Source organism: Stutzerimonas sp. 21-1 (assembly GCF_056336065.1).
In genome coordinates this window covers 974,407-1,086,122 of record NZ_CM150500.1, presented here as the reverse complement: position 1 = coordinate 1,086,122, position 111,716 = coordinate 974,407, and the positions used below count along the sequence as shown (strand labels likewise).

The 111,716-nt window shown below is 64.7% G+C and carries 114 protein-coding genes and 1 pseudogene (2 of these 115 only partly in view); 54 read left to right on the top strand and 61 right to left on the bottom strand.

The annotated features are described in order from the left end of the window. Together AC0ZJQ_RS05295 and AC0ZJQ_RS05290 are read left to right on the top strand one after the other, a co-directional pair. Positions 1-252, top strand: partial view of an NCS2 family permease gene (locus AC0ZJQ_RS05295; protein WP_102827738.1) — the 3' end only. Its footprint begins 1,095 nt before the window's first position; only the last 252 of its 1,347 coding nucleotides appear in the window; the start codon falls outside the window, past its left edge; it ends in the stop codon at positions 250-252. A 64-nt stretch (positions 253-316) separates the two neighbouring features. Further along, positions 317-943 carry a LysE family translocator gene (locus AC0ZJQ_RS05290; protein ID WP_476477417.1) on the top strand — a complete coding sequence of 209 codons (627 nt, stop codon included), beginning with the start codon at positions 317-319 and terminating at the stop codon, positions 941-943. 977 nt (positions 944-1,920) lie between these two features. On the opposite strand, the gene uraH is transcribed toward AC0ZJQ_RS05290, so the two are convergent. Beyond that, positions 1,921-2,274: a hydroxyisourate hydrolase gene (gene uraH, locus AC0ZJQ_RS05285; RefSeq protein WP_138299408.1), complete on the bottom strand. Its 354-nt coding sequence runs from the start codon at positions 2,272-2,274 to the stop codon at positions 1,921-1,923. A 287-nt stretch (positions 2,275-2,561) separates the two neighbouring features. Here uraH and puuE point away from each other — a divergent pair, with 287 nt between their 5' ends. The 8 genes from puuE to AC0ZJQ_RS05245 all read left to right on the top strand — a co-directional run bounded on the left by puuE (position 2,562) and on the right by AC0ZJQ_RS05245 (position 11,299). Then, entirely contained in the window at positions 2,562-3,494 is a 933-nt protein-coding gene (gene puuE, locus AC0ZJQ_RS05280; RefSeq protein WP_008566758.1) for an allantoinase PuuE, read from the top strand. Then, on the top strand, positions 3,491-4,006 hold the full coding sequence (gene uraD / locus AC0ZJQ_RS05275) for a 2-oxo-4-hydroxy-4-carboxy-5-ureidoimidazoline decarboxylase (RefSeq protein ID WP_008566759.1): 516 nt from the start codon (positions 3,491-3,493) through the stop codon (positions 4,004-4,006). Before puuE ends, uraD begins: the two co-directional genes overlap by 4 nt. 64 nt (positions 4,007-4,070) lie before the next feature. Continuing rightward, positions 4,071-5,066 carry an allantoicase gene (gene alc, locus AC0ZJQ_RS05270; RefSeq protein ID WP_476477416.1) on the top strand — a complete coding sequence of 332 codons (996 nt, stop codon included), beginning with the start codon at positions 4,071-4,073 and terminating at the stop codon, positions 5,064-5,066. 59 nt (positions 5,067-5,125) lie between these two features. After that, positions 5,126-5,629: an ureidoglycolate lyase gene (locus AC0ZJQ_RS05265; RefSeq protein ID WP_008566761.1), complete on the top strand. Its 504-nt coding sequence runs from the start codon at positions 5,126-5,128 to the stop codon at positions 5,627-5,629. A gap of 49 nt (positions 5,630-5,678) precedes the next feature. Beyond that, positions 5,679-6,908: a urate hydroxylase PuuD gene (locus AC0ZJQ_RS05260; protein ID WP_008566762.1), complete on the top strand. Its 1,230-nt coding sequence runs from the start codon at positions 5,679-5,681 to the stop codon at positions 6,906-6,908. A 134-nt stretch (positions 6,909-7,042) separates the two neighbouring features. Beyond that, positions 7,043-8,374, top strand: coding sequence for a nucleobase:cation symporter-2 family protein (locus AC0ZJQ_RS05255; RefSeq protein WP_234301967.1), 1,332 nt, complete (start codon positions 7,043-7,045; stop codon positions 8,372-8,374). A gap of 138 nt (positions 8,375-8,512) precedes the next feature. Beyond that, a complete protein-coding gene (locus tag AC0ZJQ_RS05250) occupies positions 8,513-10,093 on the top strand; it encodes a cation:proton antiporter domain-containing protein (RefSeq protein ID WP_476477415.1) in 1,581 nt (526 codons plus the stop codon). A gap of 381 nt (positions 10,094-10,474) precedes the next feature. Beyond that, on the top strand, positions 10,475-11,299 hold the full coding sequence (locus AC0ZJQ_RS05245) for an outer membrane protein OmpK (RefSeq protein WP_476477414.1): 825 nt from the start codon (positions 10,475-10,477) through the stop codon (positions 11,297-11,299). A 173-nt stretch (positions 11,300-11,472) separates the two neighbouring features. On the opposite strand, the gene AC0ZJQ_RS05240 is transcribed toward AC0ZJQ_RS05245, so the two are convergent. After that, positions 11,473-13,404, bottom strand: a complete 1,932-nt coding sequence (locus AC0ZJQ_RS05240) for a methyl-accepting chemotaxis protein (RefSeq protein ID WP_476477413.1) — start codon at positions 13,402-13,404, stop codon at positions 11,473-11,475. A 296-nt stretch (positions 13,405-13,700) separates the two neighbouring features. Between AC0ZJQ_RS05240 and AC0ZJQ_RS05235 the strand changes: the two genes are divergently transcribed. Both AC0ZJQ_RS05235 and AC0ZJQ_RS05230 read left to right on the top strand, forming a co-directional pair. Next, on the top strand, positions 13,701-14,150 hold the full coding sequence (locus AC0ZJQ_RS05235; protein ID WP_008566768.1) for a DMT family transporter: 450 nt from the start codon (positions 13,701-13,703) through the stop codon (positions 14,148-14,150). Positions 14,151-14,426: 276 nt separating this feature from the next. Beyond that, positions 14,427-15,053, top strand: a complete 627-nt coding sequence (locus AC0ZJQ_RS05230) for a TetR/AcrR family transcriptional regulator (protein ID WP_476477412.1) — start codon at positions 14,427-14,429, stop codon at positions 15,051-15,053. Between the two features lie 10 nt (positions 15,054-15,063). Here AC0ZJQ_RS05230 and AC0ZJQ_RS05225 read toward each other — a convergent pair whose 3' ends face one another. Continuing rightward, positions 15,064-17,088 carry a TonB-dependent receptor gene (locus AC0ZJQ_RS05225; protein ID WP_476477411.1) on the bottom strand — a complete coding sequence of 675 codons (2,025 nt, stop codon included), beginning with the start codon at positions 17,086-17,088 and terminating at the stop codon, positions 15,064-15,066. A 226-nt stretch (positions 17,089-17,314) separates the two neighbouring features. Between AC0ZJQ_RS05225 and AC0ZJQ_RS05220 the strand changes: the two genes are divergently transcribed. From AC0ZJQ_RS05220 to cmoB, 5 genes are all read left to right on the top strand, one after another. Then, complete coding sequence (locus AC0ZJQ_RS05220; protein WP_476477410.1) at positions 17,315-17,539, top strand: DUF3203 family protein; 225 nt, start codon at positions 17,315-17,317, stop codon at positions 17,537-17,539. 73 nt (positions 17,540-17,612) lie between these two features. Then, on the top strand, positions 17,613-18,017 hold the full coding sequence (locus tag AC0ZJQ_RS05215) for a protease inhibitor I42 family protein (protein WP_476477409.1): 405 nt from the start codon (positions 17,613-17,615) through the stop codon (positions 18,015-18,017). 106 nt (positions 18,018-18,123) lie between these two features. Continuing rightward, positions 18,124-18,693, top strand: coding sequence for a hypothetical protein (locus AC0ZJQ_RS05210; protein ID WP_237264939.1), 570 nt, complete (start codon positions 18,124-18,126; stop codon positions 18,691-18,693). 62 nt (positions 18,694-18,755) lie between these two features. Beyond that, complete coding sequence (gene cmoA / locus AC0ZJQ_RS05205) at positions 18,756-19,499, top strand: carboxy-S-adenosyl-L-methionine synthase CmoA (RefSeq protein ID WP_237264940.1); 744 nt, start codon at positions 18,756-18,758, stop codon at positions 19,497-19,499. Then, positions 19,496-20,458, top strand: a complete 963-nt coding sequence (cmoB, locus tag AC0ZJQ_RS05200; RefSeq protein WP_476477408.1) for a tRNA 5-methoxyuridine(34)/uridine 5-oxyacetic acid(34) synthase CmoB — start codon at positions 19,496-19,498, stop codon at positions 20,456-20,458. The genes cmoA and cmoB overlap by 4 nt, the downstream gene beginning before the upstream one ends. A gap of 42 nt (positions 20,459-20,500) precedes the next feature. On the opposite strand, the gene pdxJ is transcribed toward cmoB, so the two are convergent. The 12 genes from pdxJ to rpoE form a co-directional block, all read right to left on the bottom strand. Continuing rightward, positions 20,501-21,247, bottom strand: a complete 747-nt coding sequence (gene pdxJ, locus AC0ZJQ_RS05195) for a pyridoxine 5'-phosphate synthase (protein ID WP_178091712.1) — start codon at positions 21,245-21,247, stop codon at positions 20,501-20,503. Beyond that, positions 21,240-21,941 carry a DNA repair protein RecO gene (gene recO / locus AC0ZJQ_RS05190; protein WP_476477407.1) on the bottom strand — a complete coding sequence of 234 codons (702 nt, stop codon included), beginning with the start codon at positions 21,939-21,941 and terminating at the stop codon, positions 21,240-21,242. The genes pdxJ and recO overlap by 8 nt, the downstream gene beginning before the upstream one ends. A gap of 69 nt (positions 21,942-22,010) precedes the next feature. Next, the gene (gene era, locus AC0ZJQ_RS05185; protein ID WP_167136237.1) at positions 22,011-22,922 is read right to left on the bottom strand and encodes a GTPase Era; all 912 of its coding nucleotides are present in this window, start codon (positions 22,920-22,922) and stop codon (positions 22,011-22,013) included. Further along, entirely contained in the window at positions 22,915-23,604 is a 690-nt protein-coding gene (gene rnc / locus AC0ZJQ_RS05180; RefSeq protein ID WP_043295942.1) for a ribonuclease III, read from the bottom strand. Before rnc ends, era begins: the two co-directional genes overlap by 8 nt. Beyond that, on the bottom strand, positions 23,601-23,978 hold the full coding sequence (locus tag AC0ZJQ_RS05175; RefSeq protein WP_476477406.1) for a DUF4845 domain-containing protein: 378 nt from the start codon (positions 23,976-23,978) through the stop codon (positions 23,601-23,603). Before AC0ZJQ_RS05175 ends, rnc begins: the two co-directional genes overlap by 4 nt. Positions 23,979-24,067: 89 nt before the next feature. After that, on the bottom strand, positions 24,068-24,922 hold the full coding sequence (lepB, locus tag AC0ZJQ_RS05170) for a signal peptidase I (protein ID WP_008566783.1): 855 nt from the start codon (positions 24,920-24,922) through the stop codon (positions 24,068-24,070). A gap of 1 nt (position 24,923) precedes the next feature. Continuing rightward, positions 24,924-26,723: a translation elongation factor 4 gene (gene lepA / locus AC0ZJQ_RS05165; RefSeq protein ID WP_165593910.1), complete on the bottom strand. Its 1,800-nt coding sequence runs from the start codon at positions 26,721-26,723 to the stop codon at positions 24,924-24,926. Positions 26,724-26,897: 174 nt separating this feature from the next. After that, positions 26,898-28,307, bottom strand: coding sequence for a DegQ family serine endoprotease (locus tag AC0ZJQ_RS05160; RefSeq protein WP_008566785.1), 1,410 nt, complete (start codon positions 28,305-28,307; stop codon positions 26,898-26,900). Positions 28,308-28,341: 34 nt separating this feature from the next. Further along, positions 28,342-28,797 (bottom strand): SoxR reducing system RseC family protein, encoded by a 456-nt coding sequence (locus tag AC0ZJQ_RS05155; protein WP_476477405.1) that lies wholly within the window; start codon positions 28,795-28,797, stop codon positions 28,342-28,344. Next, positions 28,794-29,726 (bottom strand): MucB/RseB C-terminal domain-containing protein, encoded by a 933-nt coding sequence (locus AC0ZJQ_RS05150; protein WP_476477404.1) that lies wholly within the window; start codon positions 29,724-29,726, stop codon positions 28,794-28,796. The genes AC0ZJQ_RS05155 and AC0ZJQ_RS05150 overlap by 4 nt, the downstream gene beginning before the upstream one ends. Positions 29,727-29,734: 8 nt before the next feature. Continuing rightward, on the bottom strand, positions 29,735-30,328 hold the full coding sequence (locus tag AC0ZJQ_RS05145) for a sigma-E factor negative regulatory protein (RefSeq protein WP_476477403.1): 594 nt from the start codon (positions 30,326-30,328) through the stop codon (positions 29,735-29,737). Positions 30,329-30,359: 31 nt separating this feature from the next. Continuing rightward, positions 30,360-30,941: an RNA polymerase sigma factor RpoE/AlgU gene (gene rpoE, locus AC0ZJQ_RS05140; protein WP_008566789.1), complete on the bottom strand. Its 582-nt coding sequence runs from the start codon at positions 30,939-30,941 to the stop codon at positions 30,360-30,362. 350 nt (positions 30,942-31,291) lie between these two features. On the opposite strand from rpoE, the gene nadB reads away from it, so the two are divergent. Continuing rightward, positions 31,292-32,908, top strand: coding sequence for an L-aspartate oxidase (gene nadB, locus AC0ZJQ_RS05135; protein WP_314019798.1), 1,617 nt, complete (start codon positions 31,292-31,294; stop codon positions 32,906-32,908). Here nadB and AC0ZJQ_RS05130 read toward each other — a convergent pair. Both AC0ZJQ_RS05130 and AC0ZJQ_RS05125 read right to left on the bottom strand, forming a co-directional pair. Further along, a complete protein-coding gene (locus AC0ZJQ_RS05130) occupies positions 32,877-33,332 on the bottom strand; it encodes a protein YgfX (RefSeq protein WP_476477402.1) in 456 nt (151 codons plus the stop codon). The genes nadB and AC0ZJQ_RS05130 overlap by 32 nt on opposite strands. After that, positions 33,316-33,570: an FAD assembly factor SdhE gene (locus AC0ZJQ_RS05125; protein ID WP_155551647.1), complete on the bottom strand. Its 255-nt coding sequence runs from the start codon at positions 33,568-33,570 to the stop codon at positions 33,316-33,318. The genes AC0ZJQ_RS05130 and AC0ZJQ_RS05125 overlap by 17 nt, the downstream gene beginning before the upstream one ends. 158 nt (positions 33,571-33,728) lie before the next feature. Here AC0ZJQ_RS05125 and ygfZ point away from each other — a divergent pair, with 158 nt between their 5' ends. Then, positions 33,729-34,676, top strand: a complete 948-nt coding sequence (gene ygfZ / locus AC0ZJQ_RS05120) for a CAF17-like 4Fe-4S cluster assembly/insertion protein YgfZ (protein WP_476477401.1) — start codon at positions 33,729-33,731, stop codon at positions 34,674-34,676. Between the two features lie 79 nt (positions 34,677-34,755). Beyond that, positions 34,756-35,592, top strand: coding sequence for an HDOD domain-containing protein (locus AC0ZJQ_RS05115; RefSeq protein ID WP_301619979.1), 837 nt, complete (start codon positions 34,756-34,758; stop codon positions 35,590-35,592). Between the two features lie 20 nt (positions 35,593-35,612). On the opposite strand, the gene ung is transcribed toward AC0ZJQ_RS05115, so the two are convergent. Further along, positions 35,613-36,308, bottom strand: a complete 696-nt coding sequence (ung, locus tag AC0ZJQ_RS05110) for a uracil-DNA glycosylase (RefSeq protein WP_314019796.1) — start codon at positions 36,306-36,308, stop codon at positions 35,613-35,615. Positions 36,309-36,562: 254 nt separating this feature from the next. On the opposite strand from ung, the gene AC0ZJQ_RS05105 reads away from it, so the two are divergent. After that, the gene (locus AC0ZJQ_RS05105; protein WP_008566796.1) at positions 36,563-37,807 is read left to right on the top strand and encodes an ABC transporter substrate-binding protein; all 1,245 of its coding nucleotides are present in this window, start codon (positions 36,563-36,565) and stop codon (positions 37,805-37,807) included. A gap of 136 nt (positions 37,808-37,943) precedes the next feature. Further along, the gene (locus tag AC0ZJQ_RS05100; RefSeq protein WP_314019795.1) at positions 37,944-38,762 is read left to right on the top strand and encodes an enoyl-CoA hydratase; all 819 of its coding nucleotides are present in this window, start codon (positions 37,944-37,946) and stop codon (positions 38,760-38,762) included. Positions 38,763-38,777: 15 nt separating this feature from the next. Here the strand turns inward: AC0ZJQ_RS05100 and AC0ZJQ_RS05095 are convergent, their stop codons facing one another. Continuing rightward, positions 38,778-39,140 (bottom strand): hypothetical protein, encoded by a 363-nt coding sequence (locus AC0ZJQ_RS05095; RefSeq protein WP_054093682.1) that lies wholly within the window; start codon positions 39,138-39,140, stop codon positions 38,778-38,780. A gap of 196 nt (positions 39,141-39,336) precedes the next feature. Between AC0ZJQ_RS05095 and rsxA the strand changes: the two genes are divergently transcribed. The 8 genes from rsxA to AC0ZJQ_RS05055 all read left to right on the top strand — a co-directional run bounded on the left by rsxA (position 39,337) and on the right by AC0ZJQ_RS05055 (position 46,510). After that, the gene (rsxA, locus tag AC0ZJQ_RS05090; protein ID WP_003287086.1) at positions 39,337-39,921 is read left to right on the top strand and encodes an electron transport complex subunit RsxA; all 585 of its coding nucleotides are present in this window, start codon (positions 39,337-39,339) and stop codon (positions 39,919-39,921) included. Next, entirely contained in the window at positions 39,918-40,493 is a 576-nt protein-coding gene (gene rsxB / locus AC0ZJQ_RS05085) for an electron transport complex subunit RsxB (protein WP_476477400.1), read from the top strand. The genes rsxA and rsxB overlap by 4 nt, the downstream gene beginning before the upstream one ends. Then, positions 40,490-42,997, top strand: coding sequence for an electron transport complex subunit RsxC (gene rsxC / locus AC0ZJQ_RS05080; RefSeq protein ID WP_314019794.1), 2,508 nt, complete (start codon positions 40,490-40,492; stop codon positions 42,995-42,997). Before rsxB ends, rsxC begins: the two co-directional genes overlap by 4 nt. Positions 42,998-43,075: 78 nt before the next feature. Further along, entirely contained in the window at positions 43,076-44,104 is a 1,029-nt protein-coding gene (locus tag AC0ZJQ_RS05075; RefSeq protein ID WP_213662790.1) for an RnfABCDGE type electron transport complex subunit D, read from the top strand. 1 nt (position 44,105) lies between these two features. Further along, positions 44,106-44,864, top strand: a complete 759-nt coding sequence (gene rsxG, locus AC0ZJQ_RS05070; RefSeq protein ID WP_237264951.1) for an electron transport complex subunit RsxG — start codon at positions 44,106-44,108, stop codon at positions 44,862-44,864. Next, complete coding sequence (locus tag AC0ZJQ_RS05065; RefSeq protein ID WP_237264952.1) at positions 44,861-45,574, top strand: electron transport complex subunit E; 714 nt, start codon at positions 44,861-44,863, stop codon at positions 45,572-45,574. The genes rsxG and AC0ZJQ_RS05065 overlap by 4 nt, the downstream gene beginning before the upstream one ends. 10 nt (positions 45,575-45,584) lie before the next feature. Further along, positions 45,585-46,223, top strand: a complete 639-nt coding sequence (gene nth / locus AC0ZJQ_RS05060) for an endonuclease III (RefSeq protein WP_008566806.1) — start codon at positions 45,585-45,587, stop codon at positions 46,221-46,223. Between the two features lie 107 nt (positions 46,224-46,330). Further along, complete coding sequence (locus AC0ZJQ_RS05055) at positions 46,331-46,510, top strand: PA3496 family putative envelope integrity protein (protein WP_003287094.1); 180 nt, start codon at positions 46,331-46,333, stop codon at positions 46,508-46,510. A 32-nt stretch (positions 46,511-46,542) separates the two neighbouring features. Here the strand turns inward: AC0ZJQ_RS05055 and gloA are convergent, their stop codons facing one another. The 3 genes from gloA to AC0ZJQ_RS05040 all read right to left on the bottom strand — a co-directional run bounded on the left by gloA (position 46,543) and on the right by AC0ZJQ_RS05040 (position 49,211). Beyond that, a complete protein-coding gene (gene gloA, locus AC0ZJQ_RS05050) occupies positions 46,543-46,935 on the bottom strand; it encodes a lactoylglutathione lyase (RefSeq protein WP_003287095.1) in 393 nt (130 codons plus the stop codon). Positions 46,936-47,021: 86 nt separating this feature from the next. Further along, complete coding sequence (locus tag AC0ZJQ_RS05045) at positions 47,022-48,242, bottom strand: argininosuccinate synthase (RefSeq protein ID WP_165593921.1); 1,221 nt, start codon at positions 48,240-48,242, stop codon at positions 47,022-47,024. Between the two features lie 75 nt (positions 48,243-48,317). Next, entirely contained in the window at positions 48,318-49,211 is an 894-nt protein-coding gene (locus AC0ZJQ_RS05040; RefSeq protein WP_237264953.1) for a flagellar protein MotY, read from the bottom strand. A 161-nt stretch (positions 49,212-49,372) separates the two neighbouring features. On the opposite strand from AC0ZJQ_RS05040, the gene pyrC reads away from it, so the two are divergent. Both pyrC and rnt read left to right on the top strand, forming a co-directional pair. Next, positions 49,373-50,416, top strand: a complete 1,044-nt coding sequence (pyrC, locus tag AC0ZJQ_RS05035; protein ID WP_237264954.1) for a dihydroorotase — start codon at positions 49,373-49,375, stop codon at positions 50,414-50,416. Then, positions 50,413-51,087: a ribonuclease T gene (rnt, locus tag AC0ZJQ_RS05030; protein WP_009867781.1), complete on the top strand. Its 675-nt coding sequence runs from the start codon at positions 50,413-50,415 to the stop codon at positions 51,085-51,087. Before pyrC ends, rnt begins: the two co-directional genes overlap by 4 nt. A 102-nt stretch (positions 51,088-51,189) precedes the next feature. On the opposite strand, the gene thrC is transcribed toward rnt, so the two are convergent. From thrC to ffh, 9 genes are all read right to left on the bottom strand, one after another. Further along, on the bottom strand, positions 51,190-52,614 hold the full coding sequence (thrC, locus tag AC0ZJQ_RS05025; RefSeq protein ID WP_237264955.1) for a threonine synthase: 1,425 nt from the start codon (positions 52,612-52,614) through the stop codon (positions 51,190-51,192). Between the two features lie 64 nt (positions 52,615-52,678). Beyond that, on the bottom strand, positions 52,679-53,983 hold the full coding sequence (locus AC0ZJQ_RS05020) for a homoserine dehydrogenase (RefSeq protein WP_476477399.1): 1,305 nt from the start codon (positions 53,981-53,983) through the stop codon (positions 52,679-52,681). Between the two features lie 300 nt (positions 53,984-54,283). After that, positions 54,284-55,009 (bottom strand): thioredoxin fold domain-containing protein, encoded by a 726-nt coding sequence (locus AC0ZJQ_RS05015; RefSeq protein ID WP_009867785.1) that lies wholly within the window; start codon positions 55,007-55,009, stop codon positions 54,284-54,286. A gap of 141 nt (positions 55,010-55,150) precedes the next feature. Then, positions 55,151-56,047, bottom strand: a complete 897-nt coding sequence (xerD, locus tag AC0ZJQ_RS05010; RefSeq protein ID WP_167136204.1) for a site-specific tyrosine recombinase XerD — start codon at positions 56,045-56,047, stop codon at positions 55,151-55,153. A 134-nt stretch (positions 56,048-56,181) separates the two neighbouring features. Further along, a complete protein-coding gene (gene rplS / locus AC0ZJQ_RS05005) occupies positions 56,182-56,532 on the bottom strand; it encodes a 50S ribosomal protein L19 (protein ID WP_003287109.1) in 351 nt (116 codons plus the stop codon). A 48-nt stretch (positions 56,533-56,580) separates the two neighbouring features. Next, positions 56,581-57,333 carry a tRNA (guanosine(37)-N1)-methyltransferase TrmD gene (trmD, locus tag AC0ZJQ_RS05000; RefSeq protein WP_009867789.1) on the bottom strand — a complete coding sequence of 251 codons (753 nt, stop codon included), beginning with the start codon at positions 57,331-57,333 and terminating at the stop codon, positions 56,581-56,583. 5 nt (positions 57,334-57,338) lie between these two features. Continuing rightward, positions 57,339-57,875 carry a ribosome maturation factor RimM gene (gene rimM / locus AC0ZJQ_RS04995; protein WP_009867791.1) on the bottom strand — a complete coding sequence of 179 codons (537 nt, stop codon included), beginning with the start codon at positions 57,873-57,875 and terminating at the stop codon, positions 57,339-57,341. A gap of 5 nt (positions 57,876-57,880) precedes the next feature. Continuing rightward, the gene (gene rpsP / locus AC0ZJQ_RS04990) at positions 57,881-58,132 is read right to left on the bottom strand and encodes a 30S ribosomal protein S16 (RefSeq protein ID WP_009867795.1); all 252 of its coding nucleotides are present in this window, start codon (positions 58,130-58,132) and stop codon (positions 57,881-57,883) included. A 176-nt stretch (positions 58,133-58,308) separates the two neighbouring features. Next, entirely contained in the window at positions 58,309-59,685 is a 1,377-nt protein-coding gene (gene ffh, locus AC0ZJQ_RS04985) for a signal recognition particle protein (protein ID WP_102827507.1), read from the bottom strand. 163 nt (positions 59,686-59,848) lie between these two features. Here ffh and AC0ZJQ_RS04980 point away from each other — a divergent pair, with 163 nt between their 5' ends. Then, positions 59,849-60,649: a cytochrome C assembly family protein gene (locus AC0ZJQ_RS04980; protein WP_009867800.1), complete on the top strand. Its 801-nt coding sequence runs from the start codon at positions 59,849-59,851 to the stop codon at positions 60,647-60,649. Positions 60,650-60,666: 17 nt separating this feature from the next. Then, complete coding sequence (locus tag AC0ZJQ_RS04975) at positions 60,667-61,938, top strand: HlyC/CorC family transporter (RefSeq protein ID WP_009867802.1); 1,272 nt, start codon at positions 60,667-60,669, stop codon at positions 61,936-61,938. Positions 61,939-61,962: 24 nt separating this feature from the next. Here AC0ZJQ_RS04975 and purT read toward each other — a convergent pair whose 3' ends face one another. From purT to AC0ZJQ_RS04955, 4 genes are read right to left on the bottom strand one after another with little or no spacing between them, the layout of a single operon-like run. Then, positions 61,963-63,144, bottom strand: a complete 1,182-nt coding sequence (gene purT / locus AC0ZJQ_RS04970) for a formate-dependent phosphoribosylglycinamide formyltransferase (RefSeq protein WP_476477398.1) — start codon at positions 63,142-63,144, stop codon at positions 61,963-61,965. 45 nt (positions 63,145-63,189) lie between these two features. After that, entirely contained in the window at positions 63,190-63,381 is a 192-nt protein-coding gene (locus AC0ZJQ_RS04965; RefSeq protein ID WP_165593928.1) for a DUF1289 domain-containing protein, read from the bottom strand. Next, entirely contained in the window at positions 63,378-63,899 is a 522-nt protein-coding gene (locus AC0ZJQ_RS04960) for a gamma carbonic anhydrase family protein (RefSeq protein WP_102827510.1), read from the bottom strand. Before AC0ZJQ_RS04960 ends, AC0ZJQ_RS04965 begins: the two co-directional genes overlap by 4 nt. Positions 63,900-63,948: 49 nt before the next feature. Continuing rightward, on the bottom strand, positions 63,949-64,566 hold the full coding sequence (locus AC0ZJQ_RS04955) for a CoA pyrophosphatase (RefSeq protein ID WP_037019896.1): 618 nt from the start codon (positions 64,564-64,566) through the stop codon (positions 63,949-63,951). A 412-nt stretch (positions 64,567-64,978) separates the two neighbouring features. Here AC0ZJQ_RS04955 and AC0ZJQ_RS04950 point away from each other — a divergent pair, with 412 nt between their 5' ends. Further along, positions 64,979-65,482 carry a L,D-transpeptidase family protein gene (locus AC0ZJQ_RS04950; protein ID WP_476477397.1) on the top strand — a complete coding sequence of 168 codons (504 nt, stop codon included), beginning with the start codon at positions 64,979-64,981 and terminating at the stop codon, positions 65,480-65,482. 37 nt (positions 65,483-65,519) lie between these two features. On the opposite strand, the gene AC0ZJQ_RS04945 is transcribed toward AC0ZJQ_RS04950, so the two are convergent. The 7 genes from AC0ZJQ_RS04945 to AC0ZJQ_RS04915 form a co-directional block, all read right to left on the bottom strand. Beyond that, entirely contained in the window at positions 65,520-65,837 is a 318-nt protein-coding gene (locus AC0ZJQ_RS04945; RefSeq protein ID WP_476477396.1) for an NGG1p interacting factor NIF3, read from the bottom strand. A gap of 206 nt (positions 65,838-66,043) precedes the next feature. Continuing rightward, positions 66,044-69,940, bottom strand: a complete 3,897-nt coding sequence (gene purL / locus AC0ZJQ_RS04940; RefSeq protein WP_476477395.1) for a phosphoribosylformylglycinamidine synthase — start codon at positions 69,938-69,940, stop codon at positions 66,044-66,046. A 121-nt stretch (positions 69,941-70,061) separates the two neighbouring features. Continuing rightward, positions 70,062-71,402 (bottom strand): cytochrome D1 domain-containing protein, encoded by a 1,341-nt coding sequence (locus AC0ZJQ_RS04935; RefSeq protein ID WP_476477394.1) that lies wholly within the window; start codon positions 71,400-71,402, stop codon positions 70,062-70,064. A 125-nt stretch (positions 71,403-71,527) separates the two neighbouring features. Next, entirely contained in the window at positions 71,528-72,295 is a 768-nt protein-coding gene (locus AC0ZJQ_RS04930) for an amino acid ABC transporter ATP-binding protein (protein ID WP_054093649.1), read from the bottom strand. Between the two features lie 9 nt (positions 72,296-72,304). Further along, on the bottom strand, positions 72,305-73,402 hold the full coding sequence (locus AC0ZJQ_RS04925) for an amino acid ABC transporter permease (protein ID WP_476477393.1): 1,098 nt from the start codon (positions 73,400-73,402) through the stop codon (positions 72,305-72,307). Positions 73,403-73,412: 10 nt separating this feature from the next. Then, a complete protein-coding gene (locus AC0ZJQ_RS04920) occupies positions 73,413-74,594 on the bottom strand; it encodes an amino acid ABC transporter permease (RefSeq protein ID WP_009867814.1) in 1,182 nt (393 codons plus the stop codon). Between the two features lie 97 nt (positions 74,595-74,691). Beyond that, the gene (locus tag AC0ZJQ_RS04915; RefSeq protein WP_476477392.1) at positions 74,692-75,720 is read right to left on the bottom strand and encodes an amino acid ABC transporter substrate-binding protein; all 1,029 of its coding nucleotides are present in this window, start codon (positions 75,718-75,720) and stop codon (positions 74,692-74,694) included. Positions 75,721-76,067: 347 nt separating this feature from the next. On the opposite strand from AC0ZJQ_RS04915, the gene AC0ZJQ_RS04910 reads away from it, so the two are divergent. The 4 genes from AC0ZJQ_RS04910 (at position 76,068) to AC0ZJQ_RS04895 (ending at position 79,642) form a co-directional block, all read left to right on the top strand. Next, positions 76,068-76,724 carry an alpha/beta hydrolase gene (locus tag AC0ZJQ_RS04910; protein ID WP_043295900.1) on the top strand — a complete coding sequence of 219 codons (657 nt, stop codon included), beginning with the start codon at positions 76,068-76,070 and terminating at the stop codon, positions 76,722-76,724. A 173-nt stretch (positions 76,725-76,897) separates the two neighbouring features. Then, positions 76,898-77,833, top strand: a complete 936-nt coding sequence (locus tag AC0ZJQ_RS04905; protein WP_009867819.1) for a GGDEF domain-containing protein — start codon at positions 76,898-76,900, stop codon at positions 77,831-77,833. Between the two features lie 100 nt (positions 77,834-77,933). Next, entirely contained in the window at positions 77,934-79,340 is a 1,407-nt protein-coding gene (gene rhlB, locus AC0ZJQ_RS04900) for an ATP-dependent RNA helicase RhlB (RefSeq protein ID WP_476477391.1), read from the top strand. 137 nt (positions 79,341-79,477) lie between these two features. Next, positions 79,478-79,642 (top strand): DUF6095 family protein, encoded by a 165-nt coding sequence (locus AC0ZJQ_RS04895; RefSeq protein WP_009867823.1) that lies wholly within the window; start codon positions 79,478-79,480, stop codon positions 79,640-79,642. A 39-nt stretch (positions 79,643-79,681) separates the two neighbouring features. On the opposite strand, the gene moaE is transcribed toward AC0ZJQ_RS04895, so the two are convergent. The 5 genes from moaE to dmeF all read right to left on the bottom strand — a co-directional run bounded on the left by moaE (position 79,682) and on the right by dmeF (position 83,632). Then, a complete protein-coding gene (gene moaE / locus AC0ZJQ_RS04890) occupies positions 79,682-80,134 on the bottom strand; it encodes a molybdopterin synthase catalytic subunit MoaE (RefSeq protein ID WP_314019785.1) in 453 nt (150 codons plus the stop codon). 1 nt (position 80,135) lies between these two features. Continuing rightward, the gene (locus AC0ZJQ_RS04885; protein WP_009867825.1) at positions 80,136-80,384 is read right to left on the bottom strand and encodes a MoaD/ThiS family protein; all 249 of its coding nucleotides are present in this window, start codon (positions 80,382-80,384) and stop codon (positions 80,136-80,138) included. Beyond that, positions 80,381-80,851, bottom strand: coding sequence for a cyclic pyranopterin monophosphate synthase MoaC (moaC, locus tag AC0ZJQ_RS04880; protein ID WP_102827519.1), 471 nt, complete (start codon positions 80,849-80,851; stop codon positions 80,381-80,383). The genes AC0ZJQ_RS04885 and moaC overlap by 4 nt, the downstream gene beginning before the upstream one ends. 102 nt (positions 80,852-80,953) lie before the next feature. After that, positions 80,954-82,339, bottom strand: a complete 1,386-nt coding sequence (locus AC0ZJQ_RS04875; protein ID WP_009867827.1) for a PhoH family protein — start codon at positions 82,337-82,339, stop codon at positions 80,954-80,956. A 255-nt stretch (positions 82,340-82,594) separates the two neighbouring features. Then, entirely contained in the window at positions 82,595-83,632 is a 1,038-nt protein-coding gene (gene dmeF, locus AC0ZJQ_RS04870) for a CDF family Co(II)/Ni(II) efflux transporter DmeF (protein WP_476477390.1), read from the bottom strand. A gap of 138 nt (positions 83,633-83,770) precedes the next feature. On the opposite strand from dmeF, the gene yaaA reads away from it, so the two are divergent. The 3 genes from yaaA (at position 83,771) to AC0ZJQ_RS04855 (ending at position 87,135) form a co-directional block, all read left to right on the top strand. Further along, a complete protein-coding gene (gene yaaA, locus AC0ZJQ_RS04865) occupies positions 83,771-84,550 on the top strand; it encodes a peroxide stress protein YaaA (RefSeq protein WP_009867831.1) in 780 nt (259 codons plus the stop codon). A gap of 549 nt (positions 84,551-85,099) precedes the next feature. Next, the gene (locus AC0ZJQ_RS04860; protein ID WP_009867832.1) at positions 85,100-86,542 is read left to right on the top strand and encodes a mannose-1-phosphate guanylyltransferase/mannose-6-phosphate isomerase; all 1,443 of its coding nucleotides are present in this window, start codon (positions 85,100-85,102) and stop codon (positions 86,540-86,542) included. Positions 86,543-86,922: 380 nt separating this feature from the next. Then, positions 86,923-87,135 carry a hypothetical protein gene (locus tag AC0ZJQ_RS04855; RefSeq protein WP_476477754.1) on the top strand — a complete coding sequence of 71 codons (213 nt, stop codon included), beginning with the start codon at positions 86,923-86,925 and terminating at the stop codon, positions 87,133-87,135. 94 nt (positions 87,136-87,229) lie between these two features. Here AC0ZJQ_RS04855 and AC0ZJQ_RS04850 read toward each other — a convergent pair whose 3' ends face one another. Genes AC0ZJQ_RS04850 through purU form a run of 3 tightly spaced genes read right to left on the bottom strand, consistent with a single transcriptional unit; the run spans position 87,230 to position 89,821 of the window. After that, on the bottom strand, positions 87,230-88,699 hold the full coding sequence (locus AC0ZJQ_RS04850) for a helicase HerA-like domain-containing protein (RefSeq protein ID WP_237264968.1): 1,470 nt from the start codon (positions 88,697-88,699) through the stop codon (positions 87,230-87,232). Between the two features lie 32 nt (positions 88,700-88,731). Then, positions 88,732-88,956, bottom strand: coding sequence for a hypothetical protein (locus tag AC0ZJQ_RS04845; RefSeq protein ID WP_234301945.1), 225 nt, complete (start codon positions 88,954-88,956; stop codon positions 88,732-88,734). Positions 88,957-88,969: 13 nt separating this feature from the next. Continuing rightward, positions 88,970-89,821, bottom strand: a complete 852-nt coding sequence (gene purU, locus AC0ZJQ_RS04840) for a formyltetrahydrofolate deformylase (RefSeq protein WP_102827524.1) — start codon at positions 89,819-89,821, stop codon at positions 88,970-88,972. A 372-nt stretch (positions 89,822-90,193) separates the two neighbouring features. Between purU and mvaT the strand changes: the two genes are divergently transcribed. After that, positions 90,194-90,574: a histone-like nucleoid-structuring protein MvaT gene (gene mvaT, locus AC0ZJQ_RS04835; protein WP_167136172.1), complete on the top strand. Its 381-nt coding sequence runs from the start codon at positions 90,194-90,196 to the stop codon at positions 90,572-90,574. A 73-nt stretch (positions 90,575-90,647) separates the two neighbouring features. On the opposite strand, the gene sbcB is transcribed toward mvaT, so the two are convergent. Further along, the gene (sbcB, locus tag AC0ZJQ_RS04830; RefSeq protein WP_237264571.1) at positions 90,648-92,084 is read right to left on the bottom strand and encodes an exodeoxyribonuclease I; all 1,437 of its coding nucleotides are present in this window, start codon (positions 92,082-92,084) and stop codon (positions 90,648-90,650) included. Positions 92,085-92,297: 213 nt separating this feature from the next. Here sbcB and AC0ZJQ_RS04825 point away from each other — a divergent pair. The 6 genes and pseudogenes from AC0ZJQ_RS04825 to AC0ZJQ_RS04800 form a co-directional block, all read left to right on the top strand. Beyond that, positions 92,298-92,990 (top strand): annotated as a pseudogene (locus AC0ZJQ_RS04825) (RDD family protein); the annotation flags it as partial. Positions 92,991-92,999: 9 nt separating this feature from the next. Further along, complete coding sequence (locus AC0ZJQ_RS04820) at positions 93,000-93,980, top strand: stage II sporulation protein M (protein ID WP_476477753.1); 981 nt, start codon at positions 93,000-93,002, stop codon at positions 93,978-93,980. Then, positions 93,967-95,490 carry a DUF4129 domain-containing protein gene (locus AC0ZJQ_RS04815; RefSeq protein ID WP_476477389.1) on the top strand — a complete coding sequence of 508 codons (1,524 nt, stop codon included), beginning with the start codon at positions 93,967-93,969 and terminating at the stop codon, positions 95,488-95,490. The genes AC0ZJQ_RS04820 and AC0ZJQ_RS04815 overlap by 14 nt, the downstream gene beginning before the upstream one ends. Next, a complete protein-coding gene (locus AC0ZJQ_RS04810) occupies positions 95,487-96,644 on the top strand; it encodes a DUF4350 domain-containing protein (protein ID WP_476477388.1) in 1,158 nt (385 codons plus the stop codon). The genes AC0ZJQ_RS04815 and AC0ZJQ_RS04810 overlap by 4 nt, the downstream gene beginning before the upstream one ends. Further along, positions 96,641-97,642: an AAA family ATPase gene (locus AC0ZJQ_RS04805; protein WP_476477387.1), complete on the top strand. Its 1,002-nt coding sequence runs from the start codon at positions 96,641-96,643 to the stop codon at positions 97,640-97,642. The genes AC0ZJQ_RS04810 and AC0ZJQ_RS04805 overlap by 4 nt, the downstream gene beginning before the upstream one ends. Positions 97,643-97,673: 31 nt before the next feature. After that, the gene (locus AC0ZJQ_RS04800; protein WP_178091708.1) at positions 97,674-99,005 is read left to right on the top strand and encodes a DUF58 domain-containing protein; all 1,332 of its coding nucleotides are present in this window, start codon (positions 97,674-97,676) and stop codon (positions 99,003-99,005) included. Positions 99,006-99,014: 9 nt separating this feature from the next. On the opposite strand, the gene AC0ZJQ_RS04795 is transcribed toward AC0ZJQ_RS04800, so the two are convergent. The 3 genes from AC0ZJQ_RS04795 to AC0ZJQ_RS04785 are packed head-to-tail and all read right to left on the bottom strand — an operon-like array spanning position 99,015 to position 100,327. Beyond that, positions 99,015-99,443 (bottom strand): PilZ domain-containing protein, encoded by a 429-nt coding sequence (locus AC0ZJQ_RS04795; RefSeq protein ID WP_102827531.1) that lies wholly within the window; start codon positions 99,441-99,443, stop codon positions 99,015-99,017. A 48-nt stretch (positions 99,444-99,491) separates the two neighbouring features. Continuing rightward, the gene (locus AC0ZJQ_RS04790) at positions 99,492-99,914 is read right to left on the bottom strand and encodes a DUF4124 domain-containing protein (protein ID WP_155551612.1); all 423 of its coding nucleotides are present in this window, start codon (positions 99,912-99,914) and stop codon (positions 99,492-99,494) included. Between the two features lie 35 nt (positions 99,915-99,949). Continuing rightward, positions 99,950-100,327: a tetratricopeptide repeat protein gene (locus AC0ZJQ_RS04785; protein WP_155551611.1), complete on the bottom strand. Its 378-nt coding sequence runs from the start codon at positions 100,325-100,327 to the stop codon at positions 99,950-99,952. Between the two features lie 156 nt (positions 100,328-100,483). On the opposite strand from AC0ZJQ_RS04785, the gene pyk reads away from it, so the two are divergent. Continuing rightward, positions 100,484-101,938, top strand: a complete 1,455-nt coding sequence (pyk, locus tag AC0ZJQ_RS04780; protein ID WP_102827534.1) for a pyruvate kinase — start codon at positions 100,484-100,486, stop codon at positions 101,936-101,938. A 68-nt stretch (positions 101,939-102,006) separates the two neighbouring features. Here pyk and AC0ZJQ_RS04775 read toward each other — a convergent pair whose 3' ends face one another. Continuing rightward, positions 102,007-102,957 carry an iron-sulfur-binding ferredoxin reductase gene (locus tag AC0ZJQ_RS04775; RefSeq protein ID WP_476477386.1) on the bottom strand — a complete coding sequence of 317 codons (951 nt, stop codon included), beginning with the start codon at positions 102,955-102,957 and terminating at the stop codon, positions 102,007-102,009. Continuing rightward, entirely contained in the window at positions 102,950-104,077 is a 1,128-nt protein-coding gene (locus tag AC0ZJQ_RS04770; RefSeq protein ID WP_213662758.1) for a GGDEF domain-containing protein, read from the bottom strand. The genes AC0ZJQ_RS04775 and AC0ZJQ_RS04770 overlap by 8 nt, the downstream gene beginning before the upstream one ends. A 196-nt stretch (positions 104,078-104,273) precedes the next feature. Between AC0ZJQ_RS04770 and AC0ZJQ_RS04765 the strand changes: the two genes are divergently transcribed. Further along, the gene (locus AC0ZJQ_RS04765; protein WP_003287184.1) at positions 104,274-105,797 is read left to right on the top strand and encodes a fumarate hydratase; all 1,524 of its coding nucleotides are present in this window, start codon (positions 104,274-104,276) and stop codon (positions 105,795-105,797) included. A 62-nt stretch (positions 105,798-105,859) separates the two neighbouring features. Here AC0ZJQ_RS04765 and AC0ZJQ_RS04760 read toward each other — a convergent pair whose 3' ends face one another. The 4 genes from AC0ZJQ_RS04760 to AC0ZJQ_RS04745 all read right to left on the bottom strand — a co-directional run bounded on the left by AC0ZJQ_RS04760 (position 105,860) and on the right by AC0ZJQ_RS04745 (position 109,091). Then, positions 105,860-106,081, bottom strand: coding sequence for a VF530 family protein (locus tag AC0ZJQ_RS04760; protein ID WP_003287186.1), 222 nt, complete (start codon positions 106,079-106,081; stop codon positions 105,860-105,862). Positions 106,082-106,141: 60 nt separating this feature from the next. Beyond that, positions 106,142-106,723 (bottom strand): DJ-1/PfpI family protein, encoded by a 582-nt coding sequence (locus AC0ZJQ_RS04755; protein WP_009867865.1) that lies wholly within the window; start codon positions 106,721-106,723, stop codon positions 106,142-106,144. Between the two features lie 60 nt (positions 106,724-106,783). Further along, entirely contained in the window at positions 106,784-107,941 is a 1,158-nt protein-coding gene (locus tag AC0ZJQ_RS04750; RefSeq protein ID WP_314019907.1) for a phospholipase D-like domain-containing protein, read from the bottom strand. 211 nt (positions 107,942-108,152) lie between these two features. Continuing rightward, positions 108,153-109,091: an acyl-CoA dehydrogenase family protein gene (locus AC0ZJQ_RS04745; RefSeq protein ID WP_476477385.1), complete on the bottom strand. Its 939-nt coding sequence runs from the start codon at positions 109,089-109,091 to the stop codon at positions 108,153-108,155. Positions 109,092-109,266: 175 nt separating this feature from the next. Here AC0ZJQ_RS04745 and olsB point away from each other — a divergent pair, with 175 nt between their 5' ends. From olsB to AC0ZJQ_RS04730, 3 genes are read left to right on the top strand one after another with little or no spacing between them, the layout of a single operon-like run. Next, positions 109,267-110,013 (top strand): L-ornithine N(alpha)-acyltransferase, encoded by a 747-nt coding sequence (gene olsB / locus AC0ZJQ_RS04740; protein WP_213662755.1) that lies wholly within the window; start codon positions 109,267-109,269, stop codon positions 110,011-110,013. Continuing rightward, the gene (locus AC0ZJQ_RS04735; protein ID WP_155551604.1) at positions 110,013-110,783 is read left to right on the top strand and encodes a lysophospholipid acyltransferase family protein; all 771 of its coding nucleotides are present in this window, start codon (positions 110,013-110,015) and stop codon (positions 110,781-110,783) included. The genes olsB and AC0ZJQ_RS04735 overlap by 1 nt, the downstream gene beginning before the upstream one ends. Positions 110,784-110,816: 33 nt before the next feature. Further along, positions 110,817-111,392 carry an acyl carrier protein phosphodiesterase gene (locus AC0ZJQ_RS04730; RefSeq protein WP_003287194.1) on the top strand — a complete coding sequence of 192 codons (576 nt, stop codon included), beginning with the start codon at positions 110,817-110,819 and terminating at the stop codon, positions 111,390-111,392. A gap of 9 nt (positions 111,393-111,401) precedes the next feature. On the opposite strand, the gene AC0ZJQ_RS04725 is transcribed toward AC0ZJQ_RS04730, so the two are convergent. Further along, a protein-coding gene (locus tag AC0ZJQ_RS04725) for a flavodoxin (protein ID WP_003287196.1) crosses the window boundary here: on the bottom strand, positions 111,402-111,716 show its 3' portion. Its footprint extends 138 nt past the window's final position; only the last 315 of its 453 coding nucleotides appear in the window; its start codon lies beyond the right edge, outside the window; its stop codon occupies positions 111,402-111,404.

Sequence of the window (111,716 nt, the reverse complement as noted above, 5' to 3'; positions counted from 1 at the left end):
GGCGCGCTGATCTATGTGGCCATGCTGATGATGAGTGGCATGGCGCACATCGACTGGAAAGATCACACCGACACCATCCCGGCCATCGTGACCGTGGTGATGATGCCGCTGACCTTCTCCATCGCCAACGGCATCGCCCTGGGCTTTCTCACCTATGCCACGCTGAAGCTGTTGACCGGCCAGCGCGATAAGGTGTCGATCAGCCTGTACGTGCTGTGCGTGATCTTCATCGCCAAATTCGCGTTCCTCTGAGCGGGGTACGCATCACCGCCTCGTCGCATCGCGGCGGGGCTTTTGCATTTGTCAGGAGGAAGTGATGAGTCTGGAAACCTGGTTGTTGTATGCGAGTGCGGCGCTGGTGGTGATTCTGATCCCCGGTCCGCTGTCGCTGCTGATGATCAGCAACAGCCTGAACTATGGGGTGCGCCGTTCGTGGCCGGCGTTTCTCGGCGGGGTCACCGCCTCGATCCTCCTGCTCAGCGCCTCGGCACTGGGGCTCGGCGCGATCCTGCTGGCGTCGGAGCGACTGTTCAGCACGCTCAAGCTGATTGGTGCGCTGTACCTGTTCTATCTCGCCTGGCAGAGCTGGCAGGAGGCACGCCAGGCCCCCGCCGCGCGATCAATCGAAACCCCGGCACTGGCACCGCGCTTCGGCCGGCTGTTCGGACGGGCGTTCATGCTGGGCGGCAGCAACCCCAAGGACATCCTGTTCTTCGCCGCCTTCCTGCCGCAGTTCCTCAGCGCCGAGCAGCCGCTGCTACCGCAGTTGCTGGTGATGATCGCGACCTGGGCGGTGCTCGATCTGTGCTGCAAGCTGGCCTACGGGCTGGGCGCGCAAGGCGCAGCGCGGTACCTGCGCACCGGACGCGGGCACGTGTGGTTCAACCGCACCAGCGCGGCGCTGTTTGGGGGGGCGGGGGCGGCGTCTCTGATGAGTCGGTGACCTGGCTGGCTGGGTAGCGGCGGCTCGGGCCGCGACGCATAGCAACGCCTCAAGTTCTCTCGGCTGGCCAGAGGGGTCGCAGGGTGGAAAACCATGCAGCGTTTTCCACCTTGGTGGGTTTCGGCGCGTGTCTCGGTGTGTATGACGTCGCGCTTTCCTCGGCTCGGGCTACAGGTTGCGCCTCGCACGGCGCCTCACTTTTCTTTGCACGCGGATCGCCGCCCGGCGCAAAGAAAAGTAAGCAAAAGAAAGCGCGCCCCTTCATCCGGGTCCGGGAGCTGTGCTCCCAGACGTCCCTCCTTCCGCCAGCACTCCGGGGACCGGCGTACAAGGGCCATCCCTGGCCCTTTACGCCTCTCGCGGCATCCATGCCGCTCGCTCCCCTGCGTGCTGGCTCCACTCGGCCTGCTGCAAGGGGAAAGTGGTGTCGCCTGCCGGGCTGTGCAGGGAAAAGCGAAAAGCGAAGCCGGCTTTCGATCCTTCAGGCGACTCGGACTCCCTTCCCCTTCAGGAGGCCGAACGCAGGCGTTACGCAGGGGGACGCGAGGCATGGACGCAGAGCGAGGAACGAAGGACGGGGCCGCCCAGGCGGGACGTCCCTTCGTGACGTGCCCCTGGAGCAATGCCGGAGTGAGGGAAGTCTGGTCGCGCAGCGGCCAGACCCGGATGTAGGGGTCGCGTTCTCTTTGGTTACTTTCTCTTGGCGAGACAAGAGAAAGTGACGCCATGGGAGGCGCAACCCGTAGCCAGAGCCAAGGAAAGCGCGACGTCATCCACACCGAGACACGCGCCGGAACCCGTCAAGGTGGAAAACGCTGCGCGGTTTTCCACCCTACGATTCACCGACACCATAGGAAGCTAACGCCGAGCAACGCGCGACCTGTAGCCCACACCGCGCGCCTCCACCCCCCATAAAAAACCCGCCACAAGGGCGGGTAAAAAGGGACTCAGGGAGAGTCATTGCACGGCAAACGGAATCAGCTACCCCGATAGGTGGAATAGCTATACGGCGAAATCAGCAGCGGCACGTGATAGTGATCCTGCCCGGCATCGATGCCGAACCGGAGCACCACTTCATCGAGAAACGCCGGCGCTCCCAGCGTCACACCGCGGCGCCGGTAGTAATCGCCCGCCTGGAAATGCAGCTGGTAGACGCCCGAGCGGTAATCGCCCCCTTCCAGCAAGGGGCTGTCGCAGCGGCCGTCGGCATTGGTTTCGCGGGTGGCGACCAGCTCCAGGCCCTGCCCCTCGACGCGAAACAGCGTCACCTTGATGCCGCTACCCGGACAACCGTGCGCCGCATCCAGTACATGTGTGGTCAAACGTCCCACGAGCACCTCCGCTTGTTTGAAAGTGGGTTGAGGATAGCCAAGCCGGCGCAAAATATTCAAGACAATATTCGTATATTTTGTATACACAAAAGACACGCCACGCTTTCCACCCTCCGCCCTATCACCCATCGCATCGGCAGCGCTTAAGCCAGCGGTATATAGCAGACTGCCATAAGACGGCAGGCGGCACGCTCGGCGTTTTTATGGTTTACATTGGGTAATCTATTTTGTATACAATCAGGCCATCCGGTCGCGCTGCTGCGACCCGCCATACAGGACCCATCGCCGTGAGCGCCGACTACCCCCGCGACCTAATCGGTTACGCCAGCAACCCGCCCCATCCCCAATGGCCAGGCGAGGCCCGCATCGCCCTGTCCTTCGTACTCAATTACGAGGAAGGCGGCGAACGCTGCGTGCTGCATGGCGACAAGGAATCCGAGGCCTTCCTCTCCGAGATGGTCGCCGCGCAGCCGTTGCAGGGCGTGCGCCACATGAGCATGGAATCGCTCTATGAATACGGCAGCCGCGCCGGCGTGTGGCGTCTGCTCCGGCTGTTCAAGCGCCACGACATTCCGCTGACCATCTTCGCCGTCGCGATGGCCGCCCAGCGTCATCCAGAGGTGATCAAGGCGATGGTCGCCGACGGCCACGAGATCTGCAGCCACGGCTACCGCTGGATCGACTACCAGTACATGGACGAGGCCGAGGAGCGCGAGCACATGCTCGAGGCGATCCGCATCCTCACCGAACTGACCGGGGAACGCCCGCTGGGCTGGTACACCGGCCGCACCAGCCCCAACACCCGGCGCCTGGTACGCGAGGAAGGCGGCTTCCTCTATGACTCCGACACCTACGACGACGACCTGCCCTACTGGGACCCCGATTCGGCGCCGGTCAAACCGCATCTGGTGATTCCCTACACGCTGGACACCAACGACATGCGCTTCACCCAGGTGCAGGGCTTCAACAGCGGCGACGACTTCTTCAATTACCTGAAGGATGCCTTCGACGTGCTCTATGCCGAAGGCTGCGAAGGCGCGCCGAAGATGCTGACCATCGGCATGCACTGCCGCCTGCTCGGGCGCCCGGCGCGCATGGCCGCGCTGGCCCGCTTCATCGACTACGTGAAGGGCCATGAGAAGGTCTGGTTCGCCCGCCGCGTCGATATCGCCCGCCACTGGCACGCCACTCACCCCATGACTGCGGAGCGCAACGCATGAGCGCGTTCAAGACCATCAAGCCTTCGACTCTCGACCGCGACGCCTTCGTCGCCGCCTTTGCCGATGTCTACGAGCACTCGCCGTGGGTCGCCGAAACCGTCTTCGACGCCGGCGTCGACGCCACGCTGGACGACGTCGAGGTCATGCACCGCCGCCTGTCGCAGGTGATGCTCGCCGCCGACCACGCCACCCAACTGGCGCTGGTCAACGCTCACCCGGACCTCGCCGGCAAGGCCGCGATTCGCGGCGAGCTGACCGCCGCCAGCACCAGCGAGCAGGCCGGCGCCGGCATCCACGAATGCACCGCCGAGGAGTTCGCCCGCTTCACCGAACTCAACGATGCGTACAAGGCCAGGTTCGGCTTCCCCTTCATCATGGCGGTCAAGGGCAGCGACCGGCACCAGATCCTCGCCGCGTTCGAGGAGCGCATCCACAACAGCCCCGAGCAGGAATTCGCCCGGGCGCTGGCGGAGATCAACAAGATCGCCCGGTTCCGGCTGGAGGCGATGTAACAGGCAATACCGCAACACAGGCAACAAAGGCAGAAACCGCTCAATTCCAATCAGGGCAGATGACATGAAAGCTTACGCCGCACCCTTCGAAAAATACGTCAACCTGGCCGACGCCCGCCTGGGCACCCGTGCCATTTCCGTCACCGATGACTGGTTCGCCGATGTCAACCGGATGTTCCAGCCCGGTCCGGCCGTATGGAAGGAGGGCGTGTTCGATGACAACGGCAAGTGGATGGACGGCTGGGAGTCGCGCCGCAAGCGCTTCGAGGGTTACGACCATGCGGTGATCCGCCTCGGCGTGCCGGGCTGGATCAAGGGCGTGGACATCGACACCAGCTTCTTCCGTGGCAACGTACCGCCGTCGGCCTCGCTGGAAGCCTGCTTCGTCGCCGAGGGTGATCCGAGCGATGACACGGTCTGGACGGAAATCCTCCCGGCGGTGGACCTCAAGGGCGACAGCCACCACTACCACGAGATCGCCTGCGAGCAGCCGGTCAGCCACCTGCGTTTCAACATCTACCCGGACGGCGGCGTGGCGCGCCTGCGCGTACACGGCATCCCCTATCGCGACTGGTCGAGCATCGGCAACAACGAGCAGGTCGACCTGGCCGCCGCGCTCAACGGCGGTCGCGCGCTGGCCTGCTCCGACGAGCACTTCGGCCGCATGAGCAACATCCTCAACCCGAACCGCGGCGAGAACATGGGTGACGGCTGGGAAACCGCCCGCCGCCGCACGCCGGGCAATGACTGGGTCATCGTCGCCCTCGGCCATCCGGGCCAGATCGAGCGCATCATCGTCGATACCCTGCACTTCAAGGGCAACTACCCGGACAGCTGCACCATCCAGGCGGCCTACGTGAAGGGCGGCACCGACAGCCAGATCGAGACGCAGAGCCTGTTCTGGCGCGAACTGCTGCCGAGCCAGAAGCTCTCCATGCATGCCGAGCACGAGTTCGTCGAGCAGATCGCCAAGCTCGGCCCGGTAACCCACGTGCGCCTGAACATCTTCCCGGACGGCGGCGTCAGCCGACTGCGCCTGTTCGGCAAGGTGGCCCGCTGAGCCACGGGTAGGGCGGCGCGCGTCGCCCTGCCATCCATCCCATAACTAACGAGAATGCCATGCGTACGCTGACCATCGAACCGCTGACCAAGGAAGCCTTCGCCCCCTTCGGCGACGTCATCGAGACCGAGGGCAGCGACTATTTCATGATCAACAACGGCTCCACCCGCCGCTATCACAAGCTGGCGACGGTGCAGACCGCACAGCCGGACGATCGCGCCATCATCAGCATCTTCGCCGCCGAAGCGCTGGAGATGCCGCTGGTCATCCGCATGCTGGAGCGTCATCCGCTGGGCAGCCAGGCCTTCGTGCCGCTGCACGGCAACCCCTTTCTGGTCGTGGTCGCGCCACTTGGCGATGCACCTGTACCGGGCCACGTCCGCGCATTCGCCAGCAATGGCAGGCAGGGCGTCAATTACCACCGCGGCGTCTGGCACCACCCGGTGCTGACGATCGAAAAGCGGGATGAATTCCTGGTGGTCGATCGCAGCGGTTCTGGCAACAACTGCGACGAGTACTTCTTTACAGAGGATCAGCAACTCCTCCTCGACCCCCAACCCTAATAAGAAAGCCCGACCGTTCTCTGCGAAGGTCGGGAAGAGGTGCGTAAAAATGGATGCTCATCTGACCGAATGGCTAAACCTGGGAATCCGCTGGATTCACATGATCGTCGGCATCGCCTGGATCGGTGCTTCGTTCTATTTCGTCTGGCTGGAGAACAACCTCAACCGCAGCAACCCGCGCGAAGGGCTGTCGGGTGACCTCTGGGCCATCCACGGCGGCGGTATCTACCATCTGGAGAAATACAAGCTGGCTCCCCCGCAGATGCCGGAGAACCTGCACTGGTTCAAGTGGGAGGCCTACACCACCTGGCTGTCGGGCGTCGCCCTGCTGCTGGTGGTCTACTACCTCAACCCGAGCCTGTACCTGATCGCACCGGGCGTCGAGCTGTCCCCCGCCGCTGCGGTGGCCATCGGCTTCGGTTCGCTGATCGTCGGCTGGTTCATCTATGACCTGCTCTGCGATTCGCCGTTGGGCAAGACCCCGGCGCTGCTCGGCCTGGTACTGTTCGTGCTGGTGATCACCGCCTGCTGGGGCTACACGCAGATCTTCAGCGGCCGCGCGGCCTACATCCACACCGGCGCGCTGCTCGGCACCATCATGGTCGGCAACGTGTTCCGCATCATCATGCCGGCGCAGCGCGCACTGGTCGCCGCCATCGAGCAGAACCGCACGCCTGACCCGGTGCTGCCGGCCAAGGGCCTGCTGCGCTCGCGGCACAACAACTACTTCACCCTGCCGGTGCTGTTCATCATGATCAGCAACCACTTCCCGAGCACCTACGGCAGTCAGTACAACTGGCTGATCCTCGCCGGTCTGGCGGCACTCTCGGTCCTGGTGCGGCACTTCTTCAACACCCGCCACGACAGCAACCGCTTCGCCTGGGCACTGCCGGCAGCAGCCGTCGGCATGGTCTGCCTCGCCTTCGTCACCACGCCGAATCGCCAGCCGACCGCGCCGAACCTCGCCGCCACCCCGGCCGAACGCGCCAGCGCAGCGGCCGCCGCCCATGCGCAGAGCTCGATGTTCGAGGAGGTCACCGAGGTGATCCACGAGCGCTGCACCGTCTGCCATTCGGCCAATCCGAGCAGTCCGATGTTCAGTGCGGCGCCGGCTGGCGTGATGTTCGATACCCCTGAGCAGATCCGTCAGCAGGCCGCGCGCATCCATGCGCAGAGCGTCGCCAGCCAGATCATGCCGCTGGGCAACATCACTCAGATGACGCAGGACGAGCGAGACCTGCTTGCCAGCTGGATCGCCCAGGGCGCCAGCATCGAGTGACACCCCCGGGCCGTACCTCTTCGGGTACGGCCCGATCATTCCTATAAAAGCCAACGCTGCACGACGAAATACCCGGCCCCTTCTCGAGGGCGCTATCGCGAAAGCCAACAACAAGAATCGCCCGAGGTGTTTTGATGAACGACCAGAATCCGCCCGCCGAGCGGCGGTTGCCGCCCCTGCAACTGCTGCTGGTGAGCCTGCAGCACGTGCTGCTGATGTACGGCGGCGCCGTTGCCGTGCCGCTGATCATCGGCCAGGCGGCCGGCCTGTCGCGCGAGGAGATCGCCCTGCTGATCAATGCCGACCTGCTGGTGGCGGGCATCGCCACGCTGGTGCAATCGCTGGGGATCGGCCCGGCCGGCATCCGCATGCCGGTGATGATGGGCGCCAGCTTCGCCGCGGTGAGCAGCATGGTGGTGATGGCCGGCATGCCCGGCGTCGGTCTCACCGGCATCTTCGGCGCGACCATCGCGGCCGGCCTGTTCGGCCTGCTGATCGCCCCCTTCGTCTGCAAGATCGTGCGCTTCTTCCCGCCACTGGTAACCGGCACGGTGATCACCTCGATCGGCCTCTCGCTGTTCCCGGTGGCGGTCAACTGGGCCGGCGGCGGCAGCGGCGCGACGCAGTTCGGCGCGCTGCACTACCTGGGCGTGGCGACTGCGGTGCTGGTCACGATCCTGCTGATCAACCAGTTCATGCGCGGCTTCTGGGTCAATGTCTCGGTGCTGATCGGCATGGCGCTGGGCTACGTGCTGGCCGGCATGCTGGGGATGGTCGATCTGTCCGGGCTGGCGCAGACGCCGGGGCTGCAGGTGGTGACGCCGAACCACTTCGGCGCGCCGACCTTCTCGCTCGCGCCGATCCTGTCGATGTGCCTGGTGGTGGTGATCATCTTCGTCGAGTCGGCGGGCATGTTCCTCGCGCTCGGGAAGATCACCGGCGAAAGCGTCGACCCACAGCGCCTGCGCCGCGGGCTGCTGTGCGACGCTGGCGCGACCTTCTTCGCCGGCTTCATGAACACCTTCACCCACTCCTCGTTCGCGCAGAACATCGGCCTGGTGCAGATGACCGGCGTGCGCAGCCGCTATGTCACGGCACTGGCCGGGGTCATCCTGATCAGCCTCAGCCTGCTGCCCAAGGCGGCGTTTCTGGTTGCCTCGATTCCGGCCGCGGTACTCGGCGGCGCCGGCATCGCCATGTTCGGCATGGTTGCCGCCACCGGCATCAAGATTCTCCAGGAAGCCGACATCGCCGACCGGCGCAACCAGCTGCTGGTGGCCGTGAGCATCGGCCTGGGCATGGTGCCGGTGATCCGTCCGGAGTTCTTCGCCCAGCTGCCGCAGTGGATGGAGCCGATCACCCATAGCGGCATCGCCGTGGCGACCATCAGCGCGGTGACGCTCAACCTGCTGTTCAACGTGCTCGGCGGTACCGAGCGCAGCCTGCTCACCGGCGCCAGCCACTAGTACCCCGCCCGTCGATCACGAAGCCCGCCATTGGCGGGCTTCGTACTTTTCGCGAAAACGAATTGCGATCGATCATCCACGGATTCGCCGGCTTGGCTAAAATGCGCGCCCCGCCACCGCCGCCGGACACCTTCCCCGATGATTGAAGCCAGCTGGATCGCCTTCGCCTTCACCCTGGGCCTGATCGCCCGCGCCATCGGCCTGCCGCCGCTGATCGGCTACCTGGGCGCCGGCTTCGCCCTGGCGGCAGTGGGCGAGCACGTCGGCGTCGGCCGCCAGGACGGCGTGATCCTCCAGCATCTCGCGCACCTTGGCGTGCTGTTGCTGCTGTTCACCGTCGGCCTCAAGCTCAAGTTGGGCAACCTGGCGCGCCGCGAGGTGATCGGCGGCAGCCTGCTGCACTTCGCCATTTCCAGCGTGCTGGTGCTGCCGGCGATCGTGCTGGTCTTCGATGCCAGCTGGCAGGAGAGCCTGCTGCTGGCCATCGCGCTGTCGTTCTCCAGCACCGTGCTGGCGGCCAAGGTGCTGGAAGGCAAGCGCGAACTGAAGGCCTTCCACGGCCGGGTGGCGATCGGCGTGCTGATCATCCAGGACCTCATTGCGCTGGTGGTGATGAGCCTGGCGGCGGGCCAGGTGCCGTCGCCCTGGGCGCTGCTGGTATTTCTGCTGCCGCTGCTGCGTCCGCTGCTGTTCCGCCTGCTCGATCACAGCGGCCACGAGGAGCTGTTGGTCCTGCTCGGCCTGATGCTGGCGCTGGTGGTTGGCGGCATGGGTTTCGAGGCGGTCGGGCTGAGTTCGGAACTCGGTGCGCTGGCCTTCGGCGCCATGCTCGCCAAGCACAAGCGCGCCACCGAACTTTCCAACTCGCTGTGGGCGATCAAGGAAGTGTTCCTGGTCGGCTTCTTCCTGCAGATCGGCATCGGCGGCCTGCCGGATACCAACGCGATGATCTTCGCCACGGTCGTGGCGCTGCTGCTGCCGCTCAAGGGCATGCTGTTCTTCTTCCTGTTCCTCAGCTTCCGCCTGCGCGCACGCAGCGCGTTCCTCAGCGCCTCGAGCCTGACCAACTACAGCGAATTCGGCCTGATCGTCGCCAGTGTGGTATTGCCGCAATGGCTGACGCCGCTGGCGATCAGCGTGGCGCTGTCGTTCGTGATCTCCGCGCAGCTCAACCGTATCGTCCACCCGGCCTATGAACGCCTGGCCAAATGGCTGATCCCGCTGGAACGCAATACCCGCCATCCCGACGAGCAGCCGGTGTCGCTGGGCGATGCGCAAATCCTGGTGATGGGCATGGGCCGGACCGGGCGCGCTGCCTACGATCACCTGCTGCGCAAAGGATTTCGCCTGGTCAGCCTGGACTCCGACCCGGTGATGGTCGAGCGCAACGTCGCCGAAGGCCGCAACGTGTTCTTCGCCGACGCCGAGGACCAGATGTTCTGGCAGAACCTGCAGATGAACGACGTGAAGGCCGTGGTGCTGGCGATGAACGATGCCGAGGCGAAGATTATCTCCACCACCAAGCTGCGCTCGATCGGCTTCAAGGGGCTGATCGTCTCCCACGCGCTGTACGAAGACATCGCCGAACGCATCCAGGCGGCCGGCGCCGATCACACCTACCTGACCATGACCGAAGCCGGCACCGGCCTCGCCGAGAACGTCGCGCGGGAATTGCTGCCCGAAGAGGTGCGGCCCGCCGCCGAACGATTGGTCGGATGAACGGCAGGAATAATTGTGCACAATCCGTACATCTTGTTGTTTAAAACACTGTGCACAGGTTGTTATAGTCTGCCCATCCCGCGTTCCCTCTCGCTGTGCGGCGCGCGGGTGTCGGAGGCGCCGTGAAGCCTCTCAAGCCGAACAACAACAAATAAGGCAGGCTTAACCATGACCGCAATCCGCAGCGCTGCCGCTCGCCATCGCCGTACCGGCCGAGCAGCCCATGCCCACCCGCCCGATTTCTTCCACGCATCCTCGTCTTCCGACGATGCGTTCGCGGCGCCATCGCTTCGCGCCCTTGCGCCGCCCGGCGCATCACCGACAATACGCGCCGCTCACTGCCCGGCTTCACGCACGAAGATTTCCACAGGGACCACCACCATGCATTTCAAGACCGCCCCGCTCTGCCTCGCCCTCGCCGGCAGCCTTCTCGCCGCCCCCGCGATGGCCGGTGATGCGCTGCTCTGGCAGGACAACAGCCTGACCTACCTGTACGGCAAGGATTACAAGATCGACCCGGACACCCAACAGACCATCACCTTCGAGCACGCCAGCGGCTGGACCTGGGGTGACATGTTCCTGTTCGTCGACAACATCTGGTACAACGGCCCCAACGGCAACGACGGCCACACCTACTACGGCGAGTTCAGCCCGCGCCTGTCGCTGGGCAAGATCAGCGGCCAGGACTTGTCGTTCGGCCCGATCAAGGACGTGCTGATCGCCGCTACCTACGAGCGTGGCGAAAGCCAGGCCGACGGCACCCCGAACCAGAACTACCTGCTCGGCCCGGCGGTGGACCTCAACGTACCCGGCTTCGACCGCCTGGCCCTGAACCTCTACTACCGCAAGCCCGACGGCAGCACTGGCAAACCCTCCGGCCAGTGGCAGCTGACTCCGACCTGGGCGATGACCTTCCCGGTAGGCAAGTCGGACATCCTCTTCGACGGCTTCATCGACTGGGTGATCAACGACGCCGGCTCCGAACGGCGCGGCGACTTCATCTCGCGGAACCTGCACATCGTGCCGCAGATCAAGTACGACCTGGGCAAGGCGCTGGACTACACCCCGGGGCGGCTCTATGTCGGTATCGAGTATGACTACTGGTCGGACAAGTACGGCATCGAGGACGGCGGCTACGTCAGCCGCAACTTCGTCGGCAAGACTGATCAGAACACCTTCAGCGCCATCGTCAAGGCGCATTTCTAAGGTCTGATGCGGGCCGGATGCGGCAAAGAAAAAGGCGACCTGCGGGTCGCCTTTTTCGTGGTTCGGCCAGTGTTGTCGTAGAGCACGATTACCGAGCGCACTCGGTAATCAGCGTGCTGCAAAGCGGTCGCCACGCGCCGGCAATCCGCCCCTACCAGCCCACCAGCAACCCCTTACAACCGGAAACTCCCCATCTGCCGCCCGAGGTCCTCGGCCAGCTGCGACAACGCCTGGCAGTCGCTGCGGCAGGCCTGTACATCGCGCGCCGTGGCCTGGGCCAGGTCGGCGATACCCTGCACGTTACGGGTGATCTCCTCGGTGACACTGCTCTGCTCCTCGGTCGCCGCGGCAACCTGGGTGTTCATGTCACTGATGGCCTCGACCTGCTCGGTGATCGCGCCCAGCGACTGACCGGTGCGCTGGCTGGCCTGCACACCGGTGCCGGTGGCTGCCTGCCCGGCGTGCATCGAGGCGACGGCATTGTCGGCGCCGCTCTTGAGCCGCTGGATCATCTGCTGGATCTCGTCGGTCGAGCCCTGCGTGCGGCTGGCCAGCGTGCGCACCTCGTCGGCGACCACGGCGAAACCACGGCCCATCTCGCCCGCCCGTGCCGCCTCGATGGCCGCGTTCAGCGCCAGCAGGTTGGTCTGCTCGGAAATGCCCCGGATAACCGCCAGCACCTGATCGATCGACGCCACCTGCTGCGCCAGTTCGGTCACCGAGCCGGCCGCCTCGCCGATCTCGCCGGACATCTTCTCGATATGCGCGATCGACTCGCCGACCACCCGGCGCGCCTGCACGGCCTCGTCACGCGCGCCTTGCGAAGCCTGCGCCGCGCTGCTGGCATTACGCGCGATCTCCTGCACGGTCAGCCCCATTTCATGCACGGCGGTGGCCACCATGTCGGTCATCTCGTGCTGGCGGCCGGCACGCGTGGCGGTGTTGTCGACCACCTGCGCGACCTGGCCGACGGCGCTGCGCAGCCGCTCGCTGGTGGTAAGCACATCGCCGATCAGTTCACGCAGGCTACCGAGAAAGCGGTTGAAGCCGCGCGCCAGGTCGCCCAACTCATCGGCTCGGCTTTCATCGAGACGCCGCGTCAGGTCACCACCGCCGCCGCCGATCTCCACCAGCGCCGCGGTTACCTGGCGGATCGGTCGCACCAACCCGCGCGCCAGCAGCACGATCACGCCAAGGAACGCCAGCCCGACGGCCGCACCGATCAGGCTGGTGATCCACAGCGTGCGCCGTGCTTCGCCGAAGATCTCGGCTTCGGGCACCTCGCTGACCAGCCACCAGCCGAGCGCTTCCAGCGGCTGCGCCATCGCCAGGAATGCCTCGCCGTCGCGCTCGAAGCGCACCACCTTGCCGCCGCCGCTGCGCAGTTCGCCGGCCGCCGTATCGCCGGTCAGCTCGGCCAGCGCCACGCGGTCGTTGTTTTCGTTGCGCGGATGCACCTTGACCCGGCCGTCGGCACCGACCAGATACACCTCGCCACGCTCGCCGAAGCGGAAATTGGCCACCAGCTCGGACATGCTGCTCAGGCTGTAGCCCAATCCGGCGACGCCGAGGGTGCGGCCATTGGCGCTGATGCGCTGGTTGATGAACAGCGTCGGCTGGCGAGTGGTCTTGTCGATGTCGATCTCGAAGCGTTTATCCACGCCGCTGTCGATCAGGCTGTAGAACCAGGCGTCGCCGGCCGCTGCGCGCGACAACGTGCGGCTCAGGCCGGTCTCGGAATAGTAGTGGCCGCTGTCGAGCACGGCGATCGAGGTCGTCAGTGCGTTCTGCTGCGTCTTCACACCTTGCAGGTAGCGGCCGATGGCCTGCGCCTCGCTCGCGTCCTCGCCGGCCGCAAGCCAGTCATGCACCAGCGTATTGCCGGCAATCCCGGCCGTTGCGGTAACCGGCCCGCTGAGCGTGCGCTCGATATCGTTGCGGATGGCGGTGATGTTGGCTGGCAGGGCTTCGCCGATCAGGTAGCGCTCGGCAAGCCGGTCGACGGCCGAGGCATACACCAGGATCACGATCAACAGGCTGGCCAACAGGGCCGCGCCCATGCTGACAGCCAACTGCCATTGGATACTGCGTTGCATGAAGCGCATGGCATGACTCCGACTTTATAGGTATTAACGATTATTCTGTGGACAATCTTGTATACCGAGAGCACAGCTCGGTAAGTCGCTATCGGCCTGCGCAAGCGTTTACTTGAGACCGCTCGTCCATTACCAAACCCCATGCGGTCAAGGGTTGATGGGGCATATCCGGTTTGCGCGCCGAACACCACCAATGGGATAGCGCGCTCGTCACGACACTACCTGCGGAAGCGTTGTCCGATGAGTGGAACCTCTCAACGATATTAATGTATACAATCTTAATAAACTTTGTCTGGAGAATTTCGATGCCGATGCCTGCCTGGTGGCTACTCGCCCTTCCCCTGCTCGCGGGTGCGATGTTGCCGCTGCAGGCCGGGATGAATGGCGAGGTGGCACGCCAGCTCTCCAGCGTGATGAACGCCGCGCTGGTGTCGTTCGCCGTCGGCACGCTGGCGCTGCTGTGCATCGTGCTGTTCCAGCGCGATCCGCCCACGCTGCAGGGGCTGCGCGGAATCACCTGGTGGCACTGGAGCAGCGGCCTGCTCGGTGTCTTTCTCATCGCCACGGCGGCGTACGCCGCGCCACGCGTGGGCGCCTCGCTGTTCATGGCGTCGCTGCTGGCCGGGCAATTGCTGATGGCGCTGCTGCTCGACCAGTTCGGCTGGGCCGGCTATCGCCAGGCGCCGATCAGCCTGAGCAAGGTGGGCGGCATGCTGCTGGTGTTCACCGGCGTCTGGCTGATCCGGCGCGGATGACCGCACGACTCCGCATCAAGCACCTGCGTGCCGTGCTGGTATGCCGGTGCGCAACGCAGCGCATCGCCGGTCGCGCGCGGGTTCGTATCGCAGTGATTGATGAGAGGAAAAAGCTGTACACCTGACTGAGCGCACTCGGGTGCCGAATCGCCCCTGCAGTTCGCCCTTGTTGGAACCGCCTCGCTGCAGCAGAATTTCCGCACTTTTGCCCAGCGCTCGTCATTGAGCAGTCCCGGGTCGGTACCGACCGGCCCCGCCGCGGAAATCGAACAATCCATGTCCAGTATCCGAGAGCGCAACAAAGAACTGATCCTGCGTGCCGCCAGCGAGGAATTCGCCGAGAAGGGCTTCGCCGCCACCAAGACCAGCGACATCGCCGCGCGCGCCGGGCTGCCCAAGCCCAACGTCTACTATTACTTCAAGTCGAAGGAAAACCTCTACCGGGAGGTGCTGGAGAGCATCGTCGAGCCTTTGCTGGAGGCCTCGGCACCGTTCAACCAGCCGGGCCACCCGGCGGATGTGCTGCGCGCCTACATCCGCACCAAGATCCGCATCTCGCGCGACCACGCCTGCGCCTCGAAGGTGTTCGCCAGCGAGATCATGCATGGCGCGCCGCACCTGTCGCCGGAGCGCACCGCCCAGCTCAATGCGCAGGCGGCGCACAACATCGCCTGCATCCAGCGCTGGATCGATCAGGGCCTGATGAGCCGGATCGCCCCTCATCACCTGCTGTTCAGCATCTGGGCGGCGACGCAGACCTATGCCGATTTCGACTGGCAGATCAGCACCGTCACCGGCAAGGCGCAGCTCGACGACGCCGACTATGACGCCGCCGCCGAAACCATCATCCGCCTGGTCCTCAAAGGCTGCGAAATCACCGAGCCAGCCGCACCGTCTGCGTGACGCCTGAGGATCAGAACGCCAGCCGCACACCCACGGTCAGGTTGCAGCCCGGTAGCAGCACCTCGTCCTTGATGAAGGAGGTGTGCTGACGCGCCTTCTCGTCGAGCAGGTTGTTGGCTTTCAGATAGAGCAGGTAGTCGGTCTGCTCCAGCGAGCCGCTGTAACCGAGGCTGGCGCCGAGCATGTTGTAGCCGCCGGTTTCGCTTTCGTAGTCGGCCAGTTCGTCCTGACGCTGCACGCGGTAGAACTCCAGCTGGCCGTTGAGCGCCGGGGTGAAGCTCTGGTCCAGCCGCACGCCCAGGCGGTCGGCCGGAATGCGCGGCAGGTCGCCGCCGCCATCACGCAATTTGCCGCGCACATGGTCGCCGAACAGGGTGAAGGCGGTGGCGTCAGTGGCCTGGAAACGTACCTCGCCTTCCGCGCCGGTCAGCACCGCGTCCTGCTGGCGGTATTCGATTTCGCGGTAGCCGCCGCCGATGTCGTGGCCAGTGTCGGCGGCATAGATGAAGTCATCCACCTGATTGCGGAACAGGCTGAAGCTGAACGTGGTGCGTCCGGCGAACTTGCGCAGGGTCAGCTCGGCGTTGTGCGAGGTTTCTTCTTCCAGATCGAGATTGCCCAGCTCGACGGTACGCGTGGCGGCATGCGGACCGTTGGCGTACAGCTCCTCGGCGCTGGGCAGGCGCTGCGAGCGCGACAGCGAGAAGCCCAGCGAGTACTGCGGGACGAACGTCCACACCGCGCCGGCGGACAGCGAAGTGCCACTGTGATCGGTATCCGGGCGGCCGTCGGCGTCGATGTCCTGCCATTCGTGCCGCAGGCCAAGCTCGTAGCGCCAGGCTCCCGCGGTGTACTCCTCGAGCAGGAACAGGCCGTGGTTGCGCGTCAGCGTCTGCGGTATGTAAGCCTCTTCGCCGAGCGCCTCGAAGTCACGCCGCAGGGTCTGCGCACCGAGTACACCGCGCCAGCCGAACAGCGGCTGGTGCGTGAGTTCCAGACGCGCATCGGTGGCGTCGTTGGTGAAACGGGTGCCGACTTCACCGCCCTCAATCTCCTCGTGCTGGTAGTTGCTGTGGCCGACGCGCAGGCGTGCCAGTGCGAAGCCCGGTAGCGGGTCGCTGAGTTCGCCGCGCAGGTCCCAGCGCTTCTGCCGCATGTCGACGTAGGGCACCGCGCCTTCGTGATCATGGTCGTGCTCGTCGTCATGATCGTCATGATCGTCATGGCCGCCGCAGTGCCAATCGCTGCCGTGGGTGTGGCAGTCGGCATGCTCGTGGGCCAGCAGCCCGTAGCGATTGTTCTGTTCGCCGTAGGCCGCGCCCAGGTAGCCGCGCTCGCCGATGTAGCTGGCGCCCAGAGTGAAGCTGTCGGTGTCGTTGTAGGAGCCGGCCTGCTTGTTCGGCGAACCCGGGATCTCGTACTCGTCGGCCTGGCGCTTGGTGCCTTCGGCACGCACGGCGAAGTTGCCGCTGCCGGCAGTGATGCCGAACACGCCGGCGCCTTCGTTTGCCACGCTGTTGGCACGTAGCTCGAGCTCGCCTTCGTAGCCCTTCTCCGGGATGTAGGTGGGAATCTTCCGGTCGATCACGTTGACCACGCCGCCAATGGCACCGCCGCCATACAGCAACGCTGCCGGTCCTTTGAGCACCTCGATGCGCTCGGCCAGCAGCGGTTCGCTAGTCACCGCATGGTCGGGGCTGATGGTCGATGCATCGAGCAGCTCCACACCGTCGCTCAGTACCTTGACCCGCGCGCCATCCAGCCCGCGAATCACCGGCCTGCCCACACCGGCGCCGAAACTGCTGGAACGCACCCCGGGCAGGCTTTCCAACGTTTCACCGAGGGTTGCCTCGCGGCGCAGCAGCAGTTCGTCCCCCTCCATGACCGCAGCCGGCGTGGTCATCTCGTGGCTCTGTCTATCCAGCCCGCTGGCGCTTACCACCACCGGTTGCAGTTCGAGCGGATCGGCACCCCAGACAGACGCCGGCAGCGCAAGACCGATGGCCCAGGCCAGGGGGTGAAGCTTCGATTTCATGTGACTCTCCAGACTGTGACGGTTGCTTGCAGAACCGCGAAAAGGCAGCGCGCCGCCTCTTCCAGAAGGCAGGCGCGGTGGCGCGGGGCGGAGAATCTAACATGTTATATCGTATCAATTAAGAATCTTTTTCCCTCCGCACGTACAACCCGGCGCGGGTATCGGCGGTCCGAAGAGAAACAGCTACGGCCCATGCGCTTCACCGACCACCCGAGGAGACACCGACATGAGCGTTCAAATCGACACCACCAGCGACACTTGCACCGCCGTGATCGCCGGCCACACGCACCGCTGCGCCGTCGCCGATACCCGCGTCAGCACCGACCCGCAGGCGCGCATGTCGGTCCTGCACATAGACGGCGCGAGCATCCATGTGCCCGAAGAACAGGCCGAACACCTGATCGCCGCGGGCGCCAAGGACGACCGCACCAACCTGATCGTCGACGACTGACCCAGCGGCTGGGGCTTGGGGCCGCATCGGCAGGACGGCTATCCTTGGCACTCCCCTGCAACCGGTGCCGTCCATGTCCTTTCCCCGTCGTGCGTTCGTTCCCACCGCCGCGCTGCTGCTCAGCGCCTGTGCGCAGCAAGCACCCAGCACGTTGACGCTGGAGAACCATCCGAGCCATTGTCAGCCGCTGCGGTTGAGCGCCGGCCAGGAGTTCAACCTGCGCCTGCCGAGCAACCCCACCACCGGCTTTCGTTGGACCCTGCGCGCTGACGGCGCGCCGCAGCTGAAACTGCTCGGTCCCGAGGTGTACACGGTGCCCGAGGAAGCAGGCCTGGTGGGCAGCGCCGGCGTATCGACCTGGCGTTTCCGCGCCGTGGCGCCCGGAGAGGCCCTGCTCGCCCTCGATTACGCCCGACCATGGGAAATCGGTGTCGCCCCGGCCCAAACGCTGGACTGCCGCATCCGCGTCGATCGGTAGCCTGCCAAGCCAAACCACTCACAGCCGCCCCCGCTTCCGCCCGGCAGAAACCCGGAAAATCGCCTATACCAAACACAGGGATCGTCAGCTGTCGGGGGAAAGGGAAATGGACGGCTTCAGAGCGTACCCGTTGTGCTGCGCACTGGTCCTGCTGGCCGGTTGCGGCAACCTGCTACCCAGCGAGCGAGCGGAGGTCAGTTCGACTTTCCGCGATTATCTGGACGCCGAAACCAGCTTCGAGCGCGCCATTCCCGGTCGCACCACGCGCAGCGAGCTGTTCACCCTCGGCTTCGATCCGCAGCAAGGTGGCAATGGCCGGATCCTCTCGTTCCTCGACGTGCGCATGCTGTTCGTGCAACCGAACATTCCCATCGATTACCTGCCGGACAGCCTGGTCCGCTGTCTGGAGGCCAAGGAACGCTGCAACGGCTACGCCTTCGAGTTCACCCAGACCGACAGCCAGCGCGTCGGCAGCTTCTGGGCGGACGTGCTGAACTTCCGCAAGAATCGCCAGGTGCAGGGCTGGAACCTGCGCGCCGTGTTCGTCCTGGTGGACGACGTGCTGGTGCACAAGGTCAGCAACGGCGAGCCGCAGATCCGTCGTTATCAGGTCCAGCGCAACCCGTTGGGGCCGCTGCAGGGTGCCGGCGAGTTTCTTTCCGATCAGCTGAAATGAGCGAACGGGCGCTGCACTTGGGCTAAAATGCGCGCCTTTTTTGCTTAGCCCGGAATGCAGCCGTGACGCAACTCCCCGACCGCATCTACGCCACCCCTCAGGCGCGGGTCGCCGATTTCGTGTTCAACGAGGACGTGGTGCGCGTCTTCCCGGACATGATCAAGCGCTCGGTACCTGGCTATCCGGCGATCGTCGAGAACATCGGCGTGATCGCCGCGCAGTTCGCCCAGCCAAACACCTACCTGTACGACCTGGGCTGTTCGCTGGGCGCGGTGACCCAGGCGCTGCGCCGCCATGTGAAGGCCGACAACTGCCGGGTGCTGGCCGTGGACAACTCCGCGGCCATGGTCGAGCGCTGCCGCGAGTACCTGCATGCACAGGATTCCATGTTCCAGGAGCTGCTTCCGGTCGAGGTGATCGAGTGCGACATCCTCGCGCTAGAATTTCAGCCGAGCTCGCTGGTTGCGCTGAATTTCACCCTGCAGTTCATCGCCCCCGAGCAGCGTCCCGCACTACTCGGCGCCATTCGCCGGGCACTGGTGTCGGGCGGTGCGCTGATCCTCTCGGAGAAGCTGCGTTTCGCCGATGAAGGCGAACAGCAGCTGCTCACCGACCTGCATATCGCCTTCAAACGCGCCAACGGCTACAGCGAACTGGAAATCGCGCAGAAGCGCAGTGCCATCGAGAACGTGATGAAGCCGGACAGCCTGGAAGTCCATCGCCAGCGCCTGTTGGATGCCGGTTTCTCCAAGGTTGTGCCCTGGTTCCAGTGCCTGAACTTCGCCTCGCTGATCGCCCTGCCATGAATCTCGACCTGACTCCCCTCGCCTGGCGCCTGGCCGGCACTCCCCTGGCCGCCTGGGCCAATGGCGTGCAGCAGCAACTGAACGCCAAGCTGGAAATCGGCCACGGCGACTTGCCACGCTGGCGCCGCGCCGTCGACGCGCTGCCCGCGCTGACGCCTGCGGCAATCGAACTGCGTGACGGTTTTCGTCTGGAGGCTGGTTGCGACGACGCGACCCGTCAGGCGACCCGCGAAGCCCTGATGGGACTCTCGCCTTGGCGCAAGGGGCCGTTCGAGGTGTTCGGCGTACATGTGGATACCGAGTGGCGCTCGGACTGGAAGTGGCAGCGTGTCGCACCGCATTTGGATCTGGTCGGCAAGCGCATCCTCGATGTCGGCTGCGGCAACGGCTACTACATGTGGCGCATGCTCGGCGCCGGCGCCGACAGTGTGGTCGGCGTCGATCCCAACTGGCTGTTCTTCTGCCAGTTCCATGCGATGAAGCGTTACCTGCCGGAGCTGCCGGTGTGGCACCTGCCGTTCGCGCTGGAAGAGTTACCCGCGAGGCTCGAAGGCTTCGAGACCGTATTCTCCATGGGAGTGCTCTACCACCGCCGCTCGCCCATCGACCACCTGCTCGACCTGAAGGACTGTCTGATCCGGGGCGGCGAACTGGTGCTGGAGACACTGGTGGTCGACGGCGACGAAAACACCGCGCTGGTGCCCGAGGACCGTTACGCGCAGATGCGCAACGTCTGGTTCCTACCTTCAGTGTCCGCACTGGAACTCTGGCTGCGCCGGGCTGGCTTCGTCGACGTGCGCTGCGTGGATGTCAGCGTGACCCGCGTCGAAGAACAGCGCAGCACCGAATGGATGCGCTACCAGTCGCTTCCCGACTTTCTCGATCCGCAGGACCATAGCAGGACCGTGGAGGGCCTGCCGGCGCCCATGCGCGCCGTGTTACTGGCGCGCAAGCCGTAGGCGAAAAACGCGCGAAGCTCTTTTCCGCCGCTGCGCACCGGCTCAACCCCGCGCGGCGGCCGCGAGTATCAACTGCTTCATTTCCGCTACCGCCTGCTTGAACCCGACGAACAGCGCATGCGCAACGATGGCGTGGCCGATGTTCAGCTCGTTGATTCCGCGGATCGCGGCGATCGCCTCGGTGTTGTGATAATGCAGCCCGTGCCCGGCATTGACGATCAGTCCGTGACTGAGCCCGGCCTCGACGCCTTCCCGGATGCGCGCCAGCTCGCAGGCACGCTCGGCTGCACCGTGCGCGTCGGCATAGCGGCCGGTATGCAACTCGATGGCTGGCGCCCCGATGCGCGCCGCCGCCTCGATCTGCCTCGGGTCGGCATCGATAAACAGCGAAACCTCCGCGCCGCAAGCATGCAGGCGCTCGACCGCAGCGCGGATACGCGCTTCCTGGCCGGCGACATCCAACCCACCTTCGGTCGTCAGTTCCTGACGGGTTTCCGGCACCAGACAGACATGCTCCGGGCGCAGCTGCTCGGCAAAGGCGAGCATGGCCTCGGTGACGCCCATCTCGAAGTTCATCCGCGTCTGCAGGGCGTCCTTCATCAGCAGCACGTCACGTTCCTGGATATGCCGGCGATCCTCGCGCAGATGCACGGTAATGCCGTCAGCCCCGGCTTCTTCGGCATCCAGCGCCGCCTTGACCGGATCCGGGTAGCGCGTGCCACGCGCTTGGCGCAGCGTAGCAACATGATCGACGTTGACGCCGAGCAGAATTCGATTGGCTTCAGTCACGCGGGGCCTCCTTCAGATTCATGAACAGTTCGCGGCTGACCAACGGTCGACCGCCCAGATGCGGTGCCAGGGCCTGACGCATCAGTCGCTTGGCGGCAGCGAGCGCGCCGGGCACCTGCCAGTCGGCCTCGGCCATCGCCAGCAACTCGGCTCCGCTGAACAACCCTGGCTGGAACGACTCGACCGATTCGAGTCCGGCGTCAGGCAGCAGCCGGTAGAGACGCTGCGGCTCGATCGGCCGGCCAGCGATATCGGTCGCAAGGGCGAAACCATAGCCCAGCTCGCCGAGCAGACGCCATTCGAACGCTCGCAGCAACGGTTCCAGCGGCCGGTGCGCCGCCAGCGCCGGCAGCGTGGCCACGTAATGCTCAAATAGCGCCGGATGGGCATCCTCGGCTGGCAGCAAGCGGATCAGCAATTCGTTGAGGTACAGCCCGCCGAACAGCGCCTGACCATCGAGCCAATGAGCCGGCCCCACGCCTTCGAGGCGAGCGATGGTCTTGAGGTCCGATTTGCCGCGAAGCTCCACCTCCAGCGAGACGAAGGGGCGAATCAGACTGCCGGCCTTCCCGCGGGCCGCACGCATGACCGCGCGCAGCCTTCCCTGCGGGGTGAGCAGATCGACCAGCGCGCTGCTTTCCTTGTAGGGCCGGCTGTGCAGAACGAAGGCAGGCTGGGGAGAGGTGAAATCCATCGATCAGTGACGCTCGCGTAGAGCCGGCAGTGAGCGCGCCTGCCGCTGGTGGGGCTCGTCGCTAGGGCGTCAGTTATAACCCAGCGAATGCAGCGCGCGCTCGTCGTCGGACCAGCCGCCTTTCACCTTGACCCACAGGTTCAGCATGACCTTGGAGTCGAACAGCACCTCCATGTCCTTGCGCGCTTCCTGGCCGATGCGCTTGATGCGCTCGCCCTTGTCGCCGATGATGATCTTCTTCTGCCCGTCGCGCTCTACCAGAATGAGTGCGTGGATATGCAGGACGGGGCCTTCCTGCTTGAAGTCCTCGATCTCCACGGTGATCTGGTACGGCACCTCGGCGCCGAGCTGACGCATGATCTTTTCGCGCACCAGTTCAGCGGCGAGGAAGCGACTGCTGCGATCGGTGATCTGATCTTCCGGGAAGAAGTGCTCGCCCTCCGGCAGCCGCTCGGCAACGAGTTGCTCCAGTGTTTCAAGGTTCTGCCCATGCTGCGCGGAAATCGGCACGATCTCCGCATTCGGCAGTTGCTCGGCGAGCCAGCGCAGGTGCGGCAGCAGCTCAGCCTTGTCTTCGATGCGGTCGGTCTTATTCACCGCAACGATCAACGGCCCGGTAACGTACTGAACCCGTTCGAGCACGGCCTGATCTTCGTCCGTCCAGCGCGTGCGGTCGACGACGAAGATAACCACGTCGACATCCTTCAGCGCCGAGGCGGCGGTGCGGTTCATGTAGCGATTGAGCGCCGTCTCGCCGTTCTTGTGCAGACCGGGCGTATCGACGTAGACCGCCTGCACAGCACCTTCGGTCTTGATCCCGAGCATGTTGTGGCGGGTGGTCTGCGGCTTGCGCGAGGTGATCGCCAGTTTCTGCCCGAGAATGTGGTTCAGCAGCGTCGACTTGCCGACGTTCGGCCGCCCGACGATGGCCACATAACCACAACGACTGACGTTTTCCGATTGCAGCTGTTGGTCAGTCATTTCCGTTCTCCACGCCGAGGGCGATCAGTGCGGCTGCCGCAGCAACCTGTTCAGCGATGCGGCGACTGGCGCCCTGCCCGCGCGTCTTGTCCACCAGCAGCGCCACCTGGCATTCCACGTAGAACGTTCGGCAGTGCGGCTCGCCCTGGATATCCACCACCTCGTAACGCGGCAACTCGCAGGCGCGGGATTGCAGAAACTCCTGCAGTCGCGTTTTCGGATCCTTGTTGGTATCGACCAGAGTCAGACCCTGCAGCTCATTGGCCAGCCAGGCGAGAACGCGCTCGCGCGCGGCCTCCATGCCGGCATCCAGGTAGATGGCCCCGATCAGCGCTTCAAGAGTATCGGCAAGAATGGATTCACGGCGAAAACCACCGCTCTTGAGTTCGCCGGAGCCCAGCCGGAGGTGGTCGCCGAGTTCGAAACCACGCGCCAGCACCGCCAGGGTCTCGCCTTTCACCAGACGCGCCCGCAGCCGCGACAGCTGACCTTCCCGCGCCTGGGTAAAGTGATGAAACAGTGCTTCGCCAGCGATGAAGTTGAGGATCGCATCCCCAAGAAACTCCAGGCGCTCATTATTGCGCCCGGCGTAGCTGCGATGGGTCAGCGCCAGAAGCATCAGCTCCTGATCCTTGAATTGGTAGCCGAGCTTGCGCTCGAGGCGGGCTAGCGAAGTGCTCACGGCATCCTTAGGCGATAGTGTTTGTCGAAGTTGGCCACCAGATCGAGATTGCGGATCAGCGGCTCGCGTTTTTCGTACTTCAAGTGCGCTCGGAATTCGTTTTCCTGGATCTCGACCTTGAGTACTTCTTTCAGATTGATGTCCTGAATACCGTTGACCTGCATGCCCTTGCTGACATGAGTATAGAACTCGCCCACGCTGCGGATTTCCGCTGCCGTATCGGTTTCAACGGACTGGATGATTTTGTCCATGGACATGTAGTCAAAGTAGTGAGGAAGCATCTTGAATGCCGTGCTGGCCAGAAATGCTACCAGCGCCAACACCATGATCCAGCTGAGCATGGACAGCCCTTTTTGCGAATGCGCAAAACTCATGTCGACCTCTATGTCGTTGCGATACCCACCGATCGGGGCAGCGCCACTATAAACAGCCATGTGCTGGCGCGGAGGCCATAATTCACAGCTTAGTGAATCAGCCCCACGCGGGAGAAATGCGGCAGATTACTGAACTTCGGATCCGGCCAGCTCATCCATACGGCGAATGCCTTACCGACGATATTGCGATCCGGGACCATTCCGGCCAATGCAGAGGGGATAGCGTCATCCTGCCAATAGCGACTGTCGTTCGAATTGTCGCGATTGTCGCCCATCATGAAGTAATGACCTTGCGGAACCGTCCACTGGCGACTGGGCTCCATCCGGTATCGCCCCATTTCCTTGCGGATCAGATGCTCTACCTCGCCCAGCTTCTCGCGATACAGACGCGCACTGCCCAGACTACCCGGCTCGTCGCCGACCAATGTCTCGGCCACTAGCTGATCGTTGACATACAGTCGGCGTTCGCTGCTGTAGCGAATCACATCGCCCGGCAAGCCGACCACCCGCTTGATGTAGTTGACGTTCGGATCGCTCGGATAGCGGAACACCATGACGTCACCCCGCTGCGGGTCGCTCACTTCGACGATCTTGGTATCGATCACCGGCAGGCGAATGCCATAGGCAAACTTGTTGACCAGAATGAAATCGCCCACTTCCAGCGTCGGCTTCATCGATCCCGAGGGAATCTGGAACGGCTCGACAAGAAACGAGCGCAGTACCAGCACGATCGCCAGCACGGGGAAGAACGACTTGCCGTACTCGATCAGTACCGGCTCGCGACTGAGCGCTTCGAGCGTAGCCGAATCGATCGCACCATTGCGCCCCTCATAACTGGCGATGGCGGCACGACGCCTGGGTGCGAAGAACAGCACATCACTCAATGCCAGCAGCCCACAGACAATGACCGCAAGGACCAGCACCAGCGGGAAATTGATCGACATATCAGCTATCTACCTTCAGTACCGCGAGGAACGCCTCTTGTGGAATCTCCACGCTGCCGACCTGCTTCATACGCTTCTTGCCCGCCTTCTGCTTCTCCAGCAGCTTGCGCTTGCGGCTGACGTCACCGCCGTAGCACTTGGCGAGCACGTTCTTCCGAAGCGCCTTGACCGTCGAGCGCGCGATCACCTGTCCGCCGATGGCCGCCTGAATCGCCACGTCGAACATCTGCCGTGGGATCAGCTCCTTCATCTTCTCCACCAGCTGGCGGCCCTTGTATGCCGCGTTGTCGCGATGGACGATCAGCGCCAGCGCATCGACTCGCTCGCCGTTGATCAGTACGTCCAGGCGCACCAGATTGGCCGGCTGGAAGCGGTCGAAACCGTAATCCAGCGAGGCATAGCCGCGGCTGGCAGACTTCAGGCGGTCGAAGAAGTCCATCACCACCTCGTTCATCGGCAGGTCATAGCTGACCTGTACCTGACTGCCGAGGAAGTGCATGTCGCGCTGCACGCCGCGCTTCTCGATGCACAGGGTGATCACACTGCCCAGGTGATCCTGCGGCACCAGAATGTTGGCGCGGCAGATTGGCTCGCGCATCTCGGCAATCGAGGCCAGATCAGGCAGCTTGGACGGGTTGTCGACATAGACGGTGTCGCCGTTCTTCAGCACCACCTCGAACACCACCGTCGGCGCGGTGGTGATCAGATCCAAGTCGTACTCGCGCTCCAGGCGCTCCTGGATGATCTCCATGTGCAGCATGCCTAGGAAACCGATACGGAAGCCGAAACCCAGCGCGTCGGAGCTTTCCGGCTCGTACTGCAGCGCAGCGTCGTTGAGCGTCAACTTCTCGAGCGCATCGCGAAAGTCTTCGAAATCATCCGAACTGACCGGAAACAGGCCGGCGTAAACCTGTGGCTTGACCCGCTTGAAACCGGGCAACATTTCGACGTCGGGCGTTGCGGACAGGGTCAGGGTGTCGCCCACCGGGGCGCCCTGAATATCCTTGATGCCGGCGATGATGAAGCCCACCTCACCGGCTTTGAGATCAGCGGTGGCAGTGTGCTTCGGAGTGAAGACGCCAACGCTGTCGACCTGATGGATCTTGCCGGTCGACTTGACCAGAATCTTGTCGCCTTTCTTCACTCGCCCATGGCGCACCCGTACCAGCGAGACCACACCGAGATAGTTGTCGAACCAGGAGTCGATGATCAGCGCCTGCAACGGCGCCTCGATATTCCCCTCGGGCGGCGGGATGACCTGCACAAGGCGCTCGAGCACATCCTCCACCCCCATGCCGCTCTTGGCGCTGCAGGCCACGGCGTCGGTGGCGTCGATGCCAATGACGTGTTCGATCTCTTCCTTGACCCGCTCCGGCTCGGCCTGGGGCAGGTCCATCTTGTTCAGCACCGGCATGACCTCGAGGCCTTGCTCGATGGCGGTGTAGCAGTTGGCCACCGACTGCGCCTCGACGCCCTGCCCAGCATCCACCACCAGCAGCGCGCCCTCACAGGCGGCCAGCGAACGGCTGACTTCATAGGTGAAGTCGACGTGGCCAGGGGTGTCGATGAAGTTCAGCTGGTAGGTCTTACCGTCCTGCGCCTTGTAATGCAGGGTCACGCTGTGCGCCTTGATCGTGATGCCGCGCTCACGCTCGAGATCCATGGAATCGAGGACCTGAGCCTCCATCTCGCGTTCGGACAGGCCGCCGCAGATTTGAATGAACCGATCAGCCAGGGTCGACTTGCCATGGTCAATGTGGGCGATGATGGAGAAGTTGCGGATATGACTCAGGTCACTCACAGCTGAACACTCGAAAAATGCCGCAGGCCGATTGCCCGCCGAAAATAGCCGCGAAGTTTAACTGATCGGCCCCGCAAGCGCCACGCGCCCAACCGTCTCGACACTCATTCGCAGAACGAAGACGCAAGAAAAAGGGCGGCCATAGCCGCCCTTTTCTCCAACTTGACGCCTGCGTCATTCCGCCAATTTGAAGGTGATGAAGCTTGCACGCCCCTGACGCAGCACCCGCATCGATACCGAACGATTCTTCGGCAACTGTGCGGCCACCCGACCGAAGGTCTTGGCTGAATCGATGGCCTGGTTGTTCAGGTGGGTTATCACATCACCCGGACGCAGACCGATCATCGCAGCCGGACCATTTAGAATTTCGGTGATGACCACCCCGCCCTGCAGATCCAAGCTGGCGCGCTGCTCCGCAGTCAACTCGGAAACCTTGACACCTAGACGGTTGTCGCTCTGTTCCGGCCCGGCGCCCGCCGCGGCAATTTCGTCGCCCTCTTCCGGTAGCGCACCGATCTGGACATTGACCTCGCGCCGCTCACCTTCGCGCACGACTTCCATTCGAGCGGTACTTCCCGGCTTGAGCGCACCGACGAGGTGCGGCAGATCGGCCGACATGATGATGGGCTTGCCATTCATGCTCAGAATCACGTCACCCACGCGCAACCCACCGCGGGCAGCCGGGCCACCATCCATGACCTGGGCTACCAGCGCCCCGGCCGGACGTTCGAGGCCGAACGACTCCGCCAGATCCTTGTTCACCTCCTGAATGACCACGCCCAGCCATCCGCGACTGACCTTGCCCTCTGTACGCAGCTGATTGGCGACGTCCATTGCCACATCGATCGGGATGGCGAAGGACAAGCCCATGAAGCCGCCGGACCGGGTGAATATCTGCGAATTTATCCCAACGACTTCACCCGCGAGATTGAACAGCGGACCACCGGAGTTGCCTGGATTGATCGCAACATCGGTCTGAATGAACGGCACATAGCTCTCATTGGGCAGACTGCGACCGGTTGCGCTGACAATGCCTGCGGTCACGGTGTGATCGAAGCCGAACGGCGAGCCAATCGCCAACACCCATTCGCCAACCTTGAGCGCACTGGAATCACCCAGCTTGACGGTCGGCAGCCCCTTGCCCTCGACCTTCAACACGGCAACATCGGTACGCGGATCGGCACCAACCAGCTTGGCTTCCAACTCACTGCGATCGGGCAGACGGACAATGATTTCGTCGGCATCTGCAACGACATGATTGTTGGTCAGCACATAGCCATCAGCGGAAATGATGAAGCCCGAACCCAGTGATTGGGCCTCGCGCTGCTGGCCGCGGCCATCAGGTAACTGAGGAATACTGCGCTCGAAGAACTCCCGAAAGATCGGCGGCAAGCCCTCCAGATCTGGAATCTGCGCTGACGCGCCACGTGTCGGGAGTTTCTGCTTGGTGCTGATATTGACGACTGCCGGGGATGCGCTCTCTACCAGCGGCGTGAAATCCGGCAGCGCCGCTTGCGCGATAACCGCCTGCCCCAGCAACGCCAGCCCCGCCAAAAAGGCGAAGCAGCTGTTTCGATTGAACATGAACTAGCCCCCACTGACGAACGAACGGAAAAACTCACGGCATGCCAGACGAACCGGCGAGCATGGCCCGCAGCACCACGGGTTGCAGGCTCGGGTCGTTCGCCACGCGCTGACTGCGCAGGCGCACGATGCCCCAGGCGATAACGAATCCACCCAACCCTGTCGCGATGATCCAAGGCTCGCTAGCCGACCACTGCGCCGCCACCGAGGCGGCAACCAGCAACATGAGCAGGGGAAAAAGATAGACAAGGAGCGCCCCACGCAGCAACACGCGCTCCTCGATACCCAGCACGACGGCGTCACCGACCTGCAGCTGCAGCGCCGATACCGCGCGGATCAACCCGCTTCGCTCGTGCACGTCCAGGCGCTCCACCAGTCCCTGCCCGCAGCCGTTTTTTGCAACGCATCCTGAACAAGTGCTGCGACGCTGCGTCTCGACCCATACAGCCCCGGGCTCCACAGCGACAACGCGCCCCTGCTCTTCGATCATTGCGAGGCCGCGCGCATCGAAAGTGCCACGCGCTCAGCAGTTCCGAGCGGGATCTCACCCACGACAGTGACCATCACATCGCCTTCCGGCGTGCTTATGCGCTTTGCAACTGACGCAGTCGGCCCCATCTGACTGCGAGCGTCGCTGACCGTCGCGTCGCCCAGTGGCTCGAGAAACACGGAAAAACTCGTCAACCCGTCACCGTAGGAAAGCCAAGAAACCGATTCGCTGGAAACTGGACTCGGCCGCACATCCGCACCCTGCAGCACAAAACCAGGTGGTAACCAGTCGGAACGCCAAGCCGTATCGACCTTACGGGGGGCGTCCTTGAGCGAGACACTTTCACAGGCCGGCCCCTGACGCACTGACTGCGCATCGGCCGCGTCGGGTTCGAAACGGGTAAATTGAAACCGCTCAAGCAGCTGGCCCTTGTCGCTCAGCATGAGCGACTTGAGCGGCAGAGCCGTTTCGCGGTCGAGATGAAGCTCGAAGCTGTAACGATGCTGGTCTTTGGCCAGCACCCCCAGCGCAACCGCAGGACGGCCGGCTACACGAGATTCGCCCATCAGACGAAATTCGTACCACTCCGAAAGCGCCTTCACGTCTAGATGCCGTTCATCCCAACTGCCCTGGCGGTCGACCTGGGTCGTCAACCCGTCAGTGGCGCATTGCACCTGACCGTCGCGCCGTACAACCTCTATCGCCGGCCCGTCGAGCTGGAGCATGCGTTCCTGCAGGTGCCCTTCTTCGACCCGTCGCCAGATCGCATGGCTGGAAAAACTGCCATTGCGCTCGTAGACGAACGTGCCCGCATAATTCTGAGTCCGTTCCGCCTGGGCAAGCTTGCTCATCCACGTTCCGGCATCAACAGCGAAGGCCGGCATCGATAGCCAGCCTCCGAACATCACACACAGCGGTAAGACGCGCATGCTTCTCCCTAACGTTCTTCCATACTCGCGGCGCGCGCATACGGCAGTGCACCCTCGGCACCACTACCAAATGCCGCCTGCTGTGCGTGTTGACGCACATAGGACGGCAGCCGCTCTTCGTGCCAGCGCTCCACCGGAGCCGTCTGAGCTGCCGTCTGCGCCGGCGCCTCGGCCTGTCCTTCGCTGTAGCCAGCCAGAACCGCCGGTCCCTGCCCGACCTGCGGGACGGCGAGGACGGGCTGAGCGGCCTGTTGCGCCATCTGCGGACCGGCAACTTCGCTCTGATTGTACAGACGAACACCTGCCAAAACGGCCACGGTAACCGAAGCCGCTACCGCCAGACGCCCAAGGCCACGCCAAGGCGAGCCTTGCGGCTTGACCGGCACGGCCTCGTCGGCCAGCGCTGCGGACACCGCGGCCGCAATGTCCAGACGCGGCTCGAGCAACTCCTTGTGCATGGCAGCACGGGCAACCTGGTAGCGCGACCAGGTCGACCGCATCTCACCGTCATCACCTGCGGCGAGTACACGACGTAATTCCAACTCGTCCGCTTCGTTATCCATCACCGCGGACAGCGATTCATGCAGGGCTTCACGACTCATGGCGGTTCCTCTCTTGGCTGTCGCCGCTGTCTCAGGACTCATGCAACAAGGGTTGCAACGCTTTATCTATGGCTTCGCGCGCTCGGAATATCCGAGAGCGCACCGTTCCTACGGGACACTGCATCACGCTCGCGATGTCCTCGTAACTAAGACCATCAAATTCACGCAACGTTAGAGCGGTGCGCAAATCTTCGGGAAGCAACTGAATGGTCCGATGTACCGTATCTTCGATTTCGTCCCGAAGCAGCGAACGCTCGGGAGACTCGATATCTTTCAGGGCGTGATCGCCCTCATAAAACTCGGCATCTTCGGAACTCACATCGCTGTCCGGGGGACGCCTGCCACGCGCCACCAGATGGTTCTTCGCCGTGTTGATGGCGATGCGGTACAGCCACGTATAAAACGCACTGTCGCCGCGAAAATTTGCGAGTGCGCGATAGGCTTTGATGAAAGCCTCTTGCGCCACATCCTGGGCCTCATGAGAGTCATGTACGAAACGCACGATCAGACCAAGAATCTTGTGCTGGTACTTCAGCACAAGGAGATCGAACGCTCGCTTGTCGCCCCGCTGCACTCGCTCAACCAGCTGCTGGTCCTGCTCCTGGGTCAGCATGTAAACGCCTCCGTTCTGCCGAAGGGGTACCGCTCACACCAGCAAACCGACCTGCCAGAATAGACACGGGCTCTACGCAAAAGTTCTCCCCCTACTAGCAAGCTATCCTGCAATACCTGACGGCGATTGCACCCTGGTGTCGCAATCGAAATTCGCGGTCTATGCCGCCCTGGTGTCCCTGACAAACCGGACTGTCGTGCACCAAGAGCCCGGTCTGCATCCACAACTATTTATTGAGCGAATCCGGACCGAAAAAGTTCCATTGGCTCAGCAACATATAATTCCGGCCACTGTCTCGTCGCAGGCCTCGCTCTATATACTACGAAACGATTTCTCCGCGGAACTCGCTCATGAGCCACCATCATCGGTACGACGTATTAGTCATCGGTAGCGGGGCCGCCGGCCTGACGCTGGCGCTGAACCTGCCAAGCCATCTGCGCATCGCCGTGCTCAGCAAGGGCGAGCTCGCCAACGGCTCGACCTACTGGGCCCAGGGCGGAGTCGCCGCCGTACTGGATGACACCGACACGGTGGAATCCCACGTCGCCGATACCCTGGTGGCAGGCGGAGGACTGTGTCGCGAAGAAGCGGTGCGCTTCACCGTCGAGCACAGCCGCGATGCCATCAAGTGGCTCATCGAACAAGGCGTACCCTTTACTCGCGACGATGCACCGAACCGCGAGGATGGCGGCTTCGAGTTCCACCTGACACGCGAAGGTGGCCACAGCCATCGGCGCATCATCCACGCCGCAGATGCCACTGGCGCAGCCATCTTCAATACCCTGCTGGCTCGCGCCCAGGCCCGAAGCAATATCGAATTGCTACAGCAGCGCGTCGCGGTGGACCTGATCACCGAGCGCAAACTGGGCCTTGCCGGCAAACGCTGCCTCGGCGCCTACGTGCTGAACCGCAACAGCGGTGAAGTGGAAACCTTCCAGGCCCGCTTCGTCGCCCTGGCCACCGGCGGCGCCGCGAAGGTCTATCTGTATACCAGCAATCCCGACAGCGCCTGTGGCGATGGCATCGCCATGGCCTGGCGCGCCGGCTGCCGGGTAGGCAATCTGGAGTTCAACCAGTTCCATCCGACCTGCCTGTACCACCCGCAGGCCAAGAGTTTCCTGATCACCGAAGCCCTGCGCGGCGAGGGGGCGCTGCTCAAGCTACCCAACGGCGAACGCTTCATGCCGCGCTTCGATCCACGCGAGGAACTGGCGCCACGCGATATCGTGGCCCGCGCGATAGATCACGAAATGAAACGTCTGGGCATCGACTGCGTCTACTTGGACATCAGCCACAAGCCGGCCGACTTCATCCGCGGCCACTTCCCGACGGTCTACGAACGCTGCCTGACGTACGGCATCGACATCACCCGCCAAGCCATCCCAGTAGTTCCCGCTGCGCACTACACCTGCGGCGGAGTGGTGGTCGACCAGCATGGCCGTACCGATATTCCGGGGCTGTACGCGATAGGCGAAACCAGCTTCACCGGCCTGCACGGGGCGAATCGCATGGCGAGCAACTCACTGCTCGAATGCTTCGTCTATGGACGCGCAACCGCCGAGGACATGCTTCGCCAATTACCGGAAATAGAGTTGGCGGGCGACCTGCCAGCCTGGGACGCCAGCCAGGTAACCGACTCCGACGAAGATGTGATCATCGCGCACAACTGGGACGAGCTGCGGCGTTTCATGTGGGACTACGTCGGCATCGTGCGCACTAACAAGCGCCTGATGCGCGCACAGCATCGGGTCAAGCTGCTGCTGGATGAGATCGACGAGTTCTACTCCAATTACAAGGTCAGTCGTGACCTTCTGGAGCTACGCAACCTCGCGCTGGTCGCCGACCTGATGATTCGCTCGGCGATGCAGCGCAAGGAAAGCCGCGGCCTGCACTTCACCCTCGATTACCCTGAGCAACTGCCGGTGGCGGTCGATACTATTCTGCAGCCGCCCACCTATTGCGACTGAACTTCAGCCGCACCCGCAAACGCCGGTGTTCCCCCGCCGGCAGCGCGTCGCGCGCAATGCAGACTCCACGAGTGAGGCGCTGCCCCGGCAGACGAAAACGCAGCACTACCGCAGCGGGCAACGCCAGGCTGTCGGGACGCAAATGGATCGGCTGCCAGCCAGTTCGCTTCGACCACAGGCTCCAGCCGCCATCATCGTGGCGCAGACCGCGCCAGGCGGCAGGACCGCTTAACAGAATGGACCTTGGCAGGACCCACGCTGCATGCGCGGCGCCGAACGTCCACAACGGAATCTTGAGCGACAGCGGCGCCGCCGACAGTCCGATACCGGCCAACGCCAGCCCCAGTACCAATAGATAGAGTCCCAGCAGCAGGCGCGACGCCTGCCAGTGGCACTCGAAGGGTGGATTACTGCGGCTGGACACGATCGAGGATCATGCGAACCATGCGGCGCAGGTCCTCATCCTCGGGTTCGCCCCGTTGCATGAACCAGCCGAACAGATCCTGATCCTCGCAGCTCAACAGCTTGCGATAGCGCTGCTGATCCGCCTCATCCAGCCCCGGATAGACTTCCTCGACGAACGGCACCAGCAGCACGTCCAGCTCCAGCATGCCGCGGCGGCTCTGCCAGAACAGGCGGTTGAGTTCAGATTGATCGACCATGCGACGGCTCCTTCGAAGGGGGCCGGCATTATAGCGACAGCCGCCGGCAAGCGGCACGCCGACGACGGTCTATTCGTACATCGCAGCCAGTGCAGGGCGGCTGCCTTTTCGCAGCCGCCTGCTATGATGGCCGCCCGGATTTCTCACGGCGACCGACCATGACCGACACAGCCTATTTTTGCGTCCTGTCGCATGAAGGCGTCCTTGCCGTACGCGGCCCAGACGCCAGCAAGTTTTTGCAGGGTCAGCTGACCTGCAACCTCAACTATCTCGATCACCACACCTCCAGCCTCGGCGCCCGCTGCACCCCGAAGGGGCGGATGCAGTCGAGCTTTCGCATTCTGACCGAAGGTGACGGCCTGCTGCTGGCGATGGCCAGCGAGCTGCTGCAGCCGCAGCTCGCCGATCTCGGCAAGTACGCAGTATTTTCCAAGTCGCAGCTCAGCGATGAAAGCGCGCTCTGGTGTCGCTTCGGTCTGAGCCAGGGAGACGGCGCCCTGGTCAGCCTCGGGCTCGAACTGCCGCAGGACGCCAATCAGGTGGTACGCGGCAATGGTCTGATCGCGCTGCGTCTGGCCGACGGACGCGCCGAGCTGTGGTGCAAGGCGCAGGAGGCCGAGCAGGTCCGCCTGCGCTTGAGGGCCCAGCTTGCCGAAGCCCCGCTCGAGCGCTGGCTGCTCGACCAGATTCGCGCCGGCGTGGGCCAGGTCTTCGGGACCACGCGCGAGCTGTTCATTCCGCAGATGATCAATCTGCAGGCGCTGGGCGGGGTCAGCTTCAAGAAAGGCTGTTACACCGGGCAGGAAATCGTCGCGAGGATGCAATACCTCGGCAAGCTCAAGCGCAGGCTGTACCGCCTCGCCGCCGATGGCGCGCAGAGCGAACTGCCGGCCGCGGGCGTCGAACTGTTCTCGCCGGTGCACGGCTCGAGCGTGGGCGAAGTCGTGCTGGCGGCAACCAGCGGAAACGGCATGGAACTGCTGGCCGTGGTCCAGGAAGACGCCGTCGCCGACGGTCGCATCTTCCTCGGTTCGCCCGATGGCATACCGCTGAGTCTGCTCGACCTTCCCTATACCTTGAACGCCGACCAGGAAATCCAGCGCTGAAGCCCGTATAAACGGCAGTCACGGCCGGCAGCGCACCGCGGCTGGTCATGACGCAGCACTCCACCACTGAAGGAATCGCATGAGCACCCTCGCCGACAAGGTTCAACGCGAACTGACCCGCGCCATCGAGAACGACGAACTGATTCTTCCGACACTGCCCGAGGTGGCGCTGCAGGTGCGCGAAGCCGCAGAAGACCCGGACGTCAGCATCATCGCGCTGAGCAAGGTGATCGGTAACGACGCCGCGCTGACCGCTCGCATCATCAAGGTGGTCAACAGCCCACTGCTGCGCACCAATCGCGAGATCACCGATCTGCAGATGGCGATCAGCCGCCTGGGCATCAATTACACCTGCAACCTCGCCACCGGCCTGGCAATGGAACAGATGTTCCAGGCCACAACCGATGTGGTCGACCGCAAGATGCGGGAGGTATGGAACAAGAGCACGGAGGTGGCGGCCATCAGCCACGTGCTGTGCCGGCACTACACGCGCCTGCTGCCTGATCAGGCGACGCTGGCGGGCCTGGTGCACCAGATCGGCATCCTGCCCATCCTCACCTATGCCGAGGAGCACAGCGAGCTGATGGCCGATTCCATCAGCCTCAATCATGTGATCGACCGCATCCACCCGCTGCTTGGCGAAAAAATCCTGCGCGCCTGGGACTTTCGCGAGCCGATTGCGATCGTGCCCGGCCAATACAGCGATTTCACCCGAAACTCGCCGACGGTCGACTATGTCGACATCGTGCAAGTCGCCACGCTGCAAAGCTACCTGGGCACCAATCACCCCTATACGCAGCTGGACTGGAGCCAGATCCCGGCGTTCGCCAAGCTCGGCCTGGACCCAAGCACCTTGCTCCAGGAAGACGAGGACCTCTCGGCCGCGATGGACGCGGCGATGAGCATGCTTCAGTAAGCGGAACCGACCTGCCCGCGCTAGACGTGCGCGGGTAGCTGCCAGTCGATCGGTTGCATACCGTGCTGCCGGAGAAACTGGTTGGTGCGGCTGAAATGGCCATTGCCCAGAAAACCGCGATGGGCCGAGAGCGGCGAAGGGTGCGCCGACTTGAGAATGAGATGGCGGGTTGGGTCGATCAGCCGCGCCTTGCTCTGCGCATGCGCCCCCCAGAGCAGGAACACCAGATGCGGCCGCCGCTCGCTGACCACCTCGATGATTCGATCGGTGAAGCGCTGCCAGCCAGCGCTTGCATGCGAGCCGGCATTGCCCTGCTCCACCGTCAGCGAGGTATTGAGCATCAGCACGCCCTGATCCGCCCAATGCTGCAGATAGCCGTGACCCGGCGGATCAATGTTCAGATCGCGCCTGAGCTCCTTGAAAATGTTCTGCAGCGACGGCGGTGGCGCAACGCCCGGCTGCACGGAGAAGCACAGCCCATGAGCCTGGCCGGGGCCGTGGTAGGGGTCCTGTCCGAGAATGACCACCTCAACCCGCTCCAGCGGCGTCGAATTCAGCGCATTGAAGATCAGCGGCCCGGGTGGATAGATGACTTTGCCAGCGGCTTTCTCACGACGCAGGAAAGCAGACAGCTCGTGCATGTAAGGCTGATCGAACTCCTCACGCAGCGCATCCCGCCAGCTCGGTTCGAGCTTGATTCGATCATCCTGGGTCATCGGTTCACCTTTGCTTGCGACGGAGCTGCCGCACCCTAGAAAAGCCGCGGCGCGCTGTCAACGCAAACCCCAACGCCGCCTCAAACCGATGCGTTGCCTCGGGTCAACAAGGCGAAAGTCTAAACGCGATCAAAATGCTGCCGCAGTCACATTGGCGCCGCGAAGCATCCCCCGAGGTAATGACGCCCGTTCAGCGTCGGAGTAAAAAGCGGCAATTGCCAACAACCATAACAAGTAAGCAAGGAACTCCCGCGATGAAACGGACTACCCTCCTGGCGCTCATGCTGAGCTGCTGCGCTGCGGTCCAGGCAGCCGATCCCATCAAACTAGGCCTGAACTACCCCCGCACCGGTAGCTATAAGGAAGAGGGCCTCGCCCAGATGCGTGGCGCGCTGCTGGCCATCGACGAAATCAATGCCCGCGGCGGCGTGCTTGGCCGTCCGCTGGAGCTGATCAGCCGCAACAGCGCCTCGCGCCCGGAAAAGGCGGTCGCCAACGTCGACAAGATGACCGACGAAGGCGCAGCGATGCTCTTCGGCGGGGTGTCCAGCGCCGTTGCGATCGCTGCCAGTAAGCGCGCCAAGGAACATGGCCTGCTGTACTTCGGCACCCTGACCTACTCGAACGACACGACCGGCAAGGACGGCCATCGCTACATGTTCCGCGAGTGCAACAATGCCTGGATGAGCGCCCAGGTGCTGGGGCAATACCTCAACCAGAATCTGCCGGGGAAACGCTACTTCTATGTCACCTCCGACTACACCTGGGGCCACACCAGCGAAAGTTCGCTGCGCCAGGCCACCGGCACCACCGACCAGACCAAGCACCCCGGAGTGAAGACCGCCTTCCCCGGCGCCCGGCTGTCCGACTATCGCAAGGCCCTGCAGCAGGCGGCCAACAGCGACACCGAAGTGCTGGTGCTCGTGCTGTTCGGCGAGGATCTGGTGCGCGCCATGCGCATCGCCGATGAACTGGGCCTGAATACCAAGATGCAGATCGCTGTGCCCAACCTGACCCAGAGCATGGTCGAGCTTGCCGGTCCGGACATCATGCGCGGCGTCCTCGGCACCGAGCCCTGGACCTGGCGCGTTCCCGAACTGGAAGGTTCCGAACGCGGGCAGGCCTTCGTGCGCAATTTCGACGAGCGCTACCAGACCCATCCGTCCAGCTCCGCCGCCTCGGCGTACAGCATCGTGCATCAATGGGCCGACGCCGCCACACGCGCCCGCAGCATCGCCAGCGAGTCGGTAATCGCCGCGCTGGAAAACCATCGCTACAAACTGCTCAAGGACGAGCAGCACTGGCGCAGCTTCGATCACCAGAACGTGCAGACGGTGTATGCCGTGCGCGTCAAGCCGCGTGAGGACGTGCTCAGGGACCGTTTCAAGCAGGACTACTTCGAAATCGTCCATCGCCTCGATGGCGACCAGGCAGCGCCTACACTTGCCCAATGGCAGGAAGAGCGGCGCAGCGCCGGACAGGCCAACGCCCTGCAGTAAGCACCTCGGAAACGGGCCGCCAGCACAGGCGGCCCGCCTTCGCGGATGGGGCGATCCCCCAACGGCTCGCGTTCCTCGCTGCCTTAATAGAGACGCCCCGCTGCGCATGCCGGCGGGCATCGCCGAGGACGACCACATGAGCACCGCACTCGAACCGTATCAGTCCGGGGTCTTCGATCTGACCCACAAGCTGACCGTGGAAAAGCACGGTCACACCGCCCTCATCACCATCAACCATCCGCCGGCCAATACCTGGGATCGCGAATCGCTGATCGGCCTCAAGCTGCTGATCGAGCATCTCGACCATGACGACGACATCTATGCGCTGGTGCTCACCGGCCGGGGCGCCGAATTCTTCAGCGCCGGCGCCGACCTTCAGCTGTTCGCCGATGGCGACCGCCTGCGCGCACGGGAAATGGCGCGCCGCTTCGGCGAAGCCTTCGAAGCGCTGCGTGACTTTCGCGGCGTCACCATCGCGGCGATCAACGGCTACGCGCTCGGCGCCGGACTGGAGTGCGCGCTGGCCTGCGATCTGCGCATCGCCGAACAACATGCGCAGCTCGGCCTGCCGGACGCGGCAGTCGGCTTACTGCCCTGCGCCGGTGGCACCCAGGCACTGGCGTGGCTGGTCGGCGAAGGCTGGGCCAAGCGGATGATTCTTTGCGGGGAACGCATCACTGCCGAAACGGCACTGCGCATCGGTCTGGTCGAGCAGCTCGCAGAGTCGGGCGAATCACGTGGGCATGCCCTGCTGCTGGCGGCTCGCATCGCCCGTCAGAGCCCGGTGGCAATCCGCGCGATCAAACCGTTGATCAATGGCGCGCGCCAGCGCCTGCCCGATACTTTCGCCGCCGCCGAGCGTGAAGCCTTCGTCGAACTGTTCGAGGCCGAGGACACGCTGGAGGGCATCAACGCGTACCTGGAAGAGCGCGAGCCTCGCTGGCGCAATCGCTAACACCACGCGGCGCGTTCAGTAACGCTCATAGCGGTGGCGATAGTCGTAGCGGCGCTGCTGCAGCGAGCGATAGTCGCGCCCGTCGCGTATCAACGGCGGCCGCTGCTGGTAATGCCGATCCTGCCAGTAGTACGGCCGCCCCGTTTCCCAATGCCGCTGATAATAGCGTGGCGGCAACTGCCCCTGATAGCGCGGGGGCAAATTGGGCTGATGACGCGGGTAATACGGATACGGATTACGCGGATCGTAGCGATACGGCGGCACATCACCGCGATGGATTGGCGGGTTCGCTGGCGCCCACACGCGATTGTCACGATCGGCCTGCGCTGGCGCCAGCCACACCAGACTGCACAGGAGCAACACGACACGAATGTTCATCTGCCACCTCCGAAGCGCAAGGCACCCATCCGTCGGTTTGACCGCGGCCGGCGGCATCCGAATGCGGACGGGCAAAACGTTGCAATGGGCGCGTTCGCCACCGCGACGGCCAGCCGCAGCTTGTTTGCCTGCGGTGGCTTCCCGATAATAGCGGCCCTTCAGCCTCATGGCTCCGCAGCGCGCGACGGAATTTCTGATGACCGAACTCGCCCTGATCATGGTTAGCGCCATCCTGGTCAACAATTTCGTACTGGTACAGTTCCTCGGCCTATGCCCGTTCATGGGCGTCTCGAAGAAGATCGAGACGGCCATCGGCCTGTCCCTGGCGACCACCTTCGTGCTCACGCTGGCGGCGATGTGCAGCTACCTCGTGCAGCAGTATGTACTCAAGCCGCTGGACCTGGAGTTCCTGCGCACCATCAGCTTCATTCTGGTGATCGCGGTAGTGGTGCAGTTCACCGAGATGGTGGTCAACAAGACCAGCCCGCTGCTCTATCGCGTGCTGGGAATCTTCCTGCCGCTGATCACCACCAACTGCATCGTGCTCGGCGTCGCCCTGCTCAACGCCAACAAGAGCGAATTCACTTTCCTGACCGCCACCGCCAACGGGTTCGCTGCCGGACTCGGCTTCTCGCTGGTGCTGGTGCTGTTCGCCGCCATGCGCGAGCGCATTGCCATCGCCGACGTGCCCCGGTCGTTCCAGGGCGCCTCCATCGGCCTGATCACCGCCGGTCTGATGTCGCTGGCGTTCATGGGCTTCACCGGGCTGATCAAGCTATGAGCCTGGTGCTCGTGGCGGTCCTCGCCCTGCTGGCGCTCTGCCTGGCGTGCGGTGCGATTCTCGGTTTCGCCGCGGTGCGCTTTCGTGTCGAGGGCGACCCCATTGCCGAACAGATCAACGCCCTGTTGCCACAGACCCAGTGCGGCCAGTGCGGCTATCCCGGCTGCAAGCCCTACGCCGAGGCGATTGCTGCCGGCGACAAGATCAACAAATGCCCGCCCGGCGGCGAAGCGACCATCCAGGCGCTGGCCGACCTGCTGGATGTCGAAGCCGAGCCGCTGGATGCCGAAGGCGGCGAGAAACCGCAGATGGTTGCCTATATCCGCGAGGCCGAATGCATCGGCTGCACCAAATGCATCCAGGCCTGCCCGGTGGACGCCATCGTCGGCGCGGCGCGGCAGATGCATACGGTGATCGTCAGCGAATGCACCGGCTGCGACCTCTGCGTCGAGCCCTGTCCGGTGGATTGCATCGAAATGATCGAACTGGGCAGCAACCTGCAGAGCTGGAAATGGGATCAACCGCTGGCGCCCGGCCAGTTGATCGGCACGGATCGGGAGCAGGCCGCATGAGTATCACGTCGAAGAGCGGCGCCGGCGTAGCACGCACAAGCCATGCGGACGCCACGAAAGTCTGGGACATTCCCGGCGGCATTCACCCGGCTGAGCACAAGACGCTGTCCAACCGCACGCCGATCCAGCCGGCGCCGCTGCCCAAGCAGCTGATCGTGCCGCTGGCGCAACACCTGGGCGCACCGGCCGAGTCGTGCGTGCAGCTTGGCGAGCGCGTGCTCAAAGGGCAGAAGATCGCCGATGCGGCAGGCCTGATCAGCGCGCCAGTGCATGCACCGACTTCGGGCGTGGTCAGCTTCATCGGTCCGCAGCCTTACCCGCACGTATCCGGCCTGCCCGGCACCGCGATCGTCATCGACAGCGACGGCCTGGAGCAGTGGACCAAACTGCATCCGCAGTCGCATTACCGCTCGGTCGAACCCGCCGTGCTGCTCGAAATCATCCGCCAGGCCGGCATCAGCGGTCTTGGTGGCGCGGGCTTTCCCGCCGCGGTCAAGCTGGGCGCACGCACCACGCAGAAGATTCACACCCTGATCATCAACGGCACCGAATGCGAGCCGTACATCACCGCCGACGACCTGCTGATGCGCGAGCAGGCCGAACAACTGGTGGCCGGTATCGAGATTCTTGCCTATCTGGTCGAACCCGAAGCGATCCTCATCGGCATCGAGGACAACAAGCCCGAGGCCATTGCCGCCGTGCGCGCGGCGGTCGGCGAGCGGCCATTCACTATCAAGGTGTTCCCGACCAAGTATCCGTCGGGCGGCGAGAAACAGCTGATCCAGATCCTCACCGGCGAGGAGGTGCCCAGCGGCGGCCTGCCGGCGGACATCGGCATGCTTTGTCAGAACGTCGGAACCTGCGTGGCCATCCACGATGCGGTGCTGCTCGGCAAACCGCTGATCTCACGCATCACCACGCTCACCGGCGAAGCCCTGGCACGCCCGATGAACGTCGAGGCGCTGATCGGCACGCCGGTGCGCGAACTGCTGGAATTCGCCGGGCTCGACCCGGCCCGCCTCGATCGCCTGCTCATGGGCGGCCCGATGATGGGCTTTACCCTGCCCAGCCTCGACGTGCCGCTGATCAAGACCACCAATTGCCTGCTGGCCGTCACCGCCGCCGAGCTGCCGCCACCCCCACCGGCGCTGCCATGCATTCGTTGTGGCGAGTGTGCCGAAGCCTGTCCCGCCAGCCTGCTGCCGCAGCAGCTGCACTTCTTCGCACTCGGCCACGAGCATGCGCAGCTGCGCGCGCACAACCTGTTCGACTGCATCGAATGCGGCGCCTGCGCCTACGTCTGCCCATCGAGCATTCCCTTGGTGCAGTACTACCGGGCGGCCAAGGCGGAAATCCGCGAATTGGAGCTCAAGCAGCAGAAAGCCGAACACTCCAAGCAACGCTTCGAGCTGCGCCAGGAGCGCCTGCGCCGCGCGGAGGAGCACAAGGAAGCAGAGCGCAAGGCCCGCGCCGAGAAAGCCGCACGCGCCAAGGCAGCGCAGACGCCGTCCGCCGGAGCGCCAGCACAGGACGATGCTGTCGCCGGCAAGAGCAGCCCGTTGAGCGACGAGCAGAAGCGCCTGAAGATCGAGGCCAGTCTGGCCCAGGTCGCGCTGAAGAAGGCCGAAAAACAGCTGGCGGCCCACGCCACTGAAGAACTGCAGGTGCAGGTAGCTGAACTGCGGCAAGCCGCCGAAGCCGCACAACGGACGCTGGCCGCTGCCGTACCGCCGGCTGCGCCCCAGCCCGCGGGGGACGAAGCGCTGAAAAAAGCCAAGATCGAGGCCGCGATGCTCCGCGCTCAGATCCGCAAGCTCGAAAAAACCGAAACCCCGGACGACGACCAGCAGGCCGAGCTGGCCCGCCTGCGCCAGCAGCTGCACGCAGCCGAGACGGCCCTGGCGGAAGCTGAAAGCGCCGCGCCCAGCGCACCCGCCAGACCCGCAGGCGACGAGGCGCTGAAGAAAGCCAAGATCGAAGCCGCGATGCTCCGGGCGCAGATTCGCAAGCTGGAAAAAATCGAAGCCCCGGACGACGACCAGCAGGCCGAACTCGCCCGCCTGCGCCAGCAGCTGCACGCAGCCGAGACGGCCCTGGCGGAAGCTGAAAGCGCCACGCCCAGCGCACCCGCCAAACCCGCGGGCGACGAGGCGCTGAAGAAAGCCAAGATCGAACTAGCACTCAAGCGCGCCGAGCTGAAGAAAGCCGAACAGGCGGGCTGCGCGGATGCTGAGCTGGCCCGCCTGCGCGACGCCCTCGCTGCCGCCGAGCAGGCCCTGCATGCCGCCGAGGCAGACTCCGGAAAGCCCGCACCGGTCCTGTTACGCACCAGCAAACCGGGCGTCGACGAACGCTTGCGCGAATTGAAGACCAACGTGGCGTTTGCCCGCGCCGACCTGCGCAAGCTCGAACGCGACCCGGCCAGCGCCGCAGCCAGTCTGGAATCGGCACGCGCCCGTCTGCAGGCCGCCGAGCGACGCCTGGCCGAGCACATGGACGGCTGACGAGGCCGCACCAAACACACCCTCATGGTCGCGCCGGCAGCGGCGCCACCGCACAAAACCACAGGAACCACAGCACCAATGGCCCTGCCCCGCATCACATCGCCCCATGCCCAGGGCGGCAACCGCACCCAGCGCGTCATGCTGCTGGTGCTCGCCGCGACGCTGCCCGGCGTGATTGCCCTGACTTGGCTGTACGGCGCCGGCACGCTGATCAACCTGTGCTGGGCCAGCGGCGTGGCGCTGGCCTGCGAAGCGGCCATCCTCCAGCTGCGCGGCCGTCCGGTACGCTTCTTCCTGCGCGATGGCAGCGCATTGGTCACCGCCGTACTGCTGGCGCTGGCGCTGCCGCCCTACTCCCCCTGGTGGCTGACGCTGATCGCCACCGGCGTCGCCATCGTCTTCGGCAAGCAGCTGTATGGCGGGCTGGGGCAAAACCCGTTCAACCCGGCGATGGTCGGTTATGTAGTCGTGCTGATCTCCTTCCCGGTGGAGATGACCACCTGGCCGGTGCCCCACGGCGTCGGTCTTCTGGACGGACTGCGGCAGATTCTCGGCGTCGGCGCGCTGCCCGACGGCTGGAGCCAGGCCACCGCGCTGGACGTGCTCAAGCTCAACAACCGGTTGACCATCGAGGAGCTGTGGCGCAACCCCGCCTTCGGGCATTTCGGCGGAATCGGCTCGGAGGTGGTCAATCTCGCCTTCCTCGCCGGCGGCCTGTTTCTCCTGCATCGGCGACTGTTCAGCTGGCACGCACCGGTCGGCATGCTCGGCGCGCTGGCGCTGATGAGCCTGCTGTTCTGGAACGGCGCCGGCTCCGACAGCAACGGCTCGCCACTGTTCCACCTGCTCAGCGGCGCCACCATGCTCGGCGCTTTTTTCATCGTCACCGACCCGGTGAGCGGCGCCACCAGCACCCGAGGCCGACTGATCTTCGGTGCCGGGGTCGGCATCCTGGTGTATGTGATCCGCGCCTGGGGTGGCTATCCGGATGGCGTCGCCTTCGCCGTGCTGCTGATGAACCTCGCAGCGCCGACGATCGACTACTACACGCGCCCGCGCACCTACGGCCATCGCAAGGCCGAGCGCGGCTTCAAGCTGGGCGAATGACATGATGCTTCCGGAAATCAGCCGCTCGATGCTGAAGAACGCCGCCGTACTCGGCCTGTTCGCCATCGCCACCGTGGGCACCGTCACGCTGCTGCAGCAGGGCACAGCCGAACGCATTCAGGCCGCCGAGCGTGAGGCGCAGGTTCGCGCGCTCGGCGAGATCCTGCCCCCCGGCAGCTACGACAATCATCTGCTCGACAACGTCGTCGAGGTGCATGATCGGCTGCTGGGCAACCGCCAGCCGCTGCCCGCCTACATTGCCCACAAGGATGGTCAGCCGGTTGCAGTCATCCTCCAGGCCACCGCGCCGGACGGCTACAGCGGTGCCATCCGCCTACTGGTCGGGGTGCTCACTGATGGCCGCCTGGCCGGCGTACGCGTCCTCAGCCACCGGGAAACCCCAGGCCTGGGCGACAAGATCGAGTTGGCGAAAAGCGACTGGATCCATGCCTTTGCCGGCAAGTCGCTGAGCGACCCCGACGAAGCCGCTTGGGCAGTGAAGAAGGATCGGGGCGACTTCGACCAGTTTGCCGGCGCGACCATCACCCCGCGCGCCGTGGTCGGTGCGGTGCATCGCGCGCTGCAGTACTTCGATGCGCACAAGAGCGAACTGCTGCAGGGCACCGATACCGCTGCGGACGCCGCGGCCGCTCCGGCTGACCAGCCCGCCACCACCATCCACTCGCGTGCCGGCACGGCAACCAGCGACGAGCTGCGTGCCCGCGAGCCGGCCGTTACGCCGAAAGGGAGCACGCCATGAGCACACCCAGCTACCGCGAACTGACCCTCAACGGACTGTGGAAAAACAACCCCGGCCTGGTACAGCTGCTGGGCTTGTGCCCACTGCTAGGCGTGAGCAACTCGGCCGTCAACGCGCTGGGCCTGGGGCTGGCGACCATGCTCGTGCTGACCTGCTCGAACATTGCCGTATCGCTGGTGCGCAGCGTGGTGAATACCGCCGTGCGCCTGCCAGCATTCGTGATGATCATCGCCGCGCTTACCACCTGCATCGAGCTGCTGATGCAGGCCTTCACCTACGAACTGTACCAGATTCTGGGTATCTTCATTCCGCTGATCACCACCAACTGCATCATCCTCGGTCGCGCCGACGGCTTCGCCGCCAAGCACAAGCCGCTGGTCGCCGGCTACGACGGACTGGTGATGGGCCTGGGCTTCTGCCTGGTGCTGGTGGTGCTCGGCAGCATCCGCGAACTGCTCGGCACTGGCGCGCTGTTCGCCAACATGCAGCTGCTGCTTGGCCCGCTGGCCGCCAACTGGCAGATCACGCTGATCAGCGACTATCAGGGCTTTCTGCTGGCGATTCTGCCGCCCGGCGCCTTCATCGTGCTGGGCCTGCTGATCGCGCTGAAGAACCGCATCGACGAACAACTCGCCGCCCGCGCCGCGGCGCGCGAACCGAAGGTCGCCGCAGCGAGCCGGCGGGTGCGTGTCACCGGGGTCATCGAATGAAGCTGCCTGAATGAATGCCACGAAACGCCGGGAGATCTTCCGTCGCCTGCACGAAGACAACCCCGAACCCAAGACCGAGCTGGCGTACAGCACGCCGTTCGAGCTGCTGATCGCCGTGATTCTTTCCGCGCAGGCGACCGATGTCGGGGTGAACAAGGCCACCGCCCGGCTGTTTCCGGTAGCCAATACCCCGGAAGCGATCTACGCCCTCGGCTATGACGGGCTCTGCGAGTACATCAAGACCATCGGGCTGTACCCGAGCAAGGCGAAGAACGTCATCGAGACCTGCCGGATTCTGGTGGAAAAGCACGGCAGCCAGGTGCCGGACAACCGCGAAGACCTCGAGGCGCTGCCGGGCGTCGGCCGCAAGACCGCCAACGTGGTGCTCAACACGGCCTTTCGTCAGTTCACGATGGCGGTTGATACGCACATCTTTCGCGTCAGCAACCGTACCGGTATCGCGCCCGGCAAGAACGTGCTCGAGGTCGAACGCAAGCTGATCAAGTTCGTGCCCAAGGAGTATTTGCTGGACGCCCACCACTGGCTGATCCTGCATGGCCGCTATGTCTGCAAGGCACGCAAACCGCAGTGTGGCAGCTGCCGTATCGAAGACTTGTGCGAATACAAGCACAAGACATCAGACGATTGAGCTGACTCGACAAATCCTTCTCTTACGATTGAAAAAATCTTTTTTACCGAGCCCGGGTTTGCCGCTATAAGGTGCGCCAAAGCGCCCAGTAGCCTTGGAGTGAACACGTGGCCGAGAAAGAAGATATCCAGATCGAAGACGATTTCATCGCCGAAGACGACGACGAAACCACCGATGCCCCCGCCGAAGTCGCCAAGACCAACCTGACCAAGCGCCGCATCATCGACAACCTGCTCGAAGAGCGACGTCTGCAGAAGCAGCTCAACGACTTCGATTTCGACCTGTAATAAAAAAGCCCCTTTCGGGGCTTTTTTATTGGTCAGTCGCGGCGCTGCGGCGAGAGCAGCTCGATCTTGTAGCCATCCGGATCCTCGATGAACGCCAGGATGCTCGAGCCATGCTTCATCGGCCCCGGCTCACGGGTGACCTTGCCGCCACGGGCACGAATGTCCTCGCAGGCCTTGTAGACATCCTCTACCTCCAAGGCGATATGGCCGTAGCCGTCACCCAGCGCGTAATGCTCCACACCCCAGTTTTGGGTCAGCTCGATCACGCTGTTGTGCGCCTCGTCGCCATAGCCGACGAACGCCAGGGTGAACTGCCCATCCGGGTAATCCTTGCGGCGCAGCAGGGTCATGCCTAGCACTTCGGTGTAGAAGGCGATGGATTTGTCCATGTCGCCAACGCGCAGCATGGTATGCAGCAGTCTCATGGGTTGGTTCTCCTCGCAGATACGGTGCATAAAGCAAGACCCCGGCGCAAGGCCGGGGTCGGGTCAGGCTCGGTCCGCGTAGCTTATCAGAGCGGCGAACGACCTTTGCCAGCGGCGATGCGCATGCGCAGGGCGTTCAGCTTGATGAAGCCACCGGCATCGGCCTGGTTGTAGGCGCCGGCATCATCCTCGAAGGTGGAGATGCGGGTGTCGAACAGGCTGTCGTCGGACTTGCGGCCGGTGACGATGACGTTGCCCTTGTACAGCTTCAGGCGCACCACGCCGTTCACGTGCTCCTGGGAGGCGTCGATCATGGTCTGCAGCATCTGCCGCTCGGGGCTCCACCAGTAGCCGTTGTAGATCAGGCTGGCGTACTTGGGCATCAACTCATCCTTCAGGTGAGCCACTTCGCGGTCCAGGGTGATCGACTCGATGGCACGGTGGGCCTTGAGCATGATGGTGCCGCCGGGGGTTTCGTAGCAGCCGCGGGATTTCATCCCCACGTAGCGGTTTTCCACGATGTCCAGGCGACCGATGCCGTTGGCGCCGCCGATTTCATTGAGCTTGGCCAGCACGGTGGCCGGGGTCATCTCGACGCCGTCGATAGCGACGATGTCGCCCTTGCGGTAGGTCAGCTCGATGTAGGTGGGGACGTCGGGCGCCTTCTCCGGGGAGACGGACCAGCGCCACATGTCTTCTTCGTGCTCGGTCCAAGTGTCTTCCAGCACGCCGCCTTCATAGGAGATGTGCAGCAGGTTGGCATCCATCGAATACGGCGATTTCTTGCCAGCTTTGGCGAAGTCGACCGGGATCTTCGCCTTTTCGGCGTAGGCCATCAGCGTTTCACGGGAAGTCAGATCCCACTCGCGCCAGGGTGCGATTACCTGTACGCCCGGCTTGAGAGCGTAGGCGCCCAGCTCGAAACGCACCTGGTCGTTACCCTTGCCGGTGGCGCCGTGGGAGATGGCGTCGGCGCCGGTCTCGTTGGCGATCTCGATCAGGCGCTTGGCGATCAGCGGGCGGGCGATGGAGGTGCCCAGCAGGTATTCGCCTTCGTAGACGGTGTTGGCGCGGAACATCGGGAACACGAAGTCGCGCACGAATTCTTCGCGCAGGTCGTCGATGTAGATTTCCTTGACGCCCATGGCCTGGGCCTTGGCGCGGGCCGGCTCGACCTCTTCGCCCTGACCGAGGTCGGCGGTGAAGGTCACCACTTCACAGTTGTAGGTGTCTTGCAGCCACTTGAGAATCACCGAGGTGTCCAGGCCACCGGAATAGGCCAGAACCACCTTCTTAATGTCCGCCATGCCATCAGCTCCACGGTTGTACGGAAAACCGTGGATTCTACCGATCACGGGGCTGTATTTACAGGGGCGCGCGCCTCAGCTGGCCGGCGTAGCTGGCGCCGTCGCCGCGGTCTCGGTGACCGCCTCGCGCTCCAGGCGCAGCGTCACGCGGCGATTCTTCGCCCGTGCCGCGGCGCTGTCGTTGCGTACCAGCGGATAGCGCTCGCCATGAAAGCGCAGGGTAATCTGCGCCTCCGGTACGCCGTTGGCCTGCAGGTATTCCTGCACCGCCACCGCCCTTCTGCGCGACAGGTCACGATTGGTCAGGCGGTTGCCCCTGTTGTCCGAATGCCCGTCGAGCACGATGCGATTGACGCTGGGATCGGCCTTGAGGAACTGCAGGATGATGTCCAGCTTGGCCCGTGCGACATCGTCCAGCACCACATCTCCAGACGGAAAACCGACCTGCGACTGGCGCACCTGATCGTAATTGACCGGCAGCAGCTTGGCCGCGCAGGCGCGATAGTCCTCGTAGGCCTTGGCGAATCGCGCCGGCAGCAGGCGCACCTCCAGCGTTTCGCCGCCGTGCAGGGTGCGGTGACGCACGACCGGGCTACGGCCTTCGAGCAGCCCGCTGAGCAGGCGGCCAGCCTGCAGATGCGAGCTGTTGAACGGAATTTCGCCGCCACCGACCGATACCACGCCCAGGTTGATATCCCCTCGCGCCGGCTGCCAGGGCGCCGCAGCCGCGAAAAGCGTGGCCGATCCAGCACCCAGCCAGCGCTGCGGGGACTGCAGACGGAAGATCGCCTCCTCGCCAGCACGCCGGACGAACTGTCCACTACCGAATCCGGCGATCGGCTGGCTCAGGCGGCACTCGAACTGATCCCCCTCGACATGCCATTGCACCCGCTCCAGACGGGTCTGGAAGGTGATGGCATCGGCCGGGGAGGCCAACAGGCAGCAGAGCACGAGCGGACGCAGGCGCACGGGAAACTCCGGAGAGAATGCATTCCTAGGGGGTATCGGAGCGGCGCCACAAAACTTGAGCCATCCCCGCCCACGCTAGCTCCGGCTGCGGGGAGCGACACGTGCCGCCGGCAGGCTTTTCCGGTAGCATTCGCGCACGTTTCACCCGCCAGGAAACCCGCATGTCCGACCGAATCACCCTGCTGCGCCCCGACGACTGGCATATCCACCTGCGCGACGGCGCGGTGCTATCGCACACCGTGGCCGACGCCGCGCGCCAGTTCGCCCGCGCGATCATCATGCCCAACCTGGTGCCGCCAGTACGCAACGCCGATGAAGCTGCCGCCTATCGCCAGCGCATCCTCGCCGCCCGCCCGAACGGCAGTCACTTCGAGCCGCTGATGGTGCTCTACCTCACCGACAGCACCAGCGACGAAGCCGTGCGCGCCGCCAAGGCCAGCGGCTTCGTGCACGCGGCCAAGCTCTACCCTGCCGGCGCTACGACCAACTCGGCATCGGGCGTGACGCGGATCGACAACATCTTCCCGGTATTGGAAACGATGGCCGAGGTCGGCCTGCCCCTGCTCGTGCACGGCGAGGTGACGCGCAGCGAAATCGACATATTCGACCGCGAGAAGCATTTCATCGACGAGCAGCTGAGCCGTGTGACCGAGCGCTTCCCGCAACTGAAGGTGGTGTTCGAGCACATCACCACACGCGATGCCGTGCAGTTCGTCGAGGCGGCCGGCGCCAATGTTGGCGCCACCATCACCGCCCACCATCTGCTGTACAACCGCAACCACATGTTGGTCGGCGGCATTCGCCCGCACTTCTTCTGCCTGCCCATTCTCAAGCGCAACGTGCACCAGGAAGCGCTGCTGGATGCTGCCACCAGCGGCAATCCGAAGTTCTTCCTCGGCACGGACTCGGCGCCGCATGCCCAACATGCCAAAGAATCCGCCTGTGGCTGCGCCGGCTGCTATACCGCGCATGCGGCCATCGAGCTGTATGCCGAGGCCTTCGAACAGCGCAACGCGCTGGACCGGCTGGAAGCCTTCGCCAGCCACTTCGGCGCCGACTTCTACGGCCTGCCGCGCAACACCGAGCAGATCACCTTGGTGCGCGACGCCTGGGAAATGCCGGCCAGCCTGCCGTTCGGCGAGCAGCAGCTGATTCCGCTGCGCGCCGGGGAAATCCTGCGCTGGCGCCTGGAGGCAAGCCGATGAGCGACGAGCATTTCGACGACGAGCTGGACACCAACCAGCCGGGCCGCCCTCGTTCGCCAATGGCGCGCCGCTTCCGCGGCTTCCTGCCCGTCGTCATCGACGTCGAGTGCGGCGGTTTCAACTGCGCCACCGACGCCTTGCTGGAAATCGCTGCGGTGACCATCGGCATGGATGAGCAGGGCCTGCTCTATCCGCAGGAAACGCAGTTCTTTCGTGTCGAACCGTTCGCCGGCGCCAACATCGAGCCGGCAGCACTGGAATTCACCGGCATCAAACTCGATCACCCGTTGCGCATGGCGGTCAGTGAAGACCACGCGCTGCACGAGATCTTCCGCAATGTGCGCAAGGCGGTGAAGTCCAGTGGCTGCAAGCGGGCGATTCTGGTCGGTCACAACAGCAGCTTCGACCTAGGCTTCCTCAACGCGGCGATTGCCCGCTGCGATATCAAGCGCAACCCGTTCCATCCATTCTCCAGCTTCGACACCGCCACGCTCGCCGGCCTTGCCTACGGCCAGACCGTGCTGGCCAAAGCCTGCCAAGCGGCCGGAATCGATTTCGACGGCCGCGAGGCACACTCTGCACGCTACGACACCGAGAAGACCGCCGAGCTGTTCTGCGGGATCGTCAACCGCTGGCGGGAAATGGGTGGCTGGGAAGAGTTCGACGAATAACGCCGCAGCGACATCCGCCGCAGCGGCGAGGCGTTTACAACGCTCTCGCTAGAACGCAAAAGGCCAGTCTCTCGACTGGCCTTTTGCATTGCTGCGCTCCGCTTACAGCGGCTTGCCACGATTACCATGCTGGCCGACGAAGGCCTGAACCGCCTTCAACTCATTGGCCAGCACCGTGCAGCGCTCAGGCCGCTCGAACAGATCGGCCAGATGCGCCGGCAGCTCGAGCGCCTTGCCCACTCCGGCCTTCTGCACCGCCTCGGGGAATTTCACCGGATGCGCGGTGCCGAGCGTCACCATCGGCACGCTCAGGCTGCGCCGACATTCACGCGCGGCGCGCACGCCAATGGCAGTGTGCGGATCGAGCAACTCACCGGTTTCACGGAACACTTCAGCGATGGTCGCGCAGGTCTGCGCATCATCCACTGCGAGCGAATCGAACAGCTTGCGTGCCTCGGTCCAGCGGTCTTCCTCGACCGACAGCTTGCCACTGGCCCTGAACGCATCCAGCAGATCAGCCACGGCCTTGCCATTGCGCCCGTGCAAATCGAACAGCAGGCGCTCGAAGTTGGACGACACCATGATGTCCATCGACGGCGACAGCGACGGGTGCAAGGTGTCCTTGTCGTAGCGGTTGCCGGACATGAAGCGGTGCAGGATGTCGTTGCGGTTGGTGGCGACGATCAGCTGGCTCACCGGCAGGCCCATGTTCCGCGCCAGGTAGCCGGCAAAGATGTCGCCGAAGTTGCCGGTCGGCACCGAGAACGCCACCGAGCGTGCCGGACCACCCAGCTGCAGCGCCGCATGGAAGTAGTAAACGATCTGGGCCATGATCCGCGCCCAGTTGATCGAGTTGACCGCCACCAGCCGGGTGCCCTTGAGGAAACCCTGGTCGGCGAAGCTGGCCTTGACCATCTCCTGGCAGTCGTCGAAGTTGCCTTCGATGGCGATGTTGTGGATGTTCTCGCCAGCGATGGTGGTCATCTGCCGGCGCTGCACTTCCGACACACGGTTATGCGGATGCATGATGAAGATGTCGACGTTCTCGCAGCGGCGGCAACCTTCGATGGCGGCCGAACCGGTATCGCCGGAGGTCGCACCCATGATCACTACGCGCTCACCGCGCTTGGCCAGCACATAGTCAAGCAGGCGACCGAGCAGCTGCAGGGCGAAATCCTTGAACGCCAGGGTCGGGCCGTGGCACAGCTCCAGCACCCACTCGTTACCGTTCAGCTGGCGCAGCGGTGCCACCGCAGCGTGGGCAAATACGCCACCTTCGCCAGTGGCGTAGGTCTGCTCGAGAATCTGCTTGAAATCGGCATCCGGAATGCTGCCGCTGACGAACGGCCGCATCACCCGGAAAGCCAGCTCGTGGTACGGCAGCCCCGCCCAGGAGGCGATCTCCTCGACGGTGAAGCGCGGCAGGTTTTCCGGCACATAGAGGCCGCCGTCGCTGGCCAGACCGGCCAGCAGCACATCTTCGAAATTCAGGGCCGGAGCCTGGCCGCGGGTACTGATGTAGCGCATTTTGCAAACCTTCGGTTTGAGCCTGAAACCGCAAGCAGCAAGGCCTACGGCTCGTCAGCTCCGGTTAGTTCAGTTGTTCGACGCGAATCCGCACGACCTTGTCCGCCACGTCGTCGAGCGCTTCGAGCGCAGCAATCGCGTCATCGATGCGCTGCTCGACAACCCGATGGGTGACCAGAATCACCGGCACCAGACCATCATGCTCCTCGACTTCCTTCTGCATGATCGACTCGATGTTGATCCCGCGTTCGGAGAGGATGGTGGCGACCTGCGCCAAAACGCCCGGATGATCCTTAGCCTGGATGCGCAGGTAGTAGGCGCTCTCGCAGGCGGCAATCGGCAGGATCGGATGATCGGACAGCGAATCCGGCTGGAACGCCAGATGCGGCACGCGATTATGCGGGTCGGTGGTCAGCGCGCGGGCGACATCGACAAGATCGGCGACCACCGCCGATGCGGTCGGCTCCATGCCGGCCCCGGCGCCGTAGTAAAGCGTGCTGCCCACGGCATCGCCATTGACCATCACCGCGTTCATCACGCCGTTGACGTTGGCGATCAGGCGATCGGCGGGAATCAGGGTCGGGTGCACCCGCAGCTCGATACCCGCTTCGGTGCGACGGGCCACGCCGAGGTGCTTTATGCGGTAGCCCAGCGCCTCGGCGTAGTTGACGTCCGCGGTGGTCAGCTGGCCGATGCCCTCGGTGTAGGCTTTGTCGAACTGCAGCGGGATGCCGAAGGCAATGGAAGCCAGGATGGTCAGCTTGTGCGCGGCGTCGATGCCTTCGACGTCGAAGGTCGGATCGGCCTCGGCGTAACCCAGCGTCTGCGCCTCCTTGAGCACGTCGACGAAGGCTCGCCCCTTTTCGCGCATCTCGGTGAGGATGAAGTTGCCGGTGCCGTTGATGATCCCGGCCACCCAGTTGATACGGTTGCCGGCCAGCCCTTCGCGAATCGCCTTGATCACCGGAATGCCGCCGGCCACCGAAGCCTCGAACGCGACGATCACGCCCTTCTCGCGGGCTTTGGCGAACAGTTCGTTGCCGTGGACGGCGATCAGCGCCTTATTGGCGGTAACCACGTGCTTGCCGTTATCGATGGCCTTGAGCACCAGCTCGCGCGCCAGCGTATAACCGCCGATCAGCTCGACGACGATATCGATCTCGGGATTGTTGACGACGTCGAACACGTCATCGGTTACCGGGGTGCCTGTGGTGTCGCACTTGGGGTTTGGCTGGCGAGTGGCGATCTGCGCGACCTCGATGCCACGTCCGGCGCGGCGGGCAATCTCTTCGGCGTTGCGCTTGAGCACATTGAAGGTACCGCCACCGACGGTTCCCAGCCCACAAATGCCAACTTTCACCGGTTTCAAGCTGCACTCCCCCATTTTACGGCGATCGGCCGGGGGCACCGGCCGAACAAAAGAGTCGCACATTACGAAGGGCGCCGCCGTTAGTCAATCGGCCATCGCGCGGCATCGACACCGTGCAGGCCCAGCCGCCGATGCCACTGCGTCAGCGACTCATCCAGGTGTGCGCTGAGGCATTTGTTGCCGCTGGCGATGTCGTACCGCTCCCAGCCAGAGCACGAGCCCAGCATCGGGGGGCATGTGTTGCGGCTAATCGTGCCTCGATCCGCTAAAGCATGCGGATGAATCGGCTCGGAGCAGTTGTCAGTTGGCCTGCAGCGCCAGTTCCGCCAACTGCGGTGCCGGCTGATAACCGGGAATCATCTGGCCGTCGGCGAGGATAATGGCAGGCGTGCCCTGTACGCCGATCAGCTGACCGAGAGCGTACTGCTTGGCAATCGGGCTGTCGCAGCTAGCCTGCGGCACATCCTTGCGCGCCTTGGCCAGATTCATCGCCGCCTGGCGATCCTTCGCACACCAGACACTGGTCAGCGTGTTGGCACCGTGGCTACCCATGCCTTGGCGCGGAAAGGCGACATAGCGCACCTCGACACCCAGACGGTTCAGCTCGGGAACCTCGCTATGCAGCTTCTGGCAGTATCCGCAATCGGTGTCGGTAAAGACGGTGATATGGGTTTTCGGATTCTTCGGCGCGAACACCACCATCTCGCTCGCCGGAATCGCGTCGATCTCGCGCGCGACCGACTGACTCTGCGCCTGTTCGGTCAGATTGACTGCACGGCCGTCCTGAAAACGATAGAGGAAGCCCTGCAAGACGAACTGGCCGTCGGCGCTGGCGTAAAGCTGGCGACCGCCCTTCAGCTGCACCTGATAGAGCCCCGACATCGGACTTTCGGCAATCGCCTCGATCGGCAGGTCCGGCTGAGCCGTTTGCAGCGTCTTGCGAATCGCCTGATCAGGGTCGGCAGCGAAGACGAAGGTACTGGCCAGGCTGGCGGCCACGACGGTGAACAAACGAATCGCGCCCATGAAAGCTCCTGCAACGACGGTCGAGAAAAAGGCGTACAGCCTACCACAGCAGCCGCCTGCAAACCGTCGCGAGCCAACCGACAGATACAAACACCGAAGCGCGTCGCAGATTGGCGCAACTCTCCTCGACACCATGCTCAGCTAGCCCCGCGGATGGTGTTCGGCATGCAGCGCCTGCAGGCGCGCACGCGCGATGTGCGTATAGATCTGCGTGGTCGACAGATCGCTGTGACCAAGCAGCATCTGCACGGTGCGCAGATCGGCGCCATGATTGAGGAGATGCGTTGCAAACGCATGCCGCAGGGTATGCGGCGAGATGGCGGCAGCGATCCCGGCCTGCCTGGCATGCAGCTTGATCCGATGCCAGAACGTCTGGCGCGTCATCGGATCGCCGCGCCGACTCGGAAATTCGACGTCGCCCAGCTTGTCGCCGAGCAACAGGCCTCGCGCGTCGCGACGATAGCGCTCCAGCCAGTACATGGCTTCATCGCCCAGCGGCACCAGGCGCTCCTTGTTGCCCTTACCAAAGGTGCGTAATACACCCTGGCGCAGACTGATTTGCTCCTGACGCAAACCGACCAGCTCACTGACGCGCAGGCCGCAGGCGTAGAGCACCTCGAGCATTGCCCGGTCGCGCAGGCCGAGCGCGTCGCCAATATCCGGCGCAGCCAGCAGCGCTTCGACGTCGGCCTCGGACAGGGCCTTGGGTAGCGATCGGCCCAGCCGCGGCAGATCGACCCTCAGCGTCGGATCGATCTCCACCACGCCTTCACGCAGCAGATAGCGATAGAAGCCACGCAAGCCGGAGAGAAACCGCGCGGTCGAACGCGCCTTGTAGCCATTGGCCAGACGCCAGGCCAGGTGATCGAGAATGGCGTCGCGGCCCGCGCCGACCAGGGAAGCCCCACGCTCCGCGAGCCAACCATTGAACAGGGCAAGGTCGCTGCAATAGGCGTCGCGCGTATTGTCCGCCAGACCTTTCTCCAGCCACAGCGCATCCAGAAAACGATCGATGATCGGATCGTGTAGTGCCGGCATATCGAGACTCTCGTCAATTACTCGCGAATCCGCCACTCGGCACAGCGCGTGCCTCACCTGCCATTAACGCTGGTGTTGGGGCATAAAAAAAAAGCAGCCCTTAGGCTGCTTTTTTTACATCGAGAAATGCGTCCTCAGGACAGCTTTTCCTTGATGCGTGCGGCCTTGCCGGACAGATCGCGCAGATAGTACAGCTTGGCCTTGCGTACGTCGCCGCGGCGCTTGACGCTCAGGCTGTCGACGACCGGGCTGTAGGTCTGGAAGGTACGCTCGACGCCCACACCGTTGGAAATCTTGCGGACGGTGAAGGCGCTGTTCAGGCCACGGTTACGCTTGCCGATCACCACACCTTCAAAGGCCTGAAGGCGCTGACGATCGCCTTCCTTCACCTTCACCTGGACGATCACGGTGTCGCCAGGGGCGAACGCCGGGATTTCTTTGTTCATCTGCTCAGCTTCGAGCTGCTGGATGATCTTGTTGGTCATGCTGTGCTCCTAAGACAAGCCCTTATGGCCCGCCATCGATACGTTGCGTTAACTATCGTCCCGCTGGCGGATGTACTCCTCCAGCAGCTTCTGTTCTTCTCCAGAAAGCGAGCGGCTATCCAGAAGATCGGCACGGCGTTCCCAGGTTCTCCCAAGGGACTGCTGCAAACGCCAGCGCCGGATGTGTTCATGGTTGCCGCTGAGCAGCACTTCAGGAACACGCTTGTCCGCATACACCTCAGGTCGCGTGTAATGCGGACAGTCGAGCAGGCCGTCAGTAAACGAATCCTCCTCGGCGGAATCAGCATGGCCCAACGCTCCGGGGAGCAGACGGGTCACTGCATCGATCAGCACCATCGCCGGCAGCTCGCCACCGGACAGCACGTAATCACCGATCGACCATTCCTCATCAACGTGCGCTTCGATGAAACGCTCGTCGATACCTTCATAGCGGCCAGCGATGAGGATCAATGCCTCCTCCTTCGCCAACTGCCGGACATCCGCCTGTTTCAGCTGACGTCCCTGGGGCGAAAGATAGATCACCTTCGCCACTTCACCAGCTGCATGACGCGCATCCATCAAGGCGCGCTCCAGCGGCTGGATCTTCATCACCATTCCGGGGCCACCACCGAATGGTCGGTCATCCACGGTCTGATGACGATCCTCGGTGTAGCTCCGCGGATTCCAGCAGCGCAACTGCAAGAGCCCCTGCTTGACCGCGCGACTGGTTATTCCGTAATCGCGGATCGCAGCGAACATCTCCGGAAACAGACTGATGACTTCAACGCGCAAACCAGACATGAGGCTCAGAAGTCCGCATCCCAGTCGACCCGCATCTCGCCCAGCTCCAGATCGATGCGCTGCACGCACTGATCGGTGTAGGGCAGCAGTCGCTCCCGATCGTCCAGGCTGCCGGCACAGGGCTTGACCACCAGGACGTCATTGGCACCGGTCTCGAGCAGATGATCGACCACGCCGAGCAGCTGCTCGAGCTGGTTGATGACCTTCAACCCCTGAAGCTGGTACCAGTAGTACTCATCGCTGGCCAGCGCTGGCAGTTCCGCACGTGGAATGCAGATTTCGAAATCCGCGTAGGAACGCGCGACCTCGCGATCATTCAGCCCTTTCAGCGACGCCACCAGGATCTTGCCCTGAAGGCGGCCTGTGACCAGCTCGACCTGCTTGACCTCGTCACCTCGCCGCAGCGTCCAGTGACGGTAGTCGAGCAGATTGTCGATCGGATCGGTAAAGGAGTAGACCTTTACGTCACCTCGCACGCCATGCACCGAAACGATCTTGCCGATGACGATCAGGTCCTCGGCCGGAGCAGACGATGCGTTCATGCGATTCAGGCAGCAGCCTTGGCAGCTTCCTTCAGCAGCTGAGCAACACGCTCAGACGGCTGAGCGCCCTGGCTCAGCCAGTACGCTGCGCGCTCCTGGTTCACCGAAAGCTTCACTTCCGCACCGCTGGCGATCGGATTGAAGAAACCGATGCGCTCGACGAAGCGACCATCGCGCGCATTGCGGCTGTTGGTCACGGTCAGGTGATAGAAAGGGCGCTTCTTGGAGCCGCCACGGGCGAGACGAATAGTTACCATGTGAACATCGTTCCTGTAGTCGGTGCTAACTTAAGGCACACACTTAAAATGGGCCTAGGCCCGAAAGGCCGCGCATTTTACGAGTAAAAGCGACAACCTTCAAGCTGCCAGCCACAAGTAATCCCGGCAAGCGGGGCCGTTTCCAGACGACCCGTCGCGCAAAATACCGCTGCAGCTCAGAACTTCGGCATTCCGCCACCCGGGAACATGCCGCCCATACCGCGCATCATCTTGGCCATTCCGCCCTTGCCGGTGACTTTCTTCATCATCTTTTGCATCTGCTTGTGCTGCTTGATCAGTCGGCCAATGTCCTGCACCTGGGTACCGGAGCCCAGGGCGATGCGACGCTTGCGCGAACCGCTGATGAGATCGGGATTGCGGCGCTCGGCGGGCGTCATCGAGTTGATGATCGCCTCCATCTGCTTGAACTGCTTTTCCGCCGCACCTTGGGCGTTGCCCATCTGCGCAAGGTTAACGCCACCGATGGACGGTAGCTTGTCCATCAGTCCGCCGAGACCGCCCATGTTCTTCATCTGCTGCAACTGGTCGCGGAAGTCCTCAAGATCGAAGCCCTTGCCCTTCTTCAGCTTCTTGGTGAGCTTCTCGGCCTTCTCGCGATCGAGGGTCTGCTCTGCCTGCTCGATCAGGCTGAGCACGTCGCCCATGCCGAGGATGCGCGACGCAATGCGGTCAGGATGGAACGGCTCGAGCGCATCGCTCTTCTCGCCCATGCCGAGGAACTTGATCGGTTTGCCGGTAATGTGGCGTACCGACAGCGCGGCACCGCCACGGGCATCGCCATCGACCTTGGTCAGCACCACGCCGGTGAGCGGCAGCGCCTCGCCGAAGGCACGGGCGGTATTGGCGGCATCCTGACCAGTCATGGCGTCCACCACGAACAGCGTCTCGGCAGGACTGATCGCCGCATGCAGCGCCTGAATCTCGGCCATCATCTCGGCATCAATGGCCAGACGGCCGGCGGTATCCACCAGCACCACGTCGATGAACTTCAGCCGCGCCTCACGGATCGCCGCCTGGGCGATCTCCACCGGCTTCTGGCTGATATCAGAGGGGAAGAAGGTCACACCCACTTCGCCAGCCAGCGTTTCCAGCTGCTTGATCGCCGCCGGGCGGTAGACGTCGGCCGACACGACCATCACCGACTTCTTCTTGCGATCCTTGAGCAGCCGCGCAAGCTTGCCCACGGTTGTGGTCTTGCCCGCACCCTGCAGGCCCGCCATCAGCACCACTGCCGGCGGCGCAACATTCAGCGCCAGATCCTCGTTGGCGGCGCCCATCAGCTCTTCGAGCTCGGCACGCACGATCTTCACGAATGCCTGGCCCGGCGTCAGGCTCTTCGACACCTCAGTGCCGACCGCACGCTCCTTGACCTTGTTGACGAACTCCTTGACCACCGGCAGCGCGACGTCGGCCTCCAGCAGGGCCATCCGCACCTCGCGCAGGGTGTCCTTGATGTTGTCCTCGGTCAGCTTCGCCTTGCCCGTGACATGGCGAAGGGTTTGTGACAGGCGATCGGTTAGGTTTTCGAACATGAGGCGTTCCACGTTGGATGTGGTGAAGGCGGCGATTATAGAGACTCGGGGCATCCGGCCGGTACCCCGACAATGATGCTTTTCATGTAAGCGACCTCCCGCCGCTTTTGCACCTTGGGGGTTTGTGCCACACTCACGGCCTTTCGAGTCGCTACCAGAACCTATGCACCCTCTGCTGCCCAGCCTCACTGCCGCTCTTCTCTATGCTGGCGTCACGGGCTATCAAAGTTTGCGTCTGGCACAACGTTCCGTCCCGGACAAACGCCTGTTGCTCGTGCTGGGCGCGTTGGCGCTGCTGGCACACGGCGCCAGTCTGTTCATGCAGCTGCTTTCGCCGAGCGGCCTGCACCTGGACTTTTTCAACGCCTCAAGCCTGATTGCCGCTGCGGTGATCCTGCTGATCCTCCTGGCCCTGCAACGGATGCCGGTGGAGAACCTGCTGGTGCTGCTGTTTCCGCTCGGCTGTCTGACGGTGCTGTTCGCTCAGTTCGCACCGACCGGCACCGCGCCGGCGATTACCGAAGAAGCCGGCATCCTGGCGCACATCCTGTTGTCGATCCTGGCCTACGGCATGCTCACCATCGCGGTGTTCCAGGCGCTGTTGCTGCTGCTGCAGGATCACCATCTGAAGAACAAGCACCCATCCGGTCTGATCCGTAACTTCCCGCCGCTGCAAACCATGGAAAGCCTGCTGTTCGGCTTCCTCTGGGCCGGCTGGCTGCTGCTTTCGGCTTCACTGCTGTCCGGCTGGCTGTTCCTCGACGACCTGTTCGCCCAGCACCTGGTGCACAAAACCCTGCTGTCGGTGATCGCCTGGGTGGTCTTCGGCCTGCTGTTGTGGGGCCGCCACCAACTCGGCTGGCGCGGCTACAAGGCCATTCGCTGGACCCTGGTCGGCTTCTGCCTGCTGATGCTGGCGTACTTCGGCAGCAAGCTCGTTCGCGAATTCATCCTGCACATCTAGGTACTCAGGACAGCCACGTGGAACATCTACATCCCGGCCTGGTGGTCGGACTGCTGGTCTTCCTGATCCTGTGCTCCGCATTCTTTTCCGGTTCCGAAACCGGAATGCTCAGCCTCAACCGCTACCGTCTGCGGCATCGCGCCAGAGAAGGTCACCGTGCGGCCCGTCGCATCATCGACCTGCTGGCGCGGCCGGATCGGCTGCTGGGCACCATTCTGGTCGGCAACAATTTCGTCAACATCCTTGTCTCCTCGATCGCAACAGCGACTGCCGTGCAGCTGTGGGGCGAAGTCGGCATCGCCATCGCCACCCTCGGCGTGACGATCCTGCTGCTGATCTTCGGTGAGATCGCACCCAAAACTTTTGCTGCGCAGCGCCCCGAGGCAGTGGCCTACCCTGTCAGCCTGGTACTAGCCGCACTGCAGAAGCTGCTATTCCCGATAGTCGCGCTGCTCGGCTGGATCAGCAACGGCATGCTCAGATTGCTTGGGGTCGACCCGACCGCCAAGCGCAGCGACAGCCTGTCCAGTGAGGAGTTGCGCAGCGTAGTGCGTGAGTCCGGCAGCGATCTGCCGCTGAATCGCCAGAGCATGCTGCTCGGCATTCTGGATCTCGAGCGGGTGACGGTGGACGACATCATGATCCCGCGCAACGAGGTCGCGGGCATCGATCTCGAAGACGATCTGGAAACCATCATCGGCCAGCTGCGCACCACCTCGCACACCCGTCTGCCGGTGTTCCGCAAGGACATCAACCAGATCGAAGGCATCATCCACATGCGGCACATCGCCCGCCTGCTCAGCCATGATCAGTTGACCCGCGACAGCCTGCTCGAGGCCTGCAGCCCGCCGTACTTCGTGCCGGAGAACACGCCGCTCTCCACCCAGCTGCTCAATTTCCAGAAACAGAAGCGCCGCATCGGCATCGTCGTCGACGAGTACGGCGATGTGATGGGAATCGTGACCTTGGAAGATATCCTCGAAGAAATCGTCGGCGAGTTCAGTAATCAGGACACCCTGCGCAGCCCGGACATCCATCCGCAGGACGACGGCACACAGGTGATCGATGGCGCCGCGTACCTGCGCGAGATCAACCGGGCACTCGGCTGGCAGCTTCCCTGCGACGGGCCAAGAACCCTCAACGGACTGATTACTGAAGCCCTCGAACACATTCCTGACAGCGGCATATGCCTGCAGATTGGCCGCTATCGGCTGGAAATCCTGCAGGCTGCGGACAACCGGGTGAAAAGCGTTCGCGCCTGGGCCATCGAGCCGCCTCGAGACGAGTAAGCGGCTCCCGCCCCAAAAGCCTATCTAGAGTTGAATCTTCACCGCTGCAGCGGCGCGTTTTGCCTTTGTGCGCGCCGTCTCGAGCGACTCGTCGCGGGCCAGCGCCACCCCCATGCGCCGTCGACCGCTGACACCCGGCTTGCCGAACAGCCGCAGCGACGTGTCCGGCTCACACAGCGCGCCTTCCAGATTACCGAAGCAGACCTCGGTCGACTCGCCCTCGGCCAGAATGACGGCCGATGCAGAGGGGCCAAGCTGGCGAATCGCCGGAATCGGTAGGCCGAGAATCGCCCGCGCATGCAAGGCGAACTCCGAAAGGTCCTGCGAGACCAGCGTCACCAGGCCGGTATCGTGCGGCCGCGGCGAAATCTCGCAGAACCAGACCTGCTCGCCCTTGATGAACAGTTCTACACCGAACACACCACGACCACCCAGCGCGTCGGTTACCGCCAGCGCAATACGCTCGGCCTGGGCAAGCGCCACAGCGCCAACCGGTTGCGGCTGCCAGGACTCCTGGTAATCGCCCTTTTCCTGCCGGTGCCCGACTGGCTGGCAGAATGTGGTGCCACCGGCATGCCGCACAGTGAGCAGCGTGATCTCGTAATCGAAATCGATGAACCCCTCGACGATGACCCGCCCGCGCCCGGCGCGTCCGCCGGCCTGCGCGTATTCCCATGCGGTGTCGATGTCCGCCTCGCTGCGCAGCAGCGTCTGCCCCTTGCCGGACGAACTCATCACCGGCTTGATCAGGCAGGGAAAGCCCAGCGCCACTGCCGCCGCCCGGCATTCCGCCAGCGAGTCGGCGAAATGGTAGGGAGACGTCGGCAGGCACAGCTCCTCCGCCGCCAGGCGTCGAATGCCCTCGCGATTCATGGTCAGCTGAGCGGCTCGCGCAGTCGGAATCACGGTAAAGCCTTCGGCCTCCAGCTCGACCAGCGTGGCCGTGGCAATGGCCTCGATCTCCGGGACGATATAGTGCGGCTGCTCCCGCTCGATCACAGCGCGCAAAGCCGCGCCATCGAGCATATCGATCACATGGGACCGATGCGCCACCTGCATGGCCGGGGCATTGGCGTAGCGATCCACCGCGACCACCTCCACGCCCAGACGCTGCAGCTCGATCACCAGTTCCTTGCCGAGTTCGCCGGAGCCGCACAGCAGGACGCGTGTGGCGCTGGCAGTCAGCGGGGTGCCAATTCGGGGCATGGAAGTCCTCGTCATTCGTGAGTCAGCGGCGCGCGACACGCACGCCTAAATCAGTTGTCCGCTGGCGCGGGTCCGCTCGGCGCACTGGCGCAACACCTGGCGGCGCTCGTCGTTATCCATGAGCCCCCAGCGCCGAATCTCGTCGGCGCTGCGCTGGCAGCCCACGCAAACGTCGTCCTCATCGAGCGCACAGAGGCTGACGCAGGGCGAGCCAATAGGCTTGTCGCTGTCGCTCACTCGTCCGCCTCCAGCTCGCGCGCGTAGCGCTGGGCGTTGTGTACGTAGTGAGCAGCACTGGCTTCGAGCATCTTCTTCTGCTCCTCGCTCAGTTCGCGCACCACCTTGCCTGGCGAGCCCACCACCAGCGAGCCGTCAGGTATTTCCTTGCCCTCGGCAATCAACGTATTGGCGCCGATGATGCAGTGATTACCAATCTTCGCGCCATTGAGGATCACCGCATTGATGCCGATCAGGCTGTAATCGCCGACGCTGCAGCCATGCAGCATGGCGTTATGGCCGACGGTGACACCGGTGCCCAGCGTCAGCGGATGCCCCATGTCGGTGTGCATCACGCTGCCATCCTGAACGTTGCTGTTCGGGCCGACATGGATCAGCTCGTTGTCGCCACGCAACACGGCGCCGAACCACACGCTCGCCCCCTCATCGAGACGAACCTTGCCGATCAGCGTCGCCGTCGGAGCAACCCAGCTCTGCGGATGGGCTTGGACGCGCGATTCTCCCAGACGGTATTTCACATGCAGACCCTCTCTGAATTCCGATGAAAAAGGCGCGCGGCGCTGGCTCTCAGCGCGCGGTGCGCCCGGTGAGATCGATGAAGGACGCCGAGGCCTTGCGCAGCTCGATGCCAGCGTCGTACACCAGATTGACCAGTTCGACGATCATGATCGCCGTCAGCCCCCAGATCTGGTATTCGCCATATCGGTAAGAAGGGATGTACCAGCTCTGCCCCTGGTAATCGATACGATGCGTGACTTCGCGCGGGTCCTGGCAGAAGAAGCTCAACGGAACGGAGAACACCGAGGCGATCTCCGCGTCGTTGGCGCGGTACTCCACGTAATCGGGGACGATGCCGACGTAGGGCGTGACATGAATGCCGTGCACCGAAATCAGGCTGCTCAGCGGCCCGATGACTTCAACCATGCCCGGCGCCAAACCGACCTCCTCCTCCGCCTCGCGCAACGCTGTATGCATGAGGTCGCGATCCTCCGGATCGCGGCGCCCCCCGGGAAACGCCACCTCGCCGCCATGCGTCGACAGCCCGCTGGCGCGCAGTGTCAGCACCAGCTCCGGATCCTCGCTTCGGGTGATGGGCATCAGGACGGCCGCCTCGGGCAGTCGCCCTTCCGGCTCCAGAAGATGCGGGGAGTAGTCGCGCACCCGGCGAAGAATGGTATCCAGCATAATCATCTCAATTCATCTTTGACCGGCATCATGGCATGAAAGGCGCAACCGCCCAAGGCCCGCCGCAGCGCCCTGTACGCCAGCCTGAACGGCGTGCCTGACCAGCGCGAAGGGCCATTGCGCGGAGCCGATGGCCCGGCTTGTGTATTCCGTAGCAATGACCCGCAAAGCGCCTGGAATGTTGCAGCCTGTCGCGCCGCTCGCCAATGCGCTGGCGACATCCCAATCCGCAGAGCCGGCGCCAGAGGCTGGCACGACGCACTTCCGGTCGGCCCGCCTTTGCGCGCATCCGCCGGTAACCTAGAATGTCGCCTCACTGACCGGGTGCAGCAGACCCTCCCGGTACACGAGCAGGCGCCATGCCCTCACCCGACCCCAGGTCTGATGTCGTCGTATTGCAGGAAGAGTTCAGATGCGCTGGCTGTTCGCCGTTTTCTGTTTCACCTTCGCCACTCTCTCCCATGCCACTGCAACGCCGCATCTGGACGGGGCGTCGATCGACAAGGTGCTGGTCATCAAGTCCGAACGCCAGCTGCATCTGCTCAGCCGTGGCAAGACCCTCAAGAGTTATCGCGTCTCGCTCGGCAAACAGCCGGCCGGGGCCAAACTGCGCCAGGGTGACCAGCGCACTCCCGAAGGGCTCTACTGGATCGATTGGCGCAAGCCCAGCGACAAATTCAATCTGTCCATGCACATCTCCTATCCCAACGCCCGCGACCTCGCTCGCGCCGAGGAGCAGGGCGTGCCGCCCGGCGACATGATCATGCTGCACGGCACGCCGCTGGACGAGGAGTATCCCGAGTGGTTCTTCCACACCCTCGATTGGACCGAGGGCTGCATTGCGCTGAAGAACGCCGACATGCAGGAAATCTGGCAGTTGGTGCGCAACGGCACGCTGATCGAAATTCGGCCTTGAATCACCGCGGGCGCCTTTGACGCCCGCCTTCGTTCCCTCAGAACTGCATGTCGGACAGACGCCAGACATCGAACGCTGGCGTTTCGTAGGGGTGTGCCTTCTTCAACGCCTTGACGCTGTCGTGAATGAGCTCGTCGGCAACCACCAGCTCGACCTTCCATTCAGTGACCTGTTGCACCTGCCCCAGTTGCCCGAGAAAAGGCTGGCTGTTCTCCAGCGGACGGTACTGGCCATGCCCGAGCGTCTGCCAGCAGCAGTTATCGTAAGCGCCGATACGGCCGGCACCGGCTGCGAACACTGCTTTCTTGACTGCATCCAGATGGCTCTCCGGAACGTAGAAACACAGCTTGTACATCGGGTTCTCCAGACGGGAGGTGGACCAGTGCCCACCGACAATGGATGGCATTTTGGCATGACGATGCACAGCGAAACGGTGCGGTCGATCAAAGCTAAGACGCGGTAAGACGATACGGGTTCACCTCGGAGACAGCACCTAGACGCAAAAAAGCCCGATGGCCACAGGGACCATCGGGCTTGTGCGTTATGGATCGATCCGCGTGATCAATCCACCCAGACGCGGGCGTTGCGGAACAGGCGCATCCAGCCGCCGTCTTCGCGCCACTCGTCCGGGCGCCAGGAGTTGGTCACGGCACGCACCACCCGCTCGGGGTGCGGCATCATGATGGTCACTCGGCCGTCACGACTGGTGAGGCCGGTGATGCCGCGCGGCGAGCCGTTGGGGTTGGCCGGGTAGCGCTCGGTGACCTTGCCGTGATTGTCGATGTAACGCAGCGCCACGGTGCCGGACAGATCGGCCTGCAGCAGAGCCTCCTCGCTGGCAAACTCGGCATGCCCCTCGCCATGAGCGATGGCGATCGGCATACGCGACCCCGCCATGCCTTGCAGCAGGATCGACGGCGAATCCTGCACCTGGACCATCGCTACGCGCGCCTCGAACTGCTCCGAGCGGTTACGCACGAAGTGCGGCCAGTTCTCGGTGCCCGGAATCAGCTCGTGCAGGTTGCTCATCATCTGGCAGCCGTTGCACACGCCGAGAGCGAAGCTGTCCTTGCGCTCGAAGAAGGCCTGGAACGCGTCGCGCGCGCCGGCATGGAACAGGATCGACTTGGCCCAGCCTTCGCCAGCGCCGAGCACGTCGCCGTAGGAGAAGCCGCCGCAGGCGACCAGCCCCTTGAACGCCTCGAGGCTGACGCGTCCGGCGAGGATATCGCTCATGTGCACGTCCACCGCGGCGAAGCCGGCCCGGTCGAACGCCGCCGCCATTTCCACCTGGCCGTTGACGCCCTGCTCACGCAGCACCGCCACCTGCGGGCGCACGCCACGCTTGATGTACGGGGCGGCAATGTCCTGATTGACGTCGAAGCCGAGCTTGACGCTGAGGCCGGGGTTGTCTTCCTCGAGCAGCGCATCGAATTCCTGATCGGCACAGTCGGCGTTATCGCGCAGGCGCTGAATCTGGTAGCTGGTCTCGGCCCACTGGCGCTGCAGCAGGCGACGGTCGCCACTGAACACTTCGCTGCCGGCAAGACGGATCGACACATAACCGTTGTTGGTCGGCTGACCGATCACCGCGACGCAATCGCCGAGGCCGGCGGCGCTGAACTGCGCCAGCACGATTTCGGTATCGTCCTGACGCACCTGGATGACCGCGCCCAGCTCCTCGCTGAACAGCACGGCCGGCACATCGTCGGCGTCGTCCAGCAGGCCATCGAGATTCAGGTCGAGGCCGCAGTGGCCGGCGAAGGCCATTTCCAGCACGGTGGTCAACAGGCCGCCATCGGAGCGGTCGTGATAGGCCTGCAACAGGCCATCGGTGTTGAGGCCCTGGATCACCGCGAAGAACGCGCGCAGGTCCTCGGCATCATCGACATCCGGCACTTCGCGGCCGAGCTTGCCGTAGACCTGGGCGAGGATCGAGCCACCCAGGCGATTCTGTCCACGACCGAGGTCGATCAGGATCAGGTCGGTGGCGCCCTTGTCCAGCCGCAGCTGCGGGGTCAGGGTCTGGCGGACGTCGACCACCGGCGCGAAGCCGGACACGATCAGCGACAGCGGCGAAGTCACGCTCTTCTCGGCGCCCTCGTCCGACCAGCGCGTCTTCATCGACATCGAGTCCTTGCCCACCGGGATGGTCAGGCCCAGTTGCGGGCACAGCTCCATGCCGACGGCACGCACGGTGTCGTACAGCCGCGCATCCTCGCCCGGGTGGCCGGCAGCGGCCATCCAGTTGGCCGACAGTTTGATATCGGAGAGTTTCTCGATGCGTGCCGCGGCGAGGTTGGTCAGCGTTTCGCCGATCGCCATGCGCCCGGAGGCCGGCGCGTCGAGCAGGGCCAGCGGCGTGCGCTCACCCATCGCCATCGCCTCGCCGGTGTAGACGTCATAGCTGGCGGCGGTCACCGCGCAATCGGCCACCGGAACCTGCCAGGGGCCGACCATCTGATCGCGCGCCACGAGGCCGGTGATGCTGCGGTCGCCGATGGTGATCAAAAAGCTCTTGCTCGCCACCGCCGGGTGGCGAAGCACGCGGCCCACGGCCTCGTCGAGGTAGACCGACGCGGCATTGAAATCGTCGCCCAGCTCGGCTTCGCGCTGCGCGCTGCGGTGCATGCGCGGCGCCTTGCCGAGCAGCACGTTGAGCGGCATGTCCACCGGCTTGTTGCCGAAATGGCTGTCGGCGACGGTCAGGTGCGCTTCCTCGGTGGCCTCACCGACGACCGCAAAGGGGCAGCGCTCGCGCTCGCAGATGGCGGCGAAGCGCTCCAGATCGGCGGCATCGACCGAGAGCACGTAGCGCTCCTGGGACTCGTTGCACCAGATCTCGTGCGGCGCCATGCCGGGTTCGTCGTTGGGGATGTTGCGCAGCTCGAAGCGACCACCGCGACCGCCATCGTTGACCAGCTCGGGGAAGGCGTTGGACAGGCCGCCGGCGCCGACGTCGTGAATGAACTTGATCGGGTTGTGCTCGCCCAGTTGCCAGCAACGGTCGATGACTTCCTGGCAGCGACGCTCCATTTCCGGGTTGTCGCGCTGCACCGAGGCGAAGTCGAGGTCCGCCGAGCTGGTGCCGGTGGCCATCGACGAGGCCGCGCCGCCACCCAGGCCGATCAGCATGGCCGGGCCGCCGAGCACGATCAGCTTGCCGCCGACCGAGATCTCGCCCTTCTGCACGTGGTCTTCACGGATGTTGCCCATGCCGCCAGCGAGCATGATCGGCTTGTGGTAACCGCGCACTTCCTCCCCGCGCGGCGTGTCGATCGCCTGCTCGAAGGTGCGGAAATAGCCGGTCAGCGCCGGGCGGCCGAATTCGTTGTTGAACGCGGCGCCGCCCAGCGGGCCTTCGATCATGATGTCCAGCGGCGTGACGATGCGCTCGGGCTTGCCATAGGGCTGCTCCCAGGGCTGCTCGAAACCAGGGATGTTCAGGTTGGAGACGGTGAAACCGGTCAGGCCGGCCTTCGGTTTGGCGCCGCGACCGGTCGCGCCCTCGTCGCGGATTTCGCCGCCGGAGCCGGTGGAGGCACCCGGGAACGGCGCGATGGCGGTCGGGTGGTTGTGCGTCTCCACCTTCATCAGGATGTGCACCGGCTCCTGGCTCGCGGCGTACTCACGCGTCTCCGGATTCGGATAGAAGCGGCCGGCAACATTGCCGACGATGACGGCGGCGTTGTCCTTGTAGGCCGACAGCACACCCTCGTTGTGCAGCTGGTAGGTGTTCTTGATCATGCCGAACAGGGACTTGTCCTGGCTTTCGCCGTCGATGTCCCAGCTGGCATTGAAGATCTTGTGGCGGCAGTGCTCGGAGTTGGCCTGGGCGAACATCATCAGTTCGATGTCGTGCGGGTTGCGCCCCAGCCCGGTGAAGGCCTGCACCAGATAGTCGATCTCGTCTTCGGCCAGCGCCAGGCCCAGCTCGACGTTGGCCTTTTCCAGCGCGGCGCGACCGCCGCCGAGCACATCCACGGCAGTGAGCGGCTTGGGCTGGGCATGGCTGAACAGATTGGCGGCTTCCTCGAAGCGGCCGAGCACCAGCTGGGTCATGCGGTCATGCAGCGCGGCGGCGACGAGCTCGGCGTCGCTGTCGGACAGCTCGCCCTGCACGTAGTAGGCGATGCCGCGCTCCAGGCGCTGAATCTTCTCCAGGCCGCAGTTGTGGGCGATGTCGCTGGCCTTGCTCGACCAGGGAGAGATGGTGCCGAAACGCGGCACCACCAGGAACAGCCGACCGGCTGGCTCCTGCACCGGCACGCTGGGGCCGTACTTGAGCAGGCGGGTCAGGACCTGCTGCTCTTCCGCGCCAAGCGCGCCAGAAACCTCGGCGAAATGGGCGAACTCGGCATACAGCCCGCTCACGGCGGGGACCTTCTCGGTCAGTTGTGCCAGGAGCTTGCCGTGACGGAAGGCGGAAAGAGCGGGAGCGCCGCGCAGAATCAACATCGTCGGAACAGCCTCGAAGAGGGGAGCAGTCGGGGCGCGTATTCTAGCCCATGACGGCGGTCAAAGGGGCAGCGACCCGCTGCAAGCGCAGCCGCCGTCGAGCGCCCGAGCCCGACCGACGCTAACGCGCAGCGCCCTGCTGGGACTCGATGCCACGCCAGACGCTGTATTTGCCCACCGGCCGCTTCATCGGCAGGCGTTTGACCTCCTCCAGACTGTGCGTATCGAACACGATCACGGCACCGTCATCGCGCCACAGGCTGGCCAGCGCGTAGCGGCCATCGCGGGTGAATTCGACGTGCGCCAGCGTATCGCCCGGCTCGGCCGCGAAGTGTCGCGCGACCTCCAGGGTTTCCCGGTCGATCGTCTGCAGCACATGCCGCGAATCGGCCGCCAGCATCGAATCGACGAACAGGTAGCGACTGTTCTCATGGCCGGCGAGGAAAAAGCCCGGCCCCTGCAGGGCGATGCGTTGCACCAGTTCGCGCCGCTGCGGGTCGACCACCGCAACTTCCGGCAGCTTGAGGTTGGTGCTGGCCATCAGCGTCACCCCCTGGCGGCGCCAGGTGACGGCCGTGCCCATGTGCGGACGCCCCTGCAAAGGCAAGCCGCCGATTCGCTGGCGCGCATCCAGGTGGATCACCTGCACCTCGCCCTGCGGCGACACGCCGAACAGCTCGGCCTGATCCGGATTGAAGAAGAAATCATCCAGCGGCGCGTCCAGCTCGATGCGTCGTGGATTGAGATACCCCGTGACGAAGGTGCCCTCCCGATACTGGAAGTCGTGCACCAGGCCGATCGCCATGTCTTCGGCCTGCGGGTCGTAGCTGACCTCCCACAACTCCGCGATGTCCTTCATCGCCACGACGAACGACCGTCGCGACGGCACGCTGTAGACCGCCGACACCCGCGAGCTGTGCTCCGCCTTCTGGTCGAGAGCCGGCATCGATTTGAGCAGGTTCAGGTCGCCATCCAGCAGCACCAGGGTATGGGGCTGGTAGTTGGCCACGGCAACGTGCTCGCCCGTCGGGTCGACGGCAATGTTGCGGGTGTCCAGCCCCGCCCGCACCTCGGCCACGACCTCCAGCGTCCACAGGTCGTACTTGGTCACCCAGCCGTCGCGGGACACGAAGAATGCGTAACGCCCGTCGCGGGTGAATTTCGGGCTGCCATGCAGCTGCGCCCGGGTGGCGAAACGATGAAAGGGCTCGAGCTTGTCGCCATCGAGGATCGAGATGTGAGAATCGCCGGTCTCGACCACCAGCATCAGCCCCAGTGGATCGGCCTGGTAGACCGGCGCCTGCGCCGTCGTGGCCTCGCGCAGCAGCTGGCGGGAAGCGCGGATGTCCTCCTCGCTCCACGACTCCTGCCCCTGCGCGGCGGTGGCCAGCAGGCTCGCCAGCAGCCAGGCGACGAGTCCCTGCAGCGACCGCGTGACGCCACCCTTTCTGCACTTGGACATGACCGTTTCCCGAACCTCGATGATGGGCAGCGATTACATGCCAGGCGCAAACGCAACCCCATGACCGGCGTCAACCGAAGGCCAGGCGCCACTGCGTGGCGGTGTACGCCCTGCCCTCGCGCAACTCAATGCAGGATCTGGCTGAGGAACAGCTTGGTCCGGTCGTTGACCGGGTTGCTGAAGAACACCTCCGGCTCGGCCTGTTCGACGATCTCGCCGCGGTCCATGAAGATCACCCGGTCGGCCACGGTGCGGGCAAAGCCCATCTCGTGAGTGACGCAGAGCATGGTCATGCCGCTCTCGGCGAGGGCGATCATGGTATCCAGCACCTCCTTGACCATTTCCGGGTCGAGCGCCGAGGTCGGTTCGTCGAACAGCATGATCTTGGGTTTCATGCACAGCGCACGGGCGATCGCCACGCGCTGCTGCTGGCCGCCGGAGAGCTGGCCGGGATATTTGCCGGCCTGCTCCGGAATGCGCACCCGCTCCAGATAATGCATGGCGATTTCCTCGGCCTGACGGCGCGGCAGCTTGCGCACCCACATCGGTGCCAGCGTGCAGTTCTGCAACACCGTCAGGTGCGGGAACAGGTTGAAATGCTGGAATACCATGCCGACTTCGCTGCGAATCGCCTCGATCTGTTTGAGATCGCTGGTCAGCTCGACGCCATTGATGACGATGCGCCCCTGCTGATGCTCCTCCAGCCGGTTGAGACAGCGGATCGTGGTGGACTTGCCCGAGCCGGACGGTCCGCAGAGTACGATGCGCTCGCCCTGGCGCACGCTCAGGTTGATGTCCTTGAGCACATGGAACTGGCCGTACCACTTGTGCACGCCCTGCATCTGGATGACCGGCTCGCTCGCCTGCTCCGGTCGTGCCACGGTATCGCTCATAACCCTCTCCTAGTTCCTGTGACCGGTATCGAGCTTGCGCTCCAGGTGCATCGAATAGCGCGACATGCCGAAGCAGAACAGCCAGTACACCAGCGCGGCGAACACGTAACCCTCGGTGGACATACCCAGCCAGGACGGGTCCGCCGTTGCGCGCTTGATGCTGTTGAGGAAGTCGAACAGGCCGATGATGATCACCAGGCTGGTGTCCTTGAACAGCGCGATGAAGGTGTTGACGATGCCGGGAATCACCAGCTTCAGCGCCTGCGGCAGGATCACCAGCAGCATGCTGCGCCAGTAGCCCAACCCCATCGCCGCTGCGGCCTCGTACTGCCCCTTCGGAATCGCCTGCAGACCGCCGCGCACCACCTCGGCGATATAGGCCGCCTCGAAGAAGATCACCATCAGCATGGCGCGCATCAGCTTGTCGAGGTTCATGCCCTCGGGCAGGAACAGCGGCAGCATCACCGAAGACATGAACAGCACGGTGATCAGCGGCACGCCGCGCCAGAACTCGATGAACGTCACGCACAACACGCGGATCGCCGGCATGTCGGAACGCCGCCCCAAGGCCAGCAGAATGCCCATCGGCAGTGCGCCGGCGATGCCCACGGCGGCGATGACGATGGTCAGCATCAGGCCGCCCCACTGGCTGGTGGGCACCGTCTGCAGGCCGAGGAAGCCGCCATGCAGCAACCAGAACGCCAGCAATGGGTAGATCAGCAGATAGGCAAACCCGTAGCGCACCTTGTGCGGCATCTGGCGCAGGAAGAGTGGCGTCGCCCCGATGATCGCCAGCCACACACTGAGGTCGACGCGCCAGCGCAACTCGGCGGGATAGAAGCCGTACATGAACTGGCTGAAGCGCGTCTGCACGAAGACCCAGCACGCGCCTTCGCGCGTGCAGTCGGCGCGGGTTTCGCCGGTCCAGTCGGCGCTGAAGATCGCCCAGTCCAGCAGCGGCGGAATCACCAGCCAGACCACATACAGCCCCAGCAGAGTCAGCAGCGTGTTGCCGACGCCGGAGAACAGGTTCGCCCGCAGCCAGCCGATGGCGCCCAGGTTGCTCGAGGGCGGCGGCAGGTCAGGCTTGAAACGATGAGTCGTCATGGCTCGGCCCTCACCGTTCGATCAGCGCGATGCGCCGGTTGTACCAGTTCATCAGCAGCGAAATGCTGATGCTGATGGCCAGGTACACGCTCATGGTGATCGCCATCGTCTCGATCGCCTGACCGGTCTGGTTGAGCACCGTACCGGCGAACAGCGAGACCATGTCCGGGTAGCCGATGGCCGCCGCCAGCGAAGAGTTCTTCGCCAAGTTGAGGTACTGGCTGGTCAGCGGCGGGACGATCACCCGCAACGCCTGCGGAATGATCACCAGCCGCAGCGTCTGCCCGGTCCGCAGCCCCAGCGATGCTGCCGCCTCGCTCTGCCCGTGGCTGACCGCCTGGATGCCGGCGCGCACGGTTTCGCCGATGAACGCCGCCGTGTAGACCGCAAGCGCCAGCACGATCGACACCAGTTCGGGAATCACGATCCAGCCGCCGCGGATATTGAAACGCTGCAGCTGCGGCACCTCCCAGTCGAACGGCGCGCCCCACAGCAGCACGCTCAGGGCCGGAATCGCCACCAGCAACCCCAGGCTGGACCAGAACAACGGAAACGCCTGCCCGGTCGCATGCCGCCGCGCGCGGGCCCAGCGCGCCAGCACCACGATGGCCAGCACCGCCACCAGCAGCGCCAGCCAGAACGGCCAGAAACCCTCCGCGGCGCTGGGCGCCGGCAGCTGCACGCCGCGGTTGTTTAGAAAGATCACACCGCCCAGGCTCAGGCTGTCGCGCGGGCCGGGCAGCGGACCGATGACGGCGAAATAGACGAAGAAGATCTGCAGCAGCGGCGGGATGTTGCGGAACGTCTCGATATACAGCGTCGCCAGCTGGCGAATCAGCCAGTTCGACGACAGCCGTGCCACGCCTAGCGCGAAGCCGATCAACGTCGCGAGGATGATGCCGATGACACTCACCAGCAGCGTGTTGAGCAGCCCGACCCAGAACACCCGGCCGTAGGAGTCGCTCTCGCTGTAGTCGATCAGGTGCTGGGAAATGCCGAAGCCGGCGGCATTGTCGAGAAAGCCGAAACCGGACGTGATACCGCGATGGGCCAGATTGGCCTGCGTGTTGACGAACAGAAACCAGCCGAACGCAACCACCGTGACCACCGCCAGCACCTGGAACACCCAGGCACGCACACGCGGATCGGTCAGCGGCGAGCGTCGCGCCAGCCTTGATTCAGTGCTGCGCATCGAAAGCCCTCGTGCGGCACTGCCGGAACGCCGCGCGCGCCGTCAGTGCCGTTCCCTGGAAACGGGCCGGCAGCGCATGCGGCCGGCCCCGGATACCTCAACGCACCGGTGGTGCGTACTGCAATCCGCCCTTGTTCCACAGGGCATTGAGGCCGCGCTCGATCTTCAGCTCGCTACCGGCGCCGACGTTGCGCTCGAAGATCTCGCCGTAGTTGCCCACCTGCTTGACGATCTGCACCGCCCAGTCCGCCGACAGCTTGAGGTCCTTGCCGTACTCGCCCTCACCGCCGAGCAGGCGCGCCACGTCCGGGTTCTTGGTTTCCTTGGCGGTCTTCTCCACGTTTGCCGAGGTCACGCCCAGCTCTTCGGCGTTAAGCATGGCGAACAGCGTCCAGCGCACGATATCGAACCATTCCTCGTCGCCCTGGCGCACGGCCGGGCCGAGCGGCTCCTTGGAAATCACCTCGGGCAGCACGACGTACTGATCGGGCTTGGCCAGCTTGATGCGCTGCGCATAGAGCTGCGACTGGTCGGAGGTCAGCACGTCGCAGCGACCGGACTCCAGCGATTTGGCGCTTTCGTCGGAGGTGTCGTAAGTGATGGGGGTGTACTTGAGGCCGTTGGAGCGGAAGTAGTCGGAGAGATTGAGCTCAGTGGTGGTGCCAGCCTGGATGCAGACGGTGGCACCGTCCAGCTCCTTGGCGCTGCTGACCCCGAGTTCCTTGTTCACCAGAAAGCCCTGGCCGTCGTAATAGGTCACCCCGGTGAAATTCAGCCCCATCGCCGAGTCCCGCGAGCTGGTCCAGGTGGTGTTGCGCGACAGCATGTCGATCTCGCCGGACTGCAGCGCGGTGAAGCGCTCCTTAGCCGTCAACGGACTGAACTTGACCTTGCCGGCATCGCCGAACACCGCGGCCGCCACCGCGCGGCAAACATCCACGTCGATTCCCTTGTACTGCCCCTTGGCGTCGGCGAAGGAGAACCCCGGCAGTCCGTCGCTGATGCCGCATTGCACGAAGCCCTTCTTCTTCACGGCATCCAGGGTCGCCCCGGCATGCGCCGCCCCGCTGATGGCGAACAGCGTCGCAGCACTCAGCACGGCCAGTGTGGATTTCACCCTCATCATCGAAACCTCCAGTTTGCTTTCTTATTCTCGGGTCGGGTCATCTGCCACCTCACGAACGCTTCGGCGAGCGCGTGACGGCAGAGCCAGACCTGAGTCTAGTCGCAGCTGAGTGATCGGCAATGTCGTCGATCTGCCCTGATCTCGCCGCCTGCGAAGCTGCCCGGCACGCTGGCGGCGACGATGCAGGCGATTGCAAGCGGCGTACCAGCGTCCGCAACGCCAGCCGGCGCGGCGCCACGGGTGCACCCGCGCCGCACAACCGGGTAACCTCGCACGACTTTCACCACGGGCGATCCGCCCGCGCCCCAAGATAGGGCGATGCCGTCCTCAGTCGCCGGAGCCATCCCATGAGCGAACCCCTGATCCTCGAACCAACCCGGCAGGCCGATGCCTGTGTCATCTGGCTGCACGGCCTGGGCGCCGACCGCTATGACTTCCAGCCGGTCGCCGAAGCCCTGCAGCAGCGTCTGCTCAGCACCCGCTTCGTGCTGCCACAGGCGCCGACCCGCCCGGTCACCATCAATGGCGGCTGGCAAATGCCCAGCTGGTACGACATCCAGGCGCTGAGCCCGGCACGCGCGATCAATCGCGACGAACTGGAAGAGTCCACCGAGCTGGTCATCCGCCTGATCGAGGCGCAGCGCGACAGCGGTATCGATCCGGCGCGCATCTTCCTCGCCGGCTTCTCCCAGGGCGGTGCGGTCGTGCTGCATACCGCCTACCTGCGCTGGCCGGGCACGCTGGGTGGCGTCATCGCGCTGTCCACCTACGCCCCGACGTTCAGCGAAAACCTCCAGCTCGCCGAAACCGCGCGCCGCCAGCCGGTGCTCTGCCTGCATGGCAGCCGTGACGACGTGGTGCCGCTGCCGATGGGGCGCGCCGCCTATGAATGCCTGCAAGCCGCGGGCGTCGCGGCGTCCTGGCGGGACTACCCGATGGGCCATGAGGTATTGCCGCAGGAAATCCGCGACATCGGCGAGTGGCTGGCCGAACGCCTGGCCTGAAAATCGCCCCCGGCAAAGCGAAGCGGCGCGGCCGACGTTGCAGAGCTACGCTTGTCGAAAGGCCGAATGCTTCGGAGTCGTTGCGCGTGACGCACGCCCGCCAGTTCGCGGCGCGTGGGAGGGGGCGCGATGAGTACCGCCAGAGAGTGTCGCCGCGATACGGGCCTGCGGCGATGAAGCTGCTCCAGCAACCGGTTGACCTGCTGCAACTGAGCCAGATGCGCTTGATGCAGCACGTCGACATCGCCCATCTGCGCATGCTCGCCGATCGGTTCGAGCTGTGCGAAATGGCAGTCGACGAGGTCCTGCTGTCGCCACGCAGCGTCAACCGCTTCCTTTATCTGCTGCTCGAGGGGCAGCTGACGGTCTATCTCGACACGCTGGACAGCCCCGCGCTGCGGCTGATCGAGCCCTGCGAATGCGCCGGTGAAGTCAGCTTCATCGATCGGCTGCCGCCGCCTACCTATGTCGTCGCCAGCCAGCCGAGCCGGCTGCTACGCCTGCACAGCCGCGACTTCGCCTGCCTGACAACTTCACCCCGGCTCATGCGCAACCTCGTCGGCCTGCTCTGCGAGCGCGTTCGTCTGAGCGACCGGCTGATCATCGACAGCGAGCACAACGCGAACGTCGACATGCTCACCGGCGTTTTCAACCGGCGCTGGCTGGAGCACATCTTCGAGCGCGAGCGCGCACGCTGCGCGTTCAGCCAGCTGCCGCTGTGCCTGCTGATGCTCGATGTCGATCATTTCAAAGCCTACAACGACAAGTACGGCCACCTGGCTGGCGACCACGCACTGCTGATGGTCGCCCGCACGCTGGGCGGCCAGCTGCGGCCCAAGGACAGCCTGATCCGCTTTGGCGGCGAGGAGTTCGTCATCCTGCTGCCGGAACTGGATTCGGCCGAGGCCCGGCTGATCGGCGAGCGGTTGTTGCGCAGCATCGAGCAGGTCAGCACCTTCGACACCGCCATCGGCAACCTGCCGGGAGTCACCGTGTCTATCGGGCTGGCGCAGATGCAGGCGGACGACGAGCTGAACAACCTGATCGATCGCGCCGACAAGGCGCTCTACCAGGCCAAGCAACAGGGCCGAAACCGGCTGTGCGTTTGAACGACGGCGCTGTCAACCCGGAAAAGGGCCAATACTTCGCCACGCCTGCTTCTTGCATTACACTGGCGCGCGAATTTCCCATTTGATGAACGAGAAGGCCGTGCTCAAAGCACTCAAGAAAATCTTTGCCAAGGACGAGCCCCAGCCGGCGCCCACAGCGCCCGCCGCCAGCAGCTCCGCCGTCGACACTGCCCAGACGCAGAACCCTCAGCCCGCGCAGCCGGACACCCAAAAAGCCGAGCGCGCCGCTGACAAGCCGCGCCGTCCGCGCCACAGCAAGCCCGCCGCCCCGGCCTGGAAGCTCGAAGACTTCGTGGTCGAGCCGGTCGAAGGCAAGACCCGCTTCCATGACTTCAAGCTCGCCCCCGAGCTGATGCACGCCATCCAGGATCTGGGCTTCCCGTACTGCACGCCGATCCAGGCGCAGGTGCTGGGTTTCACGCTCAAGGGGCAGGACGCCATCGGCCGCGCGCAGACCGGCACCGGCAAGACCGCCGCCTTCCTGATTTCCACCATCACCCAGTTGCTGCAGACGCCGCCGCCCAAGGAGCGCTACATGGGCGAACCGCGCGCGCTGATCATCGCGCCGACCCGCGAGCTGGTGGTGCAGATCGCCAACGACGCGCTGGACCTGGCCAAGTACACCGGCCTGAACGTGATGAGCTTCGTCGGCGGCATGGACTTCGACAAACAGCTCAAGCAGCTCGAATCGCGCTTCTGCGACATCCTGGTTGCCACGCCCGGCCGCCTGCTGGACTTCAACCAGCGCGGCGAGGTGCACCTGGACATGGTCGAGGTGATGGTGCTGGACGAGGCTGATCGCATGCTCGACATGGGCTTCATCCCGCAGGTGCGCCAGATCATCCGGCAGACGCCGATGAAGGGTGAACGCCAGACCCTGCTGTTCTCCGCGACCTTCACCGAGGACGTGATGAACCTCGCCCGCCAGTGGACGGTGAACCCGGCCATCGTCGAGATCGAGCCGGAAAACGTCGCCAGCGACACCGTCGAACAGCACGTCTATGCGGTGGCCGGCAGCGACAAGTACAAGCTGCTCTACAACCTGATCAGCCAGAACGACTGGACCCGGGTGATGGTCTTCGCCAACCGCAAGGACGAAGTCCGGCGCATCGAAGAACGTCTGACCAAGGACGGCATCAGCGCCGCGCAGATGTCCGGTGACGTACCGCAGCACAAGCGCATCAAGGTTCTGGAAGGCTTCCGTGAGGGCAAGATTCGCGTCCTGGTGGCCACCGACGTCGCCGGTCGCGGCATTCACGTCGACGCCATCAGCCACGTGATCAACTTCACCCTGCCCGAAGATCCGGACGATTACGTGCACCGCATCGGTCGTACCGGCCGTGCCGGCGCCAGCGGCACTTCGATCAGTTTCGCCGGCGAGGATGACGCCTTCGCCCTGCCGCCGATCGAGGAGCTGATCGGGCGCAAGATTCACTGCGAGATGCCGCCGGCCGAGCTGCTGGTGCCGGTACCACGCAGCCGGTGAGGCTCACGGAAAAACAACGGGCGAAGCTGCGGCTTCGCCTTTTTTCTGTGCGCTGCGTCGGGCGTGACCCAAGTCAGCCGGTCACCACCGAAACGGAACTACCGTACAAGTACTGACGGCACGTACAAGGAGATTTCATGGATAACCTCGACTGGCTGCTGCTGCTCATCCTCACCGGCTTCGTACTGCTGTGCGCAGGCTTCGCCAACCGCGACCGGCAATGGGGCATCGTGCTGCTCAGCCTGGGCATCATCGTCATGTTCTCCACGGTGTCGTTCAAGCTATACATCGCGCTCCACTGATCACCCGGCCGCAGCGGCCAGCACCGACGTCGGCGGTGCTCAGCGCTGCCAGCGCTCGGCGGCGGCCTGATCGCTGTGGCGCCCATCGACCCAGCGTTCGCCGTCCGGCGTGTTCTCCTTCTTCCAGAACGGTGCACGGGTCTTCAGGTAATCCATGACGAAACGGCAGGCATCGAACGCCGCCTCGCGATGTGCGCTGGTCACACCGACGAACACGATCGGCTCGCCCGGCTCCAGCGAGCCGACGCGGTGCAGCACGTCGATGCTCAGCAGCGGCCAGCGCTCCTCGGCCTCGGCGATGATCTTGCCCAGCGCCTTCTCGGTCATACCCGGCGCGTGTTCGAGGAACATGCCGGCGACGTCGTGCCCGTCATTGAAATCGCGCACGTAGCCGACGAAGGCGGCGACCGCACCGATGCCCAGATTGGCCGCGTGCAACGCGTTCAGTTCGGCCCCCGGATCGAAGGCCGCCTGCTGTACCCGAACACTCATTTCAACCTCCGGTCACGGTCGGGAAGAATGCCACTTCATCGCCATCGACGAGCGGTTCGTCCAGGCCGCAGAGCTCCTGGTTGCGCGCGCACATCAGGTTCTGCTCGCCGAGCACTTCCCAGGCGCCGCCGCGGGCCAGCAGGCGCTGGCGCAAGTCGTCCAGGCAGGTGAGCGACGGATCCCAGTCGAAGCGTTCGCCATCGCTGCCCAGCGCCTCGCGGTAACGGGCAAAAAACTGTACGCAAATCATGCCTGCACCTGCCAGTGGCCGCTCTTGCCGCCGCGCTTTTCCAGCAGGCGCACACCCTCGATGCACATGCCGCGGTCGACCGCCTTGCACATGTCGTAGATCGTCAGGGCGGCAACACTGGCTGCGGTCAGCGCTTCCATTTCCACCCCGGTCTGCCCGGCCAGCCGGCAGGTGGCGCGGATCAGCACGCTGTCCTCGCCTTCGGCCTGCAGCTCGACCTTCACGCTGGTCAGCAGCAGCGGATGACATAGCGGAATCAGTTCGTAAGTCTTCTTCGCCGCCTGGATGCCGGCGATGCGCGCCACGGCGAATACGTCGCCCTTGGGATGGCCGCCCTGCTGAATCATCTGCAGCGTCTGCGGCAGCATCCGCACGCGCGCCTCGGCCGTCGCCTCGCGCGCGGTGACGGCCTTTTCGGTCACATCGACCATGCTGGCACGGCCCTGGGAATCGAGATGGGTGAGCATATGACGCTCCTGGCTGGGAAAGTCGCGAGTCTAACCCAGCCAGCCACGCACGGCCCGCTCCCGGAAGGGGTACCACCGACACCCCTTCGCAGCGACCGCGAGCTACATGTGCGCCTCGGCGTACTCGGCCAGGATCGAACGCGGCACGCCCTGCAGGGTGATGTGCACGCCGTGGGAGAAGTCCTTGAAGCGCTCCGTCAGGTAGGTGAGGCCGGAACTGGTGGCCGACAGATAGGGCGTATCGATCTGCGCCAGGTTACCCAGGCAGACCACTTTGGAGCCGTTGCCGGCGCGGGTGATGATGGTCTTCATCTGGTGCGGCGTGAGGTTCTGGCACTCGTCGATGAGGATCAGGCTCTGCTGGAAGCTGCGCCCGCGGATGTAGTTCAGCGATTTGAACTGCAGCGGCACCTTCTGCAGGATGTAGTCGATGCTGCCGGGGGTGTTCTCGTCGTCCATGTGCAGCGCTTCGAGGTTGTCGGTGATCGCGCCGAGCCAGGGCTCCATCTTCTCCGCCTCGGTACCGGGCAGGAAGCCGATGTCCTCGTCCAGCCCCTGCACGCTGCGGGTCGCGATGATGCGTCGGTAGCGCTTGCTCACCACCGTCTGCTCGATCGCAGCGGCCAGCGCCAGGATGGTCTTGCCTGAACCGGCCGCGCCCGACAGGTTGACCAGGTGGATATCCGGATCGAGCAGGGCGAACAGCGCCAGCGCCTGATGGATGTCACGCGGACGCAGGCCCCAGGCCTCCTGATGCAGCAGCGGCTCCTGGTGCATGTCGAGCAGCAGCAGCTCGTCTTCCTTGATGCCCTTGATCCAGCCGACGAAGCCCTGCTCGTCGAGGATGAACTCGTTGATATGCACCGCCGGCAGGTTGTCGATCAGCTGCACGCGATGCCAGGTACGACCGTGCCCCTGATGGGTCTCGACCTTGCTCACGCGGTCCCAGAACGAGCCGCTCAGGCTATGATAGCCGCGCGACAGCTGACCCACGTCGTCGACCAGCTGATCGGTGTGGTAATCCTCCGCGGCCACGCCGCAGGCCCGCGCCTTGAGGCGCATGTTGATGTCCTTGGTGACCAGCACCACCGGCACACCGGGCCGCTGTTTGCTGATCGCGACCACCAGGTTGATGATCTTGTTGTCGTTCAGGTCCTCCGGCAGGCCATTCTCCAGCCGCTGGCTCATCAGGATGGACAAGCTGCCGCGCGCCCCGCTCTTGTCGCGCTGAATCGGTACGCCCGCCTCCACCTCGGCGGGCGTGGCATTACCGAGCAGGCGGTCGATCAGGCGAATCGCCTGGCGACACTCGGCGGCGACACTGTGCTTGCCAGTTTTGAGTTGATCGAGTTCCTCCAGCACGGTCATCGGTATCGCGACCTGGTGCTCCTGGAAGTTGAGCAAGGCGTTGGGATCGTGGATCAGGACGTTGGTGTCGAGAACATACAGGGTGGGCTGAGTCGCGCGGGATCTGCCGAAATCATCCATACCGATCACCTTTTCGTTGGGTCAGTCGACGGAGAGCCATAGGCGCTCCGCCGCAGAAAGACCACCGTGCTGGCAGATGAACGGGCTTGGGAGGCGGGGTTCGGGGCCACCCAGGGGCCGCCACCTGTGTCGCAGGGTTCGGCGGTCTGATTCGGTAATAACCCAAAACCGATGACGGGCAAAAGCGTTTTTGTGCGATTTCCGCTTTTATTGCCCGTATCGACGGAACGCCCTTGGCGTGCGGAATCCAGCCGACTACAGTCGGGAATCCAGGTGCGCCGATTCGCCGCAGCGGTTTACCTCGGCGGTCACGTGCACCAGCTGCGACAGGTCCTGCAGGGCACGCTTGTAATCGTCGGCGCTGTAGTCCTGATGCGTGACCACGCTGAGGATGCAGCTGTACTGGGCGCGGCCCACGCGCCACAGATGCAGATCGGTCACCTCGGTATCCGGCACCGCTTCCAGCTGCCTGCGCACACGGCGTACCAGCGGATCGTCCATTTCCCGATCCAGCAACGCCTTGGCGGTCTCCACCAGCAGACCCTTGGCCCAGACCAGGATCACCAACGCGCCGATCACGCCCATCAGCGGGTCCAGCCACCTCCAGCCGAAGAACTTGCCGCCCAGCAGGGCCACGATCGCCGCCACCGAGGTCAACCCGTCGGTCAGCACATGGATGAATGCGGCGTGACGATTGAGATCGCGCCCATGCCTGGACACAGCATGCTCATGCTCATGCTCATGCTCATGGTCGTGGTCGTGGTCGTGGTCGTGGTCATGGTCATGGTCGTGGTCGTGGTCGTGGTCGTGGTGATGATCATGAGCGTGGCCATGATCATGTCCATCGTGCAGCAGCCAGGCGGACGCCAGGTTCACCAGCAGGCCGATCACCGCGACCCAGAGCGCCTCGTCAAAGCGAATGTTCGCAGGCGACCAGAACCGCAGCAGCGACTCGATGATCATCATCAGCGCGATGCCAACCAAGAACAGCGCGCTGGAAAAGCCCGCCAACACCTCGATCTTCCAGGTACCGAAGGCGAAACGCCGATCATCGGCATAACGCCGGGCCAGCATGTAGGCCAGCGCTGCCAGGCCGATCGCCACCATGTGCGAGGACATGTGCCAGCCATCGGCGAGCAGCGCCATCGAGTTGAACCAGTAGCCGGCGGCGATCTCCACCACCATCGTCACGCCGGTAAGCAGCGCCACCGCCCAGGTCTGGCGTTCGGCGCCCTGCTCCAGCGGACGGTAATCATGTGAGCTTTGCCAGTTCGAGTGATCGCACGTGCTCATACCGCCTCCTCATCATCGGGCGGGCGTAGCTTGCACCTTGCCCCCCGGACAAGGTCAACCGCCGTCAATGGCCACGATCGCTGGAGCCGGGCTCGCCATCGCGCCTAGAATCGCCGCTGCACACAGGAGAGCAACTACATGCTGATGGTGATTTCCCCAGCCAAGACCCTCGACTACGAGACTCCACCGGTAACCCAGCGCTTCACCCAGCCCGAACACCTCGAGCATTCGCAGCTGCTGATCGAACAGCTGCGCGACTTCTCGCCGGCACAGATCGCCGAGCTGATGCACCTGTCCGACAAGCTGGCGGCACTGAATGTCGCCCGCTTCGGCAGCTGGAGCACGCCCTTCACCCGCGAGAACGCCAAGCAGGCCCTGCTCGCCTTCAAGGGCGACGTCTACACCGGACTTGCCGCACAAGACTTTTCCGAAGCCGACTTCGACTTCGCCCAGCAGCACCTGCGCATGCTGTCCGGACTCTACGGCCTGCTGCGACCGCTGGACCTGATGCAGCCCTATCGCCTGGAGATGGGGACGAAACTCGCCAACGCGCGTGGCAAGGACCTCTACGCGTTCTGGGGCGAACGCATCAGCGAATGGCTCAACCAGGCGCTGCAGGCGCAAGGCGATCAGGTGCTGCTCAACCTGGCATCCAACGAGTACTTCTCGGCCGTCAAGCGCAAGGCGCTGCAGGCGCGGGTAGTCGACGTGGACTTCAAGGATATGAAGAACGGCCAGTACAAGATCATCAGCTTCTACGCCAAAAAGGCTCGCGGCCTGATGGCACGTTACGTCATCAAAGAACGCATCCAGACGGTCGAGCGCCTGCGCGACTTCGCCTACGAAGGCTATCGCTTCAGTGCGGCCGACTCCTCGGACGACCACCTCGTGTTCCTGCGCGACACTCCTACCGCCTGATCCGCCACGTGTGGCGCGCCGCGCCGCACGCCTCCCGAGCGCGTCGTAGCTCCGGTACGACGCAGCTCCGCCGCCCCCTCTCCTCATGCTGGCCGATCAACGGTTCTCCCCGCGGGAACTATCGAGCGACGCCGAGAATCATAAAGCGCGTACCGACAACTCCAGACTGGAAAGGAACGTCGCACATGAACGTGCTCGGGTTCTCGAACATTGACCATTGCCAGCCGCTCCAGCGGCTGGCGACACGATCGGCAACGGCGCGCGGTGCCGCCCGAATTCAGACGGGCTCCGCTTCAGCGCTGACCCAGCCCGGCAACCGCGCCCGGCCTGCCCCCGTCGTCACGCACCAGGCAGCCATCACACGGCTGACCCGCCGCGTCGGAGCATCCGCGCCAAGCGCAGGTGACTCGCGCCACGGCCGAACACGCAGTCACTGCCTACGTTCTGCGCGCCGACCACGCACCTGATCCCGCTCGACCCATCCCATTTTCCCGAGCATGCCAACGGTGTGCTCGCAACAGAACGCTCTAACGATGCAGGAGAGACGACATGATTCCGGTAATTCTTTCAGGCGGTAGCGGTTCGCGACTGTGGCCGCTCTCGCGCAAGCTGTTCCCCAAGCAGTTTCTCGCCCTTACCGGTGAGCAGACGCTGTTTCAGCAAACCGTCGAGCGCCTGGCCTTCGAGGGCATCCAGCAGCCGCTGCTGGTGTGCAACAAGGAGCACCGCTTCATCGTCAAGGAGCAACTGGCCGCACGCAAGCTGGGTGTCCAGGGCATGCTGCTCGAACCCTTCGGGCGCAACACGGCCCCGGCGATCGCCATCGCCGCGATGAAGCTCGTCGAAGAAGGCCGCGACGAGCTGCTGCTGGTGCTGCCGGCCGATCACGTGATCGACGACCAGCGCGCCTTCCAGCGCTCCCTGGCCCTGGCCACCAACGCCGCGGAAAACGGCGAGATGGTGCTGTTCGGCATCCCGGCGACCCGCCCGGAAACCGGCTACGGCTACATCAAGTGCGATCCGAACGACGCCAGCGGGCTGCCGGAGGGCATCAGCCGCGTCAGCCAGTTCGTCGAGAAGCCGGACGAAGCCCGCGCGCAGAGCTATGTCGAATCGGGCGACTACTACTGGAACAGCGGCATGTTCCTGTTCCGCGCCAGCGTGTTCCTGGAGGAACTGAAGAAGCACGACCCGGACATCTACGACACCTGCTGCGTTGCGCTCGAACGCAGCACCCTCAATGGCGACGAGCTGCTGATCGACCCGGCGACCTTCGCCTGCTGCCCCGACAACTCCATCGACTACGCCGTCATGGAGAAGACCAGTCTCGCCTGCGTGGTGCCCATGTCCGCCGGCTGGAGCGATGTCGGCTCCTGGTCGTCGATCTGGGACGTGCATAACAAGGACGCCAACGGCAACGTGCTCAAGGGCGACGTGATCGCCGAAGACACCCGTAACTGCCTGGTTCACGGCAACGGCAAGCTGGTCACCGTGCTGGGACTGGAGGACGTCGTGGTGGTGGAGACCAAGGACGCCATCATGATCGCCCACAAGGACAAGGTGCAGGACGTCAAGAAACTCGTAGCCCGCCTCGATGCACAGGCGCGCCCGGAAACGCAGAACCATTGCGCCGTGTATCGCCCGTGGGGCTGGTACGACTCGGTCGACATGGGCGGACGCTTCCAGGTCAAGCGGATCTGCGTCAACCCGGGCGCCAGCCTGTCGCTGCAGATGCACCACCATCGCGCCGAACACTGGATCGTCGTCTCCGGTACCGCCCAGGTGACCTGCAACGAGAAGACGTTCCTGCTCACGGAAAACCAGTCGACCTATATTCCGGTCACTTCGGTACATCGTCTGGCGAATCCGGGCAAGATTCCGCTCGAGATCATCGAAGTGCAGTCCGGAAGTTATCTCGGCGAAGACGATATCGAACGCCTGGACGATGTTTACGGTCGTACCGAGGGTGTCGAAGCCAAGGTCGCTCGCTGACCGAAGTTTCACGCCGAATAAAACCCGCGCATCGCCGCGGGTTTTATTTTGCTGCAAAGTAAAGTCACCCAATCTCCACGATCCGGCGCATAATGCGGTCTACTGAAGCATGGCAAGTCCGCAGCGAACTCATGCGACATGCGTTTTCCGCGTTCCAGAGTCCACAGGTTTGCTTCAAAACCTTTTGCCAGTTCTTTGAACTGCTGCCCGTTTTTCAAGCCCGAATGCAGGAAGAGATGCCAGACGGCAGAACTTCCCCGGCATTACAACGCCTGAAAAGATGCACGCGGGCCGCGGCGCCGCCGCATTCGATTGACGGTACGGCAATATACCGCTTCAGCACCCTACTCATTCGTACACAAACAGACAGGTCCAATTACGTGACAAAAGAACAACTGCGCATCGAACTCGAGCGTCAGGCGCAGCGCTACCAGGATATCTATGGCGGCGAAGTTACAACTTATGCAGCCAAGACCGAGCCGGAGCGCAAACCCTGGCGCAAGAAGGCAACCCTGCAAGATCGAGTTTTCCAGGAAGAACTGCAGAAGATGGAAAAAGAAAAAGCCCGGCAGGAAGTAGACGCGCAAAGCTGATAAGCCCGGCGACTTTCAATACACGGCCGGAACCGCGTGCCGGATATCGATAGCCGCTGAGTACCCGCCGCGGGCAATCAGTGGCCACCGTCACTCAGCGCTTGCTACCCAGCAGTGAACCAAGCAGGCCGCGCACGATCTGCCGGCCGATCTGGCTGGCCGCCTGATTCAAGGCACTCTTGAGCACCCGCCCGGCGAAGTCGCCGACCGCACCGCCTTCGCTGCCGCGCTTGCCAGCGTTTGCCGGCGCAGGCTCAGCCTCGGCGGCCTGGCGTGCCCGCGCCGTCAGCATCTCGTAGGCCGATTCGCGATCGACCGGCTGGTCGTACCGGCCACGCAACGGCGAGCGCGCGATTAGCTCGGCACGCTCGGCCTCGCTCAGCACGCCCACGCGCGATTGCGGCGGCGCTATCGCGACCCACTGCACCATCGCCGGCGTGCCCTTGGCCTCCAGACCGCCGACCAGCGCCTCGCCGATACTCAGTTCGGTGAGCACTTCAAGCGCGGAGAATTCCGGGTTTTCGCGGAAGCCGTCGGCCACCGAGCGCAGCGCCTTCTGCTCCTTCACCGTAAACGCCCGCAGGCCATGCTGGACGCGCAGGCCGAGCTGGGCCAGCACATCGTCCGGCAGGTCGCCCGGCGACTGGGTGACGAAGTAGACACCCACGCCCTTGGAGCGGATCAGCCGCACCACCTGCACCAGACGCTCCTGCAGCGCCTTGGGCGTGTCGTTGAACAGCAGGTGCGCTTCGTCGAAGAACAGCGCCAGAAGCGGCCGGTCCTGATCGCCGCGTTCGGGCAGCTGCTCGAACAGTTCGGCGAGTAGCCAGAGCAGGAACGTCGCATAAACCTTGGGCGCCTCGTGCACCAGCTGGCTGGCGTCGAGCAGGTGGATGCGCCCGCGACCGTCGCGGTCCGGCTGCAGCAGGTCTTCCAGCTGCAGCGCCGGCTCACCGAACAGCGCCTCGGCGCCCTGTTGTTCGAGCGTCGCCAGGCGCCGCTGCAAAGCCTGCGACGAGGCGCCGGTGAACAGCGCACGATCCTCACCGAGCACCTCGGGATGGTCGCGCAGGTGCCCCAGCAGCGCCTTGAGGTCCTTGAGATCGAGCAGCAGCAGACCTTCACGATCGGCTACCTTGAACGCCGCGTAGAGCGCCGCCTGCTGGCTGTCGGTCAGCTCCAGCAGGTTGCCCAGCAGCAGCGGCCCCATCTCGCTGAGCGTGGTACGCAGCGGATGACCACTGCGACCCTGCACATCCCACAGCGTCACCGGATAGGCGCGCGGCTGGTGCCCCAGCCAGGGCATGCTGGCGATGCGCTCGGCGATCTTGCCCGTCGGCGCACCGGCTGCCCCCAGACCGCTCAGGTCGCCCTTGATATCGGCGGCGAACACCGCGACTCCGGCATCACTGAACTGCTCGGCCAGGCGTTGCAACGTCACCGTCTTGCCGGTTCCGGTAGCGCCGGCGATCAGCCCGTGGCGGTTGGCCAGGCGTAGCGGGTGGAGGCTGGGCTGGCCGTGGGCGTCGGCGCCCAGTACCAGATGATCGGCGAATGCTTCCATCAAGGGGTTCTCCAAGGCGGGGAAACGCGCGCTCAGTCGAGCGCGTCGTGGTCGCGACCAGCCGGTCGCCCGGTGCCACGCGCGACATCGGCAGGTGCCTGCTCATCTGCGGCGCGCAGGCGCTCCCAGAGTTCGGCAGCGCCGGGAAAGTCGGTGCCCAGTTCGGTGCCCAGCGCAGCGGGATCGTAGCGTTGCGTACAGCCACTGCCGATGATCGGCGGCGCCTCGGCAGTGGCGCGTGCGAGCGGGTCGGTCATGGCTGCTCCTCGATCAGTTGAATACCAGCGTCTTGTTGCTGTGGACCAGCACGCGGTCCTGCAAGTGATAGCGCAGGCCGCGCGATAGCACCATCTTCTCTACGTCCTTGCCCAGCCGCACCATGTCCTCGATGCTGTCGCGGTGGCTGACGCGCACCACGTCCTGCTCGATGATCGGCCCGGCGTCCAGCTCCTCGGTCACGTAATGACAGGTCGCACCGATCAGCTTCACGCCACGCAGCGACGCCTGATGGTACGGCTTGGCACCGACGAAGGACGGCAGGAAGCTGTGGTGGATGTTGATCACGCGCTGGGCGAACTCTTCGCACAGCTCCGACGGCAGAATTTGCATGTAGCGCGCCAGCACGATGACGTCCGCCTCATGTTCACGCACCAGCCGGGTCACTTCAGCGAATGCCTGCTCCTTGCGGGCCGGATCTACCGGCACATGGAAATAAGGAATGCCATGCCACTCGACCATGCTGCGCAGATCGTCGTGGTTGGAAATCACGCAGGGGATGTCGCAATCCAGCTCGCCGCTGTGCCAGCGATGGAGCAGATCGGCCAGGCAGTGCGATTCGCGGCTGGCCATCAGCACCACGCGCTTGCGCCGCTCAGAGTCGGTGATGCGCCACTCCATCGAGAACTCGCGGGCAATCGGCGCGAAGGCCTGGCGGAAACCATCCAGATCGAACGGCAGCGAATCGGCGCGAATCTCGTGGCGCATGAAGAACCAGCCACTCTGATGATCCGAATGGTGGTTGGCTTCGGTAATCCAGCCGTTATAGGTCGCGAGGAAATTGCTGACCTTGGCCACGATGCCGACGCCGTCGGGACAGGCAATAACCAGCCTGAAAGTGCGCATTAAAGATGACTCCGCTCTAAACAAAAGACGCGGCATTCTAGCCCAGCCACCAACTGGCGCCCATCGGGGCAATCGATGGATTATCAGCCGTCGGCCATGCGCCCGACCGGATCGCTTCGCCGCTTGGTAAGCGCATAGTCGTTATAACTAGCGAATCTGCCTCGGTGCGTTAAGGCAATTATCAAAGGTGCTTAGCTTTTCGCCGCACGCCTTGAGTTGTACGCACCCCTTTTATTGGCAGCAACGCGCGCCGCGAAGAATGATTTATATACAAATAAAAAATACATTTTCCAGCGGCGGCTATATTTACTTGCAGATTGTGCATGACTATGATTGACGCCACTTGCGTACACCCTATCCCAAGGAAGCCATATGTCTCTCATTAGTGAATACCGCGCCACGGAAGAAGCCATCAAGGAACTTCAAGAGCGGCTGAAATCCCTCTCTGCCGATGACAAGCTGAAGAAGGAACTGGAGTTCGAAGGCAAACTGCGCGAACTCATGGGCGAATACCAGAAGTCGCTGCGCGACATCATCGCCCTGCTTGATCCGGACGCTCGCAGCGCCAAGACTCCGCGCGGCGCAGCCAAGGCGCCGACCGCCAGCAAGCGCGCACGCCGGGTCAAGCAATACAAGAACCCGAATACCGGTGAAGTTATCGAAACCAAAGGCGGCAACCACAAGACTCTGAAAGAGTGGAAAGCCAAGTGGGGCGCCGACACCGTGGAAAGCTGGGCAACTCTGCTCGACTGATTCCTCGACGAAATAACAGAACGCCGCATCCCTTCCTGGGGCTGCGGCGTTTTTGTTTGCCTGTCGAAACTGTTCAGTCGGTTATTGCATAGCGCTCGCGCAGCTGCTGTACATGGCTGCGCCACTGCTCCAGTACTTCGGTCTGCGCGGCAGTTGCCGTGGCCGCGTATTGTCGAAGTCCTTCATCGAATTGCTGCAGGGTATTCGGCGCACCGTGCTGCGCCTCGATCAAGCGCTGCCGGCAGAAGCTCGCCCACCGCTCCCGCTCGGCCACTGACAGCGTTTCGGGAAAGTTGCGCGCGCGGTAGCGAAACAGCAGCTCAGCCAGACGCGGATCATCGAATGGCCAGCTGCGCGCGGCACATTCTGCCGCCGAGAGACTACGCACCTGCTCGCACAGCCGCCGATCACGGTCGCCGAGAAAGCCATCGTAGAGTTGCTGCTCGGGGTCGAGGCACTCCTCGAAGGTTTCCTGTTGGTAGATCTGCCCCAATTTCGGCAACCAAGTATTCCGGGTTTGGCTCAGCAGGCGGGCACGCTGCAGGCACTGTGTCAGGTCGAGCTGCAGACGCGCCAGGTCACCTTCGCGCAGCACGCTCAACGGCGCCAGCACCGGGCAACGATTGACGTGCACCAGCTTCAACGGCACGGGCAGCGCCCCTGCGGCCAGCTCGTCGCGGCGGGTATACAGACGCTCGCGCAGGGTCTGTGCGCTTTCATCGCAGAGCACCGCCGGCTCGGCCTGCAGGTCACAGACGATCAGCGCATTGCGGTTGAGCGGATGCCAGGCCAGCGGCAGCACCACGGCCAGATAATGACGCTCGGCCGAAAAGCGCCCCGACACATGCACCAGCGGCTTGAGCAGCTCGATCTGATCCAGCACCGCCGGCTTGCGCCGCAACTGATACAAATAGTCGTAGAGGCGCGGCTGCCGGTCGCGCAGCAGCCGCGCCAGCGCGATGGTGGCGCGCACATCGGACAACGCGTCGTGCGCGTGCAGGTGTTCCAGCCCGTTGGCGACCGTCAGGCGGTCGAGCTTGAGGGTCACCCGACCGTTCTCCTGCGGCCACTCGATGCCCTCCGGGCGCAGCGCATAGGCGGTGCGTATCAGGTCGATCAGGTCCCAGCGGCTATTGCCGCCCTGCCACTCGCGCGCGTAGGGGTCGAAGAAGTTGCGATACAGGCTGTAGCGCGTCATCTCGTCGTCGAAGCGCAGATTGTTGTAACCCGCGCCGCAGGTGCCGGGCAGCGCCAGCTCCTGGTGCAGGCGCGTGATGAATTCGGCTTCGCACAGTCCGCGCTCTTGCAGGATGCCCGGCGTGATACCCGTCACCAGACAGGCCGCCGGGTGCGGCAGGATGTCGTCGGCGGGGCGGCAATACAGGTTGAGCGGCTCGTCTATCTCCTCCAGCGCCTCGTTGGTGCGAATGCCCGCGACCTGCAACGGCCGGTCGCAGCGCGGCGAAATGCCAGTGGTTTCGTAGTCGTACCAGAAGATGCTCGAGGTCACGCGAAGGTCCTTCTTAATCATCGGCCGCCAGTCTAGCAGCGGTAGAAAACTACCTGCGTAGCCATTGCGGGGTTTTGCAAGGGCTGCCTCGCCTATGTTTTTCATCAGCCTGCTAACAGTGCCACGCACGCCACAGCCGCAGCCGGCACGCATTGATCCGGTGGGCGATTGCCGCATAGCATCAGCCTCCGCCGCGCGCACAGAGCCCACGTCTTGCCCTCCTCCCAACCATCCTCGCCGCTGGACAACCGCCATCGGGTCGAAACGCCCGAGGGCATCGACCTGCTGCTGCGGCCGGCCGGGCTGGTGCCACGCGCCCTGGCGTTCACCGTGGATCTGGCGCTGCGAGCGGCGATCCTGCTCGCGCTGTTCCTCGGTTTCGGCCTGCTGGGCAAGTTCGGCAGCGGGCTGAGCGCGCTGCTGCTGTTCCTGGTGCAGTGGTGGTACATGGTGCTGTTCGAAGTGCTCAACCAGGGACGCACGCCCGGCAAGCAGTGGCTGGGCCTGCGCGTGGTGCACGACGACGGCACTCCGGTCGGCTGGGCCGCTTCGCTTACGCGCAACCTGCTGCGTTTCGTCGACATGCTGCCGTTCGGCTATTTCCTCGGCGCCCTGAGCTGCCTGGCGCACCCGGCATTCAAGCGCCTCGGCGATCTGGCCGCCGGCACGCTGGTGGTCTACGCCGAGCGCCCCAGCGCGCGCCCCGCCCTGCCGATCGTGGAAGCACAGCGGCCACCGGTCGAACTGGATCGTGACGCCCAGCGCGCGCTGCTCGATTTCGCCGAACGCCAGGCATCACTGAGCCCGGAGCGTGCCCAGGAACTGGCCGCGCTGCTGGCCGAGCCCCTACACTTGCCCGCCGCGCAGGCCGTATCCGGCTTGCTCGCGATGGCCCAGGGGCTGCTGCGCGTGACGCTGAAGCAGGAGGCGTTCGAGCAGCGGCACCAGCCCGAATGGGAGCGCTTCGATGCCCGCCTGGACGCGCTCGAACGCGGCCGGTCTGCCGCCGACGAGGCGATGGACTTCCCCGCCGCCTACCGCCGGCTATGCCAGCAACTGGCCCTGGCCGAGGAACGCGGTTACAGCAGCCCGTTGCTGGAACAGCTGCGCCGGCGGGTGCTGCGCGGCCATCAGCAGCTCTATCGCCAGCGCAGCCCACTGCTCGGCCGGCTGCTGAGCTTCGTCCTTGGCGGCTTCGCCCGCCTGACACGCGAGGAATGGCGCGGCGTACTCGCCGCCAGCCTGCTCTTCTACGGCAGCCTGCTGGGCATGGGCGTGCTGGTCTATGCGTTCCCCGAGCTGGCCTACAGCGTGCTGTCGGCCGATCAGGTCGCCGAGATGGAAACCCTCTACGACCCCGACGCCAGCCGGCTCGGGCGCTTCGGCGAGCGCGGCTCGGCCGAGGACTGGATGATGTTCGGCTACTACGTGATGAACAACATCGGCATCGCCTTCCAGACCTTCGCCGGCGGCCTGCTGCTCGGCGTCGGCAGTCTGTTCTTCCTGGTGTTCAACGGCCTGACCATCGGCGCGGTGGCCGGGCACCTGAGCGAGATCGGCTACCACCAGCCGTTCTGGTCGTTCGTCATCGGTCACGGCGCCTTCGAGCTCACCGCCATCACCCTGGCCGGTGCGGCGGGCCTGAAGCTCGGCGCAGCGCTGCTCGCTCCCGGTCGACTGCGCCGCGGCGAGGCACTGCGCCAGGCTGCCGAACGCGGCGTGCGGCTGGTTGCCGGCGCCACGCTGATGCTGTTGATCGCCGCGTTCATCGAAGCGTACTGGTCGTCGATGACCTATGGCCCGGCCGGCGTCAAATACGCGGTCGGGGCCCTGCTCTGGCTGCTGGTGGCGCTCTATTTCCTCTTCGCCGGCAGGAATCGCCATGCGTCCGGCTGAAGCGAACCTGACCATCCGCCCGCGCAGCGCCTGGGAAGCGCTGGACCTGGGCACGCTGCTGGTGCGACGCCATGCCGGCGTGCTGATGCTCGCCTGGGCCGCGCTGACACTGCCGGTGTTCGGCCTGCTCAGCGCGCTGTGCTGGGAGCAGCCCAGCCTGGCGTTGCTGCTGTTCTGGTGGCTGAAACCGCTCTATGAACGCCTGCCGCTGCATATTCTCTCGCACGCGGTCTTCGGCCAGACGCCCGGCGTGCGCCAGAGCCTGCGGGCGCTGCCCGGCGTGCTGCGCCCGCAGTGGCTGGCCAGCCTGACCTGGCGCCGCTTCAGCTCGACGCGCAGCTTCGATCTGCCGGTGCTGCAGCTCGAAGGGCTCGCTGGCGCGGCCCGCCAACACCGCCTGGCGGTGCTCGGCCAGCGCGAGCGCAGCGTGGCGCGCTGGCTCACGGTGGTCGGCATGCACCTGGAAGGCGCGCTCTGGCTCGGCCTGCTGGCGCTGCTGTATTTCTTCCTGCCGGCGCAACTGGCCTACGACAGCTGGAGCTGGGAGGATCTGCTGCGCGCGAACGATGACTGGCTGTGGCTGGAGCACCTGTCCAACTTGCTCTACGTGCTGGTGCTGATTGTCTGGGAGCCGATCTACGTCGCCTGCGGCTTCAGCCTCTACCTGAATCGCCGCACCCGGCTCGAAGCCTGGGACCTGGAACTGGCCTTCCGCCGCCTGCGCGCACATCTGCTGACGGCACTGCCGGTGCTGCTGCTCGGCCTCTGCCTGCTATCGCCGAGCACGCCCGCGTGGGCTGCTAACGACAGCGCTGCCACCCCCGCAACCGCCACCGCCCCGCTGAGCCGCGACGATGCCCGCCAGCGGGTGCGCGAGCTGCTCGATCAGCCGCCTTTCACCCAGCGCGAAACCGTCACCCGCTGGCGTTTCGCCGAGTCCCCGGCCGATGCCGAACCCGACATCCTGGCTCGCCTGCTGGAGAATCTGCTGCGGCTCGACTCGTTCTGGCACGGTCGCGAACGCCTGACGCTGCTGATCGAGACCCTGCTGTGGGGCGCGCTGGCACTGCTGGTCGCGTTGTTGCTGTGGCACCGCCGCGACTGGCTGCAGGCCTTCGGTCGCCGCTTGCCGCGACCGCGCAAACGTCACCAGCCGCCGGCTCAGCTGTTTGGCCTTGCCGTGACCCCGGAAAGCCTGCCGGACGACGTCGCCAGCGCGGCCGAACGGCTCTGGCCGACGCAGCCTCGCCAGGCGCTCGGCCTGCTCTATCGCGCGATGCTCAGCCGCCTGCTGCATGACCATCAGTTGCCGCTCGTGGCCGGTCATACCGAAGGCGAAGTGCTGGAGGCCGTGCGCATCCTGGCGCAGCCCGAGCTGAACTCCTTCGCCGCAACCCTCACGCACCACTGGCAAGGCCTCGCCTATGGCCGGCAGGTACCCGACGACGCAGCATGGACCGCGCTGTGCGCCGGCTGGCGCCGGCTGTTCGAACGGGAGCCGCAGCCATGAAACGACGCCTGCTGATCTTGCTCGGCGTGGCGCTGGCGCTGCTGGCCGGCGCGGGCCTGCTGACGACGTTGCAGCCCTACGACGAAGTCGTCGACCGCGGCCCGGCCGCGCAGGCACGCGCCAACCCCTTTCTGGCAGCCGAACACTTTCTCGCCGATATCGGCCGCCCGGTCAGCCACAGCGAGCACCTGGCCGAGCTTGACCAGGCTCCGGCCAAGGGGCACAGCCTGCTGCTGCTCGGTGATCGCGGCCAGCTGACGCCGCGGCAGACCCAGCGCCTGCTCGATTGGGCTGCGCGCGGCGGCCACCTGCTGTTCGTCGCCGAGCGGCTATGGAACGAAGCGGACGGCAAGAGCGGTGACCTGCTGGCAGACCGCCTCAATCTGCAGCAGTACACCAGCGAGAACCGCGATACCGCAAACGCCCAGGGCGAATCGACCAGCGACGAGCAGCAGCCGCAACTGACGCGGCTCTATCTGGACAACGAAGCCAGCCCGGCCTTTCTCGCCTTCGATACCGGCTTCCACCTCTACGATGCGGACAAGCGCGCCCATGCCTGGGCCAACAGCGCCGGCGCCACGCACATGCTGCAGCTGCGTCACGGCGAGGGGCTGGTCACCGCCCTGACCGACGCCTGGATCTGGCACAACGACCGCATCGGTGAATACGACCATGCCTGGCTGCTGTGGTACCTGACTCAGGACAGCCAGGTCACCCTGGTCTACCGCGCCGATCACCCGGGGTTGCCCAGTCTGCTGCTGCGTCACTTTCCCGAGATGCTGACCGCCCTTCTGCTGCTCGTCCTGCTCAGCGCCTGGCACTTCGGCCAGCGCCACGGCCCGCTGCAAGCGCCGGCAGGCCGTGCCCGCCGGCGGCTGCAGGAGCACCTGCTGGCTTCGGCGGAGTTCATTCAGCGCCACGGCGGGCGCGCGGTGCTGCTGCAGCGCCTGCAGCAGGACATCCTGCAGCGCGCCGGCCGGCGTCATGCCGGTTTCGACCAGTTGCCGGCCGCGCAGCAGCACGAATTGCTCGGCACGCTGAGCGGACTGCCGGCCGGCTCCATCGAACAGGCCATGCGCCCGGCGGCGGACGCCAGCGCCATCGACTTCACCCGGCAGGTCGCCGACCTGCAAGCACTCAGGAATGCCCTATGAGCGAATCCCATGCCGAACCCATTCCCGGCGCCACCGCCAGCCCGCGCCAGCGCGCGAGCCAGCTGGCACAGGCGCTGCGCGAGGAACTGCGTAAGGCCCTGATCGGCCAGGACGCGGTCGTCGACGGCGTGCTGACCGCCTTGATCGCCGGTGGCCACGTGCTGGTCGAAGGCGTGCCGGGCCTCGGCAAGACTCTGCTGGTGCGAGCCCTGGCCCGCTGCTTCGCCGGCGAGTTCAGCCGCATCCAGTTCACCCCGGACCTGATGCCCAGCGACGTTACCGGCCACGCGGTGTACGACCTGCAGAGCGAGCAGTTCAAGCTGCGCAAGGGGCCGGTGTTCACCAACCTGCTGCTGGCCGACGAGATCAACCGCGCCCCGGCCAAGACCCAGGCGGCCCTGCTGGAGGTGATGCAGGAACGCCAGGTGACGCTCGAAGGCCGTGCGCTGGCCGTGCCGCAGCCGTTTCTGGTAATGGCCACGCAGAACCCCATCGAGCAGGAAGGCACCTACCCGCTGCCGGAAGCGGAGCTGGACCGCTTCATGCTCATGCTGCGCATGGACTATCCCGACGCCGATGCGGAGCTGCGGCTGGTGCGCCAGGTGACCCGCTCGGCCCGCGCCGACATGCTGGATGTCAGCGCGCTGCGACCACAACTCAGCGCCAAGGACGTGCTGGCATTGCAGAAGATCGCCAGCGACCTGCCGCTGGACGACCAGGTGCTCGACTACGCTGTGCGCCTGGCGCGTGCCACTCGTGACAGGCCGGGGCTGGCGCTGGGCGCCGGGCCACGCGCCTCGATTGCCCTGGTGCGCGGCGCACGGGCGCGAACGTTGCTGCGCGGTGGCGAGTTCGTCACGCCGGACGACGTCAAGGCCTGCGCGGCGGATGTGCTGCGCCATCGCGTGCGGCTGACGCCGGAGCTGGATATCGAGGGGCTGTCGGTGGATCGCGTGCTGCGCCAGCTGCTCGATCAGGTCGCGGCGCCGCGCCTGTGAATCGTCTGTCTGCCCGCTACCGGGTGCGACCGTGAGCCCGTCCGTGCGCCTGCTCGTTGCCGTCGCCGTACTGCTGATGGCGGGCCTGCCACTGGGCGTGCTCGATGCCCTCGGCCATGTACCGGCCAGCGGCTGGCGCTCGCTGTGGTGGGGGCTGCTGCTGGCGCTCGGTCTGCTCGCCGCCGTCGATGCGCTGCGTTTACGGCGCATTATCACGCCGCAGATCGAACGCCAGCTGCCGGCGCGCCTGCCGCTGGGACAGTGGAGCGAGGTACACCTGCAGCTGCAGCATCGCGGTGCCGCGCCGCTGCAACTGGAAATCTTCGACCACCCGCCGGCGCAGATGGCCTTCGAGCAGCTGCCGCGGCGCGTTTCGCTGCGGCCCGGCGAGCAGTGCGCATTCAGCTACCGGCTGCGTCCGCTGCAGCGCGGGCAATTCACCTTCGCCCGTTGCGAGATCCGCCTGCAGTCGCCGCTCGGCCTGTGGCGCGGCAGGCGCCTGCTGGAGCTGCCCGGTAGCACCCGCGTCTACCCCGACTTCGTGCAGCTGCACGGCGCCGGCCTGCAGGGCGTCGATCACTGGTTGAGCCGGCTCGGCGTGCGCCAGCAGCCACGCCGCGGCCTCGGCCTGGAATTCCATCAGCTGCGCGAATTCCGCGACGGCGACAGCCTGCGGCAGATCGACTGGAAGGCCACCGCGCGCATGCGCACGCCCATTGCGCGCGAATATCAGGACGAGCGCGACCAGCAGATCGTCCTGCTGCTCGACTGTGGCCGGCGCATGCGCAGCCAGGACGACGAACTGGCGCATTTCGACCATGCGCTCAATGCCAGCCTGCTGCTGGCCTATGCCGCGCTGCGCGAGGGCGACGCGGTCGGCCTGCAGACCTTCGCCAGCGATGCGCCACGGCATGTCGCCCCGGCCAAGGGCCAGGCGCAGCTCGGCCGGCTGCTCGACAGCGTCTACGATCTGCAATGCACCCTGCAGCCGGCCGACTTCGCCGCTGCGGCCGATCAGGTGCTCGCGCACCAGCGGCGGCGCGCGCTGGTGATCGTGCTGAGCAACCTGCGCGACGAGGATGACGACGAACTGCTAACCGCCATGCAGCGCTTGGCGCGTCGGCATCGGGTGCTGCTGGTCAGCCTGCGCGAGGACGTCCTCGACCGCGTGCGTCAGCAGCCGGTGACCAACCTCGACGACGCCCTCGGCTACTGCGCAACGCTGGCGCATCTGGAACGGCGCGAGGCCCTGTCTTGGCGCCTGATCGCGCACGGCCTGCACGTGCTGGACGCACGTCCGCGCGAGGTGGCGCCGGAGCTGGTCGGCCGTTACCTGGCCTGGAAACGCGCCGGCGTGCTCTGAACCGCGCCGTCAGCGCCCGCAGCAGCAGTCGTGATCGGGCGAGCGATCAGCCGCGAAGGGCGGCGGCTGGATCAGCGGCGCATGCGGGCTCGGCTGGAAGCTGAAGTAATGATGCAGCGCGGCGATCATCTCCATGATCTCGGCCGGCGGCGTGATCAGCTCGAAGCCGGTGTCGTAGCTGCCGGGGGTAACGTCCTCGCGCGACCACAGGCTGATGGCGCTGAAATCCACGAAGCGCAGCTGACCGACCTGTCCGGGAATCTTCAGGCGCATGTCGAAACGTTCCTGCAGCATCATCGGGTAGCGGCTGATCAGCATCAGGCCACCCTCGGAGAGGTTGCCAATGAAGCCCAGCGGCTTGTCGGTATGGCGATTGAACACGTTCAGGTAGTACGGCAGCTGGTGCCGCTGGATGCGACGCTGATTCGAGATATTCATGGTTCGAGCCTGCCTGTGCGCACGCCCCTGCCACTGCTTCCAGTTCGCTCAGTCACATCGTTCGCGAATACGGCTGGCCAGTTGCTGCCGGGCTTTCTCAATGTCGTTTTCACTGTAGTAGACGCGCTCACCCGTTGCATCGGTACGAAAGTAACGCCCGCCACGCTGCAGCACCTCTAGCTCCTCACGCAGCCCCTGACATTCACGCTCGCGCTGCGCCCGCTGCTGTCCTGCCCGCTCGCCGGCGACCTGACGCTCCTCGCGCCGCGCCTCGAAAAACTTCTCGCTGCGCTGTTCGCGCTGGCGCGTTGCCTCATCGCGCTCGACCACCTGCGGTTGTACGTCGACCCGCTCGGCGCCCGCCGCCGGACGCTGACCGAAGTGCACCTGGCCCTGAGCGTCGGTCCAGCGGTAGATCTCGGCCGTCGCCAGCATGGGCGCCAGGGCCAGTAGCAATAAAAGCACGCGCATCATTCGCTCCGTGGATGAGCTGTTCGCGATACGTTTCAGGGTCGGACTGGATGGCTGATCGCGGGTTCGACGGGTTCATAGTGCCCGAGCTGGCGCAGCGTCTCCAGTCGCGCAGCGGCGCGGTAGGCGTATTCGCTGGCCGGGTAGCGCACGCGAATGAAGCGGTAGGTCTGCGCCGCATCGACGTACAACCCCTGACGCTCCAGGCACTGGCCGCGCAGCAGGGAGATTTCCGGCTGCACCTCGCCACGCCCGCGCGTGCGGCGCTCGGCCTGCGACAGGGCGAGCATGGCGCCCCCGCAGTCGCCGGCCTCGTAACGGCTGTAGGCCTCGTTGAGCTGGCGGTCTACGGCGTGCTGGCTGCTGCAGCCAGCGGTGAACAGGGTCAGACAGGCAATGATCAGGGTACGCATGGATGGCTCCTCCGGAGCCGGCTTATCGACCGCGGGGCGGAAAACTGCAGGCCGTCCGGCGGCCTTTCGCGCGGGTAAAAGAGTAGTGCCGCATAACGATGACTACAGCGAACGAGCATAGTAGCCTCGCGGCCAGACCGAAAAAGGAGCCATCGAATGACACCGCGTCGTACCAAGATTGTCGCCACCCTGGGCCCGGCAAGCAGCTCGCCCGAAGTCCTGGAAAAGATGATCCTCGCCGGGCTGGACGTCGCCCGCCTGAACTTCTCCCACGGCTCGCCCGATGAGCATCGCGCCCGTGCCGAACTGGTGCGCACCATCGCCGCCCGCCACGGCCGCTTCGTCGCGCTGCTGGGCGATCTGCAAGGCCCGAAGATTCGCATCGCCAAGTTCGCCAACAAGCGTATCGAGCTGAAAGAAGGCGACCGTTTCCGCTTCTCCGTCACCCACCCGCGTGATGCCGGCACTCAGGAAGTGGTCGGCATCGACTACCCGGATCTGGTCAAGGATTGCAGCGTCGGTGACGAATTGCTGCTCGACGACGGCCGCGTGGTCATGCGCGTCGATGCCGCCACCGCCGACGAACTGCACTGCACCGTGCTGATCGGCGGTCCGCTGTCGGACAACAAGGGCATCAACCGCCGTGGTGGCGGCCTCACCGCACCGGCGCTGACCGCCAAGGACAAGGCCGACATCAAACTGGCTGCCGACCTCGAACTCGACTACCTGGCCGTGTCCTTCCCGCGCGACGCTGCCGACATGGACCTGGCCCGCCGCCTGCGCGACGAGGCCGGTTCCAGCGCCTGGCTGATCGCCAAGATCGAACGCGCCGAAGCGGTCGCCGACGACGAAGCCCTGGACGGCCTGATCCGCGCCAGCGACGGCGTGATGGTCGCGCGTGGCGACCTGGGCGTGGAAATCGGTGACGCCGAGCTGGTCGGCATCCAGAAAAAGATCATTCTGCACGCGCGGCGCAACAACAAGGTGGTGATCACCGCGACCCAGATGATGGAGTCGATGATCCACAACCCGATGCCGACCCGCGCCGAAGTGTCCGACGTCGCCAACGCCGTGCTCGACTACACCGACGCGGTGATGCTCTCGGCCGAGAGCGCCGCCGGCGAGTACCCGGTGGAAGCGATCAAAGCCATGGCGCGCGTGTGCTGCGGCGCCGAGAAGCATCCGACCAGTACCAAGTCCGGTCACCGTCTGGGGCAGACCTTCAGCCGCTGCGACGAGAGCACGGCGCTGGCGGCGATGTACACCGCCAACCACTTCCCGGGCGTCAAGGCCATCATCAGCCTGACCGAAAGCGGCTACACCCCGCTGATCATGTCGCGCATCCGCTCGGCGGTGCCGATCTTCGCCTTCTCGCCGCACCGCGAAACCCAGGCCCGCGTGGCGCTGTTCCGTGGCGTGCAGACGATCCCCTTCGATCCGGCCGTGCTGCCGGCCGACAAGGTCAGCCAGATGGCCGTCGAAGAGCTGCTCAAGCGCAACATGGTGCAGCCCGGCGATTGGGTGATCCTGACCAAGGGCGACAGCTACCACGACAGCACCGGCGGCACCAACACGCTGAAGATCCTCCAGGTCGGCGCTCCGCTGAACTGATCGACCACGCGAGCCGGCCCGCCGGCTCGCGCCTTCCCTTGCAACCCATGGCCGCTGCGCATCGCAGTTCAGCCCCCGCTCAATCCCCCGCTCACGTTCCGCTCGATGAAGGTGTCGCTGAACACCTGTCCGCGCGGCAGGCCGGCCAGAAACAGCCGTCGGCAGCACGCGGCAACGAAATCGGCATGACCGCAGACCAGCGCAATTTCCTGTCGCGACGCGATTCGCAGTGCCTGATCGCTCCACGGCTGATCCGCGTCGAGCCACTGCACGTCGAGATCATGCTGCTGCGCGAGCTGCAGCAGCGGTTCGGCCAGGTAGGAGGTACCGTGTGTGCGATGCAGCAGGCGGATCGGCCCGGCATGGCCCTGGCGCAGCGCCTCGCGCAGCACCGCCCACAGCGGTGCCAGGCCGGTGCCGCTGGCAAGCAGCAACAGTGGGCGCTCTGCCCAGTCCGGATCGTAGTGCAACGCGCCACCGTGCAACTGCCCCAACCGCAAGCCATCGCCAGGGCGCAGGCGGCGCGCCGCCTCGCTGAAGGCGCCCGGGCGGTGACAGTCGAGGTGGAATTCCAGCCAACGATCGTCGTCCGGCAGGCTCGCCAGTGAGTAGGGTCGCGCGATGCCGTCCGGCGTCCACAGCAGCAGGTGCTGGCCGGCGCGGTAGCGCAGCGGCCGCTCGGGCAACAGGCGCAGGCGCAGCACGTCACGCCGCAGCCAGTCGACCGCCTGCACCTGCGCCGCCAGGCCATCGCGCGCCGGATCGAACAGTTCCACCTGCAGATCGCCATCGATCCGGCACTGGCAGGCCAATCGCCAACCCCGCTCGCGTTGCGTGGCCGGCAGCGCCTCAGGGCGCGCATCGAGCGGTTCGCCGCCGCGACAGCGCACCATGCAGGCCTGGCAGCTGCCCGCCCGGCAGCTGTAAGGCACGCGCAGCCCGGCCGCATTCAGCGCATCAAGCAGGTTGCTGCCAGCCGCTACCGTCCAGCTCCGGCCGGCACAGACCAGCTCAGGCATTGTCGGTCGTCCAGGCCGCCTCGCAGCGGTTGCGCCCGCCGCGCTTGGCGCGATACAGCGCCTCGTCGGCGCGCTGCAGCGAGGCATCGAGATCGTCGCCGGCGTTGAGCAGCGTCAGCCCGACCGACAGGCTCAGCTGCCCCACCGGGATGCCCGGATCGACCGGCTGGGCGTTGGCGAACGCCTCGCGCAAGCGTTCGCAGCAGATGCCGAACTGTTCGGCGTCGGTGTCCGGCAGCAACAGCACGAATTCCTCGCCGCCGTAGCGGGCCAGCACGTCACCGTCGCGCAGGCAGGCCCGTGCGATCGCCGCGAAGGTTTGCAGCACCCGGTCGCCAGCGGCATGACCGTGCACATCGTTGATCCGCTTGAAGTGATCGAGGTCGATCAGCGCCAGGCCGATCTGATGCCCCTTGCGCAGCCGCGCCAGCTCACCTTCGGCGATGCGCAGGAAACGCCGGCGGTTGTAGAGGCCGGTTAGCTCGTCCGTGGACGCCAGGTCTTCGAGCTGGCGCAGCATGCCGCGCAACGTGTCCTGGTGGACCTGCAAGGCAAAGCGACGCTGGCGCATGCGCTGACGCAGCTGGTAGACGTAGTTGACGAACAGGCACATCCACAGCAGCGTCACCAGCAGCACGGACGCCTCGAGCAGGAACGCCGCCGGCTCGGCGAGGCGCCCCAGATGGAAGTCCAGCAGGTTGAGCCCGACGAAACTGAGAAACGCCAGCACGGCATAGCGGATGAAGATTTTCGGCGGCAGGAACACCGCGAACATCAGCACCAGCAGGTAGAGCACCAGCAGAGAACCGCGCGCGCTACCTAGGTTGAACAGCAGGCAGGTCAGCCACAGCAGCGCCACCAGCACCTGCGGCTCGGTCAGGCTCGGGTCCCGGAAGCGCTGGTTGAAGCCACTCCAGAACAGCGCCAAGAACACCAGCTGGCTGATCACGATGAGCAGCGAGCTGCCCAGCGCGACGGAGACCGGCGCGGTATAGAAGCCCGCTGCAACCGACACCCAGGTCAGCGCCAACGCCAACCCGTAGGTCAGCGCCGCCAGCGCGAACCGTTTCATTACCAACTGCTGCAACGCCTGCTGATCAAGCTCGACACGCGCACTCATAGGGATCCGTCCCGCCGTGGCAATGGGTCGCACTCTACGCCAGCAAATTTCAAAAACCTAGCCAACATCCCTTCGCTCCCGGTCCATCCGTGTACCCGCCAGCCCGACGAGTTATACTGCCGCGCCCTTTTCACTCGGCACGCCGACTGCCACGCTCGACGCGCCGAATCCCCGCCCCGTCAAGAGGACGCGCTGCATGACCGTGATCAAGCAAGACGACCTGATTCAAAGCGTCGCCGACGCTTTGCAGTTCATTTCTTACTACCACCCCGTCGACTTCATCCAGGCGATGCACGAAGCCTACCTGCGTGAAGAATCGCCGGCCGCGCGCGACTCCATGGCGCAGATCCTGATCAACTCGCGCATGTGCGCCACCGGTCACCGGCCGATCTGCCAGGACACCGGCATCGTCACCGTGTTCGTCCGTGTCGGCATGGACGTGCGCTGGGACGGCGCCACCATGAGCCTGGACGACATGATCAACGAGGGCGTGCGCCGCGCCTACAACCTGCCGGAAAACGTCCTGCGTGCTTCGATCCTGGCCGACCCGGCAGGTTCCCGCAAGAACACTAAGGACAATACCCCGGCCGTCATCCACTACTCCATCGTTCCCGGCGACAAGGTGGAAGTGGACGTCGCGGCCAAGGGCGGCGGCTCCGAGAACAAGTCGAAGATGGCCATGCTCAACCCGTCCGACTCGATCGTCGACTGGGTGCTGAAGACCGTGCCGGAAATGGGCGCTGGCTGGTGCCCGCCGGGCATGCTCGGCATCGGCATCGGCGGTACCGCCGAGAAGGCCGCGGTGATGGCCAAGGAAGTCCTCATGGACCCGATCGACATCCACGAGCTGAAGGCCCGCGGTCCGCAGAACCGCATCGAGGAGCTGCGCCTGGAGCTGTTCGAGAAGGTCAACCAGCTGGGTATCGGCGCCCAGGGCCTCGGCGGCCTGACCACCGTGCTCGACGTGAAGATCATGGACTACCCGACCCACGCCGCCTCGCTGCCGGTGTGCATGATCCCCAACTGCGCCGCCACCCGCCACGCGCACTTCGTGCTCGATGGCTCCGGCCCGGCCAGCCTGGAAGCGCCGTCGCTGGACGCCTACCCGGAAATCGTCTGGGAAGCCGGTCCGAGTGCACGCCGCGTCAACCTCGACACCATCACCCCGGAAGAAGTGCAGAGCTGGAAGCCGGGTGAAACCATCCTGCTCAACGGCAAGATGCTCACCGGCCGCGACGCCGCGCACAAGCGCATGGTCGACATGCTGAACAAGGGTGAAGAGCTGCCGGTGGACCTCAAGGGTCGCTTCATCTACTACGTCGGCCCGGTCGATCCGGTTGGTGACGAAGTGGTTGGTCCGGCTGGCCCGACCACTGCCACGCGCATGGACAAGTTCACCCGGCAGATCCTCGAAAGCACCGGCCTGTTGGGCATGATCGGCAAGTCCGAGCGCGGCCCGATCGCCATCGAAGCAATCAAGGACAACAAGGCCGTGTACCTGATGGCCGTCGGCGGCGCCGCCTACCTGGTCGCCCAGGCGATCAAGAAGTCCAAGGTGCTGGCCTTCGCCGAACTGGGCATGGAAGCGATCTACGAGTTCGAGGTGAAGGACATGCCGGTCACCGTGGCCGTCGACACCAAGGGCGAGTCGGTGCACATCACCGGCCCGGCGATCTGGAAGCAGAAGATCGCCGACAGCCTGGCGGTGGAAGTGCAGTAAGCGCCTCAGCGGAACGAAAAGCCCGGCCTAGTGCCGGGCTTTTTGCTTTCACATCGCGCAAATCAACCGCGGCGGCGCAGCTGCACGAACAGCGCTTCGACCTTCTGCCGTGCCCATGGCGTGCGGCGCAGGAACGTCAGGCTCGACTTGATGCTCGGCTCGCTCTTGAAGCAGCGGATATCGACGCGCTGCGCCAGCCCTTCCCAGCCGTAGTGCGCCTGCAGTTCGACCAGCATCGCCTCGAGGGTGATGCCGTGCAGTGGATTGTTCGGGGCGCTGCTCACCTGCGGTTCTCCTTGTTAGCTGACGAAAGCCTGGCCGCCGGCGGGCGGCGGCCCGGCATGCTACAGGGTTATCTCGGTGCCGAGCAGCTTGAGGAAGCCCGCCAGCCACGCCGGATGCGCCGGCCAGGCGGGCGCACTGACGAGATTGCCTTGCGTGTGCGCCTGATCCACCGGGATGTCGACGTACTCGCCACCGGCCAGCTTCACTTCCGGCGCGCAGGCCGGATAGGCACTGCAGGCGCGGCCCTTGAGCACGCCGGCGGCGGCCAGCAGCTGCGCGCCGTGGCAAACCGCGGCAATCGGCTTGTTCGCCGCATCGAAGGCGCGCACCAGCGCCAGCACCTGCTCGTTCAGGCGCAGGTACTCCGGCGCGCGGCCACCGGGAATCACCAGCGCGTCGTAGTCCTCGGCGCGCACGGCGGCGAAGTCGAAGTTCAGCGCAAAGTTGTGGCCGGGTTTCTCGCTGTAGGTCTGGTCGCCCTCGAAGTCGTGGATGGCGGTGCGCACGGTCTGGCCGGCCTGCTTGTCCGGACACACCGCATGCACGCGGTGGCCGACCATCTGCAGCGCCTGGAACGGCACCATCGTCTCGTAGTCTTCGGCATAGTCGCCGACCAGCATCAGGATGTTCTTCGCTGCCATTGGATCGTCCTCTTTTCCAGATAGGGAGCTGCGCTCCGGTGCAGGGCGGCCATCGGCTGATCAGCCGCCGCGGTTGAAGATGTTGACCAGCAGGCGATCCAGCCAGCCCCACATGCGCTGATACAGGCGCATGTGCAACGGGCGGGCATACCAGCTGCGCAGGTCGATTTCCTGGCTCTGCTGGAAGTCGCGCTCGAAGCTCTGCACGACCTGCTCGGTGAGCGCCGGATCGATCGCTTCGAGGTTCGCCTCCAGGTTCCAGCGCAGGTTCCAGTGATCGAAATTGCATGAACCGACGCTGACCCAGTCGTCCACCAACACCATCTTCAGGTGCGAGAAGTGTGGCTGGTATTCGTGGATGCGCACGCCGGCGCGCAGCAGCCGCGGATAGAAGCGCTGTCCGGCATAGCGCACCGGCGGATGATCGGTGTTGCGGCTGGTCAGCAGCAGGCGCACCTCCACCCCGCGCCGGGCCGCGTAGATCAGCGCACGGCGCACCTTGCCGGTAGGCAGGAAATAGGGTGTGGCCAGCCAGATGCGCGTCTGCGCGCGCCGCAGGTTGTGCAACAGGCTGTGCAGAATGTCGGTGTGCTGGCGCGCCGCTGCATAGGCCACCCGACCGAGACCCGAGCCGGTCGGCAGCAGCGGAATCCGCGGGATCCTGCGCGGCAGCGGCAGCTGCCAGATGCGTCGGCGCTGGCAGTTCACCCACTGCGCATCGAACAGCGCCTGCCAGTCCTGCAGCAGCGGCCCGCTCATCTCGACCATCACCTCGTGCCAATGCTCGTCCGGACGTTGCGGGTTCCAGAACTGATCGGTGGCACCCGCGCCGCCGACGAAACCGGTGCAGCCGTCGACCAGCAACAGCTTGCGGTGGTCGCGGTGCAGGTTGCGGAACTTCAAGCGCAGCGCCAGCGGGTTGTACAGCCGCAGCTCAACGCCCGCTGCGGCGAGACGGTCGCGGCTGGCCTGGCCCATCTTCAGGCAGCCGAAGCCATCGAACAGACAGCGCACCCGCACGCCCCGCTCCGCCACTGCCAGCAGCACCTCGAGCAGACGCTCCAGGCAGCGGCCGTCCTCGACCAGATAGAGTTCCAGATCCACCCGCCGCTCGGCTCGGGCGATGGCCTCGAGCATCGCCGGAAAGAACTGCGGGCCGTCGATCAGCAGGCGAAAACGATTGGCCTTGCGCCAGGGAAATACCGAGCCGGCCAGCATCATCGACGACCGGTCTCGGTGGATACGCCGGCAAGGGCAGGCAAACGAAACAGTGTCATGAAATCCTTTTTCCGATCGAGTCGCCGCGAGGACGGCCATGGCGGCGGGGCTGAGGCCGGGGCAGCTTAACCAGTCCGCCGGTCCCGGCAAAGGGCCGCCTCCGGCCCCGCGCGGCGCGCTGGCGAGCCGGCCGGCAGATATCGCCGCCCGTCTATATAGGCGCGCCGCCGCGAGCCGAGTTCCCCTGAGTCTCCGCCTCCGTGCCTGCCAGCCCCAGCTGCAGCCAGGCCTTGCGCAGTCGCTCGGCCTGCGCGCCACGCGCCAGCCCGAGCACGCCGCGGTCGCGCAACCACATCGCCGACCAGTCGCCGGGCGTCGCCGCCAGCGCACCTTCGAGTTCCGTCTGCAGCGCGGCAAACTGCTCGCTCAGCGCCGCCAGCAGCACGTGTGTGACGGCAGCCTCGACCGGCTGCCGTGCGACTTCCGCTGCGCTGGCCAGCAACCCGACCAGGCGCAGCAGCAGCGCCTGCGACCAGCGATGCTCCAGTGCCACGCCGCACAGCCAGCCGAGCAGCGCGACCAGCACGTAGAGGTCCTCGTGCGTGCGAAATGGTTTGACGTAGTCGTCCCAGCCGTCGCCCGGCAGGCGCTCGCCCATGGCCTCGACCAGCACCAGCCGCCCATGCGCGATGTCCGGCAGCAGCGGCAGCGGTGCGCCGGCTTCGAGCAGCACCCCGCCAGCGTCGGCCGCGAGCAGGTACATGCCCAGACGCGGCGCATCGCCGATGCGTTCTTCGCGGGCCGGCACCAGCAGCCAGGCGGCCGCATCGCCGGCGGTGACGAAATCCTTGCGGCCGTCCAGACGGCCGTCGCGCAGGCGGGTGGTCATGTCGGCCGGGCGCAACCGCCGGTTTTCCGTGGCGCAGAGTGCGCCGAGCCCCGCCGGTGCGTCCGTCCACAGTGCCCGCAACGCCTGCTGGTAGCCGGCGAGAAAGGCCAGCCCCGGCGTCGCCGCCAACCGGCCACCCAGCAGCGCGCCGGCGAAGGGTGCGGCGCCGGCCGTGCGCTGCTGCACCGCGGCGTACCAGTCGTCCAGACGCCCGCCTGCCGGCAGCCGCGCCAGCGGCCCCAGCCATTCATGCCAAGCCATATTCCCTCCCGAACCGCCCGCTGCGGGCGTCACCCAACCATCACCGATCCGTCACAGGCGTGACACGCCAGCTACCTAGCCTGACCCGGCCATCAGATCGACCGAGCGCAACCATAACAACCAGGCGCCGCCGATTACCAACCCGCCACAGCCGGGCGGAACAGGAGTAGACAGCATGAACGCCATCGCTCACCCCCGCAGCACCCGTCAACTGCAGGCCGAACGCCTGGTCGGCACCGCCGCCCTTCGCGAAGCCCAGGCGCTGCGCTACCGCGTGTTCAGCAGCGAGTTCGACGCTCGCCTGCAAGGCGCCGAGTTCGGTCTGGACATCGATGACTACGATGCGCATTGCAGCCACATCGGCGTGCGCGATCTGTCCAGCGGCGCACTGGTCGCCACCACGCGCCTGCTCGATCACCTCACCGCGCGGCGCATCGGCCATTTCTACAGCGAGCAGGAGTTCAGTCTGCACGGGCTGGCAGCGCTGGACGAGCCGGTGCTGGAGATCGGCCGCACCTGTGTCGATCCCGCCTATCGCAACGGCGCAACCATCGCCGTGCTCTGGGGCGAGCTGGCCGAGGTACTCAACCAGGGCGGCTACCGCTACCTGATGGGCTGCGCCAGCATCTCCATGCGCGATGGCGGCGTGCAGGCGCAGGCGATCATGCAGCGCTTGCGCGAAGGCCATCTGAGCACCGAGCTGCTGCGCGCCGAACCGAAGACGCCGCTGCCGCCGCTGGAGCTGGCGGCGAACGTCACCGCGCAGCTGCCGCCGCTGCTCAAGGCCTACATGCGCCTGGGCGCGAAGATCTGCGGCGAGCCGTGCTGGGACGCGGACTTCCAGGTCGCCGACGTGTTCATCCTGCTCAAGCGCGACGAACTCTGTCCGCGTTACGCGCGGCACTTCAAGGCGGCAGTGTGATGCGGCGACTGCGCCGCTACCTGCGGCTGGCACGGATCGCCACGCTGTTGTTGGCGGGCCTGGCGCTCGCCAGCGCCATCGAGCTGGGCCGGCGGATCGGCGTGCAGACCTCGATGGCGCGCAAGCAGCGCCTGACCTGCTGGTTCCTCGCCCGTCTGGCGCGGGCACTGCCGCTGCGCGTGCGGATCATCGGCGACCGGCCGCGCGAGCCGATGCTGTGGGTCGCCAACCACATTTCCTGGAGCGACATTCCGCTGCTCGGCGCCCTGCTGCCGATCTCCTTCCTGGCCAAGGCCGAGGTGCGCCAGTGGCCGGTGCTGGGCTGGCTGGCGCAGCAGGCCGGCACGCTGTTCATCCGCCGTGGCGCCGGCGATGCGGGACGAGTCAGCCGCGAACTGGCCGGCCACCTGCACCACGGCCGGCATCTGCTGATCTTCCCGGAAGGCACCTCGACCGATGGCAGCACCCTGCGCACCTTCCATTCGCGACTGTTCGCCTGCGCGGTGGAATCCGCCTGTCCGGTTCAGCCCGTTGCGATTCGCTATCTGCGTGACGGCCAGGCCGATCCGCTGGCACCGTTCATCGGTGACGACGAGCTGCCCGCGCACCTGCTGCGCCTGCTCGACGCCGAGGTGGCGGAGGTGGAAATCCATCTGCTGCCGCCAATTTCCAGCCACGATCGCAGCCCGCGCGAGCTGGCACGCCAGGCGCAGGAGGCGATCGCCCTGACGTTGTTCGGCGACACCCCGCAACTGCAGCGAGCAGCCTAGCGCCGGCGGCCGGCAACTGGTTAAGCTCGGCCGATGAACTACCTCGCACACCTGCATCTGGGCGGTGCCCAGCCGGCTGAACTGCTCGGCAGCCTCTACGGCGACTTCGTCAAGGGACCCCTGCAGGGCCGCTGGCCGGCGCAGATCGAAGCCGGCATCCGCCTGCACCGACAGATCGACGCCTTCACCGACAGCCATCCGCTGGTGCTGCAGGCCAAGGCGCGCTTCCCGGCCGCGCGGCGGCGCTACGCCGGCATCCTACTGGACCTGTTCTTCGATCACTGCCTGGCGGCCAACTGGCCGGACTATTCCAGCGAGCCGCTGGAGCAGTTCACCCTGCGTGTCTACCGCGTGCTGCAGAACGAGCCACAGCTGCCCGGCAAGCTGGCATTGATCGCACCGCGCATGGCGGCGCAGGACTGGCTCGGCAGCTACCGCGAGTTCGCCGTGCTGGAGCAGGTGCTGGCAGGCATGAGCCGCAGGCTCAGTCGCCCGGAAGGCCTCGCCGGCGGCCTGGAGGAACTGCAGCAGCTGTACGCACCGCTGCAGGATGACTTTCGCGCCTTCTATCCGCAGCTGTGCGCCTTCGCCCGCCGCGCAGCGGGCTGAGCGCCGGTCTCAGCCGCGCAGGATTTCGGCGAAGCGCGCCAGCCAGGGCTCGGCGTCGACTTCCGGCGTGACCGTCTCGCTGCCATCGATCCGCAGCATTTCCTGCACTTCCCGCACGCCGAGCTCGGCGAACAGTTCGCGCACCAGCTCGCCGCCGCCGCAGAATGTATCGCCATAGCTGGCGTCACCCAGGGCGATCACCCCGCCGGGCAGCCCGTGCCAGGCCGGAAACTGTTCGCGGATGGCCGAATACAGCGGCACGAAGCTGTCCGGCAGCTCGCCCATGCCGGTGGTGGAGGTCACCACCAGCAGCGCTTGCGGCGC

Bases quoted from the DNA above. Each gene is read 5' to 3' on its own strand.
- AC0ZJQ_RS05290 (WP_476477417.1), top strand. From the start codon at position 317: ATGAGTCTGGAAACCTGGTTGTTGTATGCGAGTGCGGCGCTGGTGGTG.
- uraD (WP_008566759.1), top strand. From the start codon at position 3,491: ATGAGCGCGTTCAAGACCATCAAGCCTTCGACTCTCGACCGCGACGCC.
- alc (WP_476477416.1), top strand. From the start codon at position 4,071: ATGAAAGCTTACGCCGCACCCTTCGAAAAATACGTCAACCTGGCCGAC.
- AC0ZJQ_RS05265 (WP_008566761.1), top strand. From the start codon at position 5,126: ATGCGTACGCTGACCATCGAACCGCTGACCAAGGAAGCCTTCGCCCCC.
- AC0ZJQ_RS05260 (WP_008566762.1), top strand. From the start codon at position 5,679: ATGGATGCTCATCTGACCGAATGGCTAAACCTGGGAATCCGCTGGATT.
- AC0ZJQ_RS05255 (WP_234301967.1), top strand. From the start codon at position 7,043: ATGAACGACCAGAATCCGCCCGCCGAGCGGCGGTTGCCGCCCCTGCAA.
- AC0ZJQ_RS05250 (WP_476477415.1), top strand. From the start codon at position 8,513: ATGATTGAAGCCAGCTGGATCGCCTTCGCCTTCACCCTGGGCCTGATC.
- AC0ZJQ_RS05245 (WP_476477414.1), top strand. From the start codon at position 10,475: ATGCATTTCAAGACCGCCCCGCTCTGCCTCGCCCTCGCCGGCAGCCTT.
- AC0ZJQ_RS05240 (WP_476477413.1), bottom strand. From the start codon at position 13,404: ATGCGCTTCATGCAACGCAGTATCCAATGGCAGTTGGCTGTCAGCATG.
- AC0ZJQ_RS05235 (WP_008566768.1), top strand. From the start codon at position 13,701: ATGCCGATGCCTGCCTGGTGGCTACTCGCCCTTCCCCTGCTCGCGGGT.
- AC0ZJQ_RS05230 (WP_476477412.1), top strand. From the start codon at position 14,427: ATGTCCAGTATCCGAGAGCGCAACAAAGAACTGATCCTGCGTGCCGCC.
- AC0ZJQ_RS05225 (WP_476477411.1), bottom strand. From the start codon at position 17,088: ATGAAATCGAAGCTTCACCCCCTGGCCTGGGCCATCGGTCTTGCGCTG.
- AC0ZJQ_RS05220 (WP_476477410.1), top strand. From the start codon at position 17,315: ATGAGCGTTCAAATCGACACCACCAGCGACACTTGCACCGCCGTGATC.
- AC0ZJQ_RS05215 (WP_476477409.1), top strand. From the start codon at position 17,613: ATGTCCTTTCCCCGTCGTGCGTTCGTTCCCACCGCCGCGCTGCTGCTC.
- AC0ZJQ_RS05210 (WP_237264939.1), top strand. From the start codon at position 18,124: ATGGACGGCTTCAGAGCGTACCCGTTGTGCTGCGCACTGGTCCTGCTG.
- cmoB (WP_476477408.1), top strand. From the start codon at position 19,496: ATGAATCTCGACCTGACTCCCCTCGCCTGGCGCCTGGCCGGCACTCCC.
- recO (WP_476477407.1), bottom strand. From the start codon at position 21,941: ATGGATTTCACCTCTCCCCAGCCTGCCTTCGTTCTGCACAGCCGGCCC.
- era (WP_167136237.1), bottom strand. From the start codon at position 22,922: ATGACTGACCAACAGCTGCAATCGGAAAACGTCAGTCGTTGTGGTTAT.
- AC0ZJQ_RS05175 (WP_476477406.1), bottom strand. From the start codon at position 23,978: ATGAGTTTTGCGCATTCGCAAAAAGGGCTGTCCATGCTCAGCTGGATC.
- lepB (WP_008566783.1), bottom strand. From the start codon at position 24,922: ATGTCGATCAATTTCCCGCTGGTGCTGGTCCTTGCGGTCATTGTCTGT.
- AC0ZJQ_RS05160 (WP_008566785.1), bottom strand. From the start codon at position 28,307: ATGTTCAATCGAAACAGCTGCTTCGCCTTTTTGGCGGGGCTGGCGTTG.
- AC0ZJQ_RS05155 (WP_476477405.1), bottom strand. From the start codon at position 28,797: ATGATCGAAGAGCAGGGGCGCGTTGTCGCTGTGGAGCCCGGGGCTGTA.
- AC0ZJQ_RS05150 (WP_476477404.1), bottom strand. From the start codon at position 29,726: ATGCGCGTCTTACCGCTGTGTGTGATGTTCGGAGGCTGGCTATCGATG.
- AC0ZJQ_RS05145 (WP_476477403.1), bottom strand. From the start codon at position 30,328: ATGAGTCGTGAAGCCCTGCATGAATCGCTGTCCGCGGTGATGGATAAC.
- rpoE (WP_008566789.1), bottom strand. From the start codon at position 30,941: ATGCTGACCCAGGAGCAGGACCAGCAGCTGGTTGAGCGAGTGCAGCGG.
- nadB (WP_314019798.1), top strand. From the start codon at position 31,292: ATGAGCCACCATCATCGGTACGACGTATTAGTCATCGGTAGCGGGGCC.
- AC0ZJQ_RS05125 (WP_155551647.1), bottom strand. From the start codon at position 33,570: ATGGTCGATCAATCTGAACTCAACCGCCTGTTCTGGCAGAGCCGCCGC.
- ygfZ (WP_476477401.1), top strand. From the start codon at position 33,729: ATGACCGACACAGCCTATTTTTGCGTCCTGTCGCATGAAGGCGTCCTT.
- AC0ZJQ_RS05115 (WP_301619979.1), top strand. From the start codon at position 34,756: ATGAGCACCCTCGCCGACAAGGTTCAACGCGAACTGACCCGCGCCATC.
- ung (WP_314019796.1), bottom strand. From the start codon at position 36,308: ATGACCCAGGATGATCGAATCAAGCTCGAACCGAGCTGGCGGGATGCG.
- AC0ZJQ_RS05105 (WP_008566796.1), top strand. From the start codon at position 36,563: ATGAAACGGACTACCCTCCTGGCGCTCATGCTGAGCTGCTGCGCTGCG.
- AC0ZJQ_RS05100 (WP_314019795.1), top strand. From the start codon at position 37,944: ATGAGCACCGCACTCGAACCGTATCAGTCCGGGGTCTTCGATCTGACC.
- AC0ZJQ_RS05095 (WP_054093682.1), bottom strand. From the start codon at position 39,140: ATGAACATTCGTGTCGTGTTGCTCCTGTGCAGTCTGGTGTGGCTGGCG.
- rsxA (WP_003287086.1), top strand. From the start codon at position 39,337: ATGACCGAACTCGCCCTGATCATGGTTAGCGCCATCCTGGTCAACAAT.
- rsxB (WP_476477400.1), top strand. From the start codon at position 39,918: ATGAGCCTGGTGCTCGTGGCGGTCCTCGCCCTGCTGGCGCTCTGCCTG.
- rsxC (WP_314019794.1), top strand. From the start codon at position 40,490: ATGAGTATCACGTCGAAGAGCGGCGCCGGCGTAGCACGCACAAGCCAT.
- AC0ZJQ_RS05075 (WP_213662790.1), top strand. From the start codon at position 43,076: ATGGCCCTGCCCCGCATCACATCGCCCCATGCCCAGGGCGGCAACCGC.
- rsxG (WP_237264951.1), top strand. From the start codon at position 44,106: ATGATGCTTCCGGAAATCAGCCGCTCGATGCTGAAGAACGCCGCCGTA.
- AC0ZJQ_RS05065 (WP_237264952.1), top strand. From the start codon at position 44,861: ATGAGCACACCCAGCTACCGCGAACTGACCCTCAACGGACTGTGGAAA.
- nth (WP_008566806.1), top strand. From the start codon at position 45,585: ATGAATGCCACGAAACGCCGGGAGATCTTCCGTCGCCTGCACGAAGAC.
- gloA (WP_003287095.1), bottom strand. From the start codon at position 46,935: ATGAGACTGCTGCATACCATGCTGCGCGTTGGCGACATGGACAAATCC.
- AC0ZJQ_RS05045 (WP_165593921.1), bottom strand. From the start codon at position 48,242: ATGGCGGACATTAAGAAGGTGGTTCTGGCCTATTCCGGTGGCCTGGAC.
- pyrC (WP_237264954.1), top strand. From the start codon at position 49,373: ATGTCCGACCGAATCACCCTGCTGCGCCCCGACGACTGGCATATCCAC.
- rnt (WP_009867781.1), top strand. From the start codon at position 50,413: ATGAGCGACGAGCATTTCGACGACGAGCTGGACACCAACCAGCCGGGC.
- thrC (WP_237264955.1), bottom strand. From the start codon at position 52,614: ATGCGCTACATCAGTACCCGCGGCCAGGCTCCGGCCCTGAATTTCGAA.
- AC0ZJQ_RS05015 (WP_009867785.1), bottom strand. From the start codon at position 55,009: ATGGGCGCGATTCGTTTGTTCACCGTCGTGGCCGCCAGCCTGGCCAGT.
- xerD (WP_167136204.1), bottom strand. From the start codon at position 56,047: ATGCCGGCACTACACGATCCGATCATCGATCGTTTTCTGGATGCGCTG.
- rplS (WP_003287109.1), bottom strand. From the start codon at position 56,532: ATGACCAACAAGATCATCCAGCAGCTCGAAGCTGAGCAGATGAACAAA.
- trmD (WP_009867789.1), bottom strand. From the start codon at position 57,333: ATGTCTGGTTTGCGCGTTGAAGTCATCAGTCTGTTTCCGGAGATGTTC.
- rimM (WP_009867791.1), bottom strand. From the start codon at position 57,875: ATGAACGCATCGTCTGCTCCGGCCGAGGACCTGATCGTCATCGGCAAG.
- rpsP (WP_009867795.1), bottom strand. From the start codon at position 58,132: ATGGTAACTATTCGTCTCGCCCGTGGCGGCTCCAAGAAGCGCCCTTTC.
- ffh (WP_102827507.1), bottom strand. From the start codon at position 59,685: ATGTTCGAAAACCTAACCGATCGCCTGTCACAAACCCTTCGCCATGTC.
- AC0ZJQ_RS04980 (WP_009867800.1), top strand. From the start codon at position 59,849: ATGCACCCTCTGCTGCCCAGCCTCACTGCCGCTCTTCTCTATGCTGGC.
- purT (WP_476477398.1), bottom strand. From the start codon at position 63,144: ATGCCCCGAATTGGCACCCCGCTGACTGCCAGCGCCACACGCGTCCTG.
- AC0ZJQ_RS04955 (WP_037019896.1), bottom strand. From the start codon at position 64,566: ATGCTGGATACCATTCTTCGCCGGGTGCGCGACTACTCCCCGCATCTT.
- AC0ZJQ_RS04950 (WP_476477397.1), top strand. From the start codon at position 64,979: ATGCGCTGGCTGTTCGCCGTTTTCTGTTTCACCTTCGCCACTCTCTCC.
- AC0ZJQ_RS04945 (WP_476477396.1), bottom strand. From the start codon at position 65,837: ATGTACAAGCTGTGTTTCTACGTTCCGGAGAGCCATCTGGATGCAGTC.
- purL (WP_476477395.1), bottom strand. From the start codon at position 69,940: ATGTTGATTCTGCGCGGCGCTCCCGCTCTTTCCGCCTTCCGTCACGGC.
- AC0ZJQ_RS04935 (WP_476477394.1), bottom strand. From the start codon at position 71,402: ATGTCCAAGTGCAGAAAGGGTGGCGTCACGCGGTCGCTGCAGGGACTC.
- AC0ZJQ_RS04930 (WP_054093649.1), bottom strand. From the start codon at position 72,295: ATGAGCGATACCGTGGCACGACCGGAGCAGGCGAGCGAGCCGGTCATC.
- AC0ZJQ_RS04925 (WP_476477393.1), bottom strand. From the start codon at position 73,402: ATGACGACTCATCGTTTCAAGCCTGACCTGCCGCCGCCCTCGAGCAAC.
- AC0ZJQ_RS04920 (WP_009867814.1), bottom strand. From the start codon at position 74,594: ATGCGCAGCACTGAATCAAGGCTGGCGCGACGCTCGCCGCTGACCGAT.
- AC0ZJQ_RS04915 (WP_476477392.1), bottom strand. From the start codon at position 75,720: ATGATGAGGGTGAAATCCACACTGGCCGTGCTGAGTGCTGCGACGCTG.
- AC0ZJQ_RS04910 (WP_043295900.1), top strand. From the start codon at position 76,068: ATGAGCGAACCCCTGATCCTCGAACCAACCCGGCAGGCCGATGCCTGT.
- AC0ZJQ_RS04905 (WP_009867819.1), top strand. From the start codon at position 76,898: ATGAAGCTGCTCCAGCAACCGGTTGACCTGCTGCAACTGAGCCAGATG.
- AC0ZJQ_RS04895 (WP_009867823.1), top strand. From the start codon at position 79,478: ATGGATAACCTCGACTGGCTGCTGCTGCTCATCCTCACCGGCTTCGTA.
- moaE (WP_314019785.1), bottom strand. From the start codon at position 80,134: ATGAGTGTTCGGGTACAGCAGGCGGCCTTCGATCCGGGGGCCGAACTG.
- AC0ZJQ_RS04885 (WP_009867825.1), bottom strand. From the start codon at position 80,384: ATGATTTGCGTACAGTTTTTTGCCCGTTACCGCGAGGCGCTGGGCAGC.
- moaC (WP_102827519.1), bottom strand. From the start codon at position 80,851: ATGCTCACCCATCTCGATTCCCAGGGCCGTGCCAGCATGGTCGATGTG.
- AC0ZJQ_RS04875 (WP_009867827.1), bottom strand. From the start codon at position 82,339: ATGGATGATTTCGGCAGATCCCGCGCGACTCAGCCCACCCTGTATGTT.
- dmeF (WP_476477390.1), bottom strand. From the start codon at position 83,632: ATGAGCACGTGCGATCACTCGAACTGGCAAAGCTCACATGATTACCGT.
- yaaA (WP_009867831.1), top strand. From the start codon at position 83,771: ATGCTGATGGTGATTTCCCCAGCCAAGACCCTCGACTACGAGACTCCA.
- AC0ZJQ_RS04860 (WP_009867832.1), top strand. From the start codon at position 85,100: ATGATTCCGGTAATTCTTTCAGGCGGTAGCGGTTCGCGACTGTGGCCG.
- AC0ZJQ_RS04850 (WP_237264968.1), bottom strand. From the start codon at position 88,699: ATGGAAGCATTCGCCGATCATCTGGTACTGGGCGCCGACGCCCACGGC.
- AC0ZJQ_RS04845 (WP_234301945.1), bottom strand. From the start codon at position 88,956: ATGACCGACCCGCTCGCACGCGCCACTGCCGAGGCGCCGCCGATCATC.
- purU (WP_102827524.1), bottom strand. From the start codon at position 89,821: ATGCGCACTTTCAGGCTGGTTATTGCCTGTCCCGACGGCGTCGGCATC.
- mvaT (WP_167136172.1), top strand. From the start codon at position 90,194: ATGTCTCTCATTAGTGAATACCGCGCCACGGAAGAAGCCATCAAGGAA.
- AC0ZJQ_RS04815 (WP_476477389.1), top strand. From the start codon at position 93,967: ATGCGTCCGGCTGAAGCGAACCTGACCATCCGCCCGCGCAGCGCCTGG.
- AC0ZJQ_RS04810 (WP_476477388.1), top strand. From the start codon at position 95,487: ATGAAACGACGCCTGCTGATCTTGCTCGGCGTGGCGCTGGCGCTGCTG.
- AC0ZJQ_RS04805 (WP_476477387.1), top strand. From the start codon at position 96,641: ATGAGCGAATCCCATGCCGAACCCATTCCCGGCGCCACCGCCAGCCCG.
- AC0ZJQ_RS04795 (WP_102827531.1), bottom strand. From the start codon at position 99,443: ATGAATATCTCGAATCAGCGTCGCATCCAGCGGCACCAGCTGCCGTAC.
- AC0ZJQ_RS04790 (WP_155551612.1), bottom strand. From the start codon at position 99,914: ATGCGCGTGCTTTTATTGCTACTGGCCCTGGCGCCCATGCTGGCGACG.
- AC0ZJQ_RS04785 (WP_155551611.1), bottom strand. From the start codon at position 100,327: ATGCGTACCCTGATCATTGCCTGTCTGACCCTGTTCACCGCTGGCTGC.
- pyk (WP_102827534.1), top strand. From the start codon at position 100,484: ATGACACCGCGTCGTACCAAGATTGTCGCCACCCTGGGCCCGGCAAGC.
- AC0ZJQ_RS04775 (WP_476477386.1), bottom strand. From the start codon at position 102,957: ATGCCTGAGCTGGTCTGTGCCGGCCGGAGCTGGACGGTAGCGGCTGGC.
- AC0ZJQ_RS04770 (WP_213662758.1), bottom strand. From the start codon at position 104,077: ATGAGTGCGCGTGTCGAGCTTGATCAGCAGGCGTTGCAGCAGTTGGTA.
- AC0ZJQ_RS04765 (WP_003287184.1), top strand. From the start codon at position 104,274: ATGACCGTGATCAAGCAAGACGACCTGATTCAAAGCGTCGCCGACGCT.
- AC0ZJQ_RS04755 (WP_009867865.1), bottom strand. From the start codon at position 106,723: ATGGCAGCGAAGAACATCCTGATGCTGGTCGGCGACTATGCCGAAGAC.
- AC0ZJQ_RS04750 (WP_314019907.1), bottom strand. From the start codon at position 107,941: ATGCTGGCCGGCTCGGTATTTCCCTGGCGCAAGGCCAATCGTTTTCGC.
- AC0ZJQ_RS04745 (WP_476477385.1), bottom strand. From the start codon at position 109,091: ATGGCTTGGCATGAATGGCTGGGGCCGCTGGCGCGGCTGCCGGCAGGC.
- olsB (WP_213662755.1), top strand. From the start codon at position 109,267: ATGAACGCCATCGCTCACCCCCGCAGCACCCGTCAACTGCAGGCCGAA.
- AC0ZJQ_RS04735 (WP_155551604.1), top strand. From the start codon at position 110,013: ATGCGGCGACTGCGCCGCTACCTGCGGCTGGCACGGATCGCCACGCTG.
- AC0ZJQ_RS04730 (WP_003287194.1), top strand. From the start codon at position 110,817: ATGAACTACCTCGCACACCTGCATCTGGGCGGTGCCCAGCCGGCTGAA.